Annotated in this window: 96 protein-coding genes, 1 pseudogene and 1 riboswitch; of the genes and pseudogenes, 51 read left to right on the top strand and 46 right to left on the bottom strand. The window is 71.6% G+C overall.

Features of this window, described 5'->3' with window-relative positions:
• The 14 genes from ABEB28_RS39450 to ABEB28_RS39515 all read left to right on the top strand — a co-directional run.
• A partial coding sequence (locus ABEB28_RS39450) for a flagellar hook-length control protein FliK (protein WP_345733427.1) occupies positions 1-738 on the top strand: 738 nt, incomplete at its 5' end.
• 106 nt (positions 739-844) lie between these two features.
• Positions 845-1,693 (top strand): flagellar hook capping FlgD N-terminal domain-containing protein, encoded by an 849-nt coding sequence (locus ABEB28_RS39455; RefSeq protein ID WP_345733428.1) that lies wholly within the window; start codon positions 845-847, stop codon positions 1,691-1,693.
• A gap of 33 nt (positions 1,694-1,726) precedes the next feature.
• The gene (locus ABEB28_RS39460; protein WP_345733429.1) at positions 1,727-2,935 is read left to right on the top strand and encodes a flagellar hook protein FlgE; all 1,209 of its coding nucleotides are present in this window, start codon (positions 1,727-1,729) and stop codon (positions 2,933-2,935) included.
• A 316-nt stretch (positions 2,936-3,251) separates the two neighbouring features.
• A complete protein-coding gene (locus tag ABEB28_RS39465) occupies positions 3,252-3,533 on the top strand; it encodes a flagellar FlbD family protein (protein ID WP_376981909.1) in 282 nt (93 codons plus the stop codon).
• Positions 3,533-4,300 (top strand): flagellar motor protein, encoded by a 768-nt coding sequence (locus ABEB28_RS39470; protein WP_345733431.1) that lies wholly within the window; start codon positions 3,533-3,535, stop codon positions 4,298-4,300. Before ABEB28_RS39465 ends, ABEB28_RS39470 begins: the two co-directional genes overlap by 1 nt.
• Position 4,301: 1 nt before the next feature.
• A complete protein-coding gene (locus ABEB28_RS39475; RefSeq protein WP_345733432.1) occupies positions 4,302-5,198 on the top strand; it encodes a flagellar motor protein MotB in 897 nt (298 codons plus the stop codon).
• A gap of 143 nt (positions 5,199-5,341) precedes the next feature.
• The gene (locus tag ABEB28_RS39480; protein WP_345733433.1) at positions 5,342-5,797 is read left to right on the top strand and encodes a flagellar basal body-associated FliL family protein; all 456 of its coding nucleotides are present in this window, start codon (positions 5,342-5,344) and stop codon (positions 5,795-5,797) included.
• Positions 5,798-5,921: 124 nt separating this feature from the next.
• Positions 5,922-6,830 (top strand): flagellar motor switch protein FliM, encoded by a 909-nt coding sequence (locus ABEB28_RS39485; protein WP_345733434.1) that lies wholly within the window; start codon positions 5,922-5,924, stop codon positions 6,828-6,830.
• Positions 6,827-7,582, top strand: a complete 756-nt coding sequence (gene fliN / locus ABEB28_RS39490; RefSeq protein ID WP_345733435.1) for a flagellar motor switch protein FliN — start codon at positions 6,827-6,829, stop codon at positions 7,580-7,582. Before ABEB28_RS39485 ends, fliN begins: the two co-directional genes overlap by 4 nt.
• Positions 7,583-7,598: 16 nt before the next feature.
• Positions 7,599-8,048 (top strand): flagellar biosynthetic protein FliO, encoded by a 450-nt coding sequence (fliO, locus tag ABEB28_RS39495; RefSeq protein WP_345733436.1) that lies wholly within the window; start codon positions 7,599-7,601, stop codon positions 8,046-8,048.
• Positions 8,045-8,947 (top strand): flagellar type III secretion system pore protein FliP, encoded by a 903-nt coding sequence (gene fliP, locus ABEB28_RS39500; protein ID WP_345733437.1) that lies wholly within the window; start codon positions 8,045-8,047, stop codon positions 8,945-8,947. The genes fliO and fliP overlap by 4 nt, the downstream gene beginning before the upstream one ends.
• A gap of 8 nt (positions 8,948-8,955) precedes the next feature.
• On the top strand, positions 8,956-9,231 hold the full coding sequence (gene fliQ, locus ABEB28_RS39505; protein ID WP_345733438.1) for a flagellar biosynthesis protein FliQ: 276 nt from the start codon (positions 8,956-8,958) through the stop codon (positions 9,229-9,231).
• A gap of 17 nt (positions 9,232-9,248) precedes the next feature.
• The gene (gene fliR / locus ABEB28_RS39510; RefSeq protein WP_345733439.1) at positions 9,249-10,022 is read left to right on the top strand and encodes a flagellar biosynthetic protein FliR; all 774 of its coding nucleotides are present in this window, start codon (positions 9,249-9,251) and stop codon (positions 10,020-10,022) included.
• A gap of 6 nt (positions 10,023-10,028) precedes the next feature.
• Entirely contained in the window at positions 10,029-11,135 is a 1,107-nt protein-coding gene (locus ABEB28_RS39515; protein ID WP_345733440.1) for an EscU/YscU/HrcU family type III secretion system export apparatus switch protein, read from the top strand.
• A gap of 46 nt (positions 11,136-11,181) precedes the next feature.
• Here the strand turns inward: ABEB28_RS39515 and ABEB28_RS39520 are convergent, their stop codons facing one another.
• Positions 11,182-12,432, bottom strand: a complete 1,251-nt coding sequence (locus ABEB28_RS39520) for an EAL and HDOD domain-containing protein (RefSeq protein WP_345733441.1) — start codon at positions 12,430-12,432, stop codon at positions 11,182-11,184.
• A gap of 153 nt (positions 12,433-12,585) precedes the next feature.
• On the opposite strand from ABEB28_RS39520, the gene flhA reads away from it, so the two are divergent.
• Genes flhA through ABEB28_RS39535 form a run of 3 tightly spaced genes read left to right on the top strand, consistent with a single transcriptional unit; the run spans position 12,586 to position 17,553 of the window.
• The gene (gene flhA / locus ABEB28_RS39525; protein WP_345733442.1) at positions 12,586-14,667 is read left to right on the top strand and encodes a flagellar biosynthesis protein FlhA; all 2,082 of its coding nucleotides are present in this window, start codon (positions 12,586-12,588) and stop codon (positions 14,665-14,667) included.
• Positions 14,645-17,248 (top strand): hypothetical protein, encoded by a 2,604-nt coding sequence (locus ABEB28_RS39530; RefSeq protein WP_345733443.1) that lies wholly within the window; start codon positions 14,645-14,647, stop codon positions 17,246-17,248. Before flhA ends, ABEB28_RS39530 begins: the two co-directional genes overlap by 23 nt.
• Positions 17,248-17,553 (top strand): hypothetical protein, encoded by a 306-nt coding sequence (locus ABEB28_RS39535; protein ID WP_345733444.1) that lies wholly within the window; start codon positions 17,248-17,250, stop codon positions 17,551-17,553. Before ABEB28_RS39530 ends, ABEB28_RS39535 begins: the two co-directional genes overlap by 1 nt.
• 124 nt (positions 17,554-17,677) lie before the next feature.
• Here ABEB28_RS39535 and ABEB28_RS39540 read toward each other — a convergent pair whose 3' ends face one another.
• From ABEB28_RS39540 to ABEB28_RS39585, 10 genes are all read right to left on the bottom strand, one after another.
• Entirely contained in the window at positions 17,678-18,175 is a 498-nt protein-coding gene (locus ABEB28_RS39540; protein WP_345733445.1) for a hypothetical protein, read from the bottom strand.
• A 102-nt stretch (positions 18,176-18,277) separates the two neighbouring features.
• Entirely contained in the window at positions 18,278-18,640 is a 363-nt protein-coding gene (locus ABEB28_RS39545; protein ID WP_345733446.1) for a response regulator, read from the bottom strand.
• A complete protein-coding gene (locus tag ABEB28_RS39550) occupies positions 18,637-19,113 on the bottom strand; it encodes a chemotaxis protein CheX (protein WP_345733447.1) in 477 nt (158 codons plus the stop codon). Before ABEB28_RS39550 ends, ABEB28_RS39545 begins: the two co-directional genes overlap by 4 nt.
• Positions 19,110-19,487, bottom strand: coding sequence for a response regulator (locus tag ABEB28_RS39555; RefSeq protein ID WP_376982080.1), 378 nt, complete (start codon positions 19,485-19,487; stop codon positions 19,110-19,112). Before ABEB28_RS39555 ends, ABEB28_RS39550 begins: the two co-directional genes overlap by 4 nt.
• 14 nt (positions 19,488-19,501) lie before the next feature.
• Entirely contained in the window at positions 19,502-20,353 is an 852-nt protein-coding gene (locus ABEB28_RS39560; RefSeq protein WP_345733449.1) for a CheR family methyltransferase, read from the bottom strand.
• Complete coding sequence (cheB, locus tag ABEB28_RS39565) at positions 20,350-21,555, bottom strand: chemotaxis-specific protein-glutamate methyltransferase CheB (protein ID WP_345733450.1); 1,206 nt, start codon at positions 21,553-21,555, stop codon at positions 20,350-20,352. Before cheB ends, ABEB28_RS39560 begins: the two co-directional genes overlap by 4 nt.
• Positions 21,556-21,783: 228 nt before the next feature.
• A complete protein-coding gene (locus ABEB28_RS39570) occupies positions 21,784-22,758 on the bottom strand; it encodes a hypothetical protein (protein ID WP_345733451.1) in 975 nt (324 codons plus the stop codon).
• A 216-nt stretch (positions 22,759-22,974) separates the two neighbouring features.
• Positions 22,975-23,340, bottom strand: a complete 366-nt coding sequence (locus ABEB28_RS39575) for a hypothetical protein (RefSeq protein ID WP_345733452.1) — start codon at positions 23,338-23,340, stop codon at positions 22,975-22,977.
• Positions 23,341-23,497: 157 nt separating this feature from the next.
• Positions 23,498-23,941, bottom strand: a complete 444-nt coding sequence (locus ABEB28_RS39580) for a chemotaxis protein CheW (RefSeq protein ID WP_345733453.1) — start codon at positions 23,939-23,941, stop codon at positions 23,498-23,500.
• Between the two features lie 79 nt (positions 23,942-24,020).
• A complete protein-coding gene (locus tag ABEB28_RS39585) occupies positions 24,021-26,360 on the bottom strand; it encodes a chemotaxis protein CheW (protein ID WP_345733454.1) in 2,340 nt (779 codons plus the stop codon).
• 174 nt (positions 26,361-26,534) lie between these two features.
• Here ABEB28_RS39585 and ABEB28_RS39590 point away from each other — a divergent pair, with 174 nt between their 5' ends.
• Complete coding sequence (locus tag ABEB28_RS39590; RefSeq protein ID WP_073260346.1) at positions 26,535-26,903, top strand: response regulator transcription factor; 369 nt, start codon at positions 26,535-26,537, stop codon at positions 26,901-26,903.
• A gap of 47 nt (positions 26,904-26,950) precedes the next feature.
• On the opposite strand, the gene ABEB28_RS39595 is transcribed toward ABEB28_RS39590, so the two are convergent.
• Both ABEB28_RS39595 and zapE read right to left on the bottom strand, forming a co-directional pair.
• Positions 26,951-29,041, bottom strand: coding sequence for an ATP-binding protein (locus ABEB28_RS39595; RefSeq protein WP_345733455.1), 2,091 nt, complete (start codon positions 29,039-29,041; stop codon positions 26,951-26,953).
• A 260-nt stretch (positions 29,042-29,301) separates the two neighbouring features.
• Positions 29,302-30,342 (bottom strand): cell division protein ZapE, encoded by a 1,041-nt coding sequence (gene zapE / locus ABEB28_RS39600; RefSeq protein WP_345733456.1) that lies wholly within the window; start codon positions 30,340-30,342, stop codon positions 29,302-29,304.
• A gap of 153 nt (positions 30,343-30,495) precedes the next feature.
• Between zapE and ABEB28_RS39605 the strand changes: the two genes are divergently transcribed.
• From ABEB28_RS39605 to ABEB28_RS39615, 3 genes are read left to right on the top strand one after another with little or no spacing between them, the layout of a single operon-like run.
• On the top strand, positions 30,496-31,263 hold the full coding sequence (locus ABEB28_RS39605) for a pyrimidine reductase family protein (RefSeq protein ID WP_345733457.1): 768 nt from the start codon (positions 30,496-30,498) through the stop codon (positions 31,261-31,263).
• Positions 31,264-31,301: 38 nt separating this feature from the next.
• On the top strand, positions 31,302-32,441 hold the full coding sequence (locus ABEB28_RS39610) for an ATP-dependent DNA ligase (protein WP_345733513.1): 1,140 nt from the start codon (positions 31,302-31,304) through the stop codon (positions 32,439-32,441).
• On the top strand, positions 32,438-34,018 hold the full coding sequence (locus ABEB28_RS39615; protein WP_345733458.1) for an alpha/beta hydrolase: 1,581 nt from the start codon (positions 32,438-32,440) through the stop codon (positions 34,016-34,018). Before ABEB28_RS39610 ends, ABEB28_RS39615 begins: the two co-directional genes overlap by 4 nt.
• 100 nt (positions 34,019-34,118) lie before the next feature.
• Here ABEB28_RS39615 and ABEB28_RS39620 read toward each other — a convergent pair whose 3' ends face one another.
• The gene (locus ABEB28_RS39620; protein ID WP_345733459.1) at positions 34,119-34,931 is read right to left on the bottom strand and encodes a dienelactone hydrolase family protein; all 813 of its coding nucleotides are present in this window, start codon (positions 34,929-34,931) and stop codon (positions 34,119-34,121) included.
• Between the two features lie 106 nt (positions 34,932-35,037).
• Positions 35,038-36,087, bottom strand: a complete 1,050-nt coding sequence (gene ligD, locus ABEB28_RS39625) for a non-homologous end-joining DNA ligase (protein WP_345733460.1) — start codon at positions 36,085-36,087, stop codon at positions 35,038-35,040.
• Positions 36,088-36,418: 331 nt separating this feature from the next.
• On the opposite strand from ligD, the gene ABEB28_RS39630 reads away from it, so the two are divergent.
• From ABEB28_RS39630 to msrB, 3 genes are all read left to right on the top strand, one after another.
• Entirely contained in the window at positions 36,419-37,765 is a 1,347-nt protein-coding gene (locus tag ABEB28_RS39630; RefSeq protein ID WP_345733461.1) for a class I SAM-dependent methyltransferase, read from the top strand.
• Positions 37,766-37,926: 161 nt separating this feature from the next.
• The gene (locus ABEB28_RS39635) at positions 37,927-40,476 is read left to right on the top strand and encodes a lamin tail domain-containing protein (protein ID WP_345733462.1); all 2,550 of its coding nucleotides are present in this window, start codon (positions 37,927-37,929) and stop codon (positions 40,474-40,476) included.
• Positions 40,477-40,529: 53 nt separating this feature from the next.
• On the top strand, positions 40,530-40,949 hold the full coding sequence (gene msrB, locus ABEB28_RS39640) for a peptide-methionine (R)-S-oxide reductase MsrB (protein WP_345733463.1): 420 nt from the start codon (positions 40,530-40,532) through the stop codon (positions 40,947-40,949).
• A 177-nt stretch (positions 40,950-41,126) separates the two neighbouring features.
• Here msrB and hemQ read toward each other — a convergent pair whose 3' ends face one another.
• The gene (gene hemQ / locus ABEB28_RS39645; protein WP_345733464.1) at positions 41,127-41,843 is read right to left on the bottom strand and encodes a hydrogen peroxide-dependent heme synthase; all 717 of its coding nucleotides are present in this window, start codon (positions 41,841-41,843) and stop codon (positions 41,127-41,129) included.
• Positions 41,836-43,344, bottom strand: a complete 1,509-nt coding sequence (gene hemG, locus ABEB28_RS39650) for a protoporphyrinogen oxidase (protein ID WP_345733465.1) — start codon at positions 43,342-43,344, stop codon at positions 41,836-41,838. Before hemG ends, hemQ begins: the two co-directional genes overlap by 8 nt.
• 281 nt (positions 43,345-43,625) lie before the next feature.
• Here hemG and ABEB28_RS39655 point away from each other — a divergent pair, with 281 nt between their 5' ends.
• Entirely contained in the window at positions 43,626-44,720 is a 1,095-nt protein-coding gene (locus ABEB28_RS39655) for a DUF4349 domain-containing protein (protein ID WP_345733466.1), read from the top strand.
• 33 nt (positions 44,721-44,753) lie between these two features.
• Here the strand turns inward: ABEB28_RS39655 and hemE are convergent, their stop codons facing one another.
• Positions 44,754-45,902, bottom strand: a complete 1,149-nt coding sequence (hemE, locus tag ABEB28_RS39660) for a uroporphyrinogen decarboxylase (RefSeq protein WP_425559056.1) — start codon at positions 45,900-45,902, stop codon at positions 44,754-44,756.
• A 133-nt stretch (positions 45,903-46,035) separates the two neighbouring features.
• On the opposite strand from hemE, the gene ABEB28_RS39665 reads away from it, so the two are divergent.
• From ABEB28_RS39665 to ABEB28_RS39675, 3 genes are read left to right on the top strand one after another with little or no spacing between them, the layout of a single operon-like run.
• Positions 46,036-46,608 carry a DUF3000 domain-containing protein gene (locus ABEB28_RS39665; RefSeq protein ID WP_345733468.1) on the top strand — a complete coding sequence of 191 codons (573 nt, stop codon included), beginning with the start codon at positions 46,036-46,038 and terminating at the stop codon, positions 46,606-46,608.
• 54 nt (positions 46,609-46,662) lie between these two features.
• Positions 46,663-47,247: an RNA polymerase sigma factor gene (locus ABEB28_RS39670; protein WP_345733469.1), complete on the top strand. Its 585-nt coding sequence runs from the start codon at positions 46,663-46,665 to the stop codon at positions 47,245-47,247.
• Complete coding sequence (locus tag ABEB28_RS39675) at positions 47,244-48,572, top strand: hypothetical protein (protein WP_345733470.1); 1,329 nt, start codon at positions 47,244-47,246, stop codon at positions 48,570-48,572. Before ABEB28_RS39670 ends, ABEB28_RS39675 begins: the two co-directional genes overlap by 4 nt.
• A gap of 124 nt (positions 48,573-48,696) precedes the next feature.
• Here the strand turns inward: ABEB28_RS39675 and ABEB28_RS39680 are convergent, their stop codons facing one another.
• Complete coding sequence (locus tag ABEB28_RS39680) at positions 48,697-49,572, bottom strand: hypothetical protein (protein ID WP_345733471.1); 876 nt, start codon at positions 49,570-49,572, stop codon at positions 48,697-48,699.
• Between the two features lie 105 nt (positions 49,573-49,677).
• Positions 49,678-50,856, bottom strand: coding sequence for a S1C family serine protease (locus ABEB28_RS39685; protein ID WP_345733472.1), 1,179 nt, complete (start codon positions 50,854-50,856; stop codon positions 49,678-49,680).
• 252 nt (positions 50,857-51,108) lie between these two features.
• Here ABEB28_RS39685 and ABEB28_RS39690 point away from each other — a divergent pair, with 252 nt between their 5' ends.
• Complete coding sequence (locus tag ABEB28_RS39690; RefSeq protein ID WP_345733473.1) at positions 51,109-52,392, top strand: HRDC domain-containing protein; 1,284 nt, start codon at positions 51,109-51,111, stop codon at positions 52,390-52,392.
• Positions 52,393-52,579: 187 nt separating this feature from the next.
• Here the strand turns inward: ABEB28_RS39690 and ABEB28_RS39695 are convergent, their stop codons facing one another.
• Complete coding sequence (locus ABEB28_RS39695) at positions 52,580-53,836, bottom strand: serine hydroxymethyltransferase (RefSeq protein WP_345733474.1); 1,257 nt, start codon at positions 53,834-53,836, stop codon at positions 52,580-52,582.
• Positions 53,837-53,896: 60 nt separating this feature from the next.
• Positions 53,897-53,988: riboswitch (ZMP/ZTP riboswitch) on the bottom strand.
• 327 nt (positions 53,989-54,315) lie between these two features.
• Between ABEB28_RS39695 and ABEB28_RS39700 the strand changes: the two genes are divergently transcribed.
• The 8 genes from ABEB28_RS39700 to ABEB28_RS39735 all read left to right on the top strand — a co-directional run bounded on the left by ABEB28_RS39700 (position 54,316) and on the right by ABEB28_RS39735 (position 62,994).
• The gene (locus ABEB28_RS39700) at positions 54,316-55,518 is read left to right on the top strand and encodes a thiolase family protein (RefSeq protein ID WP_345733475.1); all 1,203 of its coding nucleotides are present in this window, start codon (positions 54,316-54,318) and stop codon (positions 55,516-55,518) included.
• A 122-nt stretch (positions 55,519-55,640) separates the two neighbouring features.
• Positions 55,641-57,680, top strand: a complete 2,040-nt coding sequence (locus ABEB28_RS39705) for a 3-hydroxyacyl-CoA dehydrogenase NAD-binding domain-containing protein (protein ID WP_345733514.1) — start codon at positions 55,641-55,643, stop codon at positions 57,678-57,680.
• Between the two features lie 73 nt (positions 57,681-57,753).
• A complete protein-coding gene (locus ABEB28_RS39710) occupies positions 57,754-58,497 on the top strand; it encodes a Uma2 family endonuclease (protein ID WP_345733476.1) in 744 nt (247 codons plus the stop codon).
• 169 nt (positions 58,498-58,666) lie between these two features.
• Entirely contained in the window at positions 58,667-59,236 is a 570-nt protein-coding gene (locus ABEB28_RS39715; RefSeq protein WP_345733477.1) for a Uma2 family endonuclease, read from the top strand.
• Between the two features lie 254 nt (positions 59,237-59,490).
• Positions 59,491-60,423 (top strand): ABC transporter ATP-binding protein, encoded by a 933-nt coding sequence (locus ABEB28_RS39720; protein WP_345733478.1) that lies wholly within the window; start codon positions 59,491-59,493, stop codon positions 60,421-60,423.
• 11 nt (positions 60,424-60,434) lie between these two features.
• A complete protein-coding gene (locus ABEB28_RS39725; RefSeq protein WP_345733479.1) occupies positions 60,435-61,310 on the top strand; it encodes an ABC transporter permease subunit in 876 nt (291 codons plus the stop codon).
• Positions 61,307-62,263: an ABC transporter ATP-binding protein gene (locus tag ABEB28_RS39730; RefSeq protein WP_345733480.1), complete on the top strand. Its 957-nt coding sequence runs from the start codon at positions 61,307-61,309 to the stop codon at positions 62,261-62,263. The genes ABEB28_RS39725 and ABEB28_RS39730 overlap by 4 nt, the downstream gene beginning before the upstream one ends.
• 20 nt (positions 62,264-62,283) lie before the next feature.
• On the top strand, positions 62,284-62,994 hold the full coding sequence (locus tag ABEB28_RS39735; RefSeq protein WP_345733515.1) for an ABC transporter permease: 711 nt from the start codon (positions 62,284-62,286) through the stop codon (positions 62,992-62,994).
• Between the two features lie 61 nt (positions 62,995-63,055).
• Here ABEB28_RS39735 and ABEB28_RS39740 read toward each other — a convergent pair whose 3' ends face one another.
• The 7 genes from ABEB28_RS39740 to ABEB28_RS39770 form a co-directional block, all read right to left on the bottom strand.
• Entirely contained in the window at positions 63,056-63,673 is a 618-nt protein-coding gene (locus ABEB28_RS39740) for a thiamine diphosphokinase (RefSeq protein ID WP_345733516.1), read from the bottom strand.
• Between the two features lie 44 nt (positions 63,674-63,717).
• Positions 63,718-64,521 carry a triose-phosphate isomerase gene (gene tpiA, locus ABEB28_RS39745; protein ID WP_345733481.1) on the bottom strand — a complete coding sequence of 268 codons (804 nt, stop codon included), beginning with the start codon at positions 64,519-64,521 and terminating at the stop codon, positions 63,718-63,720.
• A gap of 3 nt (positions 64,522-64,524) precedes the next feature.
• Positions 64,525-65,724, bottom strand: coding sequence for a phosphoglycerate kinase (locus tag ABEB28_RS39750; RefSeq protein WP_345733482.1), 1,200 nt, complete (start codon positions 65,722-65,724; stop codon positions 64,525-64,527).
• Positions 65,725-65,738: 14 nt separating this feature from the next.
• Entirely contained in the window at positions 65,739-66,743 is a 1,005-nt protein-coding gene (gap, locus tag ABEB28_RS39755; RefSeq protein WP_345733483.1) for a type I glyceraldehyde-3-phosphate dehydrogenase, read from the bottom strand.
• A 220-nt stretch (positions 66,744-66,963) separates the two neighbouring features.
• Complete coding sequence (locus tag ABEB28_RS39760) at positions 66,964-69,489, bottom strand: Hsp70 family protein (RefSeq protein ID WP_345733484.1); 2,526 nt, start codon at positions 69,487-69,489, stop codon at positions 66,964-66,966.
• A gap of 57 nt (positions 69,490-69,546) precedes the next feature.
• Positions 69,547-70,035: a flavin reductase family protein gene (locus tag ABEB28_RS39765; protein ID WP_345733485.1), complete on the bottom strand. Its 489-nt coding sequence runs from the start codon at positions 70,033-70,035 to the stop codon at positions 69,547-69,549.
• A 13-nt stretch (positions 70,036-70,048) separates the two neighbouring features.
• Positions 70,049-70,549, bottom strand: a complete 501-nt coding sequence (locus ABEB28_RS39770; RefSeq protein ID WP_345733486.1) for an NADPH-dependent FMN reductase — start codon at positions 70,547-70,549, stop codon at positions 70,049-70,051.
• Positions 70,550-70,767: 218 nt separating this feature from the next.
• On the opposite strand from ABEB28_RS39770, the gene ABEB28_RS39775 reads away from it, so the two are divergent.
• On the top strand, positions 70,768-71,064 hold the full coding sequence (locus ABEB28_RS39775; RefSeq protein ID WP_345733487.1) for an SCO4225 family membrane protein: 297 nt from the start codon (positions 70,768-70,770) through the stop codon (positions 71,062-71,064).
• A 73-nt stretch (positions 71,065-71,137) separates the two neighbouring features.
• Here ABEB28_RS39775 and whiA read toward each other — a convergent pair whose 3' ends face one another.
• The 4 genes from whiA to uvrC all read right to left on the bottom strand — a co-directional run bounded on the left by whiA (position 71,138) and on the right by uvrC (position 76,621).
• Positions 71,138-72,118, bottom strand: a complete 981-nt coding sequence (gene whiA / locus ABEB28_RS39780; RefSeq protein WP_345733488.1) for a DNA-binding protein WhiA — start codon at positions 72,116-72,118, stop codon at positions 71,138-71,140.
• 73 nt (positions 72,119-72,191) lie between these two features.
• Positions 72,192-73,133: a gluconeogenesis factor YvcK family protein gene (locus tag ABEB28_RS39785; RefSeq protein WP_345733489.1), complete on the bottom strand. Its 942-nt coding sequence runs from the start codon at positions 73,131-73,133 to the stop codon at positions 72,192-72,194.
• Between the two features lie 234 nt (positions 73,134-73,367).
• Positions 73,368-74,291 (bottom strand): RNase adapter RapZ, encoded by a 924-nt coding sequence (gene rapZ / locus ABEB28_RS39790; RefSeq protein WP_376980658.1) that lies wholly within the window; start codon positions 74,289-74,291, stop codon positions 73,368-73,370.
• Positions 74,288-76,621 (bottom strand): excinuclease ABC subunit UvrC, encoded by a 2,334-nt coding sequence (gene uvrC / locus ABEB28_RS39795; protein ID WP_376980657.1) that lies wholly within the window; start codon positions 76,619-76,621, stop codon positions 74,288-74,290. The genes rapZ and uvrC overlap by 4 nt, the downstream gene beginning before the upstream one ends.
• 365 nt (positions 76,622-76,986) lie before the next feature.
• Here uvrC and ABEB28_RS39800 point away from each other — a divergent pair, with 365 nt between their 5' ends.
• On the top strand, positions 76,987-77,676 hold the full coding sequence (locus tag ABEB28_RS39800; RefSeq protein ID WP_345733490.1) for a Crp/Fnr family transcriptional regulator: 690 nt from the start codon (positions 76,987-76,989) through the stop codon (positions 77,674-77,676).
• 890 nt (positions 77,677-78,566) lie between these two features.
• Positions 78,567-82,238 (top strand): AAA family ATPase, encoded by a 3,672-nt coding sequence (locus ABEB28_RS39805; RefSeq protein WP_345733518.1) that lies wholly within the window; start codon positions 78,567-78,569, stop codon positions 82,236-82,238.
• Here ABEB28_RS39805 and ABEB28_RS39810 read toward each other — a convergent pair.
• From ABEB28_RS39810 to ABEB28_RS39820, 3 genes are all read right to left on the bottom strand, one after another.
• Positions 82,202-82,834: a response regulator transcription factor gene (locus ABEB28_RS39810; protein WP_345733519.1), complete on the bottom strand. Its 633-nt coding sequence runs from the start codon at positions 82,832-82,834 to the stop codon at positions 82,202-82,204. The two genes, ABEB28_RS39805 and ABEB28_RS39810, sit on opposite strands and share 37 nt — an antisense overlap.
• Before the next feature lie 82 nt (positions 82,835-82,916).
• On the bottom strand, positions 82,917-84,074 hold the full coding sequence (macS, locus tag ABEB28_RS39815) for a MacS family sensor histidine kinase (RefSeq protein WP_345733491.1): 1,158 nt from the start codon (positions 84,072-84,074) through the stop codon (positions 82,917-82,919).
• On the bottom strand, positions 84,064-84,774 hold the full coding sequence (locus tag ABEB28_RS39820; RefSeq protein ID WP_345733492.1) for a lysophospholipid acyltransferase family protein: 711 nt from the start codon (positions 84,772-84,774) through the stop codon (positions 84,064-84,066). Before ABEB28_RS39820 ends, macS begins: the two co-directional genes overlap by 11 nt.
• 475 nt (positions 84,775-85,249) lie before the next feature.
• Between ABEB28_RS39820 and ABEB28_RS39825 the strand changes: the two genes are divergently transcribed.
• From ABEB28_RS39825 to ABEB28_RS39835, 3 genes are all read left to right on the top strand, one after another.
• Positions 85,250-86,041: an alpha/beta hydrolase gene (locus tag ABEB28_RS39825; protein WP_345733493.1), complete on the top strand. Its 792-nt coding sequence runs from the start codon at positions 85,250-85,252 to the stop codon at positions 86,039-86,041.
• Entirely contained in the window at positions 86,038-87,087 is a 1,050-nt protein-coding gene (locus tag ABEB28_RS39830; protein WP_345733494.1) for a DUF308 domain-containing protein, read from the top strand. Before ABEB28_RS39825 ends, ABEB28_RS39830 begins: the two co-directional genes overlap by 4 nt.
• Positions 87,088-87,169: 82 nt before the next feature.
• A complete protein-coding gene (locus ABEB28_RS39835) occupies positions 87,170-87,442 on the top strand; it encodes a hypothetical protein (RefSeq protein WP_345733495.1) in 273 nt (90 codons plus the stop codon).
• Here the strand turns inward: ABEB28_RS39835 and ABEB28_RS39840 are convergent.
• From ABEB28_RS39840 to ABEB28_RS39870, 7 genes are all read right to left on the bottom strand, one after another.
• Positions 87,432-88,139 (bottom strand): endonuclease/exonuclease/phosphatase family protein, encoded by a 708-nt coding sequence (locus tag ABEB28_RS39840; RefSeq protein ID WP_345733496.1) that lies wholly within the window; start codon positions 88,137-88,139, stop codon positions 87,432-87,434. The two genes, ABEB28_RS39835 and ABEB28_RS39840, sit on opposite strands and share 11 nt — an antisense overlap.
• Positions 88,136-89,080, bottom strand: a complete 945-nt coding sequence (locus ABEB28_RS39845; protein ID WP_345733497.1) for an ROK family glucokinase — start codon at positions 89,078-89,080, stop codon at positions 88,136-88,138. Before ABEB28_RS39845 ends, ABEB28_RS39840 begins: the two co-directional genes overlap by 4 nt.
• A 184-nt stretch (positions 89,081-89,264) precedes the next feature.
• Positions 89,265-89,543 (bottom strand): hypothetical protein, encoded by a 279-nt coding sequence (locus ABEB28_RS39850; protein ID WP_345733498.1) that lies wholly within the window; start codon positions 89,541-89,543, stop codon positions 89,265-89,267.
• Positions 89,540-90,781 carry an ArsA family ATPase gene (locus ABEB28_RS39855; protein ID WP_345733499.1) on the bottom strand — a complete coding sequence of 414 codons (1,242 nt, stop codon included), beginning with the start codon at positions 90,779-90,781 and terminating at the stop codon, positions 89,540-89,542. The genes ABEB28_RS39850 and ABEB28_RS39855 overlap by 4 nt, the downstream gene beginning before the upstream one ends.
• A gap of 2 nt (positions 90,782-90,783) precedes the next feature.
• Positions 90,784-91,227: an SRPBCC family protein gene (locus tag ABEB28_RS39860; protein WP_345733500.1), complete on the bottom strand. Its 444-nt coding sequence runs from the start codon at positions 91,225-91,227 to the stop codon at positions 90,784-90,786.
• 35 nt (positions 91,228-91,262) lie between these two features.
• The gene (locus tag ABEB28_RS39865) at positions 91,263-92,093 is read right to left on the bottom strand and encodes a metallophosphoesterase family protein (RefSeq protein WP_345733501.1); all 831 of its coding nucleotides are present in this window, start codon (positions 92,091-92,093) and stop codon (positions 91,263-91,265) included.
• On the bottom strand, positions 92,090-92,230 hold the full coding sequence (locus tag ABEB28_RS39870; RefSeq protein ID WP_345733502.1) for a hypothetical protein: 141 nt from the start codon (positions 92,228-92,230) through the stop codon (positions 92,090-92,092). The genes ABEB28_RS39865 and ABEB28_RS39870 overlap by 4 nt, the downstream gene beginning before the upstream one ends.
• A 264-nt stretch (positions 92,231-92,494) precedes the next feature.
• Between ABEB28_RS39870 and ABEB28_RS39875 the strand changes: the two genes are divergently transcribed.
• The 3 genes from ABEB28_RS39875 to ABEB28_RS39885 all read left to right on the top strand — a co-directional run bounded on the left by ABEB28_RS39875 (position 92,495) and on the right by ABEB28_RS39885 (position 97,205).
• Positions 92,495-94,282, top strand: a complete 1,788-nt coding sequence (locus tag ABEB28_RS39875) for an AMP-dependent synthetase/ligase (RefSeq protein ID WP_345733503.1) — start codon at positions 92,495-92,497, stop codon at positions 94,280-94,282.
• A gap of 454 nt (positions 94,283-94,736) precedes the next feature.
• Positions 94,737-96,143, top strand: a complete 1,407-nt coding sequence (locus ABEB28_RS39880) for a sensor histidine kinase (protein WP_345733504.1) — start codon at positions 94,737-94,739, stop codon at positions 96,141-96,143.
• A 366-nt stretch (positions 96,144-96,509) separates the two neighbouring features.
• Positions 96,510-97,205 carry a response regulator transcription factor gene (locus ABEB28_RS39885; RefSeq protein WP_051569974.1) on the top strand — a complete coding sequence of 232 codons (696 nt, stop codon included), beginning with the start codon at positions 96,510-96,512 and terminating at the stop codon, positions 97,203-97,205.
• A gap of 301 nt (positions 97,206-97,506) precedes the next feature.
• Here ABEB28_RS39885 and ABEB28_RS39890 read toward each other — a convergent pair whose 3' ends face one another.
• From ABEB28_RS39890 to ABEB28_RS39905, 4 genes are all read right to left on the bottom strand, one after another.
• Complete coding sequence (locus ABEB28_RS39890; protein WP_345733505.1) at positions 97,507-98,715, bottom strand: glycosyltransferase family 4 protein; 1,209 nt, start codon at positions 98,713-98,715, stop codon at positions 97,507-97,509.
• Positions 98,712-100,010 carry a M48 family metallopeptidase gene (locus ABEB28_RS39895; RefSeq protein WP_345733506.1) on the bottom strand — a complete coding sequence of 433 codons (1,299 nt, stop codon included), beginning with the start codon at positions 100,008-100,010 and terminating at the stop codon, positions 98,712-98,714. The genes ABEB28_RS39890 and ABEB28_RS39895 overlap by 4 nt, the downstream gene beginning before the upstream one ends.
• A 254-nt stretch (positions 100,011-100,264) precedes the next feature.
• Positions 100,265-100,552: a hypothetical protein gene (locus tag ABEB28_RS39900; protein WP_345733507.1), complete on the bottom strand. Its 288-nt coding sequence runs from the start codon at positions 100,550-100,552 to the stop codon at positions 100,265-100,267.
• Positions 100,553-100,619: 67 nt separating this feature from the next.
• Positions 100,620-101,972, bottom strand: coding sequence for an NYN domain-containing protein (locus ABEB28_RS39905; RefSeq protein WP_345733508.1), 1,353 nt, complete (start codon positions 101,970-101,972; stop codon positions 100,620-100,622).
• A 166-nt stretch (positions 101,973-102,138) separates the two neighbouring features.
• On the opposite strand from ABEB28_RS39905, the pseudogene ABEB28_RS39910 reads away from it, so the two are divergent.
• From ABEB28_RS39910 to ABEB28_RS39930, 5 genes and pseudogenes are all read left to right on the top strand, one after another.
• Positions 102,139-103,872: pseudogene (locus ABEB28_RS39910) on the top strand (DEDD exonuclease domain-containing protein); the annotation flags it as partial.
• Positions 103,873-104,299: 427 nt separating this feature from the next.
• Entirely contained in the window at positions 104,300-105,394 is a 1,095-nt protein-coding gene (locus ABEB28_RS39915; protein ID WP_345733509.1) for an NUDIX domain-containing protein, read from the top strand.
• The gene (locus tag ABEB28_RS39920; protein WP_345733510.1) at positions 105,391-106,233 is read left to right on the top strand and encodes a sugar phosphate nucleotidyltransferase; all 843 of its coding nucleotides are present in this window, start codon (positions 105,391-105,393) and stop codon (positions 106,231-106,233) included. Before ABEB28_RS39915 ends, ABEB28_RS39920 begins: the two co-directional genes overlap by 4 nt.
• Entirely contained in the window at positions 106,230-106,382 is a 153-nt protein-coding gene (locus ABEB28_RS39925; RefSeq protein ID WP_345733511.1) for a hypothetical protein, read from the top strand. The genes ABEB28_RS39920 and ABEB28_RS39925 overlap by 4 nt, the downstream gene beginning before the upstream one ends.
• Positions 106,383-106,564: 182 nt before the next feature.
• Complete coding sequence (locus ABEB28_RS39930) at positions 106,565-106,852, top strand: Lrp/AsnC family transcriptional regulator (protein ID WP_345733512.1); 288 nt, start codon at positions 106,565-106,567, stop codon at positions 106,850-106,852.
• The last annotated feature ends 94 nt before the right edge of the window (positions 106,853-106,946 follow it).

The following is a 106,946-nucleotide window of genomic DNA, read 5'->3' on the forward strand; positions in this document are numbered from 1 at the left end:
CCGGCCGCACCGACCGGAGCGGCCGCACCGCCCGGGCTGCCGGGTTACGCCCCCGCCGTCGCCGGTACCGACGCCGGAACGACGGCGGACACGGAGACCGGCGACGAGTCCGAGCGAAGCGGCACCGAGGGTTCTTCGGTGCCGGAGGCCGCGGCCGCCCCCACGCCGGCACCGGCCGGGCCCGACCCGAACCTGATGACCCACACCCTCGGGACGCCCGACGTCAGCGGCGCCACCTCGCTCGACCTCACCGGCGCCAACGCACCCGACCAGGCCTCGACCCCGACGCCCGCCGCTCAGGTGGCCGACCAGATCGTCCCGTTGCGCACGCAGGGCGACGGCGTCCATCGGATCGCGATGGAGCTGACCCCGGACGACCTCGGCACGATCGGCGTCGTCGCGGAGATCCGCAACGGCCAGGTCCACCTGCACTTCAGCGGCGCGAACGAGCTGACCAGGGAGACGCTCCGCGCCGCGCTGCCCGAGCTGCGGCAGCAGCTGGAGGATGCCGGATTCTCCGGTGCCGCGTTCGACTTCGGCGACGGCTCGCCGGCCGGCCAGAACGATCGCCGCGGATTCGGTGGGGCCGAACAGGGTTTCGGTAACCAAGCCGGTCGGGGTGGTCAGGGGCAGAACACGGGCGCCGAGAACACCCGGCCCACCGGCCAGCGGCCCGCGGGCTACGTCGAACCGACGACTCCCACCCCGGGCCGCCACGCCCTCGACCTCCAGGTTTGACGATGACTGCGTACCTCGACCACCACCTCGTCCGGTCCGCTCCCCGGTCGCCGGGGCTCCCGACGAGGCTCCCCCGCTCCTCCCAGAAACTCGCAGAGGTGGCCTCATGACCGCTCCGCTCGGCGGAACCGCCAACACCAGTGCCGCGCTCAACCAAGCGCTGGGCGCTGCGCCGTCGAAGCCGCCCTCGGCGGAACTCGACAAGGACGCGTTCCTCAAGTTGCTCGTCGCCCAGCTGAAGTACCAGGACCCGATGAATCCTGCGCAGGGCACCGAGTTCGTCTCCCAGACCGCGCAGTTCACCACGGTGGAGAAGCTCACCGACCTGGCCGACGTGCAGCAGCAGATGCTCACCGCACAGCTGACGCTCGGCGCGGCGAACCTCGTCGGCAAGGAGGTCACCTACAACGACGCCAACGGCACGCCGGTGACCGGCACGGTGAGCGGAGCGACGATCGGCACCAACCCGAGCGTCACCGTGAACGGGCTCTCGATCCCGATGTCGAGCGTCACCGGGATCGGCAAGGTCGGCGACACGGCGACCGCTCCGGCCGGCGGCACCGATCAAGGCGGCTTCACGCCGATCGGGGAGGCCGTCCCCGGCGCGACGACGCCGGGCGCCACGGGCCCGGGGGCAGCGCTTCCGGGCACCACGGCCCCGGGCACCACTACCCCGGGCACCACCGCCCCGGGCACCACGGCCCCGGGCACCACTACCCCGGGCACCACCGCCCCGGGCACCACGGCCCCGGGCACCACGGCCCCAGGCACCACTACCCCGGGCACCGCCACCCCAGGCACCGCAGCGCCGGGCACCACCGCCCCGGACTCGATGACCAACACCGGCACCGGTGTGACGACCGGGAGCCCGTCGCCGACCGTGCAGTCGCCGACCACGCCACCCGGCCCGATCACCTCGGGCACCGCGCCGGACGCCACCACGCCAGGCGCGTAGTCGTTCGCGCTACCGACGAAAAGGAACGTTTACATGCTGCGCTCGCTCTTCTCCGGTATCAGCGGTCTCCGCGCCCACCAGCAGATGATGGACGTGACCGGGAACAACATCGCCAATGTCAACACTGCGGGCTTCAAGTCCAGCCAGGCGGTCTTCCAGGACACGCTGAACCAGATGCTCAAGTCACCGGCCGCTCCACAGGGTGTGGTGCAGGGCGGAACCAACCCCGCCCAGGTCGGCCTCGGCGTTCAGCTGGCCGGCATCTCCACGAACTTCACCCAGGGCTCGGCCCAGACCACCGGCCGCAGCACCGACCTGATGATCACCGGCGACGGCTTCTTCACCGTGAAGACCGGCGAGGAGACGCTCTACACCCGCTCCGGCTCGTTCTCGTTCGACGCCGACGGCGCGCTGGTGACCAACGACGGCGCCCGGGTACAGGGCTGGGTCGCCAACGACGCCGGGGAGATCCCGTCGAACACGACGCCGACCGACCTGGCGCTGCCGATCAGCACGCTACTGTCACCGTCCCAGACCACCGAGGTGTCGTTCGCGGGCAACCTGCCCAGCGACGCCGAGGAGGGAACGGTCATCACGCCGTCGCTGACGGTGTACGACGGGTCCGGCAACCCGTCGGAGCTGACGCTCACGCTGACCAAGGGCGCCACGACCGACACTTGGGCGGTGGACATGAGCGACGGCAGCAGCGTCGACTACAACGCGTCCACGATCACGTTCGCCGAGGACGGCTCCATCCTGACGCCGGATCCGGCCGAGCTGACGTTCCCGGCGACGGCCGGCGACATCACGGTCGACATCTCCGGTCTGACGAATTACGCCGGTACGACCACCGTCGCCCCGCAGAAGCAGGACGGGTACGCGATGGGCTCGCTGCAGGGCTTCTCGATCACCAAGGACGGCCAGCTGGTGGGCTCGTTCACCAACGGCCTGCGCAAACCGCTGGGCCAGATCGCGCTGGCGGGGTTCAACAACGCCGCGGGCCTGGAGAAGGCCGGTGGCTCGATGTTCCGCTCGACGGTGAACTCCGGTGTCCCGCAGCTCGGCACGCCGGGCGGCGGCAGCCGCGGCTCGATCATGGGCGGCACGCTCGAGATGTCGAACGTCGACCTGGCCAGCGAGTTCACCAACCTGATCATCGCCCAGCGCGGTTTCCAGGCGAACTCGAAGATCATCAGCACGTCCGACGAGTTGCTCAACGACCTGATCAACCTCAAGCGCTGACCCGGCGGCGCGCGGCAGGCGTCTCCGCGTCCGACGGGGCCGGGTGCAACCGTCCGGGCGCGGCGTGGGTGCCGAACGGCGAACACGCCACGCGCGCACCGATGCGCTCCCCACGCTGGCCCGTTCGGGCGGTCCCCGGACCGCCCGAACGCGGCCGAACTCAAACCGTACGCACGTACTTTCCGCAACCGGGATCCAACCGGAGTGCGCCCGTACCGCGACTCCCGATTCCTCACGCGCGCGGGCGGTCGGCCGATGACTCAGTTGACAGGACTCAGGGAAGAGCCCGCCAAGACGAACTCCAGGACGGACCGACGTGATTATTGTGACGCGCCTGAACGGCCAGGAATTCGCCTTGAACCCCGACTTGATCGAGCGTGCCGACTGCACGCCCGACACGGTCATCACGCTCGTCGACGGAACGAAGTACCTCGTCTCCGAGTCGCTGAGCGACGTGACACGCCTGATTCGTGAGTACCGGGCATTGGTTATCGCCGAGGCCCAGCGGGCCATTCCGCCCACCAACACCCCGACCCTGACCGCCGTGGACGACGCTGCGCCGCAGACCGTTGTCCCGCTGCACCGCCGGGAGCGCTGATGGACCCCGCATCGATTATCGGGCTCGTCGTAGCCTTTGCCATCGTCTTCACCACGATCATCCTGGAAGGCGGCAGCATCGGGTCGATCTTCCTCGTCCCCCCGCTGCTGCTGGTGTTCGGTGGCGCGATCTGCGCCGCGATGGTCGGCAGCACCATGCAGGACACCATCGCTTTCTTCAAGAACTTCGTCGCCGGTGTCACCGCGAAAAAGGTGGACGCCGGCGCATCGGTGGACACGATCGTCAAGCTCGCCGAGCGTGCCCGTAAGGAAGGCTTGCTAGCGCTCGAGGACGCGATCAAGGACGTCAAGGACCCGTTCCTCAAGGACGGGCTGCAGCTGGCGGTCGACGGCACCGACCCCGAGGAGCTCCGGGAGATCCTCGAGGGGCAGATCGAGGCGAAGAAAAAGCGGGACAAGACCGCGGCCAAGTTCTTCACCGACCTGGGCTCCTACGCGCCCACCATCGGCATCATCGGCACCACCACCGGTCTGATCCACGCGCTGGAGAACCTGGCCCAGCCGGAGAAGCTCGGTCACGTCATCGCGGCCGCGTTCGTCGCGACTCTGTGGGGCCTGATGTCGGCGAACCTGATCTGGCTGCCGATGGCCTCGCGGATCAAGCGATTCAGCGAGCTCGAGGTCGACCAGATGAACCTCTCGATCGAGGGCATCATGGCCATCCAGGCCGGCGCCAACCCGCGTCTGGTCGCACAGAAGCTGAAGAGCCTGCTCCCGAACCCGGCGCCCGCCAAGGCGGCTGCCTGACATGTCCGGCGGCGGGGGCCACGGGGGCGGCAGACGCAAGAAGCACGAGGAGCACGAGGAGCACGAGAACCACGAAAGGTGGCTCGTCAGCTACTCGGACATGATGACGCTCCTGATGGTGTTGTTCCTCGTGCTCTTCGCCATGAGCAACGTCGACAAGACGAAGGTCATCCTGCTCCAGGAGGGCTTCAACCAGGCCTTCGGGACCAACACCGTCCTGCAGGGATCGAGCTCGGTGCTCCAGAGCAGCGCCTCCGACAGCGCCGGGATCGACATGGCGGCCGGCGCCGGCCCTGCTGGTCAGATGACCGAGTCGGAGAAGGCTCTGGTGAAGAAAGCGGTGTCCGCCGCAGAACTCGCCAAAGCCCAGGCACGGATGCTGGCGGCCGAGGCCGAGGCCAACAACCTCAGCGAGGCGCAGAAGAAGATCACGGCCGCGCTGAAGCAGAAGAACTTGCAGGGCGACGCCTCGTTCGCGATCGACGAGCGGGGGCTGGTCGTCACGATCGTCACGAGTTCGGTGGTCTTCACCGGCGACAGCGCGATTCTGCGCCCGGTCGGCCAGCGGATCCTCGACGCCGTCGGCCCGACGCTCAGGGTGCTGCCGAACGACATCGAGGTGGACGGGCACACGAACCAGTTGCCGGTGCCGACCGTCAACTACCCGTCGGCGTGGGAGCTGTCGACGGCGCGGGCCAGCGCCGTCGTCCGATACCTGAACCGCCTGGGAATAGCCGGCGACCGCATGCGTGCGGTGGGCTTCGCCGGAACCAAGCCGCTGATCAGCCCGAGCAACCCCGAGTCGGTGGGTCGAAATCGCCGGGTGGAGATCGTCGTGCTCTCCGACCTCCCGGACGACACCTCCTCGCTGCTGCCCGCGGCCGCGAGGACAACCTAGGCGCCGCCCGCATCGCGATCGCCCGGTCACCGAGCACAGTCCTTCGGTGGCCGGGCGCTCCCGTCGTCCGCCACGACCTCCGATCACTCGACGGAGACCGATTCACACGACTAAAGTGCGAAAAATGATGATCGGTACGTTCCATGGCAGATGACGACAAGGACAAGGAGAAGAAGAAGGGCGGCAGCAAGAAGCTGCTGATCATCATCGTGGCCGCGGTGGTGGTCCTGATCGGTGGTGGCGTCGGCGCCTACTTCGCGTTCTTCGCCTCGTCCGGCGAGGAAGACGCCCACCCCGAGCCGACGCCGAGCGCGGTCGTCGTCGCGGAAGCCATCACGGTGAACCTCGCCGACGGCCACTACCTGAAGATCGCGATCGGTCTGCAGACGACCACCGAGGCGCACGAGGCGGTGGATACCAGCAAAGCGCTCGACCTGGTCATCTCGCAGTTCAGCAACCTCGAAGTGGCCGAGCTCTCGACCAACAAGCAGCGGGAAGCCCAGAAGGCCGAACTGACCGAGAAGGTCGTCGAGGCCTACACCCAGGAGGGGCACGAGTACGTGATGGCGGTGTATTTCACCGAGTTCGTCATCCAGTGACGGACGCTATCGCCGTAAACAATTACATGGATCGCATTCTTCTCAGAACGCGAGTTCTCCGGTCGATCGGGACGCCGTGACTTCGTCGTCCGCGCCCGCCGGCGCCCCTCGCACCGCCGGCCGGATGTCACGGCGTTCCAAGGGCACCGGCCCGCAGCCGTACGACTTCCGCCGCCCGACGAAGCTCTCCCGGGAGCACGCGCGCACGCTGCAGATGACCTACGAGACGTTCGCCCGGCAGTACACGACGCTGCTGACGTCCAGTCTCCGGGCGATCTCGCAGGTGAACCTGCTCTCGATCGAACAGCTCAGCTACGACGAGTACATCGCTCAGATCGGGAACCCGACCCTGCTCACCATGGTGACGCTCGACCCGCTGCCCGGGATCACGCTGTTCGAGATGCCGGTCGACATGGCGCTCGCGTGCCTGGACCACCTTCTCGGCGGGCCCGGCGGACCCCAGCCGCAGCGGCAGCTGTCGGAGATCGAAACCGGGCTGTTCCGGAGCCTGCTCGACCGCATCCTCGGCGAATTCCGGTACTCGTTCGACACCGTCAAGAAGATCGAGCCGAAGGCGGGGGCGATCGAGTACAACCCACAGTTCGCGCAGGCCGCAGCCCCCTCGGATCCGATGGTCGTCGTCTCGCTGGAGATGAAGGTCGGCAGCCAGGAGTGCGTCGCCACGATGGGCCTGCCGTTCGCCGCGGTGATGCTGGCGCTGCAGAAGGTCGACGAGGGTCTAACGCTGACGCCGGCCGAGCGGCTCGCCAGAGAGCTGGCGCTGCGCAACGTCACCGGCAGCCTGCTGGGCGCCAAACTGCCGGTGGTGGTGCGGTTCGGTACGACCCAGATGTACCCCGAGCAGATCATCGCGCTGGAGCCGGGCGACGTCGTCACGCTCGACCACCCGGTCAACCAGCCGCTCACCGTCAGCACGTCCGGCATCACCTTGGCCCACGCCGTCCCCGGTAACCATGGCGCGCGGCTCGCGTGCCTGGTCGTAGACCCCCCGAGAGAGGACGCCAGGCGTTGACCGCTCCCACTGAGGCCGCAGCGAGTGTGCTCGCACAGGTCGGCGTCGCAGCTACTGCGGCGCTGCCGCTGCTGCCCGCGGTCGACCCCCTCACGGCGGGCGAGCCGCAGGTCGCCCCCGACACCGGTGGGCTGGTCGGCCAGGGCGTGCTCGCCAGCTTCTCCGGCGCGGCGCAGGGACAGCTGCTGGTCGCGGTCAGCCAGGACCTGGTGGACGCGCTGGCGCAGAGCCCGATGGGAGCGCTCGACCTCACCCAGGCCCTCCAGCCGGTCGCCGAGGCCGCGGCCGGCACCCTCGGGGCGGTCGTCGTCGAGCAGGGCATTCCGGTGCCCGATCTGGAGGCCGGACTCGCCGCGCTCGCCGACTCCGGCGATGCAGCGTTCGTCCTGCTCCGCGACGACAGCGGCGTCCGGGCGCTGATCGGGCTGCTGATCACCTCGGTCACCAGCACCGCGCAGTCCGGTGGTCCGGGTGGCTCCGGTGCCCCGCTGCGGCACGGGTTGGACCTGCTGCACGGCGTCGAGATGGACGTCACCGCCGAGCTGGGGCAGACCCGGATGACGGTGCGCGACCTGCTCTCGCTCGCACCCGGCTCGGTCGTGGAGCTCGACCGGCTCGCGGGCAGCCCGGCCGACCTCCTGGTCAACGGCCGGATGATCGGCCGCGGCGAGGTCGTGGTCATCGACGAGAACTTCGGAATCCGAGTCACCGAGATCATCACGCCGGACAGCGATCGGTCGACGGGGTCATGACGAAGGCCGGCACCGCATGATCGAGGTCACCCTGCGCGCGATCTTCTCGCTGGCGGTCGTCCTGTTCCTCATGTGGGGGCTGGCCCGTCTGGTCCGGCGTCCGCTCGGCGGACGCGTCGCCGGAGCGCTGGCGGTACTGGCCCGGCAGCCGTTGAGCCGCAGCGCGTCGGTCGCCGTCGTCAAGGTCGACGATCGCGCGCTGGTGCTGGGGGTCACCGACGCACAGGTGACCTACCTGGCCGAGGCACCACTCGCCGCGTTCGAGCGGCAGCCGTCGTTCGGCGAGGTCCTGGCGGACGCCCGCAGCGACGACGTGCTGTCGTCGCCGGCCGCGTCGGGCCGGAGCGGCGCCCGGCACGCGGCGCAGGAATCCGGGCGAGGCCCGTTCGCCGGGTCGATGCTCTCCCCGGCCACCTGGTCCCAGGCCGTCGAGTTCCTGCGCGATCGGGCGAGCCGCCCACGATGACTCGTCGGGCGGGGATGGTGCTCCTCGGCCTCGCCACCGCCCTAGCGATCTGGGGCGGCCCGTCCCCCGTGTTCGCAACCCCACCGCCCGACGCGCCCGGGTACGTCGCGGCCCCCGCCGGGCCGGTCGCCGTACCCGCCGCCCCGGTCGGGCCGGTCGCGGTGCCGGACACCGGGCCGGCCGCGGTGCCCGAGGCTCGACCGGCCGCGCCGACGCCGCCGGTACCGCCGGGCGGCCAGGTCACGGTGAACGTCAACAACGGGCCGAACGGCAAGCCGAGCACCACGATCACGCTGCTGATCGCGCTGACCGTGCTCTCGATCGCCCCGTCGATCCTGCTGCTGTGCACGTCGTTCACGAAGGTCTTCGTCGTGCTGAGCATCGTCCGGAACGCGCTCGGTCTGCAGACCGTCCCACCGAACCAGGTCATCGCCGGGCTGGCCCTCTTCCTGAGCATGTTCATCATGACGCCGGTGTTCAACCAGGTGAACGAAGTAGGCGTGCAGCCCTACCTGAAAGGCACCAAGACCCAGACGCAGGCGTTCAACGACGGCGTGAAGCCGATGCGGGAGTTCATGCTCAAGCACACCCGCAAGGACGAGATCGCGCTGCTCAACCGCGTCGCCGACAAACCACGCCCGAAGAACAAGGACGACGTCTCGCTGCCCGTGCTGATCCCGGCGTTCGTCCTGTCCGAGCTGCGGGCCGCGTTCATCATCGGCTTCGTCATCTTCCTGCCGTTCATCGTCGTCGACATGGTCGTGTCGGCGTCCCTGATGTCGCTGGGCATGATGATGCTGCCGCCGGTGATGGTGTCGCTGCCGTTCAAGCTCCTGCTCTTCGTCATGTCCAACGGCTGGACCCTCGTGGTGACCGCTCTGGTCGCCAGCTATCGGTAGGAGGCGCCATGACTGACGCGCAGATCCTCGAAATCGGCCTCTACACGATGACGGTCATCGCGAAGCTCAGCGCGCCGATCCTCCTCACGACGCTCGCCATCGGCTTCCTGATCTCGCTGTTCCAGTCGGTGACCCAGATCCAGGAGCAGACGCTGTCGTTCGTCCCGAAGGCCATCGCCGCCGGGGCGGCGCTGCTGCTCGCCGGCAACTGGATGCTGCAGGAGCTGGTCTCGTACACCACCCAGCTCTACGCCCGGATCCCCACGCTGCTCTCCGGATCCTGAGTCCCGGGCCTCCGCACATGACGTGGCAGTTCGACGGGACGGTCCTGGTGACCGTGCTGCTCGCCATGGTCCGGGCGTCGGCCTGGCTGGTCGTCTCGCCACCGTTCTCCGCGCCGATGGTGTCCCCGCGGATCAAGGCGATCCTCGCGCTGGCGATCGCGCTGTCGGTGGCACCGGCGCTCCAGGGCAAGGCGCCGCCGCTGGAGTGGGCCGCGCTGGTGTCGAGCGCGGCGCAGCAGGTGGTCGTCGGAGCCGCCCTGGGCTTCATCACCGCGCTCTACTTCACCGCGTTCCAGGTCGCCGGCGACCTGATCGACATGTTCGGCGGCTTCCAGGTCGCGATGGCGTACGACCCGATGGCGAACACGCAGACCGCGGTGTTCGGGCGCTTCTACAACCTGCTCGCGACGACGCTGCTGTTCGCGACCGACGGGCACGCGCTGGTGATCCGGGGTTTTGCCGCCTCCTACGACGCGGTGCCGCTGACCGGCATCCTCTCGTTCGCCACGCTCGGCAACGTGCTGAGCGAGGGCATCGGCGAGATGTTCCTCGCCGCGCTCCAGATCGCCGGTCCGCTGATCGCGGTGCTGTTCTGCGCCGACGTCGCGCTCGGCCTGCTGACCCGGGTGGCGCCGGCGCTCAACGCGTTCTCGCTGGGCTTCCCGGCCAAGATCCTGCTCACCGTGCTGCTGGCCGGGATCGCGATCGGCATCCTTCCGAGCATGGTCGCCGAGGTCGTCGACCGTGCCGTCGAGGCCGTCATGGCCGTCGTCCGGGCCTCGGGGAGGTGAGCTCCGTTGTCCGGTGAGAAGACCGAGAAACCGACACCGCAAAAGAAGAAGCAAGGTCGCAAGGAAGGACAGATCGCCCGTACCCCGGACCTCGGGGCGTGGGTCGGGATGCTGCTCGCGAGTTTCCTGCTGCCGATGGTCATCCGCAGCATGATGGAGCGCGCCCGAGGGGTGCTGGAGAAGGCCGCCTACGTCATCGAGAACCCCGATCCGCATCGCATGATCGGTCTGTTGCCGGACACGCTGTACGCGATCGTGATCCCGGTCGCGCCGCTCGCGGTCGGCATGCTGATCACCGGTGTCGGCTCGACCGCCGCGCAGGGCGGTCTGAACTTCGCGACGAAGCTGCTGATGCCGAAATTCAGCAAGCTGAACCCGCTGTCCGGCCTGAAGCGGATCGTCGGGCCGCACGCGCTGTGGGAAGCCGTCAAGACCGTCGTCAAGAGCGCGGTGCTCGGCGGCGTCCTCTACTGGTCGGTCAAGGACCTGATCCCGGTGCTGATGGGCGGCGGCCAGATCCCGAACGAGGTGATCATCCGCGAGGTCATCGACACCGTGGAGCGGCTGATCCGGTCGGCGGCGGCGGCCGGCCTGGTGATGGCCGCGGCGGACTACGCGGTCGCCAAGCGTCGGATCGACAAGCAGCTGCGGATGAGCAAGCAGGACATCAAGGAGGAGCACAAGCGGACGGAGGGCGACCCGCACATCAAGGGCCAGATCCGGGCGCGGCAGATGGCGATGTCCCGCAACCGCATGATGGCCGACGTCCCGAAGTCGGACGTCATCGTGGTCAACCCCACGCACTTCGCGGTCGCGCTGCGGTACGACCCGCTGAAGGGCGCGCCCCGCGTGGTCGCGAAGGGCAGCGGGACGATCGCGCAGAAGATCCGCGAGCTGGGCACCGAGAACCGGGTGCCGGTCATCCAGGACGTCGGTCTGGCCCAGACGCTCTACAAGGCCTGCGACATCGGGCAGGAGATCCCGCCCGACCTCTACGCCGCGGTGGCGACCGTGCTGGCGTTCGTCATGTCGCTGAAGGCCAAGGGGTCGGCGGCCGGCGTCCACCGTCTTCCCGCCAACCGGCGTCCACAGCTCCCGGCGGCGCCCACGTAGGCCCGCGCGGCGTGGATCTACGGGGAATTCGTCGCGGACGGCGCGGTTAGCGGATCGCGGCGGCGGTGGAGACCTGCCAGCCGATCGCTTCCAGGTAGCTCTTCGCGAGGTCCTCGAGCGACAGGACCCCGCCGACCGCGGCGAACGCCGTTCCCCCGGCCTCGTAGGCACGGACGGCGGTCAGCACCGCTCCGAGCTCACCCTTCTGGTCGATCAGCGCGGCCGCGACCTCGTCGGTCAGCGGCAGTCGCTCGGCCAGCTCGGCGGCGTCCACCCCGAGCAGGTCCGCGACGCCGGAGAGCAGGCCGACCGTGAAGCCGACGTCCGGGGGAAGCGCCGCCCGCGTCGCGAGGGTCTGGCACCACCGGCCACGAACCATCGGGATCGACAGGTCCGCCTCACCGGCCTGGGAGAGATCGCTGACGATCATCACCGCGAGCCACTGCCGCAGGCGCTCCAGCCCGAGGATGATCACCGCGTCCTGGATGGAGGAGATCCGGCGCTTCTGCCCCGCGGCCACCGAGTTGGTCGCCCGCAGGATGCGCAGCGCCAGGCCGGGGTCCGCGGTGATCACCGCGGAGAGCGTCTGCAGGTCGACGTCGGGCGTGGTCAGCAGCCCGAGTAGCTCCAGCTGCCGGGCGCGCGACGGGGTCAGCGTCTCCGCGGAGAGCACCTCCGGTCGGCCGAGCAGGTATCCCTGGAACAAGTCGAAGCCCAGGTCACGGGCGCGCTGGTAGTCGTCCTCGGTCTCCAGACGCTCGGCCAGGAGCTTGACGCCGGGCCGACGCTGCCGGGCGATCGCGACCCGCTCGGCGAGGACGTCCGGATCGATCCCGGCGACCTCGAACTTGAGGTAGGACGCGTACCCGATCAGGCGGTCGTGGCTGGTCCCCCAGACGAAGTCGTCCAGAGCGATCGCGTATCCCTGCCGGGTGAGCGCGGCGACGCCGGCGAGCACCGCGTCGTCGACCTCGACGGTCTCCAGGATCTCGAGGACGGCCAGCTCGGGTGCGAACGGGAGCGGCAGCTCGCCGACGAGGAACTCCGCCGTCAGGTTGACGAACCCCAGCTTGTCGCCGACCAGACGCTCCAGGCCGAACTCCGCGAACATGTTGACCAGCACGCGGCTGGTCGCGGCGGCGGCGCGCTGGGTCGCGATCGTCGCGCCCGGGGCGTCGCGGAACAGCAGTTCGTAGGCGACCAGGCGGCCGGCACGGTCCACGATCGGCTGCCGGGCCACGTAGAGCGTCCACGTGCCGTCGGCGACCGCCGAAGACGGCGCGGGGACTGGGTGCACGTCGTTGTCATCGGCGTGCGTTCCGCTCGATCAAGGGAAAGCGGTGGCGGCGCACCCGTCGTGCAACTCAGCGCACCGAAATTCTCAGGCGCGCGCGCTCACCGCCGATGGGACACAAGCCAGGACGGCAGCGGGGAGCCCGACGGATCGGGCATGTCGTCGTACCTGCGGAGCGCCGTGAACCCGAAGGCGTTGGGACCGTTCGTCGTCCCCGTCGGCATCGTGTCCATCATCGTGATGATGGTTGTCCCGATGCCGTCGTTCCTTCTGGACGTCCTGCTCGCGGCCAACATCACGCTCTCGCTGGTGATCGTGCTGGTGAGCCTGTACGTGACGCGTCCGCTGGACTTCTCGATCTTCCCGGCGCTGCTGCTGGTCGCCACGCTCTTCCGACTCGCGCTGAACATCAGCGCCACCCGGCTGGTGCTGCTCGACGGGTTCGCCGGCCACGTGATCGAGGCGTTCGGCCACATCGTCATCGGTGGCTCGCTCGTCATCGGCCTGGTGATGTTCATCATCCTGGTCGTCATCCAGTTCCTGGTCATCACCAAGGGTGCCGAGCGCGTCGCCGAAGTCGGCGCCCGGTTCACGTTGGACGCGATGCCCGGTAAGCAGATGGCGATCGACGCCGACCTGAACGCCGGTCTGATCGACGAAGGCGAAGCGCGGCGGCGCCGCGAGGACGTCGCCGCCGAGGCGGACTTCTACGGGTCGATGGACGGCGCCGCGAAGTTCGTCAAAGGCGACGCGATCGCCGCGATCGTCATCACGCTGATCAACCTGATCGGCGGCATGACGGTCGGCATCCTCCAGAAGGGCATGGCCCCGATGGAGGCGGTCAACACCTACAGCCTCCTGAGCATCGGCGACGGTCTGGTGTCGCAGATCCCGGCGCTGCTGCTCTCGGTGTCGACCGGTCTGATCGTGACCCGCTCGGCGACCTCCGGCGACATGGGGTCCTCGGTCGTCGCCCAGCTCGGGGCGCAGAAGCGGGCCCTGCAGATCGGGGGCGGCGCCGCGGTCGCGCTGTGTCTGGTGCCCGGCATGCCCAAGCTGCCGTTCCTGCTGCTCGGCGCCGGCGTCCTGCTCATCGCGCAGAAGCTGCCGGGGCCGGTCGAGAAGGCCGCCGAGGAAGCGGCCGAGCAGGCCGCCGCCACCGCGCCGACCGGGCCGGCGCCCGACTCGCCGGAGGCCCTCCTCGGTGAGATGCGGGTCGACCCGTTGGAGCTGGCGCTCGCACCCGACCTCGTCGACCTGGTCGACACCGCCGGCGGCGACCTGCTCGACCGGGTGCGCGCGCTGCGCCGGAAGGTCGCGCTCGAGCTCGGCATCATCATGCCGCCGGTACGCACGCACGACGATCTGGACCTGCCGCTGTCCAGCTACGGCATCCGGATCAGCGGCGTCGAGGTCGCCCGCGGGCAGGCGCCGCCCGGCACCGCGCTCGCGATCGGCGACGGGCTGGAGGCGCTGCCCGGGCGGGCCGGCCACGAGCCGGTGTTCGGCTTGGAGGGCAAGTGGATCCCCGCCGAGCTGCGGCACCAGGCCGAGATGATGGGCGCGACCGTCGTCGACCGGGCCTCCGTGGTGATCACGCACCTGGCCGAGGTGGTCCGGACGAACGCCAGCCGACTGCTCGGCCGCGAGGACGTCCGGGCGCTCACCGACGTCGTCAAGCGATCGCACCCGGTGGTCGTCGAGGAGCTCACCCCGGCGCTGCTGAGCATCGGCGAGATCCAGCGGGTGCTCCAGTCGCTGCTGGACGAGAGCGTGCCGATCCGCGACCTGGTGCGGATATTCGAGGCGCTCTCGCTCGCCGCGAAGGCGGGGAGCACGACGGACGGCCTGCTCGAGGCGGCGCGCGGCGCGCTCGGACCGGCGATCGCGAACCAGTACATCAGCGATGGACGCCTACCGGTGATGACGCTCGATCCCCAGATCGAACAGATGCTGCTGGAGTCGCTCCGCCCCGGGGAGGGCGGCATCCAGCTGGGCGTCGACACCGCCAGGGCGGAGGCGCTGGTCACCGAGGCGCACCGGCTGTACGACGCGGCGGAGCAGCGCGGTATCACCGCGATCCTGGTCTGCTCGCCGATTCTGCGGCTGCCGTTGCAGCGGTTGGTCCGGCTCGCGACGCCGCGCCTGCCGGTGCTGTCGTACACCGAGATTTCGGGCGTCGCCGCCCAGATCGAGACCGTGGGGGTGGTGGGCGGTGTCTACCCGGCTGTTGCTTGAGGGCCCGGATCTGGAAGAACTGCTCGCGAAGATCAAGGAGGAGCACGGCGCTGCCGCGAGGATCGTCTCCGCCGAGCGAGTGCGGAGCGGAGGGCTGGCCGGGTTCTTCGCCAAGCAGCGGTTCGAGATCGCCGTCGACATCCTCGACGTGGAGGAGTCCGCAACCGCGACGGTGGACGCGTCGTCCGAGGACGACGGCTCCGTCCCGCCCGGCGCGGACGGGCTGGCGGCGTTGCTGGCCCAGGCCGAGGCGCAGGAGCGTGAGCTGGACGAGGTCGAGCGAGCGCCGATGACCGCGGCGCGCTTCGCCCAGGTGCTGGCCGAGCGGTCCGCGGATCCGGCGGCCCGCCGGGCGGATTCCGCTTCCGGCCGCACGACCGAGCGCCGCGCGACCGAGCCAGCCGATGGCCAGAGCGCGGCCGAGGAGGGCGCGCGGGCGGCCGGGGCCCGGGCCGGCGGCGCGCCGCCGCGCGGCGCTCGTCCGGACGGAGCTGCGAACGGCGCCCGGAACCGAACCTCGAACGGGGCCGCGAAGCGGGGTGCGGCTGACCGGACCACGAACGGAGCCGCGACGAACGGGGCTCCACCGAAGGGGGCTCCACCGAAGGGGGCTCCACCGAAGGGGGCTCCACCGAACGGGGCTGGCGTGCGCGACGCCCTGCCGAGAAGGGCCGTGCCGAAGGGACCCGCGACGAACCGGGCGCCGGTTCTGGCGAGCCTGACCGACGGGCTCACGACCGGGCCGTCGTCGGGGCCGATCGCCGCGCGGACCGCGGAGCGGGCACGGCGGTGGGCCGCCGAGGCACGCGACGAGATGGCCGCGGAGGGTCGCCCGACCGGCGCCCCCGCCCGGCCCGGTGCTGCGCCGACCAGCTCGACGCGAACCGATCCGGCGGGTGTCCAGCCGGTGCGCCGGGATCTCGACGCGGCGGCGGCCGACCAGACGCCGGACGCCCGTCCGGACGAGCGCGCGCCTGGTGACACCGCTCCGGAACTCCGCGCCGTGGAGGACACGGTCAGCCACGACCGGCCCTCCCGGAGAGCGGCGTCCGCGCCGGTCGGTACGGACACACCGGAACACCCGGCAGAGGCCGACGTCCCGGACTACGGCGACGACGTCCCGGATCACGACGTGTCCCCGGACGACGCCCCGCCGGACCCGGACGCTGTCGCGCGGGCCCGGGCCGCCGGACGCGCCGCCACGGCCCCGACCCCGCGCACGGCCGCCGCCGAAACCGACGCCGACGCTCTCGAGCGACCCGCCGTGCGAACGGGCCCGACGCGCGACGCGCACCCCGTCTCACCGGCTCCCCCGACACCCGCCGCGACCACGCCCGCCGCGCATGCGCCCGCTGCCGGCCGGGGTGCCCACGCCGAGCCGGGGACCGCACACCGGGCGCAGGGCCTACGGACCGCCGGGCCGGAGCCACGCGGCGGGCCCGCCACCGGGACCGCGTCGGTCGCCGGCGCGATACGCCCGCCGGTGAGCGGCCGCGCGACCGTGCCCGCTGCCCCGCCTCACCCCGAGCCGGACGATCCGCCCACCGCCGTGCAACCCCTCCGCCGGGTGGAGCCCCGACGGGGAGCAGCGCGCGCCGGTTACGACCACCCGGCCGTACAGCTGGTCCGGACCGGCGTTCCGGTGCACATCGCGGCGCGCGCCGTCGGGCCCGATCCGTGGTCCGCGGTCGCGCGCGCGGTCGCCGGACTCCCCTACCCGCCGGGGCTGCCGTCCCGCGCCGGCGAGGTACTGGCGATCGTCGGCGACATCGAGGCAGCGCTGATCATCGCCGGTCAGGTCGCCGCCCTGACCGCAGGCATCGACCCGTCGGCGACGCTCGTCGCCGGGCCGATCGCGGGTACCGGTCTGCGCCGGTCGCACCGGATCTCCGGCCCGGAGGAGGCGATCCGCCGCGCCGCCGAGCTGCACTCGTCGGCCGGTCCGCGGATCGTGGTGGTGGAGGCGACCGCCGGTTCGCCGCTCACCCGCACCGCGTCGGTGACGTCCTCGGTCGACGCCTCGCCGCACGCGACGATCGCCGCGCTGGCGCCGACGCAGGTCTGGGCATGCGTGGACGCGACCCGGAAGAACGCGGACACCGCGCGGTTCCTGGACGCGCTGGACCGGGTCGATGCGCTCGCCGTCTACGGCGCAGACGCCACGGTCGAGCCGGGCAGCGTGCTGCACTTCGGGCTGCCCGTCGTCATGCTGGACGGTCGTCCGGCCACCGCGCGCCGATGGACGACGCTGTTGTGCGAGCGACTGGCCGGTGGGCCGCTGCCAAACGAGGGTGATGGTCCGATCACGTCGGTCATGCCGCTGGAACTGCCGGCCGGACGACGGGGCGCCCACGCCGCCTCCGTCGACGAGCCGCGGCGGCCGACGACGCACCGCGCGCCCGACGTCGAGTTCACCGACTATCTCCCGACCGACCACGGCGCCGCGGTGTTCGCGATGCCCCGGCCGGCGGAGGTCGAGCCGAACGGCCACGGGCACCGCCCGGCCAACGGCGGGGTGCGGCACAACGGTCACACCGTCCGGACCTGGTGGCCGGAGGACGACGAGCCGGACGGCCACTGATGTTCGCTCGGTTCTCCGTCCTGCTGCTCGCCGCAGTCCTCGCGGCACCCGCGCTCTGGCAAGCGTTCGTGGTCGGCAACCTGGAGGTCGACACCGCGCTGATCCGGTACCTGATCGCGGTGGTGCTGGCCGCGGCCATGCTGGGTTTCCTCCAGATGCTGTGGCGGATCTACCACCGGATCCAGCAGGAGCACGAGTTGCAGCGCAAGTTGGAGGAGCTGCGCGCGGAATCGGAGCGGCGACGGGCCGCCGCCGCAGCCGAGCAGAACGGCGACGACGGTCCCCAGGTCTCCGGCGCCGCCTGAGCCAGCCAGGCGGGGCGAACAGCCAAGTCAGGGCAAGCGTTCGGGGTGACCGCAGACGCGGTCACCCCGTTCCTCGTCGTGCCCTGTTCTCAGCCGGGCCTCACCGCTCAGCCGGGCCTCGTGCTCAGCCGGCTAGGGAGATCCAGAGCCGACCGGCGCCGTACCCGGCGACGCTGACCGCCAGGTCCAGCCGCGCACCGAGCGCGACCAGGCGGGCCTGGGCCTCCTGCGGCGCCGTTTCCCCCGGCAGGTAGACGCTCTCCTTCTCCAGCCGCAGGTGCGGCGTGCCCTCCCGGTTGAGCAGCGCCGCCATGATGTTGCACACCTCGCGGACGTTCTCACCGACCATCTTGGAGAGCTCGCCGTCCTCCACGCACGCCTCGGCTCCGCCCTTGGGGATCAGGCCGATCGCCGCCCCGATCCAGGCCGCCAGGGGTAGATCCATTCCGGCGACGCCAGCGATCTGATTCGCGTCGTCGACGTAGATCGCCACCACGGCCTTGTTCAAGTCGGCCGCGGCGGCCGGCGAGCCGTCGCCGACCGTGACGTCCTTGCCGAGCAGCTCCTCGAGCATGTCCCGGACGTCCTTCGGTGACGGCAGCTGTGTCGTCGCTTGTGTCATCGTCCACCCCCTGAGCCCATCGTGCGTCGTGTTGCGCCGCGACCGGCAGCGCCACACCGCGGCCGGTACCGGTTGCTTCTGCCAGCAAACCCGGTCCGGGGATCACCCCAGGATCGAGTCGAGGTTCTCCTTGAACGTCTCGGCTGTGAACGGCTTCGCGATCAGGAACAGCGCCCCGGCTGCGGACGCGGTGTCGCGCATCTCCTGGGTGCCCTCCGACGTCACGAAACCGAACGGCGTGTTGTTGCCGCTCGCACGGAGCGCCCGAATCGCCTCGATGCCCGTCATGTTGGGCATGTTCCAGTCCGACAGGACGAGATCGGGCTTCTCGTCGTTCGCCTTCTGGACGAGTTGGGCGCCGTCCTCGGCCTCGATCAACTCGAGCCCGTCGTAACCGGCCTGCCGGAGCGTCCGGGTGACGATCTGGCGCATCACCCGGCTGTCGTCGGCGATCAGGATCTTCATGCGGTCTCCCCCCCTTGCGGCTTTTCCAGCACGCTGACCTCCATAGGCTCACCCATCCAGGTCGCCTCAAACCGACAAATTTCGTCCCCTTCGAGCCAGGGGTCGTTGTCGGCGTTGTTGTGCACCTCGGGCAGGCCCAGCGTGCACGGCTCCGGGAGCAGGCTCTTGACGTTGCCCCCGATGACGTTCGCGAGCTCGCCCAGGGCGTCGTCGATGTCTCCGACGGTGACCTCGTCGGCCCCCATGCCGAGCAGAGCCGCGGCAGCCTCCTTCGACGCCGCGGTCGAGCACGACACCAGGACCAGTCCGTGCCACGCGCCACTGACCGCCACCCCGGCGACGACGTCGCGGGAGAGCTTGTCCGGCGGCAGCGGAACCAGCGGTTTCTCTCCGTCGGTATCGAGGTAAGAGGCCCAGACCTGCTCGGCGATCTGCTGCAAATCGTCGCCGGTGGGGGCCATCGTGGCGCTCACGCGTGTGCTCCGTCCGGGATCAACCCGAGCATGACCAGCTTGTCCACGATCGCGTCCGGCGTGAACGGCTTGATCACGTACTCGTGGGCTCCGGCGGCGAGCGCTCGGACGATCTGTCCGTGCTCGCTCTCGGTGGTCACCATCATCAGCGTCATCCCGCGGTACTTCTTGTCCGCCCGAACAGCGGTCACGAACTCCAAACCGTTCATTTCTGGCATGTTCCAGTCGATCAGGGCCAGTTCGGGCACCGCATCCAGTTCGGCGAGACGATCCATCGCCTCGCGTCCGTTTCCGGCTTCGACCACGTCGAAGTTCAGACCGGAGACGATGCGTCTGAGAATCAGTCGCATCGCTCGGGAGTCGTCGATCACCATGGCGAGCACTCGCCTCACCCCTTCCCCGTGACGCCGACCGGCGCCGAAGTACCGGTCCGCGGCCGATAGGCCGACGTCCGTCCGGTGACGACGCGCTCGAAGCCGTCGTCGATTCCCATCGTGGTCTCGGCGGCACCGAGGAAGAGCCACCCATCGGGCTTCAGGAGGTTGCGGATGCGCTTGAGCACGCCCCGCTTCGTCTCCACGTCGAAGTAGATGAGCACGTTCCGCAGAAACACCACGTCGAACGGCGGCATCGGCGGGAACGGCGCCGCCAGGTTGAGCCGCTTGAAGCTGACCGCCTTCTTGATCGGGGCGGCCACCTCCCACTCGGGGCCGACCCGGGTGAAGTGCTTGACCAGCAACGGCGCCGGCAAGCCCCGGTTCACTTCGAGCTGGCTGTACCGGCCGGCCTCCGCCCTGACCAACATCTCGGTGGAGATGTCGGTACCGAGGACCTCGTAGGTCCAGCCCGGCGGCAGGTTCTCCTTCAGCAGGATCGCCAGCGTGTACGGCTCCTGCCCGCTGGACGAGGCCGCCGACCAGACCCGCATGGTGCGCGACGACCCGCGGGACTTCACCAGCTGCGGGATGACCAGGTCGGTCATGGCCGTGAACGGCTCCCGGTCCCGGAACCAGGACGTCTCGTTCGTCGTCAGTGCGTCGACGATGCCCTCGCGGTCGCTGCGGCCGGCGGGGCCCTGCGCCCGGAGCAGGAACTCGGTGACCGAGGCCAGTCCCGCTTTGCGGGCCAGCGGCAGCAACCGGGCTTCGACGAGGTACTCCTTCCCCGGCTCAAGCACGATCGAGGCCTCCCGGCGTACCAGGCTGCTGACGAACTGGAACTCGTGCGCCGAGAGGCTCATCTGACCACCGCCAACCGGTTGGCTCGGCCGTGGCCGACGCGAGCGAGCAGAGTGTCGGAAATCGAGCCGAGCGGCACGACCGCGTCGGCGAGCCCGGCTGCGGCGACGGCGCCGGGCATTCCCCAGACCACAGAGGTCTCCTCGTCCTGGACCACTATTTCGCTACCGACTCGTGCGAGAACTTCACAGCCCTTCTTCCCGTCCTGCCCCATTCCGGTGAGCACCACGGTCAGAGCGTGCGCCCCGTAGACCGACGCCACCGACCGGAAGAGCGGGTCGACCGCGGGCCGGCAGGAGTTCTCCGGTGGGCCCTCGTGCAGCTTCGTGACCACCGAGGTGCCCCGCCGGATGACCTCCAGGTGCTTGTCGCCCGGCGCGATGTACACCGTTCCAGCCGTCAAGGATGTATCCGCAGTCGCTTCGACCACTTTTACTGCACTTGCCCGATCTAGGCGATCAGCGAACATCTTGGTGAAAATCGGCGGCATGTGCTGGACGACCACGACCGGCACCGGAAGATCCTTCGGGAAGCCGTGAACGACCTTGGCCAGCGCGTCCGGACCACCGGTCGAGCACCCGATCGCGATGACGTCGATCCGGGCTCCGGCCGCCTTGGCCGGCTTGGCGGTCTTCCCGGGCAGGCGCCCGGCATCCGCCGGCGGCGCGCCGACGGGGGGCGCCCCTACCGGCGGCCTCCCCGCAGGTGCGCCCGCGCGAGTCGGCGGGCCGGCCGGTGTGGCCGGTGGCACGCCGGGACGCGCCGGCGCGCCCGGCCGGGCGGGCACCGCACCCGGCCGCTGCCGGGGCGCGAGCGCGTAGATCCGCGGGATGAGCTGCTCGCGGACGCTCTGGATCGACTCCCGGACGCTGCCCACGTTCGCGGGCTTCGTGACGTAGTCGCTGGCACCAGCCGCAAGCGCTTCCAGCGTGGCGGACGCGCCGGACGCGGTGAGCGTGCTGAACATGATCACCGGGAGCCGCTTGTGCTTGGGGCGCAGCTCACGCAGGGTGCCGAGGCCGTCGAGCACCGGCATCTCGATGTCGAGGGTCACGACGTCGGGCTTCAGCTCGTCAATCTTGGCGAGCGCGATCCGCCCGTTCGACGCGGTACCGACGACCTGGATTCCCGGGTCGTCGGTGAGCGCGTCGACGATCAGACGTCGGACGACGACCGAGTCGTCGACCACCAGAACTGAGATCACACGCGCCGCCTTCCCGTACCGAGGCCCACGCCGCAGCCGGACGGGACACACCTCGGGGCCGTCACGGCGTCCCTATCGGTCGCGCGGTGACCAGGCTGAGGAATTGGTGTGACCGGAAGCACGTCCTACCCGGCGCGGCACCGGTGCGGGAGACCGCCGGGCAGCGCCGGAAACACGTCGGCCCGCGCCGGAGCGCGGGCCGACGTGTTTCCGGCGCTGCCCGGCGNGTTACGACCCGAGAGCGGACGGACCCAGGGTCGCCAGCACCGGTCCGAGTAGCCGGTGCGCGGTGGCCGCGTCGACCAGGTCACGCGCGGCCAGGGCCTGTACTGCGCCGCTCAGCAGGTTCCACACCCCGGCGGCCCGCTCGGTGACCGGGATCCCGCTGGTCTCCACTGCCTGCACGAGTAAGAACTGCCCCGCCGCCGCCTCGCGGACCCGCCCGGCGAGGTGGACCGCCCAGGACGCGGAGTGGATCGCGGGCGCCCAGCTCGCCGACTCGCGGCGCCCCGCCTCCGCCGCCTTGTAGAGCCGCGCACCGTCCTGCTGGCCGAGGCTCGCGACCCGGTCGATCAGCGCCCGCATCGACGAGCCGGTGGGCCCGAGCGCCACCTCGCGCTCCGGCAGACGACGACTCGCCGCCACCCACGGCGCGGCCAGCCGGCGACGAACCTGGGCGTCGAGTTCCTGGCGCAGGTACCCGGCCACGATCGCGTCGCAGATCACCGCGGTCGCTCGCGAGGCGGTATCCGACTGCAGCTTCGCCGGGCGGGGCGTCGGCTCCGCGGCGCGCTGGCCGGGCGGGAACTGGGAAGCCCGCTCCGGCTCGGAGCCGTCGGCCACCGCCCAGGTCCAGTCCAGGACGTCGTAGCGAACGCACTGCAGCAGCCCGTCGACGGTGCCCAGCGGTGCCCGCTGCAGAAGCCCCAGCGCCGCGCTGGCCCGCCGCTCGGCCGGCGTGCCGGGGTCGGTCGCGCGACTCAGCCCGGCGACATCACGGACCGTAGGCTGAACCGTCGTCGCGATCTCCACCGCAGCCCAGAGATCGGCACGCTGCGCGTCGTCGGCGTGATGCTCCGCGAGGATCGCCAAGTCGTCCGGCCCCAGCGCGAGCGCGCGCGTCAGGACGTCGGAGACGCCAGCCCCACCCTCGATGCGGGTGAGGTCGAAGCCGAGGACTGGGGCGCTGACCAGGCTGTACACGCAAGCAAGTCTGACACCCGTTCGCCGGTCCGCCAAGGCTTCGCACGAGCCCACCGGCGGGATTCGACTGTCCACAAAGGCAGAATGCAGGCACGCGCGAACGGCGGTGGTCACTCCACCGCCGTTCGCTGTGAACTACGACATACCGCTACGCAGCGTGTTGTGCATTCCGGCTCGTACGCACTGCTAGTGCCTGGTTGACCACTGCCGGTGACGTCAGGCGGCTTGCCCTCGTCCACCGAGATCGGTGATCACCTGCTCGGCATCCTGGGCGAACCGAGGGACGACGACCGCGAACGCGTGGAGCGGGTCGTTGCCCGGGACGCCCGGGTCCTCCAGCGGACCCAGCGCGCCGATCAGGTCCACCGTGCCGGACGGGGACGTCTCGTCGAGCGCGCCGAAATCGGACCGAACCGATCGGGTCAGCAGTGCGAGCAGCTCGGCCTGCTGGCTCACCGCCAGCCGTAGCGCCTGTCCCGCGTCCACCGGATCGGTGTCCGGGCGGGTCGCGTCCGCCTCCGCTGCGCTCCGCTCGGCGGCGGACGCGTTCGGAACCTCGACGTTCGACTGAGATGGACCCACGACGGACTCCCTCCGGACTCTGGCGGGCGCCACTCTCCCGCCAGCGTTCTTATCGCCGTCGCGCTTGCGGACCTGAGGAATCTCGGCAACCGCCTGCAGACACGCCGAACCGGTGACACCGCGCAGCGGTGCCACCGGTCGGTGCGCCCGGCAAGCCTTACCTGGTAGTCGCCTTCGACGCCGAGTCCACCGCGCGCTTCGCGTCCAGCGCGAGCATGAGCCGGCTGTCGAGCTTGAACGCGCCGATGATCAACTCGCGCAACGGCCCGGCCAGCGTGTCCGGCGGCGGTTCGAACGTGTCGTCCTGCAACTCGACCACGTCGCCGATCTTGTCGACGAGCAAGCTGATCGGCTCGTCGTTCTCGGAGACGATGACGTTCATCGACGGCTTGGACATGTCCCGGGGTTCCAGCCCCAGCCGCACGCCCAGGTCGACCGCGGCCATCACCTGACCGCGCAGGTTGATCAGACCACCGACCGATTTGTCCGCCAGCGGAACTCGGGTGTACTCGCTGAACCGCAACACCTCGACGACCTTGGCGACGTCGACGCCGAAGAGCTGGTCGGCGACCTCGAACGTCGTGTATTGGCGACTGGTCATGAGTCGACCTCCGGAGTGAGCAGCGCAGGGAGCCCTAGCGACCGAGCGGCGGAGTCACGGAGACTGACGGGAAGCACGGTCATACCGCGCTCATCTCCTCGAGCCCGCCGGTGTAGTTCTCCGCGTACTCGTCCATCGCGTCGAAGAAGTTGACGTCAGCCGCGAGGATCGCCTGCCGGACGTCGAGCATCTCGGTGACGCGCTGCTGGATGACGGCCGAGCCGGTGAGACCGGAGTCGTCCAGGTCGCTGTGCGTGGCGAGCGAGTCCTCGACGATGTCGACGATCTTCTCGACCGCGAGCGCGACGCTGCGGCCACGCTCGCTGTAGACCACCACCGGCACCGACTCGCCGTCCTCGGCGGGGTAGGCACCGAGGAGGTGCGCCAGCCGGACCAGCGGCAGGATCCGGCCGCGGTACTGCACGACCTCCCGGCTGCCGACCCGCTCGATCTTGTCGATCGAGAACTCCTCCAGTCGGGTGACCATGTCCAGCGGCACCGCGACGCGGCGGTCGCCGACACCGGTGATGAGCAGCCGGTTGCCGCTGCCGGCCCGGCTCTGCGCCTGCTGGTAGTCGGTGGCGAGCCCGGACTTCTCGACGGCCTGGGCGGCCAGCAGCGAACGGCGGGCGAGCGACTGGACGTCGAGGATGAGCGCCACCTTCCCGTCGCCGAGGATGGTCGACCCCTGGTAGACGCCGATGTCCTTGAGCAGCGTCGCGAGCGGCTTGACCACGATCTCCTCGGTGTTCAGGACGCGGTCGACCACCAAGCCGAACCGCCGCCCCTCCGCCTGGAGGACCGCGATGTAGACGTCCTTGTCGTTGGACCCCCTCGGCAGCCCGAGCGTCTCGTCGAGCCGGACCAGCGGCAGCAGCTTGCCCCGCAGCCGGTAGACCGGTGCGCCCGAGACGTGCTCGATGTTCTTGTCCGACGAGCCGTCGACGAAGACCAACTCGTCGACCGCGATCTGCGGGATCGCGTACTGCTCGGTGCTGCACTCGATGGTCAGCGCCTGGATGATCGCGAGCGTCAGCGGGATCGTCAGCCGCCAGGTCGTCCCCCGGCCGGGCGTCGAGTCGACGTCGACCGTGCCGCCGATCTTTTCGATGTTGGTCTTCACCACGTCCATGCCGACGCCGCGGCCGGAGACGTTGGTGACCTTCTTCGCGGTCGAGAAGCCGGGCTGGAACAGCAGCTGGAGGATGTCGGATGTCTCCATCCGGCTCAGCTGGTCGCGGGTGATGACGCCCCGGTCGAGCGCGGTGCTCGCGACCCGGTCGGGGTCGATGCCCGCGCCGTCGTCCGCCACCTCGACGACCACGTGGCCGCCTTCGTGGTAAGCGCGCAGCGTCAGCGTGCCCTCGGGGTTCTTGCCCGCGGCCCGGCGGACGTCCGGCGGCTCGATGCCGTGGTCGACCGCGTTGCGGACGAGGTGGGTCAGCGGGTCCTTCACCGACTCCAGGAGGCTCCGGTCGAGCTCGGTCTCCCGGCCCTCCATCGCCAGCTTGATCTGGCGCCCGAGCTGGCTGGACAGGTCGCGGACGACTCGGGGCAGCTTCGACCAGATCTGGTCGATCGGCTGCATCCGGGTCTTCATCACGCTTTCCTGCAGCTCGGACGTGATGAGGTTCAGTCGCTGGGTGGTCCTGGTCAGCGCCGGGTCGGACGTCTCGCTCACGCCACGGACCAGCTGGTTACGGGTCAGCACCAGCTCGCCGACCAGCCGCATCAGCGCGTCGAGCAGGTCGACGTCGACCCGGATGGAGCTCTCCGCCACGCTCCGGCGCTGCGGGACGTTTCCTTCCTCACCGGGCTCCGGACCACCGGCCGGTGGCGTCGCACCGGCGCGCGGCGCCGGGACCGGCGCCTTCGGCTCCTCGTGGAAGGGCTCCGGCTCGGGCTCCAGGTGGGCCTCGGGCTCGCCGGTGCCGTCCTCGGCGGTCGGCTCGGGCGCGGTCGCCTCGACTGCCACCGGCTCCGCGGGCGCCTCGTCGGCGGCCGGCGCGGGCTTGGGCTTGGGCTTCGCGGATCCGTCCTCGATACACGCGGTCACCGCTTCGATGGCGGGCTGGACGTCGATGTCGCCCTCGGCCCCGGTCTCCTCGATCGTGGTGAGCAGGGCCCGCACGCTGTCCACCATGCGGAGCAGCGCGTCGGCGCTCTCCACGTTCATCGACTGAGCGCCGTCCCGGAGCCGGGACAGCAGGGACTCCCCCGCGTGCGTCACCGTCTCCAGACGGTGGAACGCGAGGAAGCCGCTCGTGCCCTTGATGGTGTGGATCGTGCGGAAGATGCTCGACAGCAACTCGCGGGAGTCGGGGTGCTGCTCCAACGCGACCAGGTCCCGGTCGAGCTGATCGAGGTTTTCGTGGCTCTCGACCAGGAACTCTTGAACGATGTCGTCCAACTCGTCCACGTCTGTCTCCCTCTGCTCGTCGCGCCTTTGATCGACGCGATAGGGGTTCACCTGAGGGAAAGGCGCGCCCGGGCACTGACGAGCGACATCTGCACCCGTTTGGCTAGTATTAGGGATGGAATGCCCGTTCCCCGTCCAGGTCTGGAACGAGGCTCGACCGGGGGAGCGACGGCTATGAGCACGGTTCTGATCGCCGACGACGATCCGGACATCCTGGCGCTGGTGACCTTCAAGGTGAAACAAGCCGGTTACACCCTCATCACCGCGACCGACGGCGCCGCGGCGCTGGCCGCGGCCCGCGAGACCACACCCGACCTGGTCGTGCTGGACGTCTCGATGCCGCGGATGTCCGGGCTCGAGGTGTGCCGCGAGCTGCGCGCGGACGCGGCGACCGCGAAAGTGCCGGTGCTGCTGCTGACCGCGCGGGCGCAGGAGGCGGACATCGAAGCCGGCTTCGACGTCGGCGCCGACGATTACGTCGTGAAGCCGTTCAGCCCTCGCGAACTGGTAGCCAGAATTGCCGCCATCCTGGGGCCGGCCTGAGCGCCGTCCGGCGTGTGCATTTCCTTGTCAACGGCGGTGGAGCCCGCTCAGGAGAGCAACGAGCGGGTTAGGGCTCGCGCTTTGGCGGCTCGGATCGCGGCGTCGCGGGGGTCGGCGTCGGTGGACTCGTCGGGTGCGCCGACGGCGCGGGGCAGCACGAGCGTCAGCGTCGTCCCCTCCCCCACCGCGGAGCGCAACGTCACCTCCCCGCCGTGCCGCTCGACGATCGAGCGCGCGATCGCCAGCCCCAGCCCGGTGCCCTGGATCGCGCTCGCCACCGCGTTCGACGCCCGCTGGAACGGCTGGAACAGTTTCCGCTGGTCGTCGGGCGGAATCCCGATCCCGGTGTCCGCGATCTCCACCACGACCCGATCGGTCCGATCCGCACGCGTGACGACCCGGACGGTGCCCCCGGCCGGCGTGAACTTCACCGCGTTCCCGACGAGGTTCAAGAGGACGCGCTCCAGCTGACGCGCGTCGCCGGTCACCGCGAGCCCTTCCCCGGCCGCGCAGTCCAGCGTCAAGCCGGCGCCGGCCGCCACCGACGCGAATACACCGCGCACCGACTCGATCAGAGACCCGATCTCCACCCTGGTGGCCGTCATCTCCAGACTGCCGGAGCCGATCCGGGACAGCGTGAGCAGGTCGCCGACCAGCTCGCGCAACCGCTCGGCGTTGCGCTCCACCACGCGCAGGCTGCGTTCCTGTGCCTCGGTGAGCTCGCCCTGGTCACCGGAGAGCAGGATCTCCAGGTAGCCGAGGATGCTGGTCAGCGGCGTCCGCAGTTCGTGCGACACAGTGGAGATGAAGTCGGTCTTCTGCCGATCCAGGTCCCGGAACCGTTCGGCGAGCTCACGCTGGTGCCCGTACACCTGGGCGACGTGCAGCCCACGCCCGGCGTCGGCGGCGACCGCCTCGAGGAGTGCCCGCTCGTCGCTCGTCCAGGACCGCGCGGTGTCGGCCTGGGCCAGGACGAGGAGGCCGGACGCCTCGCCGTCGACGACGAAACCGGTCAGGAGGCACGACCGGGCACCGCTGGCGGCCAGGACGTCCGCCGCCAGCGCGAGGTCGGGAACGTCCGACCGGGAGTCGGCCGTCCGGTCCGCCCACACGCTGCCCTGCGGCCACGGCGTCGCCGCGGTCGCGGCCCGGAGCGCCTCGATCGGCGGCGGCGTCCGGCCTTGCCGGCTCCAGAGCCGATCCACGGAGCCGGCCGTGCCGCCCTCGGCGAGACGCAGGTACACGTGGTCGACGCCGAGCGCCGCACCGAGTCCGGCGACGACCACGTCGAGGATCGCGTCGCGGTCGAGCGAGCCGCGGACGTTGGCCCCGAGGTCGTGGGCTTCCTGCCGGATCCGGGCGCGGCCCGATTCGGACGAGCGCAGCCGCTCGCTCTCGTCGGCCAGGTCGTTGAGCTCCCGGACGACCTCCCGCACCTCCGGCGGGCCGGTCACCCGTCCACGAGCCGACCGGTCACCCCGGTTGAGGCGCGCGAGCGTCGTCCGGATGTCCTCCAGCGGCGCGACGAAGCGCCGACTGGTCCGGAGGCCCAGGACGAGCGCGACACCGGCGGCCAGCACCGTGAGCAGCGCGGTACCGACGTCGCTGATCAGGCTGATCGCTCGGAACCGGTCGACGACGGCCGCCCTCCGCTCGTCCAATTCGGCGCTGACCTGCGCATTCGCCGACCGCAGCTGGTCGAAGAGCACCTTGCCCCTGGCTACGGCGGCCGGGGACCGACCGACCGCCGAACTCGTCCCGGCGGCCAGCGGAGCGGCGAACGCCAGCCAGGCGTCCGCGCGGGCGACCTCGGTCTCGACCAGCGCGCGGAGCGTCTCGGTGTCGGCGGCGTCGAGCACGGCGTCCCGCTCGGCCGGGTAGCGCGCGACCCCGCTCCGGTAGGGCTCGAGGAACGACGGGTCCCCGGTCAGCTGGTAACCGCGCAGACCCGACTCGGCGTCGGTGAGGGCCTGGAGCAGTGCGGCGTTCGCCCCGGTAGCGACCGCCGCCCGCACGACCGCCGACTCGACGCTCGTCGCGAGGTACTGGCCGACGGCCAGGCGGGCACCGCCGAGTAGCAGGAGGAGTGCCACCAGCGCACCGAAGCCGGCTCGGAGGATGCTCGCCGTTGAGGTCATAGGCAGGGTGTTACCGCCCCTTCGTACCCGCGAGTCCGATTCACTCCATTTTATTATGTAACACGACACTTGCCAGGTGGGCGAGACGTGCCCGCACACTGGTGAGGTGATCTGTCCTGCCTGTCGCGAAGGACGCCACGCCGAGTGCCGTGGCGGCACTTGGTGTGCGTGTCAACACCGCCCACCCCGCCCACCCCAACGCCCAACAGGCCCCTCGACCGAGTAGTGCACAGCCCGCCCGAATCCGGGAAGAGCAAGCCTCAGCGGAGTGCGTTTCCTTCGCGCGCCAAGGCGCCTAGGCGGCTCAGGGCGCGGAGGTACTTCTTGCGGTAACCGCCGGCGAGCATCTCCGGCGTGAAGATCTGGTCCACCGGGCAGCCGGACGCGAAGACCGGGAGACTCCGGTCGTAGAGCCGGTCGACGAGGACCACGACCCGGAGTGCGGTGTTCTGGTCGGGGACGGCCGCCAACCCGGTGAGCCCCACCGCCTCGACGCCGTCGAGCAGCGCGCCGTACCGCGAGGGGTGCAGGCTCGCGAGGTGGCCGAGCAGCGTCGGCCAGTCGTCGCTGGTCGCCGCCGGATGCGCCTCCACCCGCTCGCGCACGACGTCCTCGTCGAGCGGCTCGGGCGCCTCGACCGCGTCCCGGTGCCGGTAGTCCGGGCCGTCCACGCGGACGGCGTCGAACTGCTGCGAGAGAGCCTGGATCTCCCGCAGGAAGTCCTCGGCCGCGAAGCGGCCCTCGCCGAGCTTGTCGGGCAGGGTGTTGGACGTCGCGGCCAGCGCCACTCCGCGCTCAACCAAGCGGGTGAGCAGCGATGACACCAGCACGGTGTCACCCGGGTCGTCCAGTTCGAACTCGTCCACGCAGAGCAGCCGCAGCGTCCCCAGCGCGTCCACGGTGCCGGCGAATCCGAGGGCCCCGACCAGGTGGGTCAGCTCCACGAACGTGCCGTACCCGGCGGGTTTCGGCGCGGCGTGCCAGAGCGAGGTGAGCAGGTGCGTCTTGCCGACGCCGAAGCCGCCGTCGAGGTAGATGCCCGGACGCCCGGCCCGCGCGGGCGCCGACCGCCGGAACAGGCCCTTGCGCGGCGGCGGAGCCGACAGGCGCTCGGCGAACCCGCGCATCGCGGCGAGTGCGGCGGCCTGCGAGGGCTCCTGGGGGTCCGGCCGGTAGGTCTCGAACCGCGCGGCGGCGAAGCGGGGCGGCGGGACCAGTTCGGCGACGAGCCGCGCGGGCGCGACCTGCGGCTGCCGGCCGGAGAGCCGGCGGGGGCGGACGTCGACTGCGGGCTCGGACACGGTACGAGCCTACGGTCGCGCGCCTTCCCGGCCCACCGGGCGCCGCGATGACCTCCGGCACAGCCCGGGCCGCCGGAGTTCTGGCGGCCACTTCCCGAAGCGCCCGCAGCATGCGGCGCGGCGCGCAGACCGGGCCGGTGGTGGGATGGGGGCATGCGCGCGCTCTATACCCACTCCTGCTCGGTCGCCCCGGACGTCGAGTTGGACGGCGAAGCGCTGGAGCGCCTGTACGCGACCGACCGGAGCACTCCCCGGCTGCGGATGAACTTCGTCGCCAGCGTGGACGGCGCGGTCAGCGTCGACGGGCTCTCCGGCGGCCTGTCGGGCCCCGCCGACAAGCGGGCGTTCAAGGTTCTGCGCGGGTGGTGCGACGGGCTCGTCGTCGCGGCCGGCACCGTGCTCGCCGAGGACTACGGCCCGGTGACGCTCGACGCCGACCGGCGCGCCCGCCGGGTCGCGGCCGGACTAGCGCCCACGCCGACGCTGGTCGTGGTCTCCGGCTCGCTGTCGATCGGCCCTCTGCACGCGTCGCTGGCGCAGGCGCCGGTCCGGCCGATCGTGGTGACCCGCCCGGACGCCCCGGACGACCGGCGCCGGGCGCTGGCGGAGGTCGCGGACGTCCTCGTGGCCGGCGAGCCGGGGGGCGGCGTCGACCTCGCGGTTGCTCTGGACGCGCTGCACGAGCGCGGGCTGAGCCAGCTGCTCTGCGAAGGCGGGCCGCAACTGTTCGCCGCTCTCACCGCTGTGGACCGCGTCGACGAGATCTGCCTGACGCTGAGCCCGCTGCTGGCCGGCGGCGGTCCGGGACGGATCAGCACCGGGGTCGGAACGGCCGGCGCACGTGGGTTGACCTTGGCGCACGTCGTCGAGGACGCGAGCGTGCTTTTGCTGCGCTATTGTCGCCCGTCTCTGCTTCACTGACGGCCATGAGTCCTGGTGCGGGCAGTGACGACAAACCCATGGACGAGGTACCGGCCGAGCCCTGGTCCCTCCCGGTGCCGCCGCCGGTCGAGCCGATGCTCGCGAGCCCGGCGAAGGGCATCCCGGCCGACGAAGGCCTGCACTACGAGCCCAAGTTCGACGGGTTCCGGTGCATCATCTTCCGCGAGGGTGACCGGGTCGTGCTCGGCAGCCGGGGCGGCAAGGAGCTGCAGCGGTACTTCCCGGAGGTCGTCGAGGAGGTCCGCACCGCGCTACCCGAGCGGTGCGTCGTCGACGGCGAACTGGTCGTGATCGTCGACGACCGCCTCGACTTCGACGCGCTGGCGCAGCGCATCCACCCGGCGGCGTCCCGCATCAACCTGCTGGCCGAGCAGACACCGACGCACTTCATCGCGTTCGACCTGCTCGCGGTCGGCGACGAGGCGCTGATCGAGCTCGGGTACGCACGTCGGCGCGCGCGGCTGGCCGAGCTGTTCCCGCCGGACGGCGGTCCCGCCGGTCCGCGGACGCACCTGACACCGGTGACCACCGACCCGGAGACCGCCCGCTCGTGGTTCGAGAGGTTCGAGGGCGCCGGGCTCGACGGCCTGATCTGCAAGGCCGCCGACGGGCCCTACGAGCCGGGCAAGCGCACGATGCGCAAGGTGAAACACACCCGCACGGCCGACTGCGTCGTCGCCGGGTTCCGCTGGCACAAGTCCGGTCCGGTGGTCGGCTCACTGCTGCTCGCCCTCTACGACGACGACGGTCACCTGCACCACGTCGGGGTCTCCGCGTCGTTCACCGCGAAACGACGTCAAGAACTGCTGGACGAGCTGGCTCCTTATCGGATGTCCGATCTCTCCGAACATCCGTGGGCCTCGTGGGCGGCGCAGACCGCCCCTGTCCCCGGCGCCCCGCCGACGCCGGGAGCCGACCCGACCCGGATGCCCGGCGCGCCCAGTCGCTGGACCGGGAAGAAGGATCTGTCCTGGGAGCCGCTGCGGCCCGATCTGGTCGTGGAGGTGGCCTACGACCACATGGAGGGCGAGCGATTCCGGCATACCGCGCGTTTCGAGCGCTGGCGCCCCGACCGGGAACCCCGTTCATGCACTTATGCTCAGCTCGACCGTCCTGTCCGGTTTGACCTGGAACGCGTATTGAAGGGTTCCCCGTGACGCTGCGCCGCGCCCCCCGGCTTCCCCTCCTGATCTTGAGTCTCGTCGCCGCACTCGGGGTGTCCGCGTGCGGAGCATCGACCGCCGACGGTGAGTGGCGGTCGGTTCCGCGCGCCGACGCGTCGACCGCGGCGAGTCCGCCGGCGGCTCCGTCGGCGCCGGAAGCCGGCGCCGTGGCGTGGCAGGACTGCAAGGCGGAGATCGAGCGATCGATCGGTACCTCGTTGTCCGGCGTCCGGGTCGACTGCGGTGCGGTGAAGGTCCCGCAGAACTGGGCGAACCCCACCGGCGAGACGATCGCGATCGCGCTCGTCCGGGTCCGCCGGCTGCAGCAGCGGAACCGGATCGGCTCGCTCCTGGTCAACCCCGGCGGCCCCGGGGCGTCCGGCATCGAGCTCGCCGCGCAGACCCCGCTGTTCCTGCCCGGCGAGGTGCTCGAACGATTCGACGTCGTGGGGTTCGACCCCCGCGGCGTCGGCCAGTCCGCTCCGATCGACTGTCTCTCCGCGACCAGTAAGGACGCGGTGACCGCGGCCAATCCCGACCCGGCACCGGCGGCGGAGTTCAACCAGCAGGTCAAGCTCTGGCGCTCGTCGATCGACCCGTGCGCGACGAAGTACGGCCCGAGCCTCGGGTACTACAGCACCGAACAGACCGCCCGCGACATGGACGCGATCCGCGCCGCGGTCGGCGACACCAAGATGACCTACCTCGGCTACTCCTACGGGACGCTGCTCGGCGCGGTCTACGCGCACCTCTACCCGACTCGGGTGCGCGCGTTCGTTCTGGACGGTGCCGTCGATCCGAACCTCGACGGAATCACCGCCTCGGAAGGGCAGGCGGCCGGGTTCGAGAAGGCGTTCGACAACTTCGTCGCTGCTTGCCGGGCGAAGGGCGCCGGCTGCGCGATCGGTCCGGAGGCCCGGCGGACCGTGCACAACGTCCTGATCAACGTGGCGAAGAAGCCGGTGCCCGGCGTCGGTGGCGAGAAGCGCACCGCGACCACCGGGCACGTGCTCTCGGCGGTGACCGCGGCGCTCTACGTCAAGGCGCAGTGGCCGACGCTGGAGAAGGCCATCGCGGACATCGCCAAGGGCGACCCGTCGACGGTGTTCTCGCTCAGCGACAGCTTCACCGGCCGGAACGCGGACGGCACGTACAACAACATGACCGACGCGTTCACCGCGATCGGCTGCACGGACGAGCGGAACCCGCCGACCCTGGACCAGGTCCGGAAGCTGCAGACGGAGTGGCGGCGGAAGTACCCGCTGTTCGGGGCGCCGCTGGCGATGACGCTGCTCAGCTGCGCGGTCTGGCCCGGTACGCACGACCCGTACCCGGTCGGTGCGGCGATCGGAGCGCCCCCGATCGTGGTCGTGGGCACCACCGGCGACCCGGCGACGCCCTACGCCAACACCGCGAAGCTGGCGAACGAGATCGGTACCGCGCACATCGTCACGTGGCAGGGCGAGGGCCACACCGCGTACCCGCAGACCAATTGCGTCCGCGAGAACATCAGCAACTACCTGATCACCACCGCTCCACCCCCCGACAACCTGACCTGCCCGGCTAACTAGCGCCCGTCCAGGGCGGGCTCCACCGCCGTTGTTCATCGACAGCGCACTCGGGATGGGGGTCTCTGCGGCCGCAGAGACCCCCATCCCTAGCGCCGCACGGTTACAGATGTGTCGTGAACCAGGTCGTGGCGTGGGACGCGACCGCCTCCAGGCAGCCGGGCTCTTCGAAGAGGTGGGTTGCGCCGGGGACGACTTCGACGCGGGCCAGCCCGCCCAGCGAGTCCGCGGCCTGCCGGTTCAGCTCCAGCACCGGATGGTCGAGCGCCCCGACCACCAGCAGCGTCGGCGCCGCCACCGTGGTGAGCCAGCTGCTCGCGAGGTCCGGCCGGCCGCCCCGGCTCACGACCGCCCGCACCGTCTCCGGACGCTCCGCGGCGGCGGCGAGCGCACCGGCCGCACCGGTGCTGGCCCCGAACAGCCCGAGCGGCAGTCCCTGCGTCTCCGGGTGGGTTATAACCCAGCCGACCGCGTCGTCGACCCGGCGGGCCAGCAGGTCGATGTCGAACCGCACCCGGCGGGTGCGCTGGTCTTCCTGCTCCTCGGCCGCGGTGAACAGATCGACGAGTACCACCGCGAACCCGGCGCGGTAGAGGGCCTTCGCCACCTGGCGGTTCCGCGGGCTGTTCCGCGAGCTCCCGGACCCGTGCGCGAACAATACGACTCCTCGCGCGGACTCCGGCCGCCCGAGCACCCCCGCCAGTTCGGCGTCGCTGACGCGCACCAGTACCTCGGTGACCCGCTCCTTGACATCCGTCCGGTCGCCGCCGCTCGCGCCCGATCGTCCGGAGCCGCTCTGCGGGTGGCTGTGCGGGGACAGGGTTCGTTGCGGCCTGGTGAATGGGGTTCGGGCCTGCTCGGGCATGCGCGCCTCCTCGAGGGCGGGTCGCACCGGAGTGCCGGTCACCTTGAGCATGACCCGCGACTGTGGCCCGCGTCACCACCCGCGCCCGGAAAACAACCGGGACTGGTAAGCACGCGCGCCACCGTCGCGCGGCCCGCGCCGATCAGCGGATGGGTGGCTACTCGGCCGCGGAACGCTTCTTCGCGCGACTGGGCTGGACGCGCATCGGCTCGCCCTCCATCTTCGGGTAGTTCGGGGGGTACGGCGCATCGCCCAGGTCGTGGTCGCGGGCGTCCCGCTCGGCCCACTCCAGCAGCGGCTCGATCCCGACCGCGACGTCGTCGATACCTGCGTGCAGGTCACCGAGCTCGGCGAACCGCGGCGGAACCGTGCGGATCGTCAGATCCTCGCTCTCGACGTCCGACAACTCGTCCCAGGTGATCGGTGCCGAGACGAGTGCGCCCGGCCGGCCGCGCAGGCTGTAGGCGCTGGCGATCGTGCGGTCGCGGGCGTTCTGGTTGAAGTCGACGAAGACCCGCTCGCCCCGCTCCTCCTTCCACCACGCGGTGGTGGCCAGGTCGGGCACCCGGCGCTCGATCTCACGGGCGAACGCCAGCGCCGCGCGTCGTACGTCGGTGAACGTCCAGTCGGGCCGGATCCGGACGTAGATGTGGAGCCCGCGGTTACCGGACGTCTTCGGCCAACCGGTCCAGCCGAGTTCGCCCAGGACCTCCTGGACGACGCCACCGACCCGGCGCGCCTCGGCGAGACCGGTGCCGGGCTGCGGGTCGAGGTCGATGCGGAGTTCGTCGGGCTGCTCGGTGTTCGCTCGTCGCGAATGCCACGGATGGAACTCGACGGTCGACATCTGTACCGCCCAGGCCACCGCGGCCAGTTCGGTCACGCAGAGTTCGTCCGCGCTGCGTCCGCTCGGGAACCGGACCTGGACGCTCTCCACCCAGTCCGGCGCGCCCTTCGGCAGGCGCTTCTGGTAGATCTTCTCGCCCTCGGCGCCGCCGGAGTAGACGCCGTCCGGGTAACGGTGCAGCATGCAGGGCCGTTCGCGCAGTGCGCGGACGATGCCGTCGCCGACCGACAGGTAGTAGTTGACGATGTCGAGCTTGGTGACGCGCGGCTCGTCGAAGTAGACCCGGTCGGGGTTGCTGATGCGCACCGCGCGGTCGCCCACCGTGATCTCGACCGCCGGTGACGCTGCTCGGGACGCCATAGCAGCACGGTACAGGCGGGACAGGCCGCGGGCGGATAACTGGTGTCGATCCGTCTGTTTCGGTGGTACGACTGTGTGCTGACCCACCCGTACGGCTGCTCCACATCGCTGCCCCGCTGCCTCGGCCCTCCCGGTGCACCCCGCTGGTCCCGCGAAGCCGTTTCGGCCAGGGCCGTGGGCGCGATCACCGGAATTTTCGGCGCCACCAATCCCCTTTCAGGTGCAGGATCGAAATAAAAAGTTGGTTTAGGCAACCTCATTGCGGAGGCTGCCCGGAAACCTCGTGACTCCACCGCGTCCTCACGGTGGGTGAGCGGAAGGACAAGCGTCGATGAGTTACCTCGTTGCCGACCGATCTACGGTCGCCGACCGGTTACGACCCGTCATCACGACCATCTTCGGCACCGAGCCACCCGTGCGGATCCGCACGTGGGACGGCAGCACGCTCGGCCCCTCGGACCGCGACGGCGGCCCGACGTTGGTCGTACGGAACCGTCGCGCGCTGCGGCGACTGGTCTGGTCGCCGAACGAGGTGGGCATGGCCCGCGCGTTCGTCGCCGGCGACCTGGCCGTCGAGGGCGATTTCATCGCCGCCCTCGATCAGATGCTCCACCTGTTCGACTCCACCAACGGCATGCACCTGACCAGTCAGGACAAGCGGACGATCGTGGCGGCCGCGCTGCGGCTCGGCGCGATCGGCAGCAACCCACCCCCGCCACCGGAGGAGATGCGTCCGACCAGCGGCCTGCTGCACAGCGTCCGCCGGGACGCCGCGGCGATCGGCCACCACTACAACGTCGGCAACGATTTCTACCGGCTGGTGCTGGGCGACTCGATGACCTACTCGTGCGCTTACTGGCCACAGCTCGACGACCCGTCCGCCACCACGACGCTCGAGCAGGCGCAGTGGAACAAATGCGAGCTGATCGCCCGCAAGCTGGGCCTGAAGCCGGGCATGCGGCTCCTCGACGTGGGGTGCGGCTGGGGCACGATGGCGATCCATGCCGCCCGCGAGTACGGCGTCCAGGTCGTCGGCGTCACCAACTCGCACGAGCAAGCAGTCGGCGCGGCGAAGCGCGCCGCGGCGGCCGGCGTCGGGGACCTGGTCGAGATCCGCGAGCAGGACTACCGCGACGTCGATGACGGTCCGTACGACGCGATCTCCAGCATCGGCATGGCCGAGCACGTGGGTACCGACCAGTGGCGGGACTACGCGAGCCTGCTCTACGGCCTGCTCAAGCCGGGCGGCCGGCTGCTCAGCCACCAGATCACCCAGCCGCCGAGGGTCACCGAGAAGATCGAGTCCCACCGGAAGGGCAAGCCCGAGCGGACGTTCATCACCGCGTACGTCTTCCCCGACGGTGAGCTGCAGTCGGTCGGCTGGATCTCCGACCAGCTGGAGAGCGTCGGATTCGAGGTCCGCGACGCGGAGTCGCTGCGTGAACACTATGCGCGGACCCTGCGCGCCTGGGTGACCAATCTGGAGGACCACTGGTCCGAGGCGGTCGAGCTGACCAGCGTCGGCCGGGCTCGGGTCTGGCGCCTGTACATGGCCGGCTCGGCGCTGGCGTTCGAACGCAACCGGATCGCGATCCACCAGGTACTCGCCGTCCGTCCGGATCGGAAGGGCCGCAGCCACATGCCGCCCACGCGGGCGTCGTACGCGACCGCGGACTGAGGCACCGCTCGTCCGATCGGACCGGGTCCCGGGGCCCCGTTCGGACGACCCGGGGTGGGCGCCTCGTGCGCCCACCCCCGCACCGGTGTGATCCGGAGGTACCGTGTGCGCTCGTGGGACGCAACCGCACGCAGGGGAGGCATGCACACCGGGTGCGCCATGTGCGGACGACGCGTCCCCAGCGACATGTCCGACGCAGCGAGCTCGCACAGCTGTTACGGAAGCCGTCGTTCTACCTGCCCTCGGCGGTCCCGGCGTTACTCGTCGCGATCGCGCTGACCGCCACGGCCACCTCGTCGACGGTCGGCACCTCGTCGCGCCCCGCCGACGTCGTGATCAGCCAGGTCTACGGCGGCGGTGGCGAACCGGGCTCGATCTGGACCGCCGACTTCGTCGAGCTGACGAACCGGGGCGACGAGCCCGTCGACGTCACCGGCTGGAGCGTGCAGTTCGCCCCGCCGCGCGAGCGCTCCTGGGGCGTCACCCGGCTGTCCGGCCGGATCCCGGCCGGCGGGCGGTACCTGATCGCCGAGGCCAAGGGAGTGAACGGCTCCACCCGGTTACCGCAGGCCGACGTCGCCGGCTCGCTCGACCTCGGCTCGACCAGCGGCAAGGTGGCGCTGGTCCACAACACGACGCCGCTACGCTGCGTCGCGAGTTGCACGACCGTCGACGGCGTCCGCGACTTCGTCGGGTACGGCAGCGCTGACGACTCCGAGGGTCGCCCGGCGCCCGCACTCTCCAGCACCACCGCCGTGGTCCGGCGTGACGTCAAGGTCCCGACCACCGGCGAGAGCACGTCGAGCATCGAGGACGACCCGGGCGGTCCGGCGGGCGTCGAGGGCAGCCAGGACCTGGCCGACGACGTCCCCGGCCTCACCAACTCCGGCGGCGTCGACACCGACGACAACGCGGTGGACTTCGTGGTCGCGACGCCTGCGCCGCCGGGCGGACAGGGTGACTCGGCGGGCCGCACCGCACGCATCGCCGACATCCAAGGCCGCTCGCACATCTCACCGCTCGCCGGGCGCCTGGTCGCCGCCGTGCCCGGCCTCGTCACCGCGGTCGGTCGGACCGGGTTCTGGATGCAGGATCCCGAGCCCGACAGGGACCCGGCGACCAGCGACGGCCTGTTCGTCTTCACCGGCGCCGCGCCGCGCGTGCAGAGTGGGGATACCGTCCGGGTGGCCGGCACCGTCACCGAGTACCGGCCGGGCGGCACCGCGGGCGCCAACAACCTGACCACGACCGAACTGGTCCGGCCGACGGTCTCCGTGATCTCCGGCGCCGCACGACGGCCGGTCCCGGCGCTGATCGGCCCCGGTGGCCGGATCCCGCCGACCCAGGTCCGCACCGACGCGCCCGGCGACGTCGAGAACGACGCGCCGTTCGCGCCGACCGCCAACGCTCTCGACTTCTACGAGTCACTCGAAGGAATGCTCGTCCGGGTGGTCGACCCCGTCGTGGTGGGGCCGACCAGCCTGACCGGGCAGCTGCCGGTTCTGCCCGGCGGGGCCGGCTCGCCCCGGACGAAGCGCGGCGGGCTCCGCTACACCCCCACCGATCCGAACACCGAACGGGTGCTGCTCGACGACTTGCTCGCACCGCTGCCGGTGGCGAACGTCGGCGACCGGCTGCGCGGCCCGGTGGACGGCGTCCTCGACTACGGCTTCGGCGACTACCGGCTGGAAGTCCTGACCACGCCGGAGAGCACCAGCAGCCGGATCACTCCGGAGACCGCGCGGCCGGCGGCGCCGACCGACCTCACGGTCTCCAGCATCGACATCAGCTCGGTGAGCCTCACCGGTACGGCGTCCCGGGGGCGACAGTTGGCCACCACGGTCGTGCGCGGCCTGCGGTCGCCCGACGTCCTCGCGGTCGAAGAGATGCCGGACGACGACGGCCGCGCCTACGACTCGCAGGTCGGCGCCGACGACGGCTGGCGTGCACTGGTCGGCGCGATCCGCGCCGCCGGTGGCCCCCGCTACTCGTTCCGGCAGATCGACCCGGTCAGTGGGCGGGACGGGTCCGGACCGGAGAACCGGCGCCTCGGGTTCCTCTACAACCCGGCCCGAGTGACGTTCGTCGATCGCGGTGCCCCGGACGCCACGACGGCTACCCAGGTCACGTCCGTCGGCGGCAAACCCGCGCTGTCGCTCTCCCCCGGGCGGATCGCCACCACCAGCCCGGCGTTCATCGATGCCCGCAAGTCGCTCGCGGGCGAGTTCCGGTTCCGCGGCCGGACCGTGTTCGTGGTCGCCAACCACTTCGTCTCCGGACGCGACGAGTCGCTGTTCGGACGGCACCAGCCTCCGCAGCGCATCTCCGAGGAGCAGCGCGGAAGTCAGGCCTCGGTCGTCCGCGCGTTCGTCGACACGCTGCTGAACTCCGATCCGGACGCGGCGGTGGTGGTCGCCGGTGGCATCGCCGACCGGGAGAACACGCCCACGCTCGGCGTCCTGACGGCCGGCGGCGGTCTGCTGGACCCGGCGGCGAAGCTGACCCCCGCCGACCGGTACAGCGCGCTGCTCGAGGGCAATGCGATGCTGCTCGACCACGTCTTGGTGAGCCGCGCGCTGAGCGGTACCGCGGTGGACGTCGTCCATGCGCAGAGCGAGTTCGCGGCGCGCTGGTCGGATCACGACCCGGTGCTGGGATACGTGCGGTTCCCGGCCGCCCCGCGCGGCCCGGCGCCGCCCGCGACGCCCTGACCGGGAGGTTCTCGACGCGTCAACGGCGACGCGCGGGAGGTACCGTTGAGGGCATGACTCAGGAGACGCGGCCGACAGTTGTCAAGTCGGAGGCGGAATGGCGCGCCCAACTCACTCCGCAGGAGTACCAGGTTCTTCGGGAGGCCGGCACCGAGCGGGCCTTCACCGGTGAATACACCGACACCAAGACGACCGGCGTCTACCACTGCCGGGCCTGCGGAACCGAGCTGTTCCGCTCCGAGACCAAGTTCGAGTCGCACTGCGGCTGGCCGAGCTTCTACGCGCCGTCGGATGCGAAGAACGTCGTGCTGATCGAGGACACCACACTCGGGATGCGGCGGGTCGAGGTCCGGTGCGCGGCCTGCGACTCGCACCTCGGTCACGTGTTCCACGGCGAGGGCTACGGGACGCCCACCGACGACCGGTACTGCATCAACTCGATCTCGCTGACGCTGGAGCCGACCGAGAGCTGAGCGGCCACCGCACTCCGCCCGCGGCGCACCGCCGCGGGCGCGACGCGCCGCTGTGGGGCGCCGTGCCGTGCCGTGGGGCGGATTTCCCGAAAATCCGGTGCGCCTGCGCGCCGACGGTAGCGCTGAAGGGTCCCCCTCCAGCGAGCAGGGACCCTTCGCCGGCGGGGCGCCCGCGCGTTACGGCAGGGACGCGACGATCTCGGCGACCGGCTTGCGGCGACCGGTGTAGAACGGCGTCTCCTCGCGCACGTGCCGGCGAGCCGTCGACGCCCGCAGGTCACGCATCAGGTCGACCATCCGGTGCAGCTCGTCCGCCTCGAACGCCAGCATCCACTCGTAGTCGCCGAGCGCGAACGACGCGACGGTGTTCGCCCGTACGTCCGCGTAGCCGCGCGCCATCTTTCCGTGCTCGGCGAGCATCGCGCGACGCTCCTCGTCCGGGAGCAGGTACCACTCGTAGGACCGGACGAACGGGTAGACGCACACGTACGCCCGCGGCTCCTCGTCGGCCAGGAACGCCGGGATGTGGCTCCGGTTGAACTCGGCCGGGCGGTGCAGCGCCAACTGCGACCACACCGGCTGCAGGTGCGCGCCGAGCGCGGTGCGACGCAGCCGCCCGTACGCCTCCTGGAGCGCGTCCGAGGACGACGCGTGCCACCACACCATCACGTCGGCGTCCGCACGCAGACCGGACACGTCGTAGACGCCGCGCACGACGACGTCCTTCTGGGCCAGCTGCTCGAACAGCTCCTCGACCTCGGTCCCGATCGGCGTCCGGTCGGCGGGCAGCCGCCCTTCGGCCCGGAACACCGACCACATCGTGTAGCGGATCGAGTCGTTGAGGTCCCGGATCCGCTGGGCGTTCGGGTTGTTCCCCGCGGCTTGCTCAGCCATGAACTGGCTCTCCCCTCGTCAGCGCACGCTCCGCTGGAACACGGTCGTCGCGCGAGCGCTCATCCGCGAGCGCCGACAGTACCTGGTCAGCGGCGGCCTGGCCGGACCGGATGCAGGCCGGAATGCCGACGCCGTCGTACGCGGCCCCGGCCAGGGCCAGGGTCGGTTCCGCGGCCAGCGCCGCGCGGACAGCGGCCACCCGGTCGAGGTGCCCGGGGGCGTACTGCGGCAGCGCGCCACCCCACCGGTTCACCCGGACGCCCAGCGGTGCGGGCCAACCACCCGGCAGCGGCACCAGCGTGCCGAGCTCCTCGGTCACCGCGGCGACCAGCGACTCGTCGTCCCGCTGGAGGACCGCCTCCTCGCCGTGCCTGCCGACCGAGGCCCGCACCACCGTGACCGGCTCGCCGACGTGGCCGTCGAGTACGTGGCCCCACTTCTGCGAGACGTACGTGACGGCCTTGACCAGGCGTCCGGAGCTGGCGGGCACCAGCGCACCGGTTCCCGGCGGCAGCGGCAACCGGCCCGGCAGGACCAGCGACACCAGCCCCACACTCGCGTACTCCAGCACACCGACCGTGCGGGCCGCGGTCCCGTCGACGTCGGCCAGCAGCCGGGACGCCGGAGCGGCCGGGACCGCCAGCACCACCGCGTCGGCGCGGACCGTCGTGCTGCCACCGAGACCGGCAGATCCGACCGTCAGCTGCCAGCCGTCCGGGGTCCGCTGCAGGGCCCGCACCGGCATACCGGTCCGGATCGCGGCCTTCGACGCGTGCGCGACGGTGGTGACCAACCGGGACAGTCCACCGCGCACGGTGGCGAAGATCGGACCGGAGGGCGCCGACGACCCCGGCGTCCCGCGGGCGGCGCGAGCAGCTCGGACCAGCGACGGCTGGTCGGCCAGCCCGGCCGCCAGCGCTGGCATCGTCGCGCGCAGGGACAGGTGGCTCGCCCGTCCGGCGTAGACCCCGCCGAGCAACGGCTCGACCAGCCGGTCGACGACCTCGGCGCCGAGCCGGTCGGCGACCAACGCGCCGACCGCGACGTCGCCGTCGCCGAGCGGGACGCCCGGACGGCCGGGTTCGGCCCGGACCAGCGTCAGCCCGTCCTCGCTGAGCACGCCGGACGCGGCGGTGGCCTCCAGGTCGGCCGGGACGCCGAGCATCGTGCCGGCCGGCAGCGCGCGGAGGGTGCCGTCCACCCAGACGGTGGCCCCGGCCGACGAGGGGCTCACCAGGTCACCCGCGAGCCCGACCCGCTCGGCCAGCGCGCGGGCCTCCGGCACGCGTAGCAGGAACGATTCGGCGCCGTCCTCGACCGGCACGCCGGCCACCCAGCCGGTGCGCAGCTTCCCGCCGACGCTGCCCGCCTGCTCGATCACGGTGACCGCGGTTCCGTCCGGCGCGGTGTCGCGGATGCGCAGCGCGGCAGCCAGGCCGGCGATACCACCGCCGACCACGACGACGTGTAGCGGTCGGGTGAATCGGTCCTCGAACAGCACGAACCCATCGTGCCGCACCGAACCGGCGTGCGGTCGCTGCGGAGACCCGCGAACTGCCCGGACGTGGGCAGCGTCACGCGTCCGGATGCCACCGACGGGACCTTCGGCCCGCGGCGAGGGGCTTCGGTCCCGTCACGAGGCGGCAACGACCGCAGAACAGATGCAACCGACGGGCCCACTCCCACGTCGAACCCGCACAGGCTCGAACTCCGCGATGCCCGGCTCGGAATTCCCGGAGTCCGGACTCGTCCGTGCTACCGCATGCCAACGAGAGGACCACGATGGACGTCCGCCCGATCGGCTCCCGACGCCGACCACTGCTCGCCGCAGTCCTGCTGTTCGGGCTGGTAATCGCCGGCTGCAGCGGTGACGGTAGCGAGGACAGCGGCAGCACCTCCGACACCGCCGCCGAGGCGCCGGCCGCCGCTCCCCAGCAGGGGAACCCCGAGTACAACGCCGACAAGCGCCAAGCCGACCAGCAGGGAAGCCGACCCGAGGCCGCGACGACGCTCGGAAGCCGGAACCGGGCGCTGATCTACAAGGGCTCGCTGACCGTCACCGCGAAGGACGTCCCGGACGCCGCCGCACGCGCGATCACCACCGCGCAGGCCGCCGGTGGTTACGTCGCCGCCGACCAGCGTCGTGTCAACGCCGACGACCGGATCACGGTCACCCTGACGCTGCGGGTGCCCTCCTCCCGGTTCACCACCACGATCGACACCCTGTCCGCGCTGGGTACCGAACGCTCACGAGAGCTGGGCACCGAGGACCTGCAGCCCGGTGCGGTCGACCTGGACTCCCGGATCGCCGCCCAGCGAGCCAGCGTCGCCCGGGTACGAGCCCTGCTCGGCCGCGCGAACTCGATCACCGAGCTCGCCTCGATCGAGCGCGAGCTGACCTCCCGGGAGAGCGAGCTCGCGGCCCTGGAGTCGAGCCGCCGTACGGTCAACGACCAGGTCAGCCTCTCGACGATCACGCTGAACCTGAGCGAGCCGGCCGACGCCCCCAAGGCCGCGCCGAAGGAGGAGCGCGGGCTGCTCGTCGGCCTGCGCAACGGCTGGAACGCGTTCGTCGCCACGCTCACCGTGCTGCTGATGGTGCTGGGTTGGCTGGCGCCGTTCCTGGCGGCGGCCGCGCTGGTCGGCGTCCCGATCTGGCTGCTGGTGCGCCGCTTCCGCCGCCGCTCGGCTCGGCCGACGTCGCCGGCAGCGTCCGCCGGGCCGACCACGCCCAACGGCCCGGGGCCCAACGGACCCGGGCCCAGCGGACCCGGGCCCAACGGACCAACCGGAACCAACGGTCCGACGGAGCCGACCCGGCCGACCTCACCGACGCAGCCGACCCAGCCCTCCGAGCCGGTCGGACCGCGCTCCTGATCGGCAGCTCGGCCTGGCGGCTCGGACGTGCCGTCAGGCCGAGCGCACGGACCGCTCGTGCACCAGCTCGACGACGCGGGTGAGGACGCCCGGATCGGTCTCCGGCAGGACACCGTGCCCCAGGTTGAAGATGTGGCCCGGGGTCGCCGCTCCGTCGGCGAGCACCCGGTCGACGTGCTCGGCGACCACTGCCGGGCCGGAGAGCAACACGGCCGGGTCGAGGTTGCCCTGTACCGCGCGGTCCGGACCGATCCGGGCGGACGTCGCCGCCAGCGGCGTCCGCCAGTCGACGCCGAGCACGTCGGCGCCCGCCTCGCCCATCGCACCGAGCAGTTCCGCCGTGCCGACCCCGAAGTGGATCTTCGGGACGCCGGTCGCGGCCAGGTCCGCCAGCACGCGGGCGGAGTGCGGCTGGACGTACTTGCGGTAGTCGGCCTCGGACAGCGCGCCGGCCCAGGAGTCGAACAGCTGCACGGCGGACGCCCCGGCGGCGACCTGCACCTGGAGGAACGCGGACGAGATACCGGCGAGCCGCTCGCAGAGCGCGTGCCACAGCTCCGGATCGCCGTACATCAACGCCTTGGTGCGGGCGTGCGTCCGCGACGGCCCGCCCTCGACCAGGTAGCTGGCGAGCGTGAATGGCGCACCCGCGAACCCGATCAGCGGTACCGCGTCGAGTTCGCCGACGAGCGTTCCGACCGCTTCGGTGACGTAGGGAACGTCGTCGGGCCCCAGCGGCCGCAGCCGATCCAGGTCGGCGGCGCTCCGGAACGGCTCGTCGACCACCGGGCCGACGCCGGCGACGATGTCCAGCCCGACGCCGACCGCGATCAGCGGCACGACGATGTCAGAGAAGAAGATCGCGGCATCCACCCCGTGCCGACGAATCGGCTGGAGAGTGATCTCGGTCACAAGGTCGGGCCGCTGGCACGAGTCGAGCATGCCGATTCCCTCGCGGACCTTCCGGTACTCCGGCAGCGACCGGCCCGCCTGGCGCATGAACCAGACCGGCGTGTGCGACACCGATTCCCGGCGGCAGGCGCGCAGGAACGGTCCGTCCGCCAGCTCCGCCGGTACCGGCGCACGCCCGGTGACCTGCTCCGCGACGAGCTGCGGGCCGGCGTCGGCATCGGGGCGCGGCGCGGTGCCGCGGGGCGCTGCGGTGTCGGTCATGACGGTCATGGTTTCACGGCTCCGCCTCCGGGCAGCACGTCGGCGGCCGGGATCCGCCGTTCGGGGGCCGTCCGTCGCCACCGACCCGCGACCGGCGCGCCACGCTGCGCGGGCTCCGCCGCTCCCCCTACCCTCTTGAGTCATGGCCCCCACCGGCGCCGGGCCCGACCCGTTCGCACGCGCCGTGGCGACGTTGCGTGCGGTACGGACGCGTCCGGAAATCCTGCTCGAAGAGGTTCCGGCTCCGCAGCGGCTCGCCCCTCGCAGTCACGCCCTGTCCGGCACCGTCCTGCGCGGCGACGAGGAGGTGGCGACCGGTCGGCTGATCGTCCTGCACGATCCTTCCGGTCAAGAGGCCTGGGGCGGGCACTGGCGCGTGGTTTCGTACGTGACCGCGGAGCTCGAAGCCGAGATGGGCACCGACCCGATGCTCGCCGCCGTGGGCTGGAGCTGGCTGTTGGACGCGCTCGATCTGGCCGGTGCCCGCTACGCGGCGATCGGCGGAACCGTCACCCAGGTCAGCTCCACCCGTTTCGGTGACCTCGCCGGGCCACCGACCAGCTCAGACGTCGAGGTCCGGGCCTCCTGGACGCCGATGCTGAGCAGCTCGGTGGACCTCTCCCCGCACTTGGACGCCTGGTGCGGGCTGCTGGCCTCCACGGCCGGCCTACCGCCGCCGGGTGTCACCGTGCTGGCGGCGCACCACTCCGCCTGAAACTCTCGTCCGTGCGACCGGTAACTCTGCGCCGCTTCCGGACAGGGCAGGGGCATGACGAGATCGCTGCGACAGCGCGTCCGCGACGGCGACCAAGACGCCTTCGCCGAGCTGTTCGAACAGTCCGCGGCGCGGGTCTACAACTACGCGTTCCGGCTGCTCGGTGACTGGGCGGCCGCCGAAGACGCGGTGTCGCTGACTTTCCTCGAGGCCTGGCGCGGGCGGCACAAGCTCGCGGCCGACGGCGGATCGATCGTGCCGTGGCTGCTCGGCATCACCACGAACGTGTGCCGCAACACCGCCCGCACGCGTCGACGCCACGCCGCGGCGATGAAGCGGCTCCCCGAGCCCCGCGCGGTCCCGGACATCGCGGACGAGGTCGTCGGGCGCGCGGACACCCTCGACCGGTTATCCGCCATCGAAGCGGCGCTGCGCACGCTGCGCCGTCCGGAACGCGAGGTGATCGCGCTCTGCGTCTACGCCGAGCTGGACTACGCCGCGGCCGCCGAAGCCCTCGGCGTCCCGGTGGGCACGGTGCGGTCGCGGCTGACCAGGGCCCGAGTCCGACTGCGCGCCCGCACCGGGGAGCAACCAGCGCCGCCCCCGACCTTCCCGGCGTTCAACCGGAGGACCCGATGACCACCGACGAACGCGACGCGGTGACCGCCCTGCTCCCGCCCCGGACGCCCGACGCGCCGCTCCCCCAGGCGACCGCGCAGCTGGCCGCGCTCCGCACCGCGATGACCGACGCACCGCGGCAAGCCACGTACCGCCGGTTCGTGCCGGTACCCGTGCTTGCCGCCGCCGCGGTGCTGCTCGTACTCCTCGGCGCCGTCCTGCTCGGCCGGACCACCGAGCGTCCGAGCGACGTCGACCCGGCGACGTCGCCGGTCACCACGGCCGAGGAACTGCTGGAGCGGGCCGACGCGATGACGCGTGCGACTCCGCCCGTCGACGTGCGAGCCGACCAATACGTGTTCACGCGCTCCCGGGCCCGCGACTCCGCTGGGTTCCGTGACGTGTGGCTGTCCGCGGACGCCTCCCGTGGGCTGCTCCGGGAGAGCGGCTCGGACACCCCGCTCGACAGTGCGGCGCCACCCGCCGGCTTGTCCGTCACCGAACTGGCGATCGACTACCCGTCCGCGACGTCACTGCGTGCGCTGGCCGACACCGGCGTCGATCCGAAGACACTGGTCGCCGAGGTCCGGGCGAACATCAACAATCGGCAGAACGTCTTCGACGCCCTGCGCGCGATGCTCGTCGAGGTCGTCGTACCGCCGAAGCTGCGGGCGACGATCTACCGAGCCATGCTGCTGGTGGAAAACGTAAGGTTCACGCGCGATGCCCTGGACGGCGCCGGGCGGTCCGGCGTCGGGCTGGTGCACACCGGCGAGGACCGCACCGTGATCGTCATCGACCCGGTGACGACGGCGTTCCTCGGCACCGACGACAGCGCAGTGATCAGCTCCGCGGTCGTCGACGAGGTCGCACAGTACCCGGCCGGGATCACCCCGCAGTCCGGCACGGCGAGCCCGCCGCCCCAGTCGACGTCGCTGCGCGACACCGACTGGGAGAACAGCGCGATCGGCCTGCCGGACGACGGGCGTTTCGGCCCGGCCGCCACCCAGTACATTCGGCTCGACGCCGGGCAGGCCGGCGGCCGTGACCCCGCCGGACGGCCGGTGCGGTACGTCGTCGACGTCGATCGCTACCCGCCGGCGTTCGGTCCGCTCCTCACCCAGGCCGAGGACGCCGTCCTGGTGCTGGAGATCCGTCCGGCGTCCGGCCCGTCGTCCTGGGCGGTGATCGCCTACGTCGAAGCCGGTCCCGCCCGGCTGGTGACGTGGATCGAGGGGACCGCACCCCGATCGGTGACGTTGCACGACCGGCGCGTCACGGTCCAACTAGACGGCGGCGCACAGCACCATCGCTGGGACGGTGACCAGTTCGTCCGCGCCACCTAGGACTTCTGTACGAACCTGGAGCCCGCTGAGGGCGAGGCTGGCGTCCGCGCGCAACGACGCCGCGTATAAGTGATACTCAAGTCGTTGCGCGCGGCCGTCAGGCTCGCCCTCAGCGGGCCGCCCGCTAAATAAGGGCTTCGGCTTTGGTGCAGGGGGCGTCCAGCTGCTTGATGAGCTGGTCGGTCTTGGCCTGGTCGCCCTTGCCGATCGCGTCCAGTGCCTCGATCACGAGCTTCAGGCACTGGGAGATGACCTGCTTGTCGGCGTTGGCCGTACCCAGCGAGTCCTTGGTGCCGTTGAGCTGCTGCTCGGTGTTGGTGAGCTTGGTCTTGGTGTCGGTGAGGTCCTTCTCCAGCGTGGTGATCTTGCTGTCCCGGGCGTCGATCGTGTTCTCGGCCGCGGTGAGCTTGGCCTGGGTGTCGTTCTGCTCACCGTTCTTCGCGATGAACAGCCCGGTCATCGTCAGCGCCAGCACGAGCAGCAGCGCGGTCGCCGCTCCCAGGATCACGACCAGCCGGTTCTTCTTCGGCGCCGCGGGCGACTGCCCGTACCCCGACGGGCCGACCTCCGCACCGGGTAACGGAGCGGTCAGGTGCGGCGCTCCGGGCCCGGTCGGGATGGGAGCGGTCGGGATCTGCCCGGTGTAACCCGGCGTCGGTCCGTAGCCGGCCGGAGGCCCCGAGGCCGGCGGCATGGACGCCGGCGGAGCGGACGCGGGCGGTCCCGACGGCGTCACTGCCTCCGGGGCGGGCGCGTAACCGGGCACCGAGTACTCGGCGCCGGACACCGGCGCGGCGTACTCGCTACCCGAGGTGGGCGTCGCCGGGAACGGGCTGGCCGCCGGCTGCCCCCACGGGTCGGACGGCGGGGTGGACCCGTCCGGCTGGTTCGGCTGACCTTGCTGACTGGGTTGACCCGGCGAATAGGGCGATGCGCCGCCGCTCCACTGGGGATCGGACGAGTAGGGACTGCCCTGGTTGCCGTAGCCCGGGTTGGACACCGGAGTTCCTCCTGGTCGATCGCGTGGCGGGGGGACGGCTCCGCGGGCCTGGAGGTAGTACGAGACCCGGCGGAACGGACGCTGGTACGGGTGGCGAAAGCCTGCTCAGCAGGTGATCAGGCCCTTGCACACCTCGTTGATGGGGATCGCGAGACCGAGCCCGTCGGCTCCCTCGGCGACGATCTTGGCTTGGGCGATGCCGACGACCTCGCCGTCGGCGTTGATGACCGGGCCACCGGAGTTGCCGGGGTTGATCGCGGCGTCGAACTGGATCACCCGGGTGGACAGGCCCTGGACGTCGTCGCGGACCGCGCTGACCACACCGGTGGTGACGGTGTCGGTGAGCCCCAGCGGGGCACCGACGACGATCACCGGGTCACCGGGGGCGACCTCGGCGGACGCCTTCTTGAGCGGAGCGAACTTCGCCGACGTGCGGAGGACGGCGAGGTCCCGGTTCTTGTCGGTGTCCTCGACGGTGGCCGGGTAGCTCTCGGACTCCCGCTGGATCGTCGCGTTGCGTCCGCCGGAGCTGACCAGCCCCTCCACGACGTGGTAGTTCGTGATCAGCAGCGTGCCGCCCTCGGCGTCCTTGCCGAACGCGAACGCGGTCCCGGTCGCCTGCCCGGCGCGCACGCTGAACACCGAGGGAAGCACCTGCTTGGCCACCGCGGTGGAGTTGAGCGTGCCCTTGGTGCGCTCCTCCAGCCCTTGGACCCGCTTGGTGAGGTTGCCGAGGTCTTCCCGGTCCTTGGCCGCCGACGCCTCGGCCCGGTCCTGTGCGGAGCGGGCCTCGTCCACGTCACCGGAGAGGCCGGCCAGCACCACGGCCTGCACCACGACGACGATCAGCAGGAAGACGGCGAGGCCGAAGCCGATCGGACCGAGCAGGCGGCCCGACGGCCGGGATCCGGTGGGCGGTAACCCGCCGGGCGACGTGCTGCCGGGAGGACCGGAGACGTGCGAGAGCGGCCCGGTCGGGGCAGGGGCGCCGAATGCGCCGGGCGGCGGAAGCGGTCCGGGGTATCCGGGCTGGCCCGACTGACCGGGCGACGTGTAGCCGGTACCGAACGGCGGTGCGGAGACGGTGCGGGCCGGTGCGGATGGCGCGCCGAAGGCTCCGGTGGTCTGCGTCGCTGACGGCGGCGGCACGTTCGGACCGCCGTAGGCGCCGTTCGGCGACTGCTGCGGCCATCCGCTCACCGGTGGCCGGGGGCCCGGTAACGGACCGGTCGGCGCGCCGGGCCCGACGGGTGCGGCTGAAGTCTCGTCCCCGCGGTCTGACATCTTGTGCTGCCTTCCTGCCCGGTGGACCGGTGCCGGTGCTCCGGTCCGACCGCTTCGAGGCCACTGGTGGTTAGAAGTGCACACACAGCTCGTTCCCAGGGCCAGAACTCACCGTAGCGACCGCCGTCGATGAGGTCGACTGATCGACCGCGTTCTGACGCCCATCCGACGCGGCAGAGCCCCGCAGAGCGTGCCGACACCCACCGGGACCGACCGTCTCGCTACGGTGAGAGTGTGAACGAGGCGGCGAACATGGGTGCAGACGACACGGAGCAGCCGGAAACGCCGGTTAACGACCCCCCTGTCGACGCTTCTGGGCCTTCCGAGCCGCCCGCTCCGGTGCCGTTGCTGGTTCCGCGCGACGGCACCCCCGAGCCGGTCGACACTGCCGAGGCGCTCGCCGAGGCGGCAGCGGCGCTGGCCGCGGCCAGCGGACCGGTTGCGGTCGACGCCGAGCGGGCATCCGGCTACCGGTACGGACAGCGCGCCTACCTGGTGCAGCTGCGGCGGGGTGGGGCGCAGGCCGGCGGCACGGTGCTGATCGACCCGCTGCCGTTCGACGACCTCGCGGTGATCGACGCGGCGATCGTCGACACCGAGTGGGTGCTGCACGCGGCGAGCCAGGATCTGCCGTGCCTGGCCGAGTTGGGGCTCCGGCCGCGCAAACTGTTCGATACCGAGCTCGCCGGGCGACTCGCCGGGTTCGAGCGGGTCGGCCTGGGCGCGATGACCGAGCGAGTGCTCGGCCGGACGCTGGAGAAGGGCCACTCCGCCGCGGACTGGAGCACGCGTCCGCTTCCGGTGGAGTGGCTGACCTACGCGGCGCTCGACGTCGAGTTGCTGGTGGAGCTCCGGGACGCACTCGCCGAGGAACTGGAGCGGCAGGGCAAGCAGAGCTGGGCGGAGGAGGAGTTCGCCGCACTGGTGGCGAGCAAGCCCCCGGCGCCGCGCGCCGAGCCGTGGCGCCGCACGTCCGGGATCCACCGGGTGCGCACCGCGCGCGGGCTGGCCCGGGTGCGGGCGCTCTGGGAGGCGCGGGACGAGATCGCGCGGCGCCGTGACCTCGCGCCGGGACGGGTGCTGCCGGACTCCGCGATCGTCGCGGCGGCGCAGGCCGACCCGGTCGACGAGCGGGCGCTGCTGTCGCTGCCGGTCTACTCCGGCCGGGCCACCCGGCGGCTCGCCGGGACGTGGCTGGACGCCCTGGCGACGGCGCGGGCCATGCCGCAGGACAAGTTGCCGACCACGGCCACCGGGGGCGACGGGCCGCCACCCGCCCACCGCTGGGCCGACCGCGATCCGTCCGCCGCGGCCCGGCTGGCGGCAGCGAAGGCCGTCGTGACCGCGCTGGCGACCGAGCACAACCTGCCGGCCGAGAACCTGATCGCCCCGGACACCGTGCGGCGGCTGTGCTGGACACCCCCGGACCCGCTCGAGCTGGACGGCGTCGAGCAGGCGCTGCGGACACACGGCGCCCGTGAGTGGCAGATCGGCCTGATCGGCCCCGGCCTCCTAGAGGCCCTAGCCACCGAGTGAGCGGCCCGACGGACACAGCCGCGTGCGCGCACTGTGCGCGACGAGTAACGACTGGGTTTGCGGCGCGCTCGACTGCCAGCCCCGCCCTCAGCGGGCTCCAGGTTCGAGCGAACTGCGCGCGCCTGGCGGCGCTTCAACCGCATGAAGCGGACGCCTCGGCGCGCGCCGAGGCGTCCGCCTGGTGCACTCAGGCGGGCACGGCGAAGTTGGCGAGGAGCGCGCGAACTTCGGCGGCGATCGCGTCGAGCGCGGGCTCGTCGCCCTCGGCCGCGACCGCCCGGTCGATGAAGTCCGCGATCAGCGGCATCTCCGCGGTCGTCAGCCCTCGCGTGGTCACCGCAGCGGTTCCGATCCGGATGCCCGAGGGGTCGAACGGCTTGCGGGGGTCGAACGGCACCGTGTTGTAGTTCAGCTCGATCCCGGCGCGGTCGAGTGCCTTGGCGGCCGGCTTCCCCCCGATGCCCTTCGGCGAGAGGTCCGCCAGGATCAGGTGGTTGTCGGTGCCACCGGACACCAGGTCGAACCCACGCTCGAGCAGCGCGTCGGCCAGCGCCTTGGCGTTCGCCACGATCTGGTGGGCGTACGCGGAGAACTCGGGCGTCGACGCCTCCTTCAGCGCGACCGCGATCGCCGCCGTGGTGTGATTGTGCGGCCCGCCCTGCAGACCCGGGAACACCGCCTTGTCCAGCGGCTTCGCCCACTCCTCGGTGGACATCAGCATCGCGCCGCGCGGACCGCGCAGCGTCTTGTGCGTCGTCGTCGAGATGATGTCGGCGTGCCCGACCGGCGACGGGTGCGCGCCGCCGGCGATCAGCCCGGCGATGTGCGCGATGTCCGCGGCCAGCACCGCCCCCACCTCGCGAGCGATCGACGCGAAGCCCGCGAAGTCGATCGTCCGCGGGACCGCGGTGCCACCGCAGAAGATCAGCTTGGGCCGCTCGCGCAGCGCCAGCTCGCGCACCTCGTCGAGGTCGACGCGGCCGGTCTCCTTGCGGACGCCGTAGTGCACCGCGCGGAACCACTTCCCGGTCGCGGACACGTTCCACCCGTGGGTGAGGTGACCACCGTGCGGCAGGCCCATGCCCATCACGGTGTCGCCCGGCTGCAGCACGGCGAGGTAGATCGCGAGGTTCGCGGGCGACCCGGAGTACGGCTGCACGTTCGCGTGCTCGACGCCGAACACCGACTTGGCGCGGGCGATCGCCAGCTCCTCGAGCGGGTCGACGAGCTGCTGGCCCTCGTAGTAACGCTTGCCGGCGTACCCCTCGGAGTACTTGTTCGTGAACACCGAGCCGGTCGCCTCGAGGACCGCCGCCGACACGTAGTTCTCCGACGCGATGAGCCGGATGGTGTCCTGCTGGCGCTGGGCCTCGGCCTCGACGAGCCGGGCGACGTCGGGGTCTTCGGCGGTGAGGTGTGGCGTCGGGGGCTGGTTCAGGGTCATCGGGCGGCTCCTCGCTGCTGCGGCCCGGCGGCACCCGCCGGACACACTGGTGTCGTCAGCCCCGCTCACCCAGGCGCACGGTGTTGGTACGGGTTCGGTGCCGCTCCCCGGTGGTTAGCTCCACCTCGACTACGCCAGTCGCGACGACGCGAGCCTATCGCGTGGGCGAACGTGCGCGGCCGTCGCTGCGGCCACGACCACCGCCCGACCGCCGCCGCCCAACCGGCGCCGCGCGAAGTTACGCCGAATCCGTCTCCAGGGGACTCCTGGAGACGGATTCGGCGTAATTCGGCGTCGAACGCGAGCACGGGGAACGGCGCCGGGTGCGAGCGCGGGGGCGAGGCGCTCCCGATCCGGCCGAGGTCGGCTTGTTACATGACGGTGTGCCGCGTCACATGCGGCGCCTAGTTACCCGCGAGTATTACCGACGAGTAGCATTCCTCGGTATCAGCAGCGTTACCGCCAATCCTGGAGGACCTGTGTCCCGTCAGAGCCGTGACGTGGTCTTCGTCGACGGCGTCCGCACCCCGTTCGGCAAGGCCGGGCCCAAGGGGATCTACGCCGAGACGCGCGCCGACGACCTCGTGATCCGCACCATCCGTGAGCTGCTCCGCCGCAACCCGTCGCTGCCGCCCGAGCGGATCGACGAGGTCGCGATCGCGGCGACCACCCAGACCGGCGACCAGGGCCTCACGATCGGCCGGACCGCCGCCCTCCTGGCCGGGCTGCCGAAGTCGGTGCCGGGCTTCGCCGTCGACCGGATGTGCGCGGGCGCGATGACCGCGGCCACCAGCGTCGCCGGTGGCATCGCGTTCGGGGCGTACGACGTCGCGATCGCCGGCGGCGTCGAGCACATGGGCCGCCACCCGATGGGCGAAGGCGTCGACCCGAACCCGCGGTTCCTCTCCGAGCGGGTCGTCGACGCGTCCGCGCTGGTGATGGGTCAGACCGCGGAGAACCTGCACGACCGCTTCCCGCACCTGACCAAGGAGCGGTGCGACGCGTTCGCGCTGGGCAGCCAGCAGAAGTACGCCAAGGCCCTCGCGGACGGCAAGATCCAGCAGGACCTGGTGACGGTCGCCACCCGCAGCGCCGAGAAGGGCTGGGGCCTGGCCACCGCCGACGAACCGCCGCGTCCGGAGACGACGCTGGAGGGCCTCGCCAGCCTGAAGACGCCGTTCCGCCCGCACGGCCGGGTCACCGCCGGTAACGCGGCCGGTCTCAACGACGGCGCGACCGCGAGCATCCTGGCCGCCGAGGACGTCGCCCGCGAGCTGGGGCTGCCGATCGGTGCCCGGCTCGTCTCCTACGCCTTCGTCGGCGTCGAGCCCGAGGTGATGGGCGTCGGTCCGGTGCCGGCCACCGAGAAGGCGCTGGCCAAGGCCGGCCTGAGCATCGACGACATCGGCCTGTTCGAGCTGAACGAGGCGTTCGCCGTCCAGGTGCTCGCGCTGCTCGACCACTTCGGCATCGCCGACGACGACGAGCGCGTCAACCCGTGGGGTGGCGCGATCGCGATCGGTCACCCGCTGGCGTCCTCCGGCGTCCGGCTCTTCACCCAGCTCGCGCGGCACTTCGCGGAGCGTCCGCAGGTCCGGTACGGCCTCACCGCGATGTGCATCGGCATCGGCATGGGCGGGGCGGTCATCTGGGAGAACCCGAACTGGGAGGGCAACAAGTGAGTTCTTTTCGACCGACCGCTGCGGACGGCGTTCAGCCTGCGGGAACACCTGAGGTTGAAAAGAGTTCATCGACGACGCCAGAGTTCCCCGACGAGGTCGTCACCAACGCCTACGTCCGCTTCATCTCCCTGCCCGGCCTGGACGGCGAGATCGCGCTGATCACGCTCGACAACGGTCTCGACCACACCCGGCCGTCGACGTTCGGCCCGGGCGGCCTGGCCGCCCTGAACACCGCGCTGGACGAGATCGAGGCTCACACCCCCGCCGTGAAGGCGATCGCGGTGACCGGCAAGCCGTTCATCTTCGCGGTCGGCGCCGACCTCTCCGGAGTGGCCCGGATCACCAGCCGTGACCAGGGCCTGGAGGTCGCGCGGCTCGGCCACGCGGCGTTCGCCCGCCTCCGCAACGCGAGCGTCCCGACGTTCGCGTTCGTCAACGGCGCGGCGATGGGCGGCGGCGTCGAGATCGGGCTGCACTGCGACTACCGGACGATCTCGTCCGGCGCCGCGGCCCTCGCGCTGCCCGAGGTGTTCCTCGGCCTCGTACCGGGCTGGGGTGGCACCTGGCTGCTGCCGAACCTGATCGGCGCGGACGGCGCGGTGAAGGTCATCATCGAGAACGCGCTGAACCAGAACAAGATGCTCAAGCCGAAGGAGTACCTCGGTCTGGGCATCGGCGACGCACTCTTCGAGCCGGCCGACTTCCTGGAGCGGTCGCTGGAGTGGGCCGCCGGCGTCCTCCGCGGCGACGTGACGGTCTCGCGCCCCGAGGTGGACCGTGGCCAGGCCTGGGACGACGCCGTCGCCCGCGGCCGGGCGTTCGCCGACGGCAAGGTGCACGGCGCCTCGCCGTCGCCGTACCGGGCGCTCGAGCTGATCGCGGCCGCGAAGACGTCGACGTTCGAAGAGGGCACCGCCGCCGAGGACGAGGCGCTCGCCGACCTGATCATGGGCGACGAGCTGCGAGCCGGCCTGTACTCGTTCGACCTGGTCCAGAAGCGCGCCAAGCGGCCGGTCGGTGTCCCGGACCGGTCGCTGGCCCGCAAGGTCACGAAGGTCGGCGTCGTCGGCGCCGGTCTGATGGCCGGCCAGCTCGCGCTGCTGTTCGCCCGCAAGCTGGAGGTGCCGGTCGTGCTGACCGACCTCGACCAGGCGCGGCTGGACAAGGGCGTCGGCTACGTGCACGGCGAGATCGACAAGCTGCTGGAGCGCCGCCGGGTCTCCCCCGACAAGGCCAACCGCCTCAAGGCACTGGTCACCGGCTCGCTGACCAAGGACGCGTTCGCCGACGCCGACTTCGTCATCGAGGCCGTGTTCGAGGAGCTCGGCGTCAAGCAGCAGGTGTTCGCCGACGTCGAGGCCGTGGTCTCGCCGGAGTGCATTCTGGCGACGAACACCTCGTCGCTGTCGATCACCGAGATGGCGTCGAAGCTGCAGCACCCGGAGCGCGTCGTCGGGTTCCACTTCTTCAACCCGGTCGCGGTGCTCCCGCTGCTCGAGATCGTCCGCGCCGAGAAGACCGACGACGCCTCGCTGGCCACCGCGTTCGCGGTCGGCAAGACGCTGGGCAAGTCGTGCGTGCTGGTCAAGGATGCCCCGGCGTTCGTGGTCAACCGACTGCTGACCCGCTTCCTCGGTGAGGTCACGAAGTCGATCGACGAGGGCACCGAGTTCCTCGACGCCGACCGGGCGCTGGAGCCGCTGGGCCTGCCGATGAGCCCGCTGCTGCTGCTGCAGCTGGTCGGTCCGGCGATCGCGCTGCACGTGTCCGAGACCCTGCACGGCGCCTACCCGGACCGGTTCTACGTCTCGGAGAACATGCGGAAGGTCGTCGAGGCCGGCAAGACCGCGTTCCTCGACTGGTCGACCGGCGCGCCGCAGGTCGACGCCGAGGTCGCCGCGCTCTACGGCCCGCGGAACGGCGGACCCACCGTCGACGAGATCCGTGAGCGCGCGCTCGCGGCCCTCGCCGAGGAGATCCGGCTCATGCTGGACGAGGGTGTCGTCGCGGCGGCGCAGGACATCGACCTCTGCATGATTCTCGGTGCCGGGTGGCCGTTCCACCTCGGTGGGATCACGCCGTACCTGGACCGGGTCGGCGTTTCGGAGAAGGTCACCGGTCAGCGGTTCCTGGCGCCGGGTGTGGCCAGCGTTCCGGCCTGATCCGTCTCGCCTCAGAGGCCCGGTACCCCATTAGGGGTGCCGGGCCTCTGTCGTCAAGAGCTATTCTGCTTCTGTGGATAACGAAGACCCGCCGTTCTGGCACAACCCGGAACGAATCGTGTACCGAGCACGGGTTCGCGAAAACATATACCGCTCGCTATCCACAAATTCACTGAGGGATGCCGGCTCGATCGAAGAGCCCGATAACGTCGATCTCATGTCAGCCACCATCGGTTCCTATGCGTCGCTCGACGACGACGATTCCATCGGGTGGTCCGAGGACGAACTGGACGAGGTTCCGGAGTACGTCCATTACGAGATCGAGGACGGAACTCTCATCGTGTCGCCCCGGCCAAGCCTTCGACACCAACGCACCGGTGCAAACCTCGCGAGGATGCTCGAATACTCGTGTCCGAGTGACCTAGTAGCGGTGCAGGACGCTGAAATCCGCGAGTACGAAGACGGCAAGATCGCCCAATGCCGCTCACCCGACGTCATGCTCGTGCCGCGCGAGTTGCTCGCCGAGGCCGACGATCAGAACGACGAAACCAAGTGGGTGCAGCCCTCTCAGGTGCTCATGGCGATCGAAGTCGTCTCGCCCCGCTCTCGCGTCGCCGACCGAATCACCAAGGTCGGACAATACGCCCTGTGGCGAATCCCGTATTACCTCCGCGTCGAAATGCGCCCTACCCGGGCCCTCTACGAATACGTCCTCGACGAGACCACCGGCAAGTATCAGACCCCGATCGAGCACACCGACGTCGTCGAGATGGACGATCCCTTCCGCATTCGATTCGACCTCTCCCGGTTGGTCTGACCGTGGCGCCGGCAATTCCCACTCGTTTCTGCGAGAGGCGCGATGGCGCGAGCGGAAATCGATGGTTCGCGGGTGTAGCGCGCGCGACGCGTCCGGATGATGCATGTGGGACGCGAGCCGATACCCGGAGGGATCCCTGGCGGACACGCCGGTCTCTACGGTGACCGGCATGACAGCCGCGGTAGGACTCTACGAACCACCGGACGGATGGTCCGATGACGAACTGGTGCAGGTCCCGGAGGGCGTGCACTACGAGATCGAGGACGGCCGGCTGGTCGTCTCACCCCGGCCGACGTTCTGGCACCAGGAAGCGTGCCGCCGCTTGACGAACGTCCTCGAGGAGCAGTGCCCGAGCCAGTACTGGCCGGTGCAGGAGGGTGAAGTCCGCATCTACGACGGCAGGGTCGTCGCCGAGCTGCGCGCTCCCGACATCCTCGTCGTGCCGCGGGAGCTGACCCGGCGCGGGGCGTACCGCGGCTGGGCACACCCACACGAGGTCTCGCTCGCCGCGGAGGTGGTCTCCCGCCACTCGTACACGCCCGACCGCACGACGAAAGTCTCGGTGTATGCGGCCTGGGGCATCCCGCTCTACCTGCGGCTGGAGACCGAGCCCGAGGTCGTGCTCTACGCGTACCGGCTCGGCAGCAACAAGACGTACGAGAAGCCCACCGAGCACCGCGAGCTGTTCACGATCGAAGAACCATTCCAGATCCAGATCGACCCAGCGCTCTGGACCTGAGCTTCCGCGGGGTACCTCCCGTCCCACGGAAAGCTCCTCCGCGCAGCGGGGCCGACCGGACCGGATCGCGGCGGGGTCGGTCTGGTCGTCGCCGCTGCAGTTGCTGCCCGTTGCCCGTGCGACACCCCCACGGGCAACGGGCCAACTGTCTTTAGTAAGTACTGCGCCAGGTCCGACGCCAGGAATTCCCAGGGGGTCGGGTCAGGGATTATCCCGATGTGCCGTTGAGGTAGGGATCCCTACAGTTCGCTGCCGTGACCGTCATAACGACTCGATCCCTGGCGAAAGAATACGACGGTGGCGTACGGGCGCTCGACGACCTGTCCGTCACGATCGACTCCTCAGTGGTGTCCGGTACGGACTCTGCGGGTGGAGTGGTCGGCCTCGTCGGTGCGAACGGTGCCGGGAAGTCGACGTTCCTGAAGATCGTCCTCGGCCTGCTGCCGCCGTCCAGCGGCAGCATCCAGGTGCTCGGTCTGGACCCCACCGTCGACGGTGACCTGGTGCGCGCCCGGGTGGGCTACATGCCCGAGTACGACTGCCTGCCGCCTGACCTGTCCGCGGCCGAGCTGGTGACCCACCTGGGGCGGATGAGCGGTCTACCGAAGACGATCGCGCGTGAGCGGGCGTCCGAGACGCTGCGCCACGTCGGCCTCTACGAGGAGCGCTACCGGCAGATCGGCGGCTACTCGACCGGCATGAAACAGCGGGTCAAGCTGGCCCAAGCGCTGGTACACGATCCCGACCTGCTGCTGCTCGACGAGCCGACGAACGGGCTCGACCCGGCGGGCCGGGACGCGATGCTCGACCTGGTTCGCCGGATCGGTACCGAGTTCGGCATCACGGTCGTCATCTGCTCGCACCTGCTCGGCGAGATCGAGCGGATCTGCGACTACCTGGTCGCGCTCGACGGTGGCCGGCTGCTGCGCGCCGACCGGGTCGACGCGATGACCGCTGGTCAGGACGAACTGGCGATCGAGGTCGACACCGGGGCCGCAGGGCTCGTCGAGCTGCTGATGTCCCGCGGTGTCGACGCCCGTCTGGACGGCCGGACCGTGCTCGTACCGCTGGTCGACCCCGGCACGTACGACCAGATCCTGGACGCGATCGCCGATCTCCATCTGGCCCTGCACCGGCTGGACCAGCGGCGTCACCGCGTCGCCGAGCTGTTCGCGAGTGCGTCATGAGCGGGGGAACCATGAGTCCGGCGTCAGGCGTCATCCACGACCTGGGATACCAGCGGTACACCGGGCCGCGGCTCGGCCGGGGGTACGCGTTCCGCACCCTGTACGGCCACTCGCTCCGCACCGCGTTCGGCCTGGGACGCGGCGTGAAAGCGAAGATCTTCAGCTGGTCGATCATCGGCCTGATCGCCATCGTCGGGATCGTGTGCACCGCGATCGAGGCGCAGACCGGCGAAGCGGTGATGACCGGTCCCCAGTTCGTCGACAACATGGCGACGCTGACGATTCTGCTGGTGGCGGCGATCGCGCCCGAGCTGACGTCGCGGGACCAGCAGACCCGCGTCCTGGGGCTGTACCTGGCCCGGCCGGTGCGGCGAACGGACTACGCGCTGGCCCGGATGACCGGCACGATCACCGCGCTCTGGCTGGTCCTGGCCGGGCCGCTGGCGCTGATGTTCGCGGGTGCGGCGCTCTCCAACGACAAGGGCGCCAGCGGCATCGGAGACGCGGGCGTGGACCTGGCCGAGGGCCTCGCCCACGCGGCCACGCAAGCCCTCGTGCTCGGCACGATCAGCCTGCTGGTCGCCTCACTGATCCGGCGCCGTGCGATCGCCGCCGCGGCCGTGGTCGCGGTGTTCCTGGTGGGCCTACCGGCCGTCGGGGTGGCCGACGAGCTGAGCGGCAGCCAGGGCACGAACGAGCTGGTCTCGATGGTCAGCCCGCCGACCGCGCTGAGCTACCTGGGCACGTGGCTCTACGCCGACGGCGAGTGGGAGTTCAGCACCGGGGACCACGTCGTCCACGGTCCGTGGCTCCTGGTGTACACCCTCGTCCTGATCGCCGTCTGCGCCGCGCTCCTGGTGGCGCGCTACCGGAAGGTCCCGGCATGACCGCCCCCACCGTTCCCGACACCCGCCCGGAGACCGCGGCGAGGACCGCCATCGAGGTGCGCGGGGTGTCGCGCTGGTTCGGCAACGTCGTCGCGGTCAACGACATCACGATGTCGATCGGGAGCGGCGTCACCGGCCTGCTCGGGCCGAACGGCGCCGGGAAGACGACGCTGCTGCACCTGATGGCGGGCCTGCTCGCACCGTCGCGGGGTGAGATCCGGATCGGGGACGCCCCGGTCTGGCGCAACCCGGAGATCTACCGAGCGCTCGGCCTGGTCGTCGACCGTGAGGACACGTACGGCTTCCTCTCCGCCCGCGAGCTGGTCGAAGCGACCGCGACCCTGCACCGGCTACCGCAGCCCCGCGCCGCCGCGGACCGGGCGATCGCGATGGTGGGGCTCGGGAGCGCTGCGGACCGGCGGGTCGACACGTACTCCAAGGGCATGCGCCAACGGGCCCGGGTGGCGGCCGCGCTCGTCCACGACCCCGCGGTCCTGCTCCTCGACGAGCCGTTCAACGGGATGGACCCGCGGCAGCGGCTGGAGCTGATGGAGCTCCTGCACCAGATGGGCGAGGCGGGCCGGAGTGTGCTGTTCAGCTCGCACATCCTGGAGGAGGTCGAGCAGGTCTCGCAGTCGATCCAGGTGATGGTGGCCGGGCGGCTCGCCGCGTCCGGTGACCATCGGGCGATTCGCCGCCTGATGACCCAGCGCCCGCACGAGTTCCGGCTGGCCTCCAGCGACGACCGGCGGCTCGGCGTCGCGCTGCTGGCCCTGCCGTCCGTCTCGGGTGTGGAGCTCGAGCCGCCGGGGCTGTTGATCCGGGCCAGCGACTACGGCGCGTTCACCCTGGCGCTGCCGGCCGCGGCCCGCGACGCCGGAGTGCGCCTGTACCAGGTGCTGCCCGCCGACGAGTCCCTGGAAAGCGTCTTCTCGTATCTCATCGCAGGCTGAGGGGCCATTTCATGTCCGTTATCGGAGTTCTCACCCGGATCACCGTCCGGGGGCTGCTCGGCCGGCGCCGGTTCCTCCTGCTGTTCCCGCTCCCGGTGCTGCTGCTCGTCGCGGCGGTCATCGGACGGCTCTCCGGGGTGGATCCGGAGCGCTGGGCCGAGCCGGTCCTGACCCAGATCGGGTTCGGAGTGGTGCTGCCGCTCATCGCGATGATCGTCGGAACCGGCGTGCTCGGGTCCGAGTTGGAGGACGGCAGCGCGGTGACCGTGCTGACCACCCCGGTCCCCCGCCGCACCATCGTCCTGACCAAGCTCGGGGTAGCGATCGGCCTGACCACCGCGGCGTCCGCGCTGCCGCTGTTCGCCGCCGGAATCATCGTGGACTCGCTCCGGCTCGGCATCGGGCTCGCTATCGGCGGGTTCGTGGGGTCGGTGGCCTACAGCGGGCTGTTCGTCGCGCTGAGCCTGATGAGCCGCCGTCCGGTCCTGATCGCGCTGGGCTACCTGGTGATTTGGGAGAGCACGCTGGCGAACATGCTGGCCGGGGTGCGGTGGCTCAGCATCCGGCAGTACGCGGTCGCGGTGGCCGACAAGGCCGCGTCGACCGACCTGATGAGCGCGAAGCTCGGGGCCGTCTACGCGGTGGTGGCGACCGTGGTGCTGGCGGTGGTGGCGACCGTGTACGCGATCGACCGGCTCAGCGCGTACAGCGTCCGCGGCGAGACCGGCTGAGCCGTCCGGAGCGAGACCGTGCACGTGTTCCGCCCCTCCGAGGGCGGAACACGTGCACGGTTCAGCGTGGCTGGATCGCCAGCAGGACGCCGTCGCGGACCGACACCCGGGCGGTGGTATCGCTCAGGACGTTCGAGACGCCGCGGGTCGTGCCGGGCGCCAGCTCCTCGTCGCGGAGCGGGTACTCCAGCCCCTCGGTCCGGATACCGGCGGCCGGTCCGTGCACCGGCAGCAGCGTGACGACGTCGCCGGGGCGTCCGCTCAGGACGGCGGTGCCCCGTACCACGGTCATCGTCGCGGACGCCCAGCGGGCCTGGATCTCCACGCCCGCGTAGAGCGGGGACGCGAGCAGGAAGGCAACCGCCAGCCAGTGGTCGAACCGTCCGCCCGCGCCGCCGAGTACGACGATGCGGTCCGGCCGGCGAACCAGCGCGGCGTCCAGCGCCAGCTCCAGGTCGGTGGCGTCCTTCGCCGGCGGGTGCCGCTCGACCCGCCCGCCCGCCGCCTCGACCCGCTCGGCCGCGCCCGGCGATGCCGAATCGAAGTCCCCGATCGCCAGACCGACCCGCAGACCGATCGCCTGCGCTCCGTCCACGCCGGAGTCGGCGGCCACCACGAACACGTCCGGCGGCAGCCCTTCGAGCGACGACGCGGCCGGCGGCTCGCCCCCGGCCACCACGATGACCAAGGACGAACCGCCGGCCGGTTCGTCGTGAGTGCTGCTCAGCTCGCCGTCGCGTGCTCGGGGAAACGGCAGATCGTCGCGAACTCGTCCGCGTCGATGCTCGCGCCACCGACCAGGGCACCGTCCACGTCGGGCTGGGCCATGATGCCGGCGACGTTCTTCGCCTTCACCGAACCGCCGTAGAGGATACGGATACCGTTCGCGATCTCCGGCGAGTACTTCTCCGCCAGCCGCGCCCGGATCGCCGCGCAGACCTCCTGCGCGTCGTCGGGCGTCGCAACCTTGCCGGTGCCGATCGCCCAGACCGGCTCGTAGGCGATGACGATGCTCGCGACCTGCTCGGCCGGGACCTTCGCCAGCGCCGCGTCCAGCTGGGTGGTGCAGTGCGCGACGTGCCCGGCGGCCTCACGGACGTCGAGCCGCTCACCGATGCACAGGATCGGGGTGAGCCCGTGCTTGTACGCCGCCTTCACCTTGGCGTTGATCAGCGCGTCGTCCTCGTGGTGGTACTCGCGCCGCTCCGAGTGGCCGATCACCACGTAGGTGCAGCCGAGCTTGGCGAGCATCGCCCCGGAGATGTCGCCGGTGTACGCACCGGCGTCGTGCGCCGACAGATCCTGCGCCCCGTAGACGAGGTGCAGCTTGTCGCCGTCGATCAGCGTCTGGACGCTTCGCAGGTCGGTGAAGGGCGGGATCACCGCCGCCTCGACCAGCGCGAGCTGCTCCTCGGTGAGGCTGATCGCGATCTTCTGCGTCAGGGAGATCGCCTCGAGGTGGTTGAGGTTCATCTTCCAGTTGCCCGCGATCAGCGGACGCCGCTCGAAGCTGACCTTCTTCGCCATCTGTCAGGCCCTTTCCAGAGCAGCGACGCCGGGCAGTTCTTTGCCCTCGAGGAACTCCAGCGAGGCACCGCCGCCGGTGGAGATGTGCCCGAACCGCGCCTCGTCGATGCCCAGCTGACGCACCGCGGCAGCCGAGTCGCCACCGCCGACGATCGTCAGCCCGTCCACCGACGCGACGGCCTCGGCCACCCCGCGGGTGCCCTCGGCGAACGGCGCCAGCTCGAACACACCCATCGGGCCGTTCCAGAACACGGTCTTCGCGCCGGCGAGCTTCGAAGCGAACAGCTCTGCCGACGCCGGGCCGATGTCCAGGCCCTTCCAGCCGTCCTCCAGCTTGTCGGCCGGGACGACCTTGGTGTTCGCGTCCGCGCTGAAGTCGTCGGCGAGCACGATGTCGGTCGGCAGGACGATCTTGTCCCCGGCCTCGGAGAGCAGCCGGCGGCAGGTGTCGACCATCTCCTGCTCCAGCAGCGAGTCACCCGTGCCGTGCCCCTGCGCGGCCAGGAACGTGAAGCACATGCCGCCGCCGATGAGCAGCGTGTCGACCTTCGGCAGCAGCGCGTCGATGACGCCGAGCTTGTCGGAGACCTTGCTGCCACCGAGCACGACGACGTACGGCCGCGCCGGGTCCCCGGTCAGCGTCCGCAGCACCTCGAGCTCTCGGCCGACCAGGCCACCGGCGTACGCGGGCAGCAGCTGGGCCAGGTCGTAGACGCTCGCGTGCTTGCGGTGGACGGCGCCGAACGCGTCGTCCACGTACGCGCCGTTCTGACCGGCGAAGTGCGACAGTTGCTCGGCGAACGCGCGTCGCTCGGCGTCGTCCTTGCTGGTCTCACCGGCGTTGAACCGCAGGTTCTCCAGCAGCACGATCCCGCCGTCGCCGAGGCCGGCGGCGGACTCCTGCGCCTGCGGGCCGACGGTGTCGGTCGCGAACGTCACCGGCGCGCCGAGCAGCTGGTCCAGCCGCTGGGCGACCGGCTCCAGCGAGTACTTCGGGTCCGGCGCGCCCTTGGGGCGGCCGAGGTGCGAGAAGACGATGACCTTCGCGCCGGCGTCGCGGAGCGCGGTGATCGTCGGGAGGACGGCGCGGATCCGGCCGTCGTCGGTGATCGTCTGCCCGTCGAGCGGGACGTTGAGGTCGGCGCGTACCAGGACGCGCCGGCCCGCAACGCCCTCGGCGAGCAGGTCGTCGAGGGTCTTCATGTGTCCGGCGGTCCTCAGAGCGACTTGCCGACGAGGTTGACCAGGTCGACGAGGCGGTTCGAGTAACCCCACTCGTTGTCGTACCAGCCCACGACCTTCGCCTGGTTGCCGATGACCTTGGTCAGCGGAGCGTCGTAGATGCAGGACGCCGGGTCGGTGACGATGTCGGACGAGACGATCGGGTCGCTGTTGTAGCTCAGGAAGCCCTTCAGCGGACCGTTCGCGGCGGCCTGGTAGGCGGCGTTGATCTCCTCGACCGTCGCGTCCCGGCCCAGCTCGACCGTGAGGTCGGTGGCCGAGCCGGTCGGGATCGGCACCCGCAGCGCGTAACCGTCCAACTTGCCCTTCAGCTCCGGCAGCACGAGGCCGATCGCCTTGGCGGCGCCGGTGCTGGTCGGGACGACGTTCAGCGCGGCGGCGCGGGCGCGGCGCAGGTCCTTGTGCGGGCCGTCCTGCAGGTTCTGGTCCTGCGTGTAGGCGTGCACGGTCGTCATCAGGCCCTTGACGATGCCGAACTCGTCGTTGAGCACCTTGGCCAGCGGGCCGAGGCAGTTCGTGGTGCAGGACGCGTTCGAGATGATGTTGTGCTTGGCCGGGTCGTAATCCGTGTGGTTGACACCCATCACGACCGTGACGTCTTCGTTCTTGGCCGGCGCCGAGATGATGACCTTCTTCGCGCCGCCGTCGAGGTGCGCCTTGGCCTTGGCGGCGTCGGTGAAGAAGCCGGTCGACTCGATCACGACGTCGGCACCGAGGTCGCCCCAGGGCAGCTTCGCCGGGTCGCGCTCTTCCAGGGCCTTGATCGTCTGGCCACCGACCGAGATCTCGTCCGCGCTGGCCTTCACCTCCTGGGGCAGCCGGCCCAGGATGCTGTCGTACTTCAGCAGGTGCGCCAGCGTGGCGTTGTCGGTCAGGTCGTTGACGCCGACCACCTGGATGTCCGCGCCCGACTCGAGTGCGGCCCGGAAGAAGTTGCGCCCGATACGTCCGAACCCGTTGATGCCTACCCGGATGGTCACGCGTACTCCCTCGCCGATGTGACAAATGCGGTGCGGTGCGACCGAGCCGTCATCCGCCGGCGACCGCGAACCCTGGGTCTACGGCCGTCGACCGGCGCCGATCTCGCTGTCGAGCCTATCGATGAGCCGCGGGTGACATCGTACCGGTCCCGCCGAATCGATTCAGCGGTACATTCGTTCCGGAACCGCCCACGACGTCCCCGCCGCAGGTGACGGTGCGTCAGTCGCCCCGGGCCAGGCTCCACAGCTTGATCGTCTTGTCCTTGTCCGCGCTCGCGCTCGCGAGGTACTTCCCGTCCGCGCTGAACGCCAGGTCGGTGACCTCGTCCTTGTGGCCGGTGAGCGGCTTGCCGATCGCGCGTCGGCCCTGGACGTCCCAGAGCCGGATGGCGTCCGCTCCTGCGCTCGCCAGGTACTTCCCGTCCGGACTGAACGCCAGCTCGTCAATGTCCTCGGAGTGGCCGGTGAGGTCAGCGCCGAGCGCGCGGCCGCGCTCGACGTCGAACAAAACGACCGTGTTGTTCACGTTGTCGCCGACCGCCAGGAGCTTGCCGTTCGAGCTGAATTCCATCCTGTCGAACGAGAAGGAATCCGGGTTCTCGGGCTCGAGCACCCCGGTGATCGGCTTGCTGGTCTCGACGTCGTAGACCCGGAGGCCGTCGTTGATCGCGGCGACCCTGCTGCCGTCCGGGCTCAGCGCGTAGTACGACAGGGTCGAGGTCGTACCGGACACCCGATCGGCGCGGTACTCGAGCTTTCCGTCGCCGGACGCCGCCCACCTGCGCACGGTGGTCGTCTCGTCGAGCGCGAACACCTTCTTTCCGTCGGTGCTGAAGGTGATGGCCCTGGTGTAGGTGTCCTCGTTGTCGAGGTCCTCGGTCTCGGCGCGGCGATTCTCGACGTCCCAGACCCGGGCCTCGTGGTTGCTGAGCGATGCGACGCGGGTGCCCTCCGTCGGCTCGAACACCACCCGGTCGACACCATAGGTGAAGCTCCTCAGCGGCTGGCCGCTCTCCTCGCGCTTCTCGACGTCCCAGAACCGGATCGTCTTGTCAGCGCTCGCGCTGGCCAACAGCGTGCTGTCGGGATGGAATGCAATCGCGCTGACCTCGTCCTGGTGCCCGGTGAGGGTCGCGGCGAGCGTGGCGCCGGTGAGCGGCTTGTCGGTCAGAGGCGTCGACCACGGCTTGAGGATGACGAGCGTCAGGACGAGGGCGACGACGACCGCCGCGACTCCGCCGAGCAGGAGAGCCAGTCTCCGTCGCGGGACGCCGGTCGGGCGCGGCGCCGGCGCGACCGGACCGGCGTGCGGTGTCCCGGGGCCCATCGGCGGGCCGGGATAGAACGGCGGGCCGGGGCTGATCGGAGAGCCGGGCGCCATCGGAGAGCCTGGGCCCACCGGGGTGCCGGGGCCACCGGAGACCGGGAAGCCCGGCCCACCCGAGACCGGAGCGCCCGGACCGCCGGACACGGGAACGCTGGGCACGGGAGCGCCGGAGACGGGTGGTGACTCCGGCCGGGACGGCGTGAACGACTGGGTCGGGGGCGCTTGCGGACTGCTGGGTAGCGTCGCCGTCGCCGCCGGCGGAAGCACCTGGGTCGGCGGGCCCGCCGGGGATCCGGGTGCGGACGGGCCGGGCGACAGCACCTCGGTCGGCAGCTCGACCACCGTGGGCGCCGCCGCCGTCACCGCGCGCAGGCTGCCCTCCGCGACGACCAGCTCGGGATAGTCCAGCGCGGTCGGTGCGATGCGGAGCGTCCGGTGCAGCAGCGTGGCGGCGAGCGGGATCCGCGACGACCCACCGACCAGGAAAACGCCGCCCACCTGCTCCGGCGCGATCCCGGCGGTACGCAGGACGCTCAACGTCAGCGCGGACGTGCGGTCCAGCAGCGGCGTCGCGAGTTTCTCGAACTCCTCGCGGGTGAGGCGCACACCGGTGTTCACCAGCGGCACGTGCAGGTCGGTGGCGGGATGCCGGGACAGCTGCTCCTTCGCCGCCTTCGCGCCCCGCCAGAGCGCGTGCCGCGCCTGTTGGTCTGCGGGCGTCTGCGGCCAGTCCAGCTGCGCCCACGCGTCGCTCGCGCCGCTGGTCAGCCCGCGCGCGTGCGCGACGACCGCCGCGTCCAGGTCGAGCCCGCCGACGTCGGACAGACCGGCCGAGGCGACGACCTCGAATCCCGCTCCGACCGGTCGCACCACGCTGACGTCGAACGTGCCCGCGCCCAAGTCGTAGACGACGAGGCAGCGCCCACCCGCTAATTGGTGCCCCAGCACCTGCACGAAGTACGCGGCAGCGGCCACCGGCTCCGGGACCAGTTCGACCCGACCCAACCCGGCGCGCTCGGCCGCGGCCGTCAGCACCCCGAGCCGGGCCTGGCCCCAGGCCGCCGGGTGGGTGAGGACGATCTTCGCGGGCGGTCCACCGGTCACCCGGTACGCCTCCTCGGCGACGCGCCGGAGCACGACGCCGATCACATCGACGACGCCGATCTCGCGTTCGCCCAGCCAGACCGTGCCGTCGTCGATCCGGCGTTTCGGGTTCGGCTCCAGACCCGAGGCGTAGCCGAGGCCGGCGCGCTCGGCGTCCGCACCGGTCAGCGGTGTGCCGTCCGGTCCGAGGAACACCGCGGACGACAGCAGGGGCGACGAGTCGAACAGCAGCGGACGAACCCGGCCGTCCGCACTGAGCAGAACCGCCACGGTGCTGGAGGTTCCGAAGTCAACGCCGAGTCGGTAGGAGTCCACGGCCACTCCGCCACCCTAGTGTCGGGTGTCAGAGGTTCGTCACCGGCACAGCCGGGCTCAGGCCGAGAGCCGGCGGAAGCCGCTGGAGTGGAACACCAGCGGCGCCACGGCGGGCCGCACCTCGAACGCTTCGATCCGCAGCAGCACGATGTCGTGGTCGCCGGCCGGGACCTCCCGCTCCACCGCGCACTCCAGCCACGCGCTCGCTCCCTCGATCAGCACCGCTCCGCCCCCGGTGGTGCCGATCGTCAGCCCTTCGAACCGGTCACCGGTCTTCGCGGCCAGCCGCCGGGCGGCGAGGTCGTGGGACTCCCCCAGCACGCTCACCCCGACGAACGGCCGGTCGCGCAGCCGCGGCCAGGTCGTCGACGTGTTCTGGACGCAGACCGCGACCAGCGCCGGCTCCAGCGACACCGCGACGAAGCTGCTCGCCGCCATGCCGACCGGGACGTCGTCCACGACCGCGCACAACCCCACGACGCCGCTCGGGAAAGCCCCGTAGACGTCGCGCAGATCTCGGGGCGCCGCCCCAGCGACCGCTTTCATTTCCACACCGTCCTCATCGCAGGCCGGATACGGTGCCGGTCACCGCACCCGACCACCGCGCGGCGTAATTCGCGATCACGGAGCTCTCGGTGTAGGTGGAGTCGATCAAGTACAGACCCGGCGTCGGGCAGGACGCGCCGAGCTCGACGAGCACCGGCTTGAGCAGCAGGTCGGGCGCCATCGCGTGGCCGGGGCCGGCACCGAGCATCACCGGCACCGCGACCACACCGGCCAGGCCCTCGGCGGTGGCGAACTGGTCGAGGAACAGTTTGAGCACGCCGGTGTAGGTGGCCTTGAACGTGGGGCTGGCGATCACGGCGAGCTCCGCCGACCGCACCGACTCCACCGCCGCCGCGACGCCGGCGTCACCCCAGCCGAGCAAGCCGGCGCCGAGCGTGACGACGTCCACGACGACGTCCGGCTCCTGGCCGGTCAGTTCCCGGGCGACCCGGGTCGCCGCGTCGAGCGTCCGCGACTGCGGCTTCGGATTGCCCGCGACAACCGCCACCTTCATGCACGTCTCCCTACCGCGCTGCCCTACCGACGACCGGTCGGTTGGGCGACGGCCGTGCGCCGTCCCCCCATCGGTACCCGATCGACCGGGCTCCGTGGGTTACGTGGCCTCGACACTTCTGCGAGGTTCGTCATGACGTGCGGGCCGGTGGGACTGCGCAGTGCGGTCTGAGTACTAGGACTCACGACGGGCGAACCGCCGCGAGCGATGCTGACGGCATGCGAATTCTTCGTCTCGCCTTCGACAACTGGTTCTCCCGCGCCTACCTGGCCGGGGTCGCGGTCGTCACCGCGTTGGTCACCGTCAGCCTGGTCACCTGGGACCAGCCGGACGCCAACCTGGCGGGTATCTGGGTCATCCTGGTGACGCTGCCGTTCTCGTTGCTCGGCATAGTGGCCACGGACTCCGCGGCCGGACCGGCCGTGCTGATGGCCGCCGTCGTCCTCGGAGCCGTGATCAACGCGACCGCGATCGGCGGCCTGGTCGCCCTGGTCCGCCGCCGCCCCGCACGCTGACCCGCGGGCCTTCCGGCCGGCGCGGGCGCGCCGGCGAACCCGGCGCGCCCGCCGGCCTGCTGGCCCCAGTGGCCTACGGCGCGAGCATCTCCGGCGTCACGCTGGCCTCGGTGTCCGGGATACCGGTGTCGTGCGCACGCTTGTCGGCCAGCGCGAGCAGCCGCCGGATCCGGCCGGCCACCGCGTCCTTGGTCAGCGGCGGGTCGGCCAGCGACCCGAGCTCTTCCAGCGACGCCTGGCCGTGCGCCAGCCGCAACCGCCCGGCGGCCAGGAGGTGCTCCGGAGCGTCGCCGCCCAGGATCTCCATCGCCCGCTCCACGCGGGCACCCGCGGCGACCGCCGCCCGCGCCGACCGCCGCAGGTTCGCGTCGTCGAAGTTCGCGAGCCGGTTCGCGGTGGCCCGCACCTCGCGCCGCATCCGCCGCTCCTCCCACGCCAGCACGCTCGCGTGGGCACCGATCCGGGTGAGCAGCGCACCGATCGCGTCGCCGTCCCGGACGACGACCCGGTCGACGCCGCGAACCTCCCGCGCCTTGGCGGTGACGCCGATCCGCCGTGCCGCACCCACCAGCGCCAAGGCCGCTTCCGGACCGGGGCAGGTGATCTCCAGCGCCGCCGAGCGTCCGGGCTCGGTGAGCGAGCCGTGGGCCAGGAACGCTCCGCGCCACGCCGCTTCGGAGCAGCACGCCGCCGCAGACACGACCTGCGGCGGCAGCCCGCGCACCGGCCGCCCCCGGACGTCCAGCAATCCGGTCTGCCGCGCCAGCGAGTCACCCTCACGGACCACCCGCACGATGTAGCGGCTGGTCTTGCGCAGGCCGCCCGCGGTGAGCACGTGCACCTCGCTGCCGTGCCCGTAAACCTCGGCGATGCTCTGCCGCAGTCGGCGCGCCGCGTTGCCGGTGTCGAGTTCCGCTTCGACCACGACCCGCCCCGCGACGATGTGCAGACCGCCGGCGAACCGGAGTAGCGCCGCCATCTCGGATTTACGGCAACAGGGTTTGGTGACCGCGACCCGGCTCAACTCGTCCTTCACCGCGGCCGTCATCGCCATCGCGCTGCTCCAGTCGTCTCGCTCTGCCCCCGTTACGGCACGCCGGGCTCTGCACCCACCCGTCACCGGCGTTTCAACCGGTGCCGAGCACTCCGCGTAGTGCGGCGGCGAGAGCCTGCTGATCGTGCCGCGGACTCCCGTCGGACGCCGCTACCGGCGCCACAACCAGACGTCCCCCCAGGGATTCTGCCGCACGGGACAGACCGGTGTGGTCCCCAACGATGTGTGGATCTGCCAGCACGACGTCTACCTTCAACGCCGGAGCGTGTTCGGCCAGCGCGTGGAGATGCCCTTCGAACGGCATTCCCTTGGTCTCACCGTCCGTGCTGAGGTTCAGCACGAGGATCCGGCGGGCCGGCGAGCTGACGATCGCGTTCGCGAGATCGGGCACCAGGAAGTGCGGCAACACGCTGGTGAACCAGGAGCCGGGGCCGAGAACCAACGCATCGGCCATCGCCACCGCCTCGACCGCCTCCGGGCAGGCCGGCGCATCCGCCGGGTTGACCCGGACCCGGCGCACCTGCCCGCGCGTCGTGGCCACCTCGTGCTGGCCGTGGATCGTCACGACGTTGCCCAGTGCACCGGCGACGTCGGCCTCGATGTCCAGCGGCTGGGCCGCCATCGGCAGCACCCGGCCCCGGCAGCCCAAAACGCGGGCCGCGTGGTCCAGCGCGGGGATCGTGCCGCCGAGGATGTCGGTGAGGCCGGCCAGGATCAGGTTGCCGATCGCGTGACCACCGAGGTCGCCGCCGCCGGGGAAGCGGTGCTGGAACACCGCGGCGGTCACCGGATCGGCGGGGTTCGCCAGCGCCACCAGTGCCTGGCGGAGGTCACCGGGCGGAATCCCGCCGAACTCCCGCCGCAGCCGACCGCTGGAGCCGCCGTCGTCGGCGACCGTGACCACGGCGGTCGGGTCGATCCCCAGCAGACACAAGGCCTTGAGCGAGGCGAACAGCCCGTGCCCGCCTCCGAAGGCCACCACCCGCGGAGGTCGCTCGGTGTCCCAACCGATCACGCCTCTCGCCTTCCCACGGAATTCTTTTCGACCGACCCCTGCGCAGGTCGCTCAGCCTGCCGCCGGGATACGGGAGGTGGAGAAGAGTTCACTGCCGTCCGCCCCTCTGCCGCACGCTGCCATCCGGACACCGCACGTCCGCATTGACATGCTCTGCGCCGTAGATGCCCCGCACTGCATGGATCGACTGCAACGCGTGGCGGAGGCGGACGGTACCGTGCCTCGCGGCGGCCGTCACTCCCGGCCCAGGTCCCGGTGGCTCACAGTGGTGGGGATACCCCGGGCTTCCAGTCTCGACGCCAACGCGATCGCGCTGGCGACGCTCCGGTGCTTACCGCCCGTGCACCCCACCGCGATCGTGAGGTAACGCTTACCCTCCCGTTTGTACCCGTCGGTGGCCATCGCGACGACAGCCGCGTACTGATCGAGGAACTCCACGGCGCCCGGCTGCGCCATCACGTAGTCGCTGACCGCCTCGTCCTTACCGCTGAACGGCCGCAACTCCGGAACCCAGTGCGGGTTGGGCAACCAGCGCATGTCGACGACGAGATCCGCGTCGGCGGGCAGCCCGTACTTGAAGCCGAAGGAGAGCGTGGTCACGTGCAGCGTCTGCTCGGGGGTGACGAACAGTTCCTCGATCCGGCCGCGGAGCTGGTTGCCGTTGAGCAGGCTGGTGTCGATGATCACATCGGAGACCTCGCGCGCGTTCGCCAGTAGCACCCGCTCTGCCGCGATGCCGTCGGCGAGCCGCCCGTCACCCTGCAGCGGATGCGGACGCCGCACGCTCTCGAAGCGGCGGATCAGCACGTCGTCGGACGCGTCGACGAACACGACGCGGGGATTGAAGCCGCGCACCCGCAGATCGGCGACCGCGCCGAGCAGGTCGGTGGAGAACGCCCGGCTCCGGACGTCGAGCGTCATCGCGGTGCGGCGACCCGCGCCCCCGGACGCGAACGCCAGCTCGGCCATCGTCACCATCAGCGTCTGCGGGAGGTTGTCGACGACGTAATAGCCGACGTTCTCCAGCGCCCTGGCCACCGTGCTCCGCCCGGCCCCGGACAGGCCGGTCACTACGACGAGATCCATTTCGGCCCGTGCCGCGGCGATGCCGTCGACGTCCGACAGGTCGTCCGCGTCCGACCGCTCCCCGATCGTCATCGGTGCTCGTGTCCCCCCGCTCGGAGGGCGGCGGCAAGGCCGTCCGCCCCGTCTCCGGCTGTGCTCGTGGGTTGCCCGCTGGTTGGTGCTGCGGGTCCGCCGGCCGCCGATGGTGCCGCTGGTACGCCCGGTTCGCTCGCTATCCCTGATTCTGCTGCGCTAACAGCGGGTTGTGCAGCCCTCGTGGCCGACTTTCCGGACGCCTCCCGCCGATCGGACGCCGGCTGCTGCCCGGACGACTCCGGCGCGGTGCGGGCCGCGGGCACCACGTCGCCGGCTCCTGCGCCGGGACTGACGTCACCGGCCAGGGCCGCCACGATCGCCTCGGCCGTGCGTCGGCCGATGCCGGGCACCGTGACCAGCTCGTCGGCCGACGCCTGCCGCAGCCGCTTGAGCGACCCGAACTGCCGCAGCAGCGCCTTCCGCCGCGCTTCCCCGAGCCCCGGGACGTCGTCCAGCGCGGACTCGGTCATCCGCTTCGACCGCTTCTGCCGGTGATAGGTGATTGCGAACCGGTGTGCCTCGTCCCGGACGCGCTGCAGCAAGTACAACCCCTCGCTGGTGCGCGGCAGCACGAGCGGGAAGTCGTCGCCCGGCAGCCAGACCTCCTCCAGCCGCTTCGCCAGCCCGCAGAGCGCCACGTCGTCGATGCCGAGTTCGGCCAGCACGCGCGCGGCGGCCGCCACTTGGGGCGCACCACCGTCGACCACGACCAGATTCGGCGGGTAGGCGAACTTCCGCGGACGGCCGGTGGTCGGGTCGATGCCGACCGGCACTCCCCGATCGGGCTGCCGTTCACCCGGGACCTCGGCCGGGGTGGTCGCATCCGCGGCCACGACCTGGACCTGGCCGGCGAGGGAGTCGGCCTCCCCGGGCTCGGCGTCCGGGGTCGAGGCCTCGGGCACCAGGTCGCCGGTCTCGGCATGAGCGTCCAGGTACCGGTTGAACCGGCGACGCAGCACCTGGGCGAGCGCGGCCGTGTCGTCCGGCGGCCCGTCCGGGCCGGAGCGCACCGCGAACCGGCGGTACTCCGACTTGCGAGCCAGCCCGTCCTCGAACACCACCATGCTGCCGACGATGTCGGTGCCGCTGACGTGGGAGATGTCGTAACACTCGATCCGTAGCGGCGCCTCGTCGAGCAGCAGTGCGTCCTGGATCTCTTGGAGCGCCTTCGACCGAGCGGTGAGGTCGCTGGCCCGCTTGAGCTTGTGCTGCACGAAGGCCTGCTCGGCGTTGCGCTTGACGGTCTCCATCAGCGTCTTCTTGTCGCCACGCTGGGGGACCCGGAGCGCGACCCGGCTGCCCCGCAGCTCGGAGAGCAGATCCTCGACGACGGGGGCGTCGGTCGGCAGCTCCGGGACCAGCACCTCCTTCGGCACCGCCTCGCTCGCGTCGTCGCCGCCGTAGATCTGCAGGCAGAACTGTTCGACCAGGTCGCCCACGCCGAGGTCTTCGACCTTCTCGACCACCCAGCCGCGCTGGCCCCGGACCCGGCCACCGCGGACGTGGAAGACCTGGACAGCGGCCTCGAGCCCGTCGTCGGCGAACGCGATGACGTCGGCGTCGGTGCCGTCACCGAAGACGACGGCCTGCTTCTCCATCGCCCGCCGTAGCGCACCGATGTCGTCCCGGAGCCGGGCCGCCCGCTCGAACTCCAGCTCGGTGCTGGCCTGCTGCATCTCCCGTTCGAGGCGGCGGAGCATCTGGTCGGTCTTGCCGGCCATGAAGTCGCAGAAGTCCTCGACGATCTCCCGGTGCTCCTCGGCGGAGACCCGGCCGACGCACGGCGCGGAGCACTTGTCGATGTAGCCGAGCAGGCACGGCCGCCCGATCTGCCCCGCCCGCTTGAACACACCGCTCGAGCAGGTGCGCGCCGGGAACACCCGGAGCAGCAGGTCGAGGGTTTCGCGGATCGCCCAGGCGTGGGCGTACGGCCCGAAGTACCGCACACCTTTCTTCTTCGGGCCCCGCATCACCCGCAGCTGGGGGTACTCCTCGTAGAGGGTGACCGCCAGGCTCGGGTAGCTCTTGTCGTCGCGGTACCGGACGTTGAAGCGCGGGTCGTACTCCTTGATCCAGGAGTACTCCAGCTGCAGCGCCTCCACCTCCGTGCTGACCACTACCCAGTCGACCTTGGCCGCGGTGGTCACCATCTGGTAGGTACGCGGATGGAGGCCGGCCGGATCGGCGAAGTAGGAGTTCAGACGGTTGCGGAGGTTCTTCGCTTTCCCGACGTAGATGACCGTGCCGCGAGAATCCCGGAAACGGTAGACACCAGGAGACTCCGGGATCGTCCCCGGAGATGGGCGGTACGTGGACGGGTCGGGCACGGTGGAAAGCCTAGTCGGCCGTGCCGACACTTTCGCGAAGCGAACAGGCGGTGCGGTCGCGAAGCGAACAGGCGGTGCGGTCGCGAAGCGAACAGGCGGTGCGGTCGCGAAGCGAACAGGCGGTGCGGTCGCGAGGCCAACGAGGGTCACTGGATCGTCCCAATACCGCTTTTCGGCCGGTCCCACTGTCAGACATACGACAAGACACGGCATCATGGGGCGCCAGATGCCCAATGACGCCCCAGCGGCACTCCATGGGCCGAGCAGGACTTCGAACGAACGTCGATGACGCGAACACGGAACGAGGCGACCGGGAAGATGCAGGCCGGGGACACAGCAGGGCGAACCGACGGCGGGGGGCGGCGATGACCGTACCGGCGAGCCCGCAGGCGGACGACCCGTTGGCCGGTGTCGACCTGTTCGCCGGGCTGGCGCCCGCGGTACGCAGCCGGGTGGCCGCCGCTGCGGTGCCCCGCAGCTACCGGCGGGGCCAGCTGCTGTTCCTCGAGAAGGACCCGGGCGACTCGCTGATCATGGTGCGCCGGGGCGCGGTCTCGGTGTTCCGCACGGCGCCGACCGGCGACCGGGCGCTGCTCTACGTCGTCCGGCCGCCCGGCGTCCTGGGTGAGTTGTCGCTGCTCGACGGCGGCACGCGGTCCGCGTCGGCGGAGGCGCTCGAGGAGACGCACGTGCTCGCGCTCTCCCGCGGAGCGTTCCTGGAGCTGGTGCGGACCCAGCCACCGATCCTGGACGGCGTGATGCGGTCGTTCGGAGCGCTGATCCGGCGCCTGACCGATCAGACGTCCGACCACATCTTCCTCGACCTGCCCGGACGCGTGGCGAAGACGTTGATCCGGCTGGTCGGCGACAACCGCTCGCCGGTCGTGACGATCGACCTGAACCAGACCCAGCTGGCCGAGATGGCCGGTGGGTCGCGCCAGAGCGTCAACCAGGCGCTGGGGACGTTCGCGACCCGCGGCTGGCTCCACACCGAGGGACGCAAGATCGTCGTCACGGACATCCCCGCCCTCCGCCGCCGCGCCGGCATGACGTAAATCGGGCGGCCTGGACACGGTCACCCGCCGTACCAAGTACAACTACGCGCGCCTAGCGGCGTTTGAACAGCATCCGCGGCCAGTGGATGCTGGCCTATGGTTGTCGCGCCTTCGGGTGGCGCGCGGAGTCGTTGTCGCGCCTCCCGGGCTATGGCACGGGTATCGCGACATTCATCGCGCAAGGCGTCCGGAGAGCGCGACACCCATCGCGCTGGCACCCGGAGGGCGTGACTTTCATGTCGCCGGGCACCCGGGAAGCGCAACAACCACGTCGCCGGGCACCCAGGAAGCGCAACATCTGACCTGGAGCCCGGCGAGCGCGGGCCGACGCCCGAGGGGCCCGCGATCAGGAGCCTCCCCTGATCCGCGGCGCCGTTCGAACAAGCAACTACGCGCGGTGGGTGCCGTCCGCGAACGTGAATCTGGACGGCACATGGTCACGTTGGGTCATCAACTCACTCACATGTGACCCAATTCTCAGTATCATCGGTAACGATGACACCGGTGCACACGAGCTCGTCGAGTTGTGTCTCGGGAACGCGGACGGTCGACCCCGCCGGATGGCCGATCCCCGTGGAATCGGTCCATGCGGTCCGCAAGGTCACGGTGACCATACTCGACATTCCGGGCATTACGGGATTTCGCCTCCCACCAGGCTAGGAACACTGTCGGCCTGGTACTCCGGACGCGCCGGACCCCACCGCTCAAGTCGCCACACACCGTAGTCGGGCCTCATCCGGACGTGTCAGCGAACCGTCCGGTAGACGACTGAGAAAGCCGCCGACCGGATGAATATTGCCCGGATGGGTGGCTCCTAGCCATCCTCGCTGAGACGATTCACAGCAAATAGCCGACACTAGGTCCGAGCACGTGAGCGGGGTGAACGTCCCATCGACACGCACTGTGCACGCTGCGCCGCGGTGGGCCGCCCCGGCGACCGTTTCTGCGGCCGCTGCGGCTCGCCCCTGCTGCGCAAGTGCCCCAGCTGCACAGCCGGCGTCGACCTGAGCGCCGCGGCCTGCCCGAACTGCGCCGCCGACCTCGACCCGGCCGGCCGCGGGCTGCCCGTCGCCGGTACCGCACCGCGGGAGGAGCGCCGGGTCGTCACGATCCTGTTCGTCGACCTCACCGGCTTCACCAACCTCGGCGAGCGCCTGGACCCGGAGGACCTCCGAGCGCTCCAGCAGCGGTATTTCGACACGGTCGCCCGCGCGATCCGCCGCCGCGGCGGCGTCGTCGAGAAGTACATCGGCGACGCGGTGATGGCGGTGTTCGGCGCCCCGGTCACCCAGGAGGACGACGCGGTCCGGGCGGTCCGCGTCGGGCTCGAGCTGCAGGCCGACCTGGACGGCCGGATCATCGGTCCGGCCGGGCCGCTCCGTGCCCGGGTGGGCATCGCGACCGGCGAGGTCGTCGTCGACCTGGACGCGATCCGCGACGGCGGCCAGGCGCTGGTCGCCGGTGACGTGGTGAACGTGGCGTCCCGGCTGCAGTCGCACGCGCCGGTCGGCGGCATCGTCGTGTCGTCGGCGACCTGGCGGGCCAGCCGGGAGTACGTCGAGTACGCCGAGATGCCGCCGGTGATGGTCAAGGGCAAGGCCGGCCCGGTGCCGGTCTGGCGTCCGCTGCGGCTGGTGCAGCGCCGGTGGGACCGGCACCGCGACCACGGCCCGTTCGTCGGACGCGGCCCCTACCTGGACCACCTGGCCGGCCTGCTCCGCGCGACGATCGACGACCGGGCGCCGCGCATGGTGACGGTCGTCGGGCCGGCGGGTGTCGGGAAGAGCCGCCTGGTGCGCGAGCTGAACCGGCACGCCGAGCAGGCGATGCCGGTCGGCGTCCGCTGGGTGGGCGGCCGCTGCCTGGCCGGTGGCGAGGGTGGTCCGTTCGCCGCGATCGCCGAGGTCGTCACCGGGTACGCGGGGGTGCTGGAGTCCGACAGCGCCGACACCGCACGGCGCAAGGTCGTCGACTCGCTGCACGGTCTGCTCACCACCGCCGAGCGGGCCAGCGTCGTGGACGCACTCGCCCCGCTGGTCGGTTACGCGGCCCCGCCGGTCGAGGCGGACGAGGCCCAGGCCGCCTGGCGGATGTTCTTCGGTCGGCTCGCCGCCCGGCGTCCGCTGGTCGTGGTGATCGAGGACCTGGCGCTCGCCGAACCTCCGCTGCTGGACTTCCTGCGCCAGCTCGTCGACACCGTCGACGGGCCGCTGCTGGTCGTCGCCACCGCCCGGCCGGAGATCCTCGGTCACGGGCGGATCCCCTGGTACGACGCCACCCACCCCCGGCACGCGCTGGTGGAGCTGCCGCCGCTCGACCCGCACGACACGCTGACGCTCTTCCGCGCCCTCTCCGGGGACTCGCCGATCCCGGAGAGCGCGCTCGAGCACCTCACCGTGCTCGCCGCCGGCACGCCGCTCTACGCCCACGAGTACGTCCGGATGCTGGCCGACCAGCGCCCGGACGGCGATCCCGAAGACCCCGATGACGCGCTGCCGCTACCCGATTCGGTCCGCGCGGTCGTCGCCAGCCGTGTCGATCTGCTCGGCCCGCGCAGCCAGCGCGCCCTGCAGGCCGCCGCGGTGATCGGCGAGGTGTTCTGGCCCGGTGCGGTGGCCACCGTGGCCGAGCTGGCCCGCGACGAGGTCGAGGCGCTGCTGGCCGAGCTGCGCGCCAAGGCGTTCATCCGCCCGGCCACCGGCCACGTGCTGGCCGGGGAGCCCGCGCTGGCGTTCTCCCACGCGGTCGTCCGTGACCTGGCCTACCGCAGGCAGCCCCGCGCGCTGCGCGTCGTCCGGCACCAGCGGGCGGCCCGCTGGCTGCAGTCGCACGTCACCGGCCGTACCACCGAGGCCGTCGACGCGGTCGCCCATCACCGGGTCGCCGCTCTCGAGCTGGCCCGGACGCTGCACATGGACGTCCGCCCGTTCCTCCAGCCGGCGCGCACCGCGCTGGTGGCCGCCGCCGAGCGCGCCGCCAGCCTGCACGCCGCCCCGACCGCGGTCGACCTGCTCGACAAAGCCCTCGCACTGTGGGACGACTCGTCGACGAGCGTCACGCTCGACGACCTGGCGGCCCTGGAACACCCCGCCGCCCGGGACGACGAGGTCGCCCGGCTCACCGCGCTCGTGCTGCGGTGGCGGCTGCGTTTCGGCACGGACGCCGACCAGTTCCACGCGACCGGCGGTGCCGCCGAGGTCGCGCGGTGCGCCAGCCAGCTCGAGGTGCTCGGCGCCCGGGACGCCGCCGCGTCGGCCCGCACGCTGCTCAGCCAGGTGGCGTGGGCCCGCGGTGACCGTACGGCGGCCCTGGCCCACCTCGACCGGGCCCTGGCACCCTACGGCGCCGGCGACGAGAGTCCGGTGCGCGCCGCCGCCCACGCCGAACTGGCCCGGCTGCGGATGATGAGCTACGAGGTGGACGAGGCGACCACCGCCGCCAAGACCGCCGGCGACCTGGCCCGTCGGCTCGGCCTGCCCGAGCTGGAGGTCAACGCGCAGATCACCGAAGGCGCGGCCCGGTACCTGGCCGGCGACCTCTCCGGGCTCACGCTGCTGGAGCGGGCCGTCGACCGGAGCCGCACCGACCACCTGCGGTCGCTGCGCCGGGCGTCGGAGAACCTGGCGAGCGCGCTGCAGGAGGAGGGCGAGATCGCCCGGAGCTTCGCCCTGCTGGACGAGGCCGCCGCGACCACGCTCGCCTACCGCGGCAAGCCGCACCCCGGCCACACCCCGATGCGGGCCTACTTCGACGGCGACTGGGACGCCACGCTGGCCTCGGCCGACGCCGCGTTCACCGGCGACGAGACGCTGGACGCCGAGTGGGCCCACCTGCGGACGCTGGCGGCCTGGCTGCGGGCGCTGCGGGGCGAGGACACCGGCTTCAACCCGGAGCTGATCGTCGTCACCGCGGCCCGCCACGGCACCCGGCTGGCGCTCGCCAACGCGCTCGCACACGGTGCGCTCTACCGCGCGGTCACCGGCGCCTCCGAGCAGGCCACGGTCGCGCTGCGCCGGTTGGAGGCCGAGCACGCCGCCGAGCCGCTGGCGCCGCGGGAGTGGCTGGCCGCCGCAGCGCACGCGGCGGTGCTCACCGGCGTCCGCTGTGGCGCGCGTGCGGAGGAGTCCGCGGGGTGGCTGAAGGGTGTCCTGGACGCCGCGCCGCGGGAGACGCTCTGGGTCCGGGCGGCACGCTCGGTGGTGAACGGCGGGCTGGCCGCACACGGCGGTGACCACGGCACCGCGGCGCTGCACCACGCGGTCGCCGCCTCGGTCTACGAGCGGATGGGTGACGCGACCGACGCCGCGCTCGCCACCGCGTGGTCGTTGCGGGCCGCGCGGGCGGGCGAGGTCGCGCCGGTGCCGGAGCTCACCACCCGGCTGACGACGTTCGGCCTCCGCAACCGGGCGCGTCTGCTGCTCCGCTTCGCGACCACGGGCCCGCTCGACACCCCGACGGACTCTTCGGAGGCCGACGAGGTGCCGGACGATCCGGGGCCGCTGACCGACCCGAAGGCGCTGACTGATCAAGCGCCCTCGTCGAGGCCCGCCTCGATCGCGTAGCGCACCAGCCCGGCCCGGTTGTGCACCTGCAGCTTGTCCATGACGTTCTGCAGATGGTTCTGGACCGTGCGGACCGAGAGGCTCAGCCGGGTGGCCACCTGCTTCGCGGTCAGCCCCCTGGCCACCAGCCGGAGCACCTCGGTCTCGCGTCCGGTCAGCGCCGGTCCGGCGGCCGGTTCCGGTCCCGCCGCCAGCCGCCGGTACTCGCCGAGCACGAGCCCGGCCAGGCCCGCGGTGAAGGCCGCCTCGCCCCGCGCCGTCCGGGCGACGGCGTCCACCAGCTCTCCGGCGCCGGCCGACTTCACCAGGTAGCCGGTCGCACCGGCCCGGATCGCCTCCAGGACGTCCGGCCGCTCCGCGCTGGCCGAGAGCACCAGCACGCGGCAGGAGGGATCGGCCGCGAGGATCCGCGCGGTCGCCTCGACGCCGGACAGCTCCGGCAACTGGAGGTCCATCACGACCACCTGCGGACGGCTGGCGGCGGCGATCCGCACCGCGGCGGCACCGTCTCCCGCGGTGGCCACCACGTCGAATCCGGCCGAGGCCAGGTCACGGGCCACGGCGTCGCGCCAGAGCGGATGGTCGTCGACGATCATCACTCGTACCCCGCGGGTACCGGGCTCGGAAGCGCCGGGCGACTCCGGGGACTCCGGCCCTCCCTCGTTCGGAGTGAGTCCCTCACCGGGGTACATGGAGCTCCACCTCTGTTCCCTCACCGGGCTGACCGGTGATCGTCACCGTGCCGCCGAGTGTCCGGATCCGACCGCGGATCGACTGAATCACACCGAGTCGCCCTTCGGCGGCGGCCTCGGCCAGTCGGCCGGGCGGCAGCCCCGGGCCGTCGTCCCGGACCGTGACCAGGACCGCGTCCGGCTCCTCCTCGATGACGACCCAGGCGTGCGCACCCGGCGCGTGCTCACCGACGTTGTGCAGCGCCGCGCCGACCGCCGCCGCCACCTCGGACGCGACCGCCGCCGGGAGTAACACCGGCTCGGCGGGGGCGACCAGCTCCACCCCCGGTGTCGCCGTCGCCGGGGCGACCAGCGCGGTCAGGTCGACCTCGCCGTGCGCGGGCGCCGACGAGCCACCGGTCATCAACGCCCGGAGCGCGGCTTCCTGCTCACCGGCGAGCTCCGCCAGTTCGCGGCCCGGCCCGTCCAGCTCCGCGCCGCGTCGCTTCACCAGCGCGAGCACCTGCAGGACGCCGTCGTGGATCTGCCGCGCGAGCCGGTCACGTTCGGCGACGGCACCCTGCTCGCGCCAGGTGTCGACCATGATCCGGTCGACTTGCCGGAGCACCTCCGCCACGTAGCCGATCACGATCGCGGCGAGCAGCACGAGAATCATGTTGTGCACGGTTCCGCGGGTCGGCTGACCGTCGACGACCAGGACGTTCGCCGCGCCCAGGGCGAGCGTCGCCAGCATGCCCCCGACGACCTCCCAGCGCAGCGCCCACGCCATCACCGCGCTCGCCGCCCACACCGTCGGCACGGTGTACTCGCCGTCGGCGATCCGTTCCGGCGTCTCGACCAGCAGGGTCGCCAGGACCGTCGCGAGCGTGATCAGGAGATCCACCGCGAGCAGGACCGGCGTCCGTAGGCGGGGCCGTGCGTAGCAGTACGTCGCGACGACGCTCCAGACCGTCATCCCGACGAGCGTCGCGATGCACCAGGCCGGGCTGCGCACCCGACCCAGGTCGTCCAGGTTGAGCGCGACCGCGTAGACCAGCGTCAGGAACCGGAACGCGGCAAGCCCACGCCAACCGGTGACCTCGACGGTGAACCCCGCCGGGCGCCGGTCACCCGACGTCGGACGAGTCCGTGTTTCAGGCAGCAACGGGCTCCGCCGCGGGACGGTCGGCCGCGACGCCGCTCTTGACCGACGCCGCGTACACGTCGCGGTACTCCTGGCCGGACAGTTGCAGCAGCTCGTACATGATCTGATCGGTCACCGACCGCTCCACGAAGCGGTTGCCGGCCATCCCCGCGTAACGGGAGAAGTCCAGCGGCTTCCCGACCCGCATCCGGACCCGCATGACCTTGGGGATCAGCTGCCCGATCGGCTGCACCTGGTCGGTGTTGATCATCGCCACCGGGATGACCGGGACGCCGGTCTCCAGCGCGAGCCGGGCCACGCCGGTCTTCCCCCGGTACAGCTTGCCGTCCGGCGACCGGGTGCCCTCGGGATAGATGCCGAGCAGGTGCCCCTCCCCGAGTACGCGGGCGCCGGTCGTCAGCGCGGCCTCGGCGGCGGAGCCGGACGTCCGGTCGATCGGAACGCACCCGGCCGCGCTGAAGAACAGCCGGGAGAACATGCCCTTGAAGCCCTTACCGGTGAAGTACTCCGCCTTGGCGAGGAACGTGATGCGGCGCGGAACCATCAGCGGGAGGAAGAACGAGTCGCTGAACGACAGGTGGTTGCTGGCCAGGATCGCCGGGCCGTGCGCCGGGATCTGCTCGACGCCCTCCAGCACCGGCCGGAAGAGCACTCGGAGAAAAGGCCCGATCAGGATGTATTTGCACACCCAGTAGAACACCAGACCTCCTCGTTGGCCGTGCGGGTCGAGCGTACCGGCGACGAGACGGTCGACGGCCCACCCGAACTCTCCTCCCCGGTTTACCCATAGTGGCGTTCACCACGCTCGTCGACGCCGACTCGCAGCGGGGCATCCCGGGCCGAATACCCCCTTCCCGGGCCGGTGGGACGCAGGTTGTCTCAACTGCCACTTCTGACTCAGTGGTCCGCACGGTGTCGAGGTGCTCCGAACGCGAGGCCGATGACGCCGCCTCGTGTCACGATGGGGGCCGACGCTCGCCGCGCCGCTCCGGCCGCGGCCGGCCGACGATGACCGTGCGTACCGCACACGGACGGTTGACACGACCGCTCGGCGCTGCCCGGACCGGGTGCTGGGCGGAGTTCCTGGGAGGTTGGGGATGAATTCTTTTCGACCGACTCCTGCAGACGGCGATCAGCCTGCAGGAATCGGTGAGGTTGAAAAGAGTTCACCGTCCGTGCTGCCCGGCGCAGAACCTTTCCTTTTCGACGCTGGGTCCGACGCGCCCGCGGGCGTTCTGCTGAGCCACGGCTTCACCGGCACTCCGCAGTCGATCCGCCCGTGGGGCGAGGCGCTGCACGCCGCCGGGTACACGGTGGCGTGCCCCCTGCTGCCCGGACACGGCACCCGCTGGCAGGACATGAATCGCACGACGTGGCGCGACTGGTACGCGACGGTGGAGCAGGAGTACCTGGCGCTGCGCGACCGGCTCCCCCAGGGCGCACCGGTCGTGGTCGGTGGCCTCTCCATGGGCGGCACGCTCGTCACTCGCCTGGTCCAGGAGCATGCCGGACGCGATACCGAGCCGGCCGGCCTCTTGCTGGTCAACCCGTCCTACCTCACGCTGCGCAAGGACGCTGCCCTGCTGCCGGTCGTCAGCCGTGTCCTGGGGTCGTTCCCCGGGATCAGCGACGACATCAAGAAGCCGGGCGCGCACGAGCTCGCCTACGACCGGCTGCCGCTCAAGGCCGCGGCGTCGCTGAGCCAGCTGTGGAAGCTGGTCCGGGCCGACCTCGGCCGGGTGACCGTGCCGGTCCGGCTCTTCCGCAGCCTGACCGACCACGTCGTCGAGCCGGCCAGTGGTGAGGCGCTGCTGGCCGGGGTCGCGTCGTCGGTGAAGTCCGAGGTCATCCTGCCGGAGAGCTACCACGTCGCGACGCTCGACAACGACGCGCCGACGATCTTCGAGAGCAGCGCGGAGTTCATCGCGTCGCTGCTCCGCCCGGCAAGTGCGGACGGCACACGATGAGCGGGACTCCAGGGCGTCCGCACCGGGGTAGACGCGACAACGGTCTCGACGCGACCGAGTTCGTGCCGCTCGCCGACGTCGACCCCCGCATCGGCGAGCACTTGCTCGACGTCCTCGGCATCGTCGGTATCGCCGCGTACCTGGCGCCGAGCGCCGACCTGAACCCGGTCGTGCGGTCCACCTCGCTGCCGGCCCGGCCGACCGACCGGCTGTGGGTCGACCGCGACCGGCTGGACGAGGCCCGCGGGCTGCTGGAGGCGGTCCAGGAAGACGCGGTGCAGAACGACGAAGCGGGCGCTCGGTCGTCGAGTTCGACGCTCCCGCTCGAGGTCGACGTCGACACCGAGTGGGAGCGGATCATCGCGGGTTACGACGCGACCGCCGCTCCCGAGCGTCCGCGTCGCCGTGCGGTGTCGGAACCGCCCGACAACACCTCCGCGGGGGACGTCGGGCCTGCCGACGCCCCGGCGCTGAGCGAACCGACCGCCGATCCACTGCCGGTCCGCACGCCGGGCACCGCCGACCAACCGGTGCGGCCCGACCCGACGCCCACCGACCCAACGCGGAGCGACCCGGCCGCCGCCGACGCGACGCTGAGCGAACCGACCCGGGTCGATCCGGCGCCCGCCGATCCCGAGCCGGAGCCGCCGTCCAGCGGTGTCGAGCCCACGGCCGGCCCTCCCACCGAGTCGCGTCCGGCGGCTCCCTCCTCGGCGCCCCCGGGTGCCGGCCTCCTGCGGCCGACCGGCCGTGATCGGCTGATCGGCACCGACGCACCGCCGACCGACTTCCCGGTCGACGACGAGGAGGGTTACGAGCCGCCCCCGCCGCCACCGCTCCCCCGGCTGTCCGCACCGGTGATCGGCGCGCTGCTGGCGATCGCGGCGGGCCTGGTGTTGCTGTTCCGGTCGGACACGCTCGGGCTGAGCGAGTCGGTGCGGTTGCTGTTGGCGCTCTGCGGCATCTTGGGTGGTGCCGGTGCGCTGGTGTGGCGTCTGCGGGACGACTGGACCGACGACGACCCGGACGACGGGGCCGTCGTCTAATCCAGGCTTTGCCGAACGGACACGTGGCCGCCGCGAGCCCGTAGCGCGCATCCCTCACCGTGGACGGTGGGAGGTGGTCGCGATGACCGGCACCTTGACGCCGCTCCGTTCGCCACACCGTCATGCCCGGGTTCTCGCGCTCTGGTGCACGTTGACCGGGCACGACCCGGATTGGTTCGACGAGCCGGAGCGGGAGGCGCTGCTGGCCCGGACCGAGATCGCCGCACTCGCCGAGGTCCCCGACGCGGTGCTGCTCGACGCCGGGCAGGCGGTGCGGCGCGGAACGTCGTTGCCGCTGGAACGGTGGCTGGCCGCGGTCCGCGTCGTCCGTCCGGCGGACCGGATCAGCGCGTGAGGCCGACCTCGACGACCAGCGGGCGGTGGTCACTGGCCCGGGCGACGTCCGGGGTGTCGAGCACACGGTAGCCACGGGTCGGCACGCCGGGTGAGACGAACAGCCCGTCGATGCGGCGGCGGGGCGACCGGGTGCTGAACGTCGGCGTCGGGTCGTCGGCACCGGCGTCGACCAGGCGCTCGGTCAGCGCCCGCCAGGCCGGCCCGTCCGCGGTCTCGTTGACGTCGCCGGCGAGCACCGTCGGGGTGTCGTCCGGCAACGCCGAGAGCAGGACCGGGACGTGCGCGACCCGCTCCGGCTCGGTGAGTCCCAGGTGGACGCCGACGACCGTGAACGGTGCGCCCGCCAACGCGCCCCGGAGCACCACCGCCGCACGCGGGTGCTGGAAGCGCGTGAACGGCAGGCGCACCACCGCGGTGTCGCGCACCGAAACGGCGAGCGACGCCAGCACGAGGTTCCCGGACGCGTCGCCGCCGCCGCGCGCCACGACCAGGCCGCAGCGGCGGGCCAGCTGCGCCGCACGAGCCCGCCAGCGCAGGACCCGGGGTGCCTCCTGGAGGACCACGACGTGCGGCTCGGCGTCCCGGATGGTCCGCGCCAGGGCGTCCACGTCGTCGCGGAGCCCGCGAACGTTCCAGTCGAGTACCCGCAGCCAGACCGGCCTCGCGTCGGATGGCTCAGCGGACGGCGCAGTCACCGGATTCGCGCGAGGTCCGCCGCGCCGACCAGGCCGGCCTTGTTGCCCAGCGCCGCGATCCGCACCTCGGCCGCCTCGGTCCGTCCCCGCAGCGCGGTCACCTTCGCGTACGTCTCCCGGGCCGGGATCGACAGCAGGTCACCGGCCTCGGCGACGCCGCCGCCCAGGATGATGCAGCGCGGATCCCAGGCGGAGACCAGGTCGGCCATCCCCCAGCCCAGCCAGTTGCCCAGCTCGCTGAAGGACGCCAGCGACACGCCGTCACCGGCCTGTGCGGCCCGGGTCACCATCGGCCCGTCGATCGCGTTGACGTCGCCACCGGCCATCTCCAGCAGCGTCCTGGCGTCGTCCGGGTCGTTCCTGGCCCGTTCCCTGGCGAACCGCACCAGCGCCTTGCCGCTCGCGTACTGCTCGAAGCAGCCGCTGGCGCCGCAGCCGCAGGGGTGTCCGTCCGGTACGACCCGGACGTGTCCGAACTCGGCGGCCATGCCGAACTCGCCGCGGTAGACCTCACCGTTGACCACCGCGCCGCCGCCGATCCCGGTGCCGACCGTGATCAGCAGCAGGTGGGGCCGATCGCGTCCGGCGCCGAACCGGAACTCCGCCCAGGCCGCCGCGTTCGCGTCGTTCTCGACGACGACCGGCAGGTCGACCCGCTCCTGGATCCGGTCCCGCAGCGGCTCCCGGCGCCAGGCCAGGTTCGGGGCGTGCAGCACGACCGAGCGAGATGCATCGATCCAGCCCGCTGCGCCGACACCCACGGCTTCGATCGTGTAGTCCTCGCCCAGCTCGCGAACGACCTCGGCGATGACCCGGGCGGTGTCGTGGACGTCCTGGCTGGGTGTCGGACGCCGCACCGTAGCCAGAACTTCACCATCCGGAGTCACCACTCCGGCCAGCACCTTGGTTCCTCCGACGTCGACTCCGACGGTCAGCGTCACGCGCCCCTCACCACACCTACGCACCCTTCTCGTCTCTGCACGCAGCCCGTGAGTGCATCCGCGCCGGTCGGGATCTCCGGCGGTCACCGGCGTGCGGCCGGTTCCGTCGCAGCGTATGGCACGCCGCTCGGACGGTATCGATCGCTCCACCCGTGGCGTGCGGTCGGTGCCGCCCGAGGCACGGTCAACCGATGTCGATCCGCTCCACCGGCGGGCCCTCTCCCGGCTCGTTCCCCGGGTCGTCCGTACCGCTGACCGCCTGCTCACCCCAGGTCGTGGCGACCTCGGCGACGACGCGCAGCAGCTCGGCACCGGCTACCGCGGCGTCCGCCACGGCTCCGGAGAACCGGGTCACCAGCTCCGGTGGCAGCTCGGGCGCGTTGACGCCACGGACGCGCTGCAGCAGCGCCTCGGCGAACCGGGCGGCCTCGTCGACCAGCGGTCCGGGCGGCGGGACGCTCACCGCTGCCCCACCGATGCCTCGGACGGACCGGCCGCAGTGGCGGAACCCGCCGGAGCGGCCGAACCCGCCGAACCCGCCGCGAACCGCACCTCGAGCCGCCCGTCCTGCAGCGTCGCTCCGGCGACCCGACGCCGCCGCAGCACCTCCGGCAGCGCCAGCAGACGCCGCCGGCCGGCCACCGTGAGGATCAGCTCGTCGGCGACCCGGGACAGCGCGATCTCGGACCGGTCGGCCAGCGGGAGCGCGAGCGAGAGCACGGTGTCCTCGCCACCCTGGTGCAGCCGCAGCGGTGGTTCGACCGGAACGGCGGCCACCGGGTCGGTGTCCTCGCCGTAGAGCTCGCTCGCCAGCGCGGCCAGCGCATCGACCCCCACCGGCTCGGCTGGCAGGTACGGGGCGGTGCGCAGCGGAACGCCCGCGAAGCTCTCCCCGGCCTCGGCGAGCCGGTCCCGCTGGGCGGCCGCCCAGCCGGCCCGCCACGGATCGTCGCCGTCCGGGATCACCCGGTTGACGACCACGCCGTCGACCACGAACCCGTGCAGCGCCAGCGCGGTGAACGTCCGGCGTGCCTCGGCGAGCACCACCGCCTCCGGCGTCAACACCAGCCGGACCGCGCTCGTCAGCGGGTCGGTCAGCAGGTCACGGACGTCCGCCAGCGAGCGCTGCAGCCGCTGGACGGCGGCGAGCACGGCGTCGTCCGGAAGCAGTGAACCCAGCTCGCGGCCGAGCACCGGCCGCGCCACCCCGGACAGCCGGCGGTGCAGGGGCGCCAGCCGATCGGTGTACCAGCCGAGCACGTCGGGGAGCGTCAGCAGACGCAGCGTCTCCGCGGTCGGGGCGCAGTCGACGACCACCGTGTCCCAGCGCCCGGAGCGGGCCTCCTCGTGCACGGCGAACAGCGCGAACAGGTCGTCGAGGCCGGGCGGCACGACGAGTTCCTCAGCGGCGACGCCGGTGAGGCCGCCGTGCCGGAGCACGGCCGTGAGGTAGTTCCGCAGCGTGCCCCAGTACCGCTCGTAGCGCGCCTGCGGATCGACCTGCTGGGCCCAGAGCCCGTCCTCGACCGGCGTGGGATCGGCCCCCACCGGTACGCCCAGCGCGTCCGCGAGCGAGTGCGCCGGGTCGGTGGAGACGACCAGCGTGGAACCGCCGCCGCGCCTCGCCGCCAGGACCGCGGTGGCCGCCGCGGAGGTGGTCTTGCCGACCCCGCCCTTGCCCGTGAAAAGTACGACCCGCATGGTCACGCCGTCGATTCCACGCGCTTCTTCAGGTCCTTCAGCGCGGTGTCCATGATCATCTTCTCGGCCTTGCGCTTGAACATTCCGAGCATCGGCATGTTCACGTCCACGGTCAGCGTGTAGGTGACGGTGGTGGTCCCGTCGCCGTTGTCCTCGAGGTCGTAGCTGCCGTCCTGGACCTTCATCATCTTGCTCTCGACGAGCGTCCACTCGATCCGGGTGAGGTCCTCGGCGTACGCGTACTCCAGCGTGTACTCGTCCTTCACCACACCCGCGTCGAGCACGAACCGGGCCTGGTGGGCGTAGCCGTCCTCGTACTCGCTGACGACCTCCACGCTCTTCACCGCGTCCACCCACTCCGGGTAGGACGGGAAGTCGCTGATGACCGAGGCGATCGTGTCGACCGGCGCGGCGATGGTGATCGACTGCTGGGAAGAGTCCGCCATGTCCCGACACGCTACTGGGTGGCCCGCGGCCCCGGTCACCACTCCAGGACGAACGGCGTCCCGGTCGCGCGGAAGTGCCCGACGTTGACGCACTCGGTGCGCCCGATCCGCATCCGGTGCTGCAGCGGCTGGTGGACGTGCCCGAACAGCGCGTACCGCGGCTGGTGCTCGTGGATCGCGTCCAGCAGCGCTTCGCTCGCGACCTCCGGACGCCGGGTGACGGTGTCCCATCGCAGCTCCGGTACGGCCGGCGGCACGTGCGAGCAGAGGACGTCGACCGGGCCGAGTGCCGCGACCTTGGCGGCGAACTCCTCCGGCGAGAAGTCCGCGCCGAACTGCACGATCGGCCGAGGACCGCCCTGGGTGCGGCGGGGCTGCGCGGCCGGCGCACCGTGTTGCTTGGATTTGGGCCGGGGCCAGCCGCCGACGAACCCGAACCGCCAACCGCCGATCTCGACGACCTCCGCGTCGAACATCCGGCGCTTGTCGTCGACGAACTCCGGCCAGAGACGCGGCATGTCGACGTTGCCGTAGGTGCAGTACGCGGGCGTCGGCATGACGTCGAACAGCTCGGCGTACTGGGCCCTCGCCGCCTCGGTGATCGCCGCGGTCAGCGCCTCGGGATCGCTCATCAGGCGGGCGCCGACCGAGCGCAGGTCGCCGAAGCGGTGCTCCTTGCGCAGTTCGGCGAACTCGGCGCCCGCCTCGGCGCCGAGGAGGTCGGCCAGGATGCCCTGGGTGGGGTCAGCGTAGTCCAGGTAGAGCAGCAGGTCACCGAGGACGACCAGGGCGTCGGCGCCGTCACCGGCTTCGGCCAGCGCTTCGGCCCGACCGTGGACGTCGGACACCACGTGGATACGGGTCATGCCGCGCCCACGGCGGGCTCACCGGGCTTCCGACCGGCCTCCAGCCGGTCCTTCACCCACCGCCCGCGGATCGCGGCGGACACCACGTCGGGGTCAACGGCGAGGAACGTCTCCTCGATCAGGTCCACGTGAGGCACTCCCGAAGCATGCCATTCCGCGGAGACGGGCCGGACGACCTGCGCTGCACCGCCGCGTGACCCGTGCCACGAATCCGGGTCCGTCCCGAGATACCGTCGGTCGATAACGGGTACCTCCGCTCCCACGGGTGCCCGGGGCCATCGGTACCGTGCGGTTCCAGCCCTGGGCACGCACCTGCCGTGACGCGCCGGGGTCTACCCCCCGCGTCAGCCCCGACCGGCCTAACCTGCCAGCGTCGGAGACCGTACGAAAGCGAGGCCGTGGTGCGTGAGTTCGCTCAGCCCGCCGTCTACACCGTGCCCGATGGGGCGAACCTGACCGACCCGGTCTGGAGCGCCGCCGACGAGGCACCGGACGCGGTGACGTTCCGCCGCCCGGCCGGGTCCGGCTGGCGCGACGTGACTGCGGCTCAGTTCCGCGCCGAGGTCATCGGCGTCGCGAAGGGGTTGATCGCCGCCGGCGTCCAGCCGGGCGATCGGATCGGCCTGATGGCCCGCACCCGCTACGAGTGGACGCTCGTCGACTACGCGATCTGGTCGGCCGGAGCGGTCACGGTTCCGATCTATGAGACCTCGTCGGCCGAGCAGGTCCAGTGGATCCTCGGCGACTCGGGCGCGGTCGGCGTCGTCGTCGAGTCGTCGGCTCACCAGTCGCTGGTCGAGAGCGTCCGTTCGGACCTGCCCGACCTGCGACGCATCTGGCAGATCGACGCGGACGCCGTCGGCCTGCTCACCGCCGATGGTGCTTCCGTGCCCGACGAGGCAGTGGCCGAGCGCCGAGCCGCACTCGGGCCGGACCAGGTCGCGACGATCATCTACACGTCCGGCACCACCGGCCGTCCGAAGGGCTGCGTGCTGACCCACAAGAACCTCCTGTTCGAGGTGGGGAACGCGCTGCCGGAGCTGGCGAGCATGTTCAACGCGGGCGCGTCCACGCTGCTGTTCCTGCCGCTCGCGCACGCGTTCGCGCGGCTGATCCAGCTCGGAGCCGTCCAGTCCAGGGCGACGCTGGGCCACGCGCCGGACATCAAGAACCTCATGGGCGACCTGCAGACGTTCCGCCCGACGTTCGTGCTGGCCGTTCCGCGCGTCTTCGAGAAGGTCTACAACGGCGCGAAGCAGAAGGCGCACGCCGAGGGCAAGGGCGGGATCTTCGATCGGGCCGACCGGGTGGCGGTCGCCTACAGCGAGGCGCTCGACAAGGGCGGCCCCGGCCTCGTGCTGCGCGCCCAGCACGCGCTGTTCGACAAGCTCGTCTACGGCAAGCTCCGCGCGGCGCTGGGTGGGGCCTGTACGCACGCGATCTCCGGCGGAGCACCGCTGGGTGCCCGGCTCGCGCACTTCTTCCGGGGCATCGGGCTCTGGGTGTCCGAGGGTTACGGGCTCACCGAGACGTCGCCGGCCACCGCCGCGAACGTCGACCGCGCGGTCAAGATCGGCACGGTCGGCCGGCCGCTGCCCGGCATGACGGTCCGGATCGCCGACGACGGTGAGGTGCTGATCGCCGGTGATCACGTGTTCCGGGAGTACTGGCACAACCCGGAGGCGACCGCGATCGCGCTGAAGGACGGCTTCTTCCACACCGGTGACCTCGGTGCGCTCGACGACGAGGGCTTCCTGACGATCACCGGCCGGAAGAAGGAGCTGATCGTCACGGCAGGTGGCAAGAACGTCGCCCCGGCCGTGCTGGAGGACCGGATCCGGGCGCACCCCCTGGTGAGTCAGGCGATGGTGGTGGGCGACGGCAAGCCGTTCATCGGCTGCGTCGTGACGATCGACCCGGACGCGTTCGGGCCGTGGAAGGCCAAGCACGACAAGGGCGCGGACGCTACTGTGAGCGATCTCGCGAACGACCCTGACCTGCGGTCGGAAATCCAGGCCGCGGTGGACGACGCTAATCAGGCCGTGTCGCGCGCCGAAGCGGTGAAGGTCTTCCGTATTCTCCCCCGCGACTTCACCGAGGAGACGGGCGAGCTGACGCCGAGCTTGAAGCTGAAGCGCGCCGTCGTGGAGAAGGAGTACGCCGACGAGATCGCCGCGATCTACACCTGACGAAGCCCGACCCGGCGCGGGCGGTTCCCCCGGCGCGGGTTCGCCCGGCTCCGGAACGTCCGGGGCCCGACCGTCCGGGGCCCGAACCTCCGGGGCCCGACCGTCCGGGGCCGCTGACCGGAGCGGCACCGGTGGCCCGAGCCGGGCCGGGTCCCGCGCCCGGCCGACCGCGAGCCGGCTCGGGTCGACCTGGCCCCAGCCTGCGTGGCTGGGGCGCCTGGCCGACAAGTACGGCGGCGCCCTCGGCACGCTGGAGATCGCCGCGCTGACCCGACTGGTCCGCGGCTCGCTGCTCCTGCTGATCATCGGCCTCTCGCTGGCCAGCACCCGTTCGCTCGCGCCGACGCTGCTCTGGTGCGCGCTGTTCGCGCTGGCGGCCGCGCCCGGCCTGATCGCGCCGGAACGCCCGTGGCCGGCGCGGATCGGCTGGCCCGCCGAGGTCATCGTCGTCGCGATGGCGGCCGCGACTCCTCCCACCGAGGAGGCGTTCGTCCACCCGGCGTTCCTGCTCTCCTACCTCGCCGCACCGGCGTTCGCGGTCGGCGCGGTCGCGGGTGTCGTCGAGCTGGTCGCGCTGGTCGTGGTGACCGCCGCGGCGCTGGTCGTCTCCGGCGCCCTGCAGGACCAGCTCGGTCAGGACACGTTCGTGCTCGCCGCCTTCGAGTCGACCGTCCTGGCCGCCGTGGCCGGCATCGTCGGCATGGCCGTCCGCCGCCTGGTCCGCAGCCGGAGCGACGCCGTCGAGCCGGAGTTCGTGCAGGCGGCCCGGCTGCTCACCCAGCTGCGGACGATCGCGCGGCAGCTTCCCGGCACGCTCGACCCCGGCAGCCTCGCCGACCGGCTCCTCGACGAGCTGGAGCGGGTGGCGCCGGCCGACCGCAGTGCGGTCCTCACCGGTAGCGGCGGCGGCCGCCTGGAGGTACTGACCCAGCGCGCGCCGGGTCGCGTCGCCTGGGAGACGTCGTTCGACGCCGACACACCACTCGCCGACACCTGGGCCAGCCAGCAGCCCCAGCTCTCCAGCCGGACACTCGACCGCGCCGGTCCGGGCACACCGGTGTCGGTGCTGGTGCTGCCGATGATCACCGGCGTCCGCACGGTCGGGCTGGTCGTGCTGGAGTCCGACCGCACCGGCGCCTACTCGCCGAGCACCGTGACCGAGGCGACCGAGGTCGTGAACAACGCGGCGCTCCGGCTGGAGACCGCGCTGCTCTTCGACGAGGTACGCGGCCTCGCAACGGTGGAGGAGCGGCAGCGCCTCGCCCGGGAGATCCACGACGGCGTCGCGCAGGAACTCGTCATGGTCGGGTACGGCATCGACAACGCGATCGCCGACCTACCTGCGGGCAGCGAAGCCGCCGAGAGCACCCTGCGCCTGCTCCGCGTCGAGGTCACCCGCGTGATCACCGAGCTCCGGCTCAGCCTGTTCGAGCTGCGCAGCGACGTCGACCGGCACGGTGGCCTGGGCAGTGCGATCGCCGACTACGCCCGGACGATCGGCAGCTCCGCCGGCCTGCGCGTGCACCTCTCGCTGGACGAGTCGACCGCCAGATTGCCCGCTGCCGTGGAGTCCGAGCTCCTGCGCATCGCACAGGAGGCGGTGACCAACGCACGCAAGCACGCCGGAGCGGCGAATCTCTGGGTCACCTGTGAGGTCGACCCGCCGTTCGCGCAGATCGAGGTCAGCGACGACGGTAAGGGCCTCGGACGGGGGCGGCCGGAGGGTCGCTACGGAATGACGATCATGGCCGAGCGAGCCAATCGGGTTCGCGCGGAGTTGGAGATCGTTCCGCGTGCCCCCAAAGGGACGACAGTGCGCGTCGTGCTCGGGGGTAAGACACGACAGGGAACTGCTGGCTGACCGTGGGATCGGTGGTTTTGAATTCGTCTTCTGGGAAGAAGGTCGGACGGTCCAGAGGCTTGACCGGGAGCCCGATAAGCTGCGACGGTTACTCAGCATTGGTGTCGGACAGGCTCATCAATAGTTGCATTTATCCGTATCTAATACCCTCAGTTCGGGCGCGATTCACGCGGGCATGCCTACGCAGCGTTGCTAATGGCACTATTCATACCAACCAGCGTTTTCCGCATGCCGACCGTTCAGGCCCAGCGTCCACTGTGGCCGAACAGAATGCGTCTTCCCTGGCCATCAGCTACAGAGGCCCTGAAATGAGAACTTTAGGCGACGGATCGTATAACGTGACGCTGCAGGAGGTGCGGCCAGACAGTGACTGACAACAGGTCCTTCCCCAGCCCGCCGGGGGGCGAGGCCAGCGGCGGGGTAACGACTGTTCTCCTCGTCGACGACCACGACCTGATTCGGCAGGGGCTCCGCCACGCTTTCGAGCGTGATCCGGGTTTCGAGGTGGTCGGGGAGGCAGGGTCGGTCGCCGACGCCCTCCGAAAGGCCGCCGAGCTCAAGCCCGACGTCGTCATCATGGACCTCCGGCTGCCCGACGGCAGTGGCCTGGAGGCGACGAAGGCGCTCCGTTCGTCCCGCGCCGACATCGGCATCGTGGTTCTGACCATGTACGCCGGCGACGACCAGCTGTTCGGTGCGCTGGAGGCCGGGGCTTCGGCCTTCGTGCCGAAGAACGCGCCGGCCGACGAGGTGGTCGCGTCCGCGCGGCACGCCGCGTCGTCCCCGAACGCGTTCACCGCCTCGGACCTCGCCAGCGCCATGAAGCGGCGCCTGACCCCGAGCGGACCGCACCTGTCCCCGCGGGAGAGCCAGGTGCTCCGCCTGCTGGCCGACGGGATGAGCGTCGCGGGTATCGCGAAGCAGCTCTACGTCAGCGAGTCGACGGCGAAGACCCACATCTCGAAGCTGTACGAGAAGCTCGGTGCCGGAAACCGCGCGCAGGCGCTGATGACGGCGCTGCGACTGGGGCTGCTGGAAGCACCCAATACGCCCGGTCTGTAGTCAGTACTTCCGCTCCGGCCCGGTCGCTCCCGACCGGGCCGGTTGCCTTTCTCCCGCAGACGCCGATCCGCGGGCCGCCGCCGCGCCGCCGCGGGCCGCCGCGGGCCGCCGCCCCGGAGGCGCCGCCGACGCGCTTTCCCGAAATCCGCCCACCGCAGCGGCCGGTGAGGTGGGCCTTCCCGAAAATCCGTCCATCGGGGCGGGTGGTGAGGTGGGCCTTCCCGAAAAGCCACTCGAGGCCGCCGAGCGGGCGTCGTTGTCGGGTTCTCGGCGCTGGGAGCTGCCGCGACGGTGGCCGGGCCTACTGGAGGCCGGCCGGGCCGCTCAGGAGCGACGTCATGCGGGCGGCGAGCGTGTCCCAGTGCCACTCCCGCTCCACCCACTCGCGCCCCGTCTTCCCCATGGCCTGCGCCTTGGCGGGGTCAGCGAGCAACTCGGAAGCGCGGTCGACCAGCGCGGGCAGGTCACGACCGCCCACGACGTAACCGGTCTCGCCCTCCAGCACGGCGTCCGGAGCTCCCCCGGAGTCCCCGGCGAGCACCGGCAGCCCGGTCGCCGACGCTTCCAGGTACACGATCCCGAGGCCTTCGACGTCCAGGCCGCGCCGCCGGGTCCGGCACGGCATCGCGAACACGTTCCCGGCCGCGTAGTGGGCAGGCAGCTCCGCCCACGGCACCGACCCGGTGAACTTCACGTTCTCGGTGACCCCGTGCCGAGCCGCCAGCTTCTGCAGCTTCTCCCGGTACGGTCCCCCACTGACCAGCAACAAGACCGCGCCAGGCACCCGCCGCCGAATCTCCGGCAGCGCCCGGATCAACAGGTCCTGCCCTTTGCGGGGGACGAGCCGGGAGACGCAGACGATCGTCGGCCGGTCGCCGAGCCCGTACCGCTCCCGCACCGCGGACGCGTCCACGCCGGGATGGAACTCGGCGGTGTTGACGCCGCCGGGCAGGTGGACGAGCGCGGCCCGGTCCCCCACCGGGCCGGCCAGCTTCGAGCGCGTGTACGCCCCGAGGTACGTGATCACGTCGACGCCGTCGGCGATCCGGCTGAGCAGCTGCCGCGGACCGGGCAACGCCGCCCACCCGGCCTCGTGGCCGTGGGTCTGGGCGACCTGCCAGTCCACACCGGCTCGACGCCGCAGCGTCGGCGCCAACAGCCCGAGCGGAGCGGCGGCGCCGTACCAGGCCGTGGTGCAGCCGTACTCCAGTGCGGTGGCGACCACCCGGCGAGCCGCGCCCGGCGTCGGTATCAGCAGCGACGTCGGGTGCCGCACGACCGGGAACGGCTGCTCGGCGTCGAATTCGTCCGAGCCCTTCCACTGGGAGGCGTAGACCACTAGCGAACCGGGTGGCTGCCGCACCGCCAGCTGGTGGACGAACGTCTGGATCCCGCCGGGACGCGGCGGGAAGTCGTTGGTGACCAGCAGCGTCCGCCGGGTGGCCCGGGCAGGGTCCGGATCGGTCGCCGGTGAGGGCGAAGGGCTCGTCGAGGGCTCCGGGGTGCTCATCGGGCGGGCGCCGGGACCGGGAGGCCTTCACGGGCAGCGAATTCCCTGGCCGCCGCGATGCGATCCACAGTGGTCGGGTGGGTACCGAACCAGAGCTGGAAGAGCCGGTTCGGACGGAGGTCGGCCCGATTCTGCAGGGCCAGCCTGCGTTCCATCGACACGAACGCCTCCGGGTCGCGGGTCAGTTCCAACGCGTGCTCGTCCGCACGCGCCTCGATCTGGCGGGACACCAGCGTCTGCATCGGCGTCGAGAGGGTCCCCACCACGGCGATGATCGCCAGCACCAAGCCGATGGCTTTCGGGTCGGCGAGACTGTCCACCCCGGCTCGGCGCAGCAGCGGCGCCCACCCTCCGAGCACCGCGAGTCCGCACACCGCGGACGCCGCTCCGAGCGCACCGAGCACGGTGCCGGTGACGACGTCGCGGTGCACGGCGTGGCCGAGTTCGTGCGCGACGACCGACTCCACCTCGTCGGGTGGCGCTTCCTTCAACAGCGTGTCGTAGACGACGATCCGCCGGCTGGCGCCGTAGCCCGACACGTACGCGTTGAGCGTGGTCGTGCGCCGCGAGGCGTCCGCGATCAGGACGTCTTTCACCGGCTCACCGTCGCGTTCGGCGAGCTGCACGAGGCTCGTCCGGAGCGGGGAGTCCGGCATCGGCGTGAACCGGTTGAACAGCGGCTCGATCAGGATCGGGAACGCGAACGACGCGACGAACACGAACGCGGCGGCGCCGGCGGCGGCCCAGGCCCACCACCAGTTCGGGGTGGCGCGGATGAGGGCGAAGAGGACCAGGGTCATCACCGCGGTAAGGACCGCCGAGACCGCCCACGCCTTGGCTTGGTCGGCGAGCCAGCCGCCCCAGTTCTGCGTCGACAGGCCGTACCGGCGGAGCAGGACCTCCGACCAGGCGGCGAGCGGAAGCGTGACCACCGTGGCCACGGCCCCGAGGACGACGCCGCCCAGCAGCGCCTCCACCCACCAGGACCCACCGAGCGGGCGGGCGACGGCACCGATGAGGCGCGCGCCCAGCGGCGTCAGGCCGAGCGCCAGCGCGAGGACGAGGCCGAGCGCGAGCCGGGCGAGTGACCATGGGCGCAGCGCGGCGCGGAACACGCTCCCGCGACGGATCTCGGCCTCGGAGAAGTCGGTGCTCGCGTCGGGACGCGGTGTCGTGACGGTGGTGCGGGTCTCCCCGGCGGGGGCGGTGCGCCATGGCGTGAGGACGCCGGCGGTCACGACCACGGCGGCGCCGAGCACCAGGAACGCGATCAGGGCGACGGCTCGGCTCGACACTCCCCGATCATCCCAGCCGCCTCCCAGCCCGCCACGGCGCCTCCCGCTCAGCCCGCGCCCCGACCCGCCCAGCCGGGCGCTAGGCCAAGACGCCTCGGGTCAGCCTGCGTCCCGACCGGCCCCCGCCGGCCGCCGCGCCTGGACGCATTTGGTCAGCCTCCGCCCGAGCAACCCCGCCGGCCGCCGCGCCCGGACGCATTTGGTCAGCCTCCGCCCGAGCAACCCCGCCGGCCGCCGCGCCCGGACGCATTTGGTCAGCCTGCGCGGCGGCGGGCGCGCTCTTCGTCGGCGTGACGAGCGCCGAGCCAATCGGTCCCGTGCTCGTGCTCCGGCTGGGTGGCCGCGGTGATCGACAGGAATTCCGGGTCCATCCCCGCCGACACGAACGCCTGCAGCGCCGCGTTCTCCACTTCGTCGAGCTCCACGCCGGCCGGCAGCTCGGTCAGCTCGACGCCTGCCGGTGGGGCACCGACCAGTGCACTGATCACGCAGTCACGGCAGCCGGAGCCGCGGACCCCACACGCGTCGCAGTCGATGAGCATCCTTCGTCGCCTCCTTCCGTGCATCTCCACTGCCACGCACAGTAGGCAAGGGGTACGACAAAACCGCTCACGCCCGGTCGAGCCGCCGCACCAACACCACCGACGGCACCGCGTAGGCGCCCGCACGCCGGATCCCTTCGGCGACCTCTTTGTCGGACGAGACGACGACGACCGGCCTGCCCTTCGGCTCGGCGCGCACCAGCCGCCGGATCACCTCGTCGGCGATCTCACCCGGCGGGCTGAAGATCACCCGCACCCCCCGCGGCGAGCTGGGAGCGGCGGGCAGCCGCCCGGCTCCGTCGAACACCACCGTGATCTCGGCGTTCGTCTGCGCGGCCAGTCCGGCCAACCCGGCGAGCAGCCGGGTGCGCTGCTGCTCCAGCGCCAACCCCGGGAAACCGGTCTTCGTGACGTTGTAACCGTCGATCACCAGATGGACGCGGGGCAACGCGAGCAGCTGGTCGAGCCGAGCCGGTTCCTCGGCGGCCCAGAGCTGTCCGCCCGCTTTGGTCCGGCTGCCCGCGGCAGCCGCCGACGACGCCGCGACGACGTCACCGGGCAGCGTGTCGGGCGGAGCCACCGCCAGCTCCCGGCGCAGGCCCTGGGTAGCGTTGCCGATCGTCTCCAGCAACAGCCAGAGCCGCGTCTCGTCGGTGACGCGCCCGGCCCGGCTCGCCGACTTCGCCACCTCCAGCTCGCGCTCGGCGTCGGCCAGCCGGGTTCGCAGGCGGCGGATCTCGGCATCCGAGGCACTCGACGCGGCAGCCACCCGCCCACGTTCGGTCGAGACCGCGTCGGTGAGCCGCCGGACGTCCTGCTCGGAGTCGCGGAGCGCCTTGGCCAGTTCACGGACCCTGCCACGCAGTTCGTCCGCCTCGGCGCGCACCCCGGCCAGGTCCGACCGCAGCTTGTCGGCGTCGGCCTTGGCGTTGACCCGAACCCGTTCGAGCTGCTCGGTGAGCCGCTCGACCTGACGGGACGCCGCTTGCACCTGCTCGGACTCGGCCGCCGCCACGACGGTCGCCGACGCGGCCTCGACCAGCGTCGTCCACCGAGCCGGACGCGCCAGGTACGCCAGGGCGGCCACTTCGACGGGGTCCGCGGCGCCGGGCGGGTTCCCGGCGGCCACCGCCGCACCGAGCGGACCGGCGGCCTCGACCGCCCGCTCGGCCAGCCGCTCGCGGAACGCGGGGTCGGCGGCGAGCTGGGCCACTACGGTCGGACCAGCCAGCCGAGCACGCCGAGCCGGCGTGAACTGCGCGAACCGACGCAGCTGAGCAGGGAGGACGTCCGGCCCCAGCCCGGGGAACAAGTCGACGGCGAGCGCGGTGACCCGCGCCCGGACGGCATCCGGCAGGGACGGCTCGACGTCCGGAATCTCGTCCGGAGCACCGTCCGCTCTGTGGTGATCGCCGGTCACAGGCGCCGCGGAGTGACGCGCCAGCCTGTGTTCCGCCCGGGCCGGATGGTGGACATGCTGCCAGTCTTCCACCCCCACCGGCCGACGGCCTCACGACGGACCACGTCAGACCAGGTGAACGTGGCGGCCTCGCGTTTTTGTCCCACCCACCCCCTACGGTCGGCCCATGCAACGCCACCACCCGTCCACCACAACCCCCACCGCCGCTGCGTCGCCGGCCGGGGGCAGGCACTGGGTCCAGTCGACGTTCGACGAACTCGGCCAGCCCCTACGGGAGACCACGTTCGTCGTCGTGGACCTGGAGACCACCGGTGGAGCGCCTGGCGGGTCGGCGATCACCGAGATCGGTGCGGTGAAGGTTCGTGGTGGCGAGGTGCTCGGCGAGTTCCAGACGCTGGTCGATCCCGGGATCGGCATTCCGCCGTTCATCACCGTGCTCACCGGAATCACCGACGCGATGGTCGCGGTGGCCCCGCCGATCGCCGAGGTGCTGCCGACCTTTCTGGAGTTCGCACACGGTTCGGTGCTCGTCGCGCACAACGCGCCCTTCGACTTGAGCCATTTGCGGGCGGCGTGCGAGGCGCACGGCCAGACCTGGCCGACCTTCCGCAAGGTCGATACCGCCGTGCTGGCCCGCCGGGCGCTCAGCCGCGACGAGGTCCGCAACTGCAAGCTCGGCACGCTCGCCGCGTTCTTCCGATCGGCCACGACGCCGGTGCACCGTGCGCTCGCCGACGCGAGGGCCACGGTGGACGTTCTGCACGGCCTGCTGGAGCGGCTCGGCAACCTCGGCATCCAGACGCTGGAAGAGCTCGAGACGTTCACCACGCAGGTCTCCGAGGCACAGCGTCGCAAGCGGCACCTGGCCGTCGGGGTCCCGAGCGCGCCCGGCGTCTACCTGTTCCGCGACGCGACCGACCGCCCGCTCTACGTCGGCACCAGCAAGGACCTGCGGTCGCGCGTCCGCCAGTACTTCGTGTCGTCCGAACAGCGGTCCCGGATGGCCGAGATGATCAATGCGGCGGAACGCATCGAGGCGATCGTCTGCGCGCACTCGCTGGAGGCCGAGGTCCGTGAGCTGCGATTGATCGCTGCGCACAAGCCGCCGTACAACCGCCGGTCGAAACACCCCGAGCGGCGGCTGTGGCTCCGCCTGACCACCGACGCCTACCCGCGGCTGTCGGTGGTGCGCCAGACGCGGGACGACGGCACCGCCTACCTGGGTCCGTTCTCCTCCCGGCGCTCGGCCGAGGCCGCCGCCACCGCGGTCTACGACGTCCTGCCGCTCCGGCAGTGCGGTGGGGTGCTGTCCACCCGGCGCACCAGCCCGGCCTGCGCGCTGGCCGAGATCCGCAGGTGCGAGGCACCGTGCGAGCACCGGGTCACGGTCGAGGCGTACGGCCGGCACGCCGAGGCGTTCCGTGAGGCGGTGGAGGGCGACCCGACGCCGCTGGTGGAGCGTCTCCTGGCCCGCATCGACACGCTGTCGGACCGGCAGCGGTACGAGGAGGCCGCGACCGCACGGAACCGGCTGGCGGCGCTTTTGCGGGCGGTCATCCGGGCGCAGCGCACTCGGGCGATCAGCAGCGTGCCGGAGCTGGTCGCCGCCCGGTCCGACGGGGAGGGCGGCTGGGAGATCTCGGTCGTGCGGCACGGGCGCCTGGCGGCGGCCGGGGTGGCGGCGCGTGGGGTGCCGCCGATGCCGGTGGTGGAGCAGCTGGTTGCGTCCGCGGAGACCGTGGTGCGCGATCCGGCGGCGGACGGCATCCATCTGGAGGAGATCGAGCGGGTGCTCGCCTGGGTGGAGCGGCCGGAGACCCGGCTGGTGAAGGTCGACACGATCTGGTCGTCGCCGGCCCGGGGCGCGGGACGGTGGGCCGACCTGCTGACCCGCATCGAGGCGAGCCGGCACGGCGCGGACCCGTTCGACGACCGGCGCCGACTCCGTCCGGAAGCGCGCCCCGCACGCACCCCGCGCCCCACCCCGACGCCGCACCTGGGCCGAGAGACCGCCCACCCCACGCACCTCTCACCGGTCGGCTCGACAGCCGCTCCGGGCCCGGAGGCTCCTTCCACCGACGCCTCCGGGGCAGCAGGCCCCCCGTTCGGGCCCGCAGGCACCCAGTTCCTGCCCATACCCACGTCACGTCCGGCGGCTGCCCTGTCGTCGGCCGTGCCGGATCTGTCCGGGGCGGCCGTGCCGAGCTCCGTACCGGATCCGTCCGGAGCCGCCGTACCGAGTCCCGTACCGGCGGCCGCGGCCGAGCGCTCTAACCTGTCCAGTCATGGCGCCCGCGAACCCGAGTCGAGTCAGTACGGTCCGGATGGTGCTGCACCGCAGAGCGATCGAGGTGTTCCGGCGGCTGCCGCTCCGGGTGCGGCGGAAGCTGGTCCGGCTGGGGACGCCGAACTACACCCTCGGGTCGGTGGTGCTACTGCGCGATCATGACGACCGGCTGCTCCTGGTCCGCCAGCCGCCGTCGAAGGGGTGGTCGCTGCCGGGCGGACTGCTCGACCGGCACGAGCATCCTCGGGACGCCGCAGTCCGCGAGCTGCGCGAGGAGATCGGGGTGACGCTGAAGCCCGACGCGGTCACGCCGATCGTGCCCAACGCGCACGTGAACCCGTTCGTCCAGCAGGTCGATCTGATCTTCACGGCGACCGTGAACGCGGACGCCACCGAGGTCGCGGTCGATCAGGTCGAGATCGGGGAGGCGCGCTGGTTCGCGCTCGACGAGTTGCCACCGCTCACCGGTCCGACGTTCCGCCTCCTGGGCCGCGCCGGTCTGGTTACCCCCGACGCCTCCCCCGCGCACCCCACGCCTGCCTCCGAGCGCTCGACGCCCTCCCCCGACACCGCAGAGCAGCCGAACCCTGCCAGGTCCCCCGCCGGCAGCGACCGACAGCCCCCGGCAACCTCCAACCCGCCCGCCGCGAGCCACGCCCCGAGCTCTGCGCCTCCGCCGGACGCGCGAGACGCGGCAACCCCGGAGGACACGCCAGACGCGGCAACCCCGGCGGACACGCCAGACGCGGCAACCCCGGAGGACACGCCAGACGCGGCAACCCCGGCGGACACGCCAGACGCGGCAACCCCGGAGGACACGCGAGACGCGGCGTTCCCGCAGGACGCGCCGGAGCTAGGCACGGCAGACGCGACGACCACGCCAGCCACCACGCCAGCCACCACGCCCGCCCCGGGCCCAGTGAGCACCCCGGGCCCGGCTATGGCCACGGGCCCGACGAACGCCACGGATCCAGCGAGCGCCACCAGGGCGCCCGGCCTCGTCGTCGAGGACGACACGCCGGGACGGGGCGGAGAACGGACCGAGGAGGTTCTGGGGGAACCTGGAGAGGCCTTCGCCGACCCGGAGGCCACCGAGGCGAAGAACGCCACGCCGGCGCACGGAGAGCCCACGTGACTCAGCGCGACGTCTGCGCGGTCGTCCTGGCCGCCGGAGCGGGCACCCGGCTGCGCCCGCTCACCAACCTGCGGCCGAAGGCCCTGTGCCCGGTGGGCAACGTGCCGCTGCTCGATCGAGCGCTCGCTCGGCTGGACTCCCTCGGCCTGAGCGGCCCTTCCCAGGTCGCGGTCAACGCCCATCACCAGGCCGAGCAGATCGCTGCGGCGGTCACCGGCCGGGCGCATCTCTCGGTGGAGCAGCCCGAGGCGCTCGGCACGGCCGGTGCGGTCGCCGCGCTGCGGAACTGGGTCGCCGGACGGGACGTGTTGGTGCTCAACGCGGACGCGTACCTCGCGGGGCCGCTTCCCGGGGACTTCCTCGCCGGGTGGAGCGGGGAGCACCCGCGGCTGCTCGTCGTCGACGCGGGCGACCGCCGACGCGACTTCGACCGGTGGCGGTTCGCCGGGGTCTCGCTGCTCCCGGCCACCGCGGCGACTCGGTTGCGGCCGGAGCCGACCGGCCTCTACGAGGTGGTGTGGCGCGACGCCTGGGCCGCCGGGTGCCTGGAGCTCAGCCCGTTCGAGGGAACGTTCGTCGACTGCGGAACGCCCGCCGACTACCTCGCCGCGAACCTGCACGCCCGCACCGCCGACGCGGCCCACGGTGTCGACGCGGCCCACGGCGTCGACGCGGCCCACGGTGTCGACGCGGCCCACGGCGTCGACGCGGCCCACGGTGTCGACGCGGGCGCGGTTGTGACCGGCACGGCCACGGACTCGGTGGTCGGCGCCGGGGCGACGGTCGCGGGACGGATCGTCCGCTGCGTGGTGTGGCCGGGCGCGCGNGCGCGGTTGTGACCGGCACGGCCACGGACTCGGTGGTCGGCGCCGGGGCGACGGTCGCGGGACGGATCGTCCGCTGCGTGGTGTGGCCGGGCGCGCGGGTCGAGGCGCACGAGTCCCTGACCGACACGATCCGCGCGGACGATCTCACGGTCCCCGCCTGACGCCAGACCTCGACTCGCGGCCGGAGCGACGGTCGTTGTCGCATCCTGTCCCCTATGGCGTCGAGGATCCGACAACCAGCCGGGCCCCGCCAAACCACCGACGCGGACCGCCGGTGCGCGAGTGACTAGGCTGGCGACCGCACCGCGGAACGGGCCGCGGAGGACCCCCGAGGAGCGTCCACGTGATCACGTCGATCGTGATGATCAGCTGCGAGACCGACTCGATCCCCGAGGTCGCCCAGACGCTGGCCGACCTGCCCGGCGTCAGCGAGGTCTACTCGACGGCCGGCAACGTCGACCTGATCGCGATCGTGCGGGTCCACCGGTTCGAGGAGATCGCCGAGGTGATCGCCGGCCGCATCAGCAAGGTGCCCGGCATCGTGGACACCGAGACGCACATCGCGTTCCGCGCCTACTCGCGCCACGACCTCGACGCCGCGTTCTCCATCGGCCTCGAAGACGCCGACTGACCAGCCGCGTTCGGCACGCCGCCGAACGAACAGCACCTCAAACCTGACGCCGCCCGCCGTTGCGCTCCATGCGCGCCGCCGCCGTCCCGCCCCC

The organism is Cryptosporangium minutisporangium (assembly GCF_039536245.1).
Taxonomy (GTDB): domain Bacteria; phylum Actinomycetota; class Actinomycetes; order Mycobacteriales; family Cryptosporangiaceae; genus Cryptosporangium; species Cryptosporangium minutisporangium.

Excerpts from the sequence above, each read along its gene's own strand:
- ABEB28_RS39455 (WP_345733428.1), top strand. The coding sequence starts at position 845 with ATGACCGCTCCGCTCGGCGGAACCGCCAACACCAGTGCCGCGCTCAAC.
- ABEB28_RS39460 (WP_345733429.1), top strand. The coding sequence starts at position 1,727 with ATGCTGCGCTCGCTCTTCTCCGGTATCAGCGGTCTCCGCGCCCACCAG.
- ABEB28_RS39470 (WP_345733431.1), top strand. The coding sequence starts at position 3,533 with ATGGACCCCGCATCGATTATCGGGCTCGTCGTAGCCTTTGCCATCGTC.
- ABEB28_RS39475 (WP_345733432.1), top strand. The coding sequence starts at position 4,302 with ATGTCCGGCGGCGGGGGCCACGGGGGCGGCAGACGCAAGAAGCACGAG.
- ABEB28_RS39480 (WP_345733433.1), top strand. The coding sequence starts at position 5,342 with ATGGCAGATGACGACAAGGACAAGGAGAAGAAGAAGGGCGGCAGCAAG.
- ABEB28_RS39485 (WP_345733434.1), top strand. The coding sequence starts at position 5,922 with ATGTCACGGCGTTCCAAGGGCACCGGCCCGCAGCCGTACGACTTCCGC.
- fliO (WP_345733436.1), top strand. The coding sequence starts at position 7,599 with ATGATCGAGGTCACCCTGCGCGCGATCTTCTCGCTGGCGGTCGTCCTG.
- fliP (WP_345733437.1), top strand. The coding sequence starts at position 8,045 with ATGACTCGTCGGGCGGGGATGGTGCTCCTCGGCCTCGCCACCGCCCTA.
- fliQ (WP_345733438.1), top strand. The coding sequence starts at position 8,956 with ATGACTGACGCGCAGATCCTCGAAATCGGCCTCTACACGATGACGGTC.
- fliR (WP_345733439.1), top strand. The coding sequence starts at position 9,249 with ATGACGTGGCAGTTCGACGGGACGGTCCTGGTGACCGTGCTGCTCGCC.
- flhA (WP_345733442.1), top strand. The coding sequence starts at position 12,586 with ATGTCGTCGTACCTGCGGAGCGCCGTGAACCCGAAGGCGTTGGGACCG.
- ABEB28_RS39535 (WP_345733444.1), top strand. The coding sequence starts at position 17,248 with ATGTTCGCTCGGTTCTCCGTCCTGCTGCTCGCCGCAGTCCTCGCGGCA.
- ABEB28_RS39540 (WP_345733445.1), bottom strand. The coding sequence starts at position 18,175 with ATGACACAAGCGACGACACAGCTGCCGTCACCGAAGGACGTCCGGGAC.
- ABEB28_RS39545 (WP_345733446.1), bottom strand. The coding sequence starts at position 18,640 with ATGAAGATCCTGATCGCCGACGACAGCCGGGTGATGCGCCAGATCGTC.
- ABEB28_RS39555 (WP_376982080.1), bottom strand. The coding sequence starts at position 19,487 with ATGGTGATCGACGACTCCCGAGCGATGCGACTGATTCTCAGACGCATC.
- ABEB28_RS39560 (WP_345733449.1), bottom strand. The coding sequence starts at position 20,353 with ATGAGCCTCTCGGCGCACGAGTTCCAGTTCGTCAGCAGCCTGGTACGC.
- ABEB28_RS39580 (WP_345733453.1), bottom strand. The coding sequence starts at position 23,941 with ATGACCAGTCGCCAATACACGACGTTCGAGGTCGCCGACCAGCTCTTC.
- ABEB28_RS39590 (WP_073260346.1), top strand. The coding sequence starts at position 26,535 with ATGAGCACGGTTCTGATCGCCGACGACGATCCGGACATCCTGGCGCTG.
- ABEB28_RS39595 (WP_345733455.1), bottom strand. The coding sequence starts at position 29,041 with ATGACCTCAACGGCGAGCATCCTCCGAGCCGGCTTCGGTGCGCTGGTG.
- ABEB28_RS39605 (WP_345733457.1), top strand. The coding sequence starts at position 30,496 with ATGCGCGCGCTCTATACCCACTCCTGCTCGGTCGCCCCGGACGTCGAG.
- ABEB28_RS39610 (WP_345733513.1), top strand. The coding sequence starts at position 31,302 with ATGGACGAGGTACCGGCCGAGCCCTGGTCCCTCCCGGTGCCGCCGCCG.
- ABEB28_RS39620 (WP_345733459.1), bottom strand. The coding sequence starts at position 34,931 with ATGCTCAAGGTGACCGGCACTCCGGTGCGACCCGCCCTCGAGGAGGCG.
- ligD (WP_345733460.1), bottom strand. The coding sequence starts at position 36,087 with ATGGCGTCCCGAGCAGCGTCACCGGCGGTCGAGATCACGGTGGGCGAC.
- ABEB28_RS39630 (WP_345733461.1), top strand. The coding sequence starts at position 36,419 with ATGAGTTACCTCGTTGCCGACCGATCTACGGTCGCCGACCGGTTACGA.
- msrB (WP_345733463.1), top strand. The coding sequence starts at position 40,530 with ATGACTCAGGAGACGCGGCCGACAGTTGTCAAGTCGGAGGCGGAATGG.
- hemQ (WP_345733464.1), bottom strand. The coding sequence starts at position 41,843 with ATGGCTGAGCAAGCCGCGGGGAACAACCCGAACGCCCAGCGGATCCGG.
- ABEB28_RS39655 (WP_345733466.1), top strand. The coding sequence starts at position 43,626 with ATGGACGTCCGCCCGATCGGCTCCCGACGCCGACCACTGCTCGCCGCA.
- hemE (WP_425559056.1), bottom strand. The coding sequence starts at position 45,902 with ATGACCGTCATGACCGACACCGCAGCGCCCCGCGGCACCGCGCCGCGC.
- ABEB28_RS39665 (WP_345733468.1), top strand. The coding sequence starts at position 46,036 with ATGGCCCCCACCGGCGCCGGGCCCGACCCGTTCGCACGCGCCGTGGCG.
- ABEB28_RS39670 (WP_345733469.1), top strand. The coding sequence starts at position 46,663 with ATGACGAGATCGCTGCGACAGCGCGTCCGCGACGGCGACCAAGACGCC.
- ABEB28_RS39675 (WP_345733470.1), top strand. The coding sequence starts at position 47,244 with ATGACCACCGACGAACGCGACGCGGTGACCGCCCTGCTCCCGCCCCGG.
- ABEB28_RS39685 (WP_345733472.1), bottom strand. The coding sequence starts at position 50,856 with ATGTCAGACCGCGGGGACGAGACTTCAGCCGCACCCGTCGGGCCCGGC.
- ABEB28_RS39690 (WP_345733473.1), top strand. The coding sequence starts at position 51,109 with ATGGGTGCAGACGACACGGAGCAGCCGGAAACGCCGGTTAACGACCCC.
- ABEB28_RS39695 (WP_345733474.1), bottom strand. The coding sequence starts at position 53,836 with ATGACCCTGAACCAGCCCCCGACGCCACACCTCACCGCCGAAGACCCC.
- ABEB28_RS39715 (WP_345733477.1), top strand. The coding sequence starts at position 58,667 with ATGACAGCCGCGGTAGGACTCTACGAACCACCGGACGGATGGTCCGAT.
- ABEB28_RS39725 (WP_345733479.1), top strand. The coding sequence starts at position 60,435 with ATGAGTCCGGCGTCAGGCGTCATCCACGACCTGGGATACCAGCGGTAC.
- ABEB28_RS39730 (WP_345733480.1), top strand. The coding sequence starts at position 61,307 with ATGACCGCCCCCACCGTTCCCGACACCCGCCCGGAGACCGCGGCGAGG.
- tpiA (WP_345733481.1), bottom strand. The coding sequence starts at position 64,521 with ATGGCGAAGAAGGTCAGCTTCGAGCGGCGTCCGCTGATCGCGGGCAAC.
- ABEB28_RS39750 (WP_345733482.1), bottom strand. The coding sequence starts at position 65,724 with ATGAAGACCCTCGACGACCTGCTCGCCGAGGGCGTTGCGGGCCGGCGC.
- ABEB28_RS39765 (WP_345733485.1), bottom strand. The coding sequence starts at position 70,035 with ATGAAAGCGGTCGCTGGGGCGGCGCCCCGAGATCTGCGCGACGTCTAC.
- ABEB28_RS39770 (WP_345733486.1), bottom strand. The coding sequence starts at position 70,549 with ATGAAGGTGGCGGTTGTCGCGGGCAATCCGAAGCCGCAGTCGCGGACG.
- ABEB28_RS39775 (WP_345733487.1), top strand. The coding sequence starts at position 70,768 with ATGCGAATTCTTCGTCTCGCCTTCGACAACTGGTTCTCCCGCGCCTAC.
- whiA (WP_345733488.1), bottom strand. The coding sequence starts at position 72,118 with ATGGCGATGACGGCCGCGGTGAAGGACGAGTTGAGCCGGGTCGCGGTC.
- rapZ (WP_376980658.1), bottom strand. The coding sequence starts at position 74,291 with ATGACGATCGGGGAGCGGTCGGACGCGGACGACCTGTCGGACGTCGAC.
- ABEB28_RS39800 (WP_345733490.1), top strand. The coding sequence starts at position 76,987 with ATGACCGTACCGGCGAGCCCGCAGGCGGACGACCCGTTGGCCGGTGTC.
- ABEB28_RS39810 (WP_345733519.1), bottom strand. The coding sequence starts at position 82,834 with ATGATCGTCGACGACCATCCGCTCTGGCGCGACGCCGTGGCCCGTGAC.
- ABEB28_RS39830 (WP_345733494.1), top strand. The coding sequence starts at position 86,038 with ATGAGCGGGACTCCAGGGCGTCCGCACCGGGGTAGACGCGACAACGGT.
- ABEB28_RS39835 (WP_345733495.1), top strand. The coding sequence starts at position 87,170 with ATGACCGGCACCTTGACGCCGCTCCGTTCGCCACACCGTCATGCCCGG.
- ABEB28_RS39855 (WP_345733499.1), bottom strand. The coding sequence starts at position 90,781 with ATGCGGGTCGTACTTTTCACGGGCAAGGGCGGGGTCGGCAAGACCACC.
- ABEB28_RS39860 (WP_345733500.1), bottom strand. The coding sequence starts at position 91,227 with ATGGCGGACTCTTCCCAGCAGTCGATCACCATCGCCGCGCCGGTCGAC.
- ABEB28_RS39865 (WP_345733501.1), bottom strand. The coding sequence starts at position 92,093 with ATGACCCGTATCCACGTGGTGTCCGACGTCCACGGTCGGGCCGAAGCG.
- ABEB28_RS39880 (WP_345733504.1), top strand. The coding sequence starts at position 94,737 with ATGGCGGCCGCGACTCCTCCCACCGAGGAGGCGTTCGTCCACCCGGCG.
- ABEB28_RS39890 (WP_345733505.1), bottom strand. The coding sequence starts at position 98,715 with ATGAGCACCCCGGAGCCCTCGACGAGCCCTTCGCCCTCACCGGCGACC.
- ABEB28_RS39900 (WP_345733507.1), bottom strand. The coding sequence starts at position 100,552 with ATGCTCATCGACTGCGACGCGTGTGGGGTCCGCGGCTCCGGCTGCCGT.